This window comes from Agrobacterium tumefaciens (genome assembly GCF_005221325.1).
Taxonomy (GTDB): Bacteria; Pseudomonadota; Alphaproteobacteria; order Rhizobiales; family Rhizobiaceae; genus Agrobacterium.
The window spans coordinates 1-115,343 of record NZ_CP039891.1 but is presented as its reverse complement, the minus strand read 5'-3'; the positions used below and the strand labels follow the sequence as shown (position 1 = coordinate 115,343).

The window sequence follows — 115,343 nt, the reverse complement described above, 5'->3', positions numbered from 1 at the left end:
ACTTGAAATCGGCCTTCCTGCAGCGCTGCCATTCATCCTTGTCGGGATGCGCCAAGCGCTTGGTGTCACGCTGGTCATTGCCGTCGTGACGGGAATGCTCGCCGGCAACAGCGGTATTGGTTATTTCATCCTCCAGGCTCAACAGGTGCTCGACATACGTTCCTTGTTCGCCGGAATTTTTACGGTCGCGGCGGTGGGATATGCACTCAATGTCATTTTCCTGGCCGTCGAGCATCGGCTGACACGCTGGCGGACATTCGCGTTTAGCCAACACTGACTAATCCCCGAGTTACTTCCTCTAACCAATCGAGACACACCATGACCTCGAACCCTTCTCTGCGCCCCTCAAACCTAATCAGCGCCGAAGACCTGGCCACGGCTTTGGACGGTGACTCAAAGCTTGTGCTGCTTGACGTTCGTTTCACGCCAGGAAAACCTGGCAGGAGAGATAGTTATCTGGAGGGACACCTTCCTGGGGCACACTACATCGATCTGCCCAATGAGCTTGCTGATCCCGCTGCCCGCCAACACGGTCGAGGAAGCAATCCGCTTCCGCAGATCGAGCGGTTAGCGGAAGATCTTGGAAGGCTTGGCGTCAGCAACGGGAGCCGCATAGTCGTTTATGACGATACCAATGGCGCCCCAGCCGCCCGCGCCTGGTGGACCCTCACATGGGCAGGATTGACTGACGTCAAGCTGCTCGACGGCGGCCTCGCCAGTTGGAAGGCGTCGGGAAGAACGGTGGAAACAGGTGAGGGGGTCGTCCCCTCGATCGGCCGGGTGGAACTGATCGCCAACACTTTGCCAAGCATCGACGTCAATCAGGTCGCGTCACTTCCGGCAGATACAACCCTAGTAGACGTCCGACCGTCTTCGTCCTTCACCGGTGAAGGCAATGGGCACATCCCCGGGGCGAAGAGCTTTCCTGTTGATCGCCTCATCGGGACCGATGGTAAGCTCATCGCCCCTGGCGAGCTCAAGCAAAAGCTGAGTGAAGCGGACATCGACCTGTCTCAGCCGATCGCTGCCTATTGCGGCGGCGGGATCGCCTCGTCGCTATTCACGCTAGCGCTTTCGGAGATTGGGAAGGATGTCGCCCTCTACCCAGGCTCCTGGTCGGAGTGGACGGCTGACAAGAGCCGGCCGGTCGAGCTTTGATTAGCAACATTTAGTAGGAGACAATCGTGAGTTTGAATCAGATATTTTCGGTCGAAGGCAAGAAAGCAATCGTTACGGGTGGCGCGAGCGGGTTGGGACTGGCAATCGCCGAAGCTCTGCTCGAAAACGGTGCGCACGTAGCAATTATTGACAACCATGCCGAACGGCTGGAAGCGGAAACGGCCAGATTGACGGATAACGGTTTTCAAGTCAGCGCGCATCTTGGTGACGTCGCCAACGAGGCGATCGGCAGCATCATCCGCTCTGCGGTCGAGGCGCTCGGTGGCGTTGATATTGTCTTTGCCAATGCCGGCGTCACCGGTGGTTATGGACCATCTACCGGGAAGAACGAAGCCGGCCTCTTCGAGAACATCGATCTTGGCGCGTGGCATAGGACGCTGGGGATCAATCTGACTGGTGTGGTGCATACGCTGAAGCAGGTCGTGCCCGCACTGAAGGAGCAGCGCTCCGGCAGGATCATTGTCACGGCCTCGATCGCAGGACTGCGGGCCAATCCATCGATCGGATATTCCTATACAGCCTCGAAATCGGCACTTGTCCTGCTTATCAAGGAACTGGCGCTTGAACTCGCACCTTACGGCGTCAACGTCAACGGTCTGGCGCCTGGCCCCTTCAAGACCAACATCAATGATGGCAGGTTTTTCAACGCAGAAAATGAGGCCGGGGAGGCCGCCACGGTGCCAGTCGGGCGGCTAGGCGAACCGAAGGAAATCAAAGGGCTCGCACTGTTGCTAGCGTCCGCTGCTTCAAGCTATATCACGGGAGCTGTGATCCCGATCGATGGCGGTAAAACCGCAGGCGCTTGATAAGGTAGGTCTCGTCAGTATTCAAACCAAGGCGGGTTGCATCGATACTTATTCGCCTCGGTTCAAATCCTCTCGAAGTGACCGAGTTTGACTATCTTAGTCGCGGTCTCTGTTCTTTGTCGAGCGCCCAATAGCAGATTCACACTGGAGCATCCCGCGTCTCTTATGTCGATGAGGGATCTCACTCCCGTGGCTACAACAGCCGCGCAAACTTGCAGCTACTGCCTTTTGAACATCAGAGGGAAGACCGATCGAGGCAGAAAGCAATTTTGTCGCGGGCTTCGTCTGAATTGAAATGCGCAGGGATCACTCCTCGACAAAGTTGTTTGCTCGCGGTCGTAATCCCGGTTTGACCAGTGGCGACGAAGATCCCGGCCGCTATGATTGCGTCTGCGACCGAGCCGAGGATTTTTGGAAATATCCCGTCTTTCGTCCACAGGATGGCTCCTTCGACGCGGCCGCGCCGAGTCGATCTCGCAAAGATGGAGATTTCTGGCGGGATCGTGTCGAGGTGTATTTCTGCAAAAACCTCCGTCGGCAGAGATGACCATTGGCTAAAAGCGAGGCCATATGCCGACGCGGCCTGAGCCTCAGACCAAAACGGGGCGGCAGGAACGGTGCCATCCGCAAGAAGGAGCGCGACCACATGCCGGCTGCCTTTGCGCAGCCGCAATATTTTTTTTGGACGTGAAGGGACCATCATAAATCCTGGAGTTTCAGTCGGAAGTGGACCAGCATATTACTTGCGTCCCACGGTCTGCTGATGCCGAGCAGCCCCCGCCTTCCGGGAAGCCAGCCGATGCAGTTTGGACGTGTTCTTCGGCCTCGCGCCCAACTGAGCAAATTCTACTCCAAGGCCGCTGGATGCACCCGTAATTAGTGCCCATTTTTCCGAGGTGGCGGCCGTCTTCGTCGCGAATACGTTAGCTGATTTTCTCATCTTCCTCCTTTCAACCGACTGCCCATTCTCGCGATTGCCATCAGGCATTTGCGAGATAAGTTTGGGCATGCTGTTGAACAAATTCGAAAACGGTCAGTGGCGGCCGCTTGGATAACAACTCAACGTCCGTGGTCATACGATCATAACGGTTCTGCTGAATGAGAAGCGCCATCGTTGCCAGATGAGCCAGAACATGGGGCGTTAACATTCCGCTGTCCCCCAGCGCCTTTCGCCACGGCTCCCAAGGCACGTCGACGTAGCTGATTGTCTGGCCAAGCGCCTTCGAAAATTCACCGGCGATGTCGGACAGGTCCTGCGATCGTGCGCCGGTCAATTCGTAAACCTTTCCGATATGATCAGAAGGCTCCTGCAATACCGCTGCGATGACCCTCGCGACGTCTTCGCTTGCAATCGGTGAGATCTTGCCGTTACCAAATGGCAAACGGATTTGCTGATGCTGGCGAATGGACTGCACCGACAGGCGAAGAAAAAATGTATCGAGGAACGCCGTCGGGCGAATGTGCACAATCGGCAATCCAGACCAGTTCAAGGCCTGCTCGGCCAGCCAGTGCAGTTTTTGTTGCGGGCTGTCGGTAGTTGACGTGATGCTCATCTGTGACACGGTCATCTGCGAGATGTTTACAAAAGCTTCGACCTTGTGGTGCTTCGCGACAGCTGCCATGTTGACGGCCGCCTCCAGGTAAGATGGCGACACGCTCATACCGAAGTAAATTCGGTCACATCCTTCAACCGCGCGATGGACGGCGGCCAGATCAAGCAGGTCGCCCACCGCGATTTCGGCGCCTCGCGCAGCCAGTTCCTCCGATCGCTGATTGGTAGCTCGGACCAAAGCTCGGACCCTCAATCCGCGTTCCAGCAGCGCGTTGCACAAGGCGTAACCGACAGCGCCGGCGGCGCCAGTGACTAGAATCCGGTTCGTCATCTCTTTGCTCCTTGTAAGCCGCCACCGACCAATTCCCGATCTATCGCGGCTATGTTCTTATTGGTTCACTTCGGTGAATCAGCGCGATATGGCACTCGGTGTGCGATCACGCGCCATAGATCATTGCCTTGCTGACGATGCGCGTCGGATTTGATAAAGACGCGCGGAGCTAGTGGCCGCATCAGTCCTTACGCCTCAGTGAGAAAACTCGCTTTGGAAGGACTGCGGCAGCTGTGAGTGCTCCGTACGCGACTGCACCGAGCGCCACGATCTGAAACAACATGCCCATGCTTGCGCCGTACCAGATGACCGCCGACCATCCCACAAACGCAGCGATAATCATCCTAACGGTCACGGCAAGCACTGGTAGGAGAACGCGACCGGTACCCTGGCTCGCGAAATTGAGTGCAAGCCCCAGTCCTACGGCCCCATAGGCGGGAGCCACGATTTGCAAATAGTGAGATCCCATTTGATTGACCGCTGGATCTGAAGTGAACAACGCCATCCAGATGTGTGGGAACAATGCGGCGGCGACGCCGATGGCCTGCGTGATACCGAAAGCTATACCCGCACCTATCCAAGAAATTTTGCGCGCCCGATCAAACTGGCCGGCTCCCATATTGATGCCCACCATGGTGACGATGGCCGTTCCAAGCCCAAATATGATTGGGATCTGAAGGTAGTCGAGGCGTGATGCGATACCAAAACCCGCTATAGCATCCGTTCCAAAATGACCTACCGCTGCTGTGACTAATGTCACCGTGAGGTTGACCTGCACGGTTCCGACTGCGGAAAGCAGCCCAACGCCCAGAATGTCTTTAAACAGGCGTCGTTCGAGCGGAACGGCCTTCAGCTTTAGCGGAGAGCGCGACGATCTCAAATACAATGCGAGCACGATAGCTGCAATCAGATAATATGCAACCACGGCTATGCCGCCACCAGCGACGCCCAGTGCCGGAATAGGGCCCCAGCCAAAAATCAGTGGCGGAGATAGGGCTAGCATTATCACCGCGCCGAGCACGATGACGATTGCAGGCACCTTCACATTTCCAGCACCACGGAGTGCTGAAGACAACAATGCTGTGATCCAGATAGGAATTGAACCAGCGAAAGTTATTCCAGAGTAGGTAAGAGCAGCAGATAGGGCTGATCCGGTCGCTCCCATTGAGCGGTAAAGGATTGATCCAAACAAAATTGCAGCGATAGAAAATGCCAAGCCAAACACAATTGCAAGAACAACCGAGTGCCAAACCAGCGCATCGGCGTCGGAGCGACGATTCGCGCCAATTGAGCGAGCTACTGCGGAGGATACGCCACCACCTATTCCGCCATTCGACATCATCTGCATCAGCATGAGAACAGGAAATACAAGCGTGACCCCTGCCATCGCCTCAGTGCCAAGGAAACTTATGAAATAAGTTTCAGCAACGCCTACGCCAGTTTGGACGACGAGAACGATGACAGTTGGCAGAGCCAAGCGTAGCAGGGTCGGTGTGATCGAGCCATCGAGTATATCGAGTTTGGCTTTGGGCGCAGCGCCCGCCTGGGGCGATCTTTTTCGAGGAGATGCCAGATCCATCGTTTGTCCTTCATAAGGGGCCGTGGGAACTACGCTCATCAGCCACACGCATATGTGAATTAGATTTATATCGGAGTCTAAACCATTTATAGAAGTCGAACGCAATCAAAAAAATGGGTTAGGCAGATTTGTGCCATAAAGCCAGTAGAGAAACAAAATTGGAATAGGGTCTAAAAAGGTATGCTTTGGCGGTAGGCAGCAGGGCTGTTTGACCGTCTTGAGCAATACGAAGACCTCTCAACCCGATGCGAATATGCTAATTTAATGGATCAGGATCGCCAGCAAACCTCAATTCAGGTCGCGTGTCCCGGGTTTTTGAGCGATGCCGATCGCCAAAATGCAAGAGCTGCCCTTGAGGGGTAGGAATCGACAACCGCCATAGCTTCAGGCAATCCGCGTAACGACCTTTCACGTAAGAATAAGTATGATGCTGAATCCGCATCAGACCGAGAATCTTTGCCGGTTAAAGACGTTTTAAGACGTGGTTTTAGATGGTAGATGGAATATAAGTCGGCTAACAATTCACACTGATGTTACTCGTTTGGTCGTAGGGCGCGAGGCTGCTGTGGGCGCAAATCCTGAAAAAGATCTTTGTTTTGTCGTGGTGCGGTTCGCACGCCTCCTGTCACGGGAAGTAAATTCGAGACTGAGTGAACTTGGAATGACGGGAGAACAAATGGCATTGCTAGATGCCATAGAACGTATACCGTCCCCGCGTAACACAGACGTTAGTGTAGCGCTCGGTCTTGATCCCTCGACGGTATCTGCAAATATCAAACCGCTTCTTAGGCTAGGCTTGATCACGACGCTCGATGACCCCAGCGATCGCCGCGCGAAGACTCTTGAGCTCGCCGCGGAGGGCCGCCGCAAGCTACTATCAGCACGCGTAATCCTGGACGAGATAGACGTTAGAATTAAGAGAAAACTGGAACAGAACGGATCACTTGAGGACGTCACCCTGGCGTTAGATCGCTTATGCTAAGGTGCGACCGCACGACCCCGGCCGCCGATCACCAAGGCTTATTATCCGGTCTGTCCAAAGACAGTTTCCGTTCTATTTTAGACGCGTCTCCTGCGGTTGCGGGTGGCAAAACCTTCTCCATTTCCTGTTCAAGTCGGCGGACGCGCTGTTGGAGTCCCGCGAGCTGATCCCCTTGGAGATCGTCGATCCCCAGGAGGGCTTCACTCCAGAGCTTCAATTTCGCAAGGATGCGGTTCCACATCGTTAATTCCCTTTGCCTGCGCCCATCATCGGCGTGACCGGTCGGCACTTTGCCGATGTTGATATGGATGCGGCTTTACTGGCCGCACGTCAGTGCCATAAATCCGAGTTCCTATGAAGCTTTGTCAGCCCACCGCTTGAATACGGCACTGGCATTCACGCCGCCAAAACCAAATCCATTGGTTATCGCGTAGTTCATGAGTATAGGTCGAGCCACCTTTGCGACGATGTCGATTCCGTCACTGGCGGGATCTGGTGCATTGAGGTTCAGCGTCGGCGGTGCAACCTGGTCTCGCAGAGCCATGATTGCAAATATTGCTTCAAGTCCGCCGGCCGCACCAAGTAGGTGCCCGGTCGCGGATTTCGTGCCGCTCACCGCCACATTCGATCCTTTGCCAAACACAGACTTTATAGCCTCGATTTCGCCTCGGTCGCCCACCGGCGTTGATGTCGCGTGCGCATTCAAATGCTGGATCTCTTGTGGAGAAATGCGAGCCTGTTTTATCGCAATCTGCATAGCTCTCGCAGCACCTGATCCGTCCTCAGGGCCAGACGTAATGTGATGAGCATCCGCTGTCGTGCCGTAACCGACCAGTTCGGCCAACGGTTCGGCGCCGCGTGCAAGTGCATGACTGAGGGACTCGATGACGAGAACCCCTGCACCCTCGCCCATGACGAACCCATCACGAAGCATATCAAACGGCCTCGATGCCAGTTCGGGCGTGTCGTTGAACCCTGCAGACAACGACCTTGCCGCCGCAAATCCGCCGAGGCTGACGATGTTCATGCAGGCTTCCGTCCCGCCGCAAACTGCGATGTCAGCTTCGCCGGCATGAACTAGCCTTGCGGCATCGCCAATTGCCTGAACACCTGCCGCACAGGCTGTCACCGGCGCTCCCAGCGGCCCCTTCAACCCGTGGCGGATTGATACTTGACCGGCAGCTAGATTAACGAGGAAAGAAGGAATGGTGAACGGCGAAAGACGTCGTGGCCCCTTTTGATCTACAGTACGTACAGCTTCGGTGATGGCCGGAAAGCCGCCGATCCCAGACGCGATGATCGTTGCCGTCCGAAGACGATCCTCTTCAGAAATTGGTCTCCATCGCGCCTGCGCAAGTGCTTCGTCAGCTGCGGCAAGGGCAAAGAGAATGAATCGGTCGATTTTACGCTGATCTTTCGGTGGCAGGACGCGATCAGGATCAAAGCCGCCCTCCGCATCCTCCGAAATGGACGGGACGACCCCGCCAACCTTCGCAGGTAGTTCGCCAACGACCTCATCCGATAGACGACGAATACCAGATCGTCCGGCCTTAAGCCGGGTCCACGAACTGGAAACACTGGCACCGAGTGGGCTTACCGCACCCATGCCGGTAATGACGATACGACGCATAGAGACTCCAAACAATGTTTTACAGGCAGAAATGTGTACGCTTATGCCTCTTTGGAGTGTGCTAGTCGCATCACCTCCTTGGCCGCAGTTTCGAGCATGCTTGTTGATAGGTCTTGATCGGTCACGATCCGTGACAGCGTGACAGCGCCAACCATCAGAGCTAGCGCGACTTTTGCCTTCTCGTTGGCTTCAGGGCTTCCCCCATTCGGCATCAATTCCTGAAGAACCTGAAGGTGGGCTTTAATCCCATCCTGGAATGGTGCTCGAACTTCTGGGCTTTGTCTCGCGGCGTCTGAACCAAGTGCAACCAACGGGCACCCGTCGCTCGTTTCTTCACGGTGGCCTGCGGAAAGATAAAAATCGACGAACGCCCGAAAAGGATCTGAACTCGCCGCAGCAACGGACGACCATCGACGTGTCGCGCTTTCCATCGCGCGCCGTGAAGCAAGTGCAGCAAGGTCGTCCTTCGATTTGAACTGCTTGTAGAAGCCGCCCTGCGTAAGGCCAGCGCCTTTCATCAGGTCTTTCAGACCAATCCCATCAAATCCGTTCTCTCTGAAGAGACGACTTGCGGCGTTGATGACCGCCTCGCGATTGGCCTCTGCCTGGGCTCGACTGACTCTCATGATATGGACCCTTAGATTTCAGTTGACATCAATAACTGTTTTAGATTTAAGAAGCAATCTAACAGTTTCAACTCTTTCGTCAAGAAGGTGCGCTCGTGAACAAAAAAATGGTCCTTTTATCGGCCGTGCTCCTCGCCGGGGCCGCCGCAGGAGCGTTCTGGCTCTGGCCAACGGCAGAGGTTTCCGCTACCGCCGACCCCCGCACAATTGCTCCCTATGTGAGCGTAGCGCAGGCGAAAACACCCGACTCCATCTCGCGCAGCTTGACAGGTACGGTCGCAGCGCGCGTGCAAAGCGACCTGGGATTCCGGGTGCCTGGAAAGATCATCACGCGTTTCGTCAACATTGGAGACGAGGTCAAGGCGGGGCAGCCATTGATGCAAATTGACGAAACCGACCTTCGGCTTGCGCTGACGGCAAAGCGCAATGCCGTCATTGCAGCCCAGGCGACATTTGTCCAAGCGCAGGCTGATGAGAAGCGTTTTGCCAATCTGATTAAAACCAATGCCGCATCGACCCAGCAATATGAACGATCAAAGGCGGCGCTCGATACTGCCGCAGCCCAGCTGTCCGCGGCTCAGGCTGAAGCCAATGTCGCCGCGAATGAGGCGACGTACTCACAGCTTTTGGCAGACGTAGACGGTACGGTGGTCGAAACCCTCGGCGAGCCTGGGCAGGTAGTTGCTGCCGGACAAACCGTTGTCAGGCTGGCGAAAGCGGGCGCGCGCGAGGCCCTCGTCTTCATGCCTGAAAATATTCGCCCGGAAGTGGGAGCCCCGGCTTACGCCTCCGTTTACGGGCGCGAGGGTGAGGCGAGAGCGGTGCTTCGTCAGATTTCTGCGTCTGCCGACCCAAGGACAAGAACCTATGAAGCGCGCTGGGTGCTCGAAGGTGCGGCAGCGAGCGCGCCTCTTGGCGCGACGGTAACAGTGAAGATACCCAATCAGGATGCTCAGTCTCACGCCGAGGTTCCTGTCGGGTCTATCATCGATGACGGCACCCGAAGTGGTGTTTGGATCGTTGATAGCCAAGCATCTACTGTACATTTTCGTGAGATCAAGGTCGAACGCTTGGGTGAAGAGGACGCCATCGTATCCGGCGTTAAGCCAGGTGAAGACATCATTGCGCTGGGAGCACACCTTTTGACGGATGGTGCAAGCGTTCGAACAACGGTGGAAAAAGCAGAGGCGGACAAGTCATGAGCTTTAACCTGTCTGCGCTCGCCGTCCGCGAGCGTGCCGTCACCCTGTTCTTTATCGTCCTTCTGGCTGCCGCAGGCGTCTATGCTTTCATGAGCCTTGGACGCGCGGAAGATCCATCCTTCACCATCAAGACGATAACCGTCACGGCCGCATGGCCGGGCGCGACCGCGCGCGAGATGCAGGAGCTGGTCGCCGAACCGTTGGAGAAACGTATTCAGGAACTGACCTGGTATGACAGGGTGGAAACGACCACGCGTCCTGGATACGCTTACCTGACGGTTACCCTCAAGGACAGCACACCGGCCAGTGCCGTCGAGGAAGAGTTCTATCAGGCGCGCAAGAAACTAGGGGACGAAGCCAGAAGCCTGCCGCCCGGTGTCTTTGGCCCCTTCGTCAACGATGAGTATTCTGACGTCAGCTTCGGCCTTTACGCCCTGAAAGCAAAGGGCATGCCGATGCGTGATCTGGTCCGTCAGGCCGAGACGATCCGGCAAGATCTTCTTCATGTGCCGGGCGTCAAAAAAATCAATATTCTGGGTGAGAGGCCCGAGCAGATTTTCGTCGAGTTTTCGTTTGAGAAACTGGCGACACTCGGAGTTTCTGCGCAGGATATCGCTTCGGCACTTCAAAACCAGAATACGGTGACCCCAGCCGGGTCCATCGACACGCGCGGTCCCCAGGTGTTCATCCGTTTCGATGGCGCTTACAACAGCATCCAGGCCATCGGTGATACCCCCATCGTGGCGGGTGGCCGGACCTTGAAGCTTTCCGACATTGCCGAAATCAAACGTGGCTATGAAGATCCTGCGACCTACGTCATCCGCCATAATGGCGAGCCGACAATCATGCTTGGTGCGGTCATGCAATCAGGCTGGAACGGCCTTGAGCTTGGCAAAGCGCTTGAGGAACGATCTGCAAAGATCAGCCAGGCTCTGCCTCTGGGTATGACGCTGGCAAAGGTCAGCGATCAGGCCGTCAATATTCAGGAAGCCGTCGGCGAGTTCATGATGAAATTTGCCATGGCGCTCGGTGTGGTGCTGTTCGTCAGTCTGGTCGCTTTGGGTTGGCGCGTCGGCATCGTCGTGGCACTTGCAGTGCCGCTGACACTGGCTGTTGTCTTTCTGATTATGTTGGAGACAGGCCGCTTCTTCGATCGCATCACGCTCGGGGCGCTTATTCTCGCCCTCGGGCTTCTTGTCGATGACGCCATCATCGCCATTGAAGTGATGGTGGTGAAGATGGAAGAAGGCATGGACCGTATCAAGGCGGCCGCCTACGCCTGGAGCCACACAGCAGCGCCGATGCTTTCGGGCACGCTTGTCACAATCATTGGACTTATGCCGGTTGGCTTCGCGCGGTCGACGGCCGGCGAATACGCGGGTAACATCTTCTGGGTCGTCGGCTTTGCTCTGATCGTGTCCTGGATCATCGCCGTGGTGTTTACGCCTTATCTCGGCGTTAAAATGCTCCCCGACATCAAACCTGTCAGCGGCGGCCACGACGCGATCTATGGCACCCCGAATTACCAGCGCCTTCGCAATGTGATCAAGTTTGCTGTTCGCCACAAATTCGTAACCTGTGCGGCAGTCGTCGTGATCATGGCAGCCTCAGTCGTCGGCATGGGTAGCGTCAAGCAGCAGTTTTTTCCAGCTTCGGACCGGCCGGAAGTACTTGTCGAAGTGCGCATGCCTGAAGGGACCAGTATCGAAACCACGACAAGAACCGTCGAGAAAGTGGAGAAGTGGCTTCAAGAGCAGCCCGAGTCCAATATCGTTACCAGCTATATCGGCCAGGGTGCACCGCGCTTTTTCTTCGCGATGGCTCCTGAGCTGCCGGATCCCGCATTCGCCAAAATCGTCACGCTGACGCCAAATGCCGAGGGACGCGAAGCGTTGAAGCACCGCCTGCGCGATGCAATTTCTAATGGCCTTGCGCCCGAGGCATCGGTCCGCGTCACACAACTCGTATTCGGGCCTTATACGCCGTTCCCTGTCGAGTTTCGTGTCATGGGACCAGATCCCGAAAAGCTCTACGAGATTTCAGAACAAGCTCTCGCCATCATGAAAACCGTTCCGGATGTCCGTCAGGCCAACCGTGATTGGGGCAATCGCACGCCCGTGGTCCGTTTCATCCCCGATCAGGAGCGACTTAACCTCATCGGTCTATCGCCAGCTGAGGCTGCGCAGCAGATGCAATTGCTGTTGAGCGGGGTCTCGGTTACGCAGGTTCGAGAAAACATTCGCAACGTGCCTGTTGTCGCACGCAGCGGCGGCGAAAACCGTCTTGATCCTTCGAGACTTTCGGACTTCTCGCTGATCAGCCGCGACGGACAGGCAGTTCCGCTTGACCAGATAGGCCATTCGGAAATCAGGTTCGAAGAGCCGATCATGAAACGCCGAGACCGAACATCCGTAATTACTATTCGGTCTGACATCAGCGAAGCAACCCAACCGCCGGAAGTTTCGCAAGCGGTGATGAAGGCGCTGCAGCCGCTGATCGCATCACTCCCCGTCGGCTATCGGATTGAGATGGGCGGTAACATTGAGGAATCGCTGAAGGCAAACGCCGCACTCGTCAAGATATTCCCGATGATGATTGCGGCGATGTTGATCGTCATCATTCTTCAGGTCCGTAGCCTGTCGACCATGACCATGGTTATGCTGACGGCACCTTTAGGTCTTGCGGGGACGGTGCCAGCCTTGCTTCTGTTCAATCAACCGTTCGGCTTCAATGCCATCCTCGGATTGATCGGACTCGCCGGCATTCTGATGCGAAACACGCTCATCCTGACCGAGCAGATCAAGGACAATCAGGCTGCTGGCCTGGATGATTATCATGCCGTTATCGAAGCGACCGTGCAGCGGACGCGCCCAGTCATTCTGACAGCACTTGCAGCGGTTCTCGCCTTCATTCCTCTGACCCATTCGGTGTTCTGGGGGTCGATGGCCTACACGCTGATCGGCGGCACAGCTGTTGGCACAGTGCTGATCCTGCTGTTTCTTCCGGCGCTCTACGTGGCTTGGTTCCGGATAAAGCCGTCGGAGGATTCGCTTAAGGAAAACCACCATGGGATGGGTGCAGAACCGAGTGTGCATCTCGCTGCGGAATAGGCAGAGCCGGTGAGAATGCTAACTCCAAAGAAAAAGCTTGCATGTCGGGAGGATCTCACATGAAGGCACTCTTCAGAACGCTGTGGGGCAACATTGCCCTGCGGCCATCCGTCGAGCGAGCAAGCGAAGTCAAAAATGTCGATGTTCTGGAAAGTCACACCAAAAGGCAACCAATCGTATCCACGTTCCAAAACCCTTTCGATGGCGGCCGGGGGCACCACCGCGATTTTCGGGTGCGCTGGGCATTGGAAGAAGTTGGACAACCGTATCATCTGCGGTTTTTGACGTTTCCTGAAATGCAAAGGGTTGAATACCGCCGCGAACTCCATCCTTTCGGACAGATGCCGACTTACGAGGACGGCGACCTAGCCCTCTTCGAATCAGGAGCGATCGTCCATCACATCGCGCACGAGCATTCTGGTCTGCTGCCACCCGACCGCAATGCGAGGGCACGGGCGGTGATGTGGATGTTTGCGGCTTTGAACACAATTGAACCCTGCATTTCGTCAGGTAGCGCTGGCTATCTTCCCCTGCGGCTTCAGGAACTGGCTGAGACGCTGGGTGGCTCTGACTGGTTGGACGGGGATTTTACTGCCGGAGACCTGCTGATGGTGACCGTGCTTAGATCGCTACGTGGGACGGATGTCCTACGAGAGATCCCCATGGTTCAACTTTACGTCGAACGCGGTGAAGCTCGCCCCGCGTTTCAGCGAGCGCTGGCATCGTACTCCACTCGGTCTCAACCATTATGATTCCGCAGCAGCGAGCGCGCTTTATGCGCAGCAGAAGAGTGGCTTTCGGAATGGGTGGTCCCTTATGAGGCGATCACCGAGTAGTCGGGGAACCGAAGCGGTAGAGAGTCCAAAACCGCTTTGGCTAAATTTGACATTCTTCGAGGGGCCGAAGAAGTGTTCGCGGAGTTGGCTATCGCAAGGCGACAATCGATGACATAGCGGCACAAGCTGGGATTAGCCGCGCTGAGTTGTACCGGTCTTTCCCGGCAAGAGGGTCGATTGATGAGGCGCTTGCAGAACTGCAACTGAACAAAATTAGCGACGAACTCGAACGCATCACGAATTCTACGGATCAATCACCGGATTAACGGCTCGCATGCTTACTGCGCACTCTTGCCGAGGTGAGTTCGGAAAAAATCGTAGGGAACGTTCACGCGAACGACCTGGTCAGGGATGCAGTAATCCAAGCATTGCCAGCCGCACGCGGGTTTTTGGCTCGTGTGCGTGCCTCAATCACAAAGCTCCTGAAAGCGGAATGTGATTCCGGACTCGGGTGCATCGAGACCCGCGAGCTGGCCGCCGCATGTATCACCATGCACATGACGAACTATTTACATCCAGTGCTTTCGTCCGGCTACAAACCCGACAACCCAGGGATTGAGAATGTTATAAATCTCGTTCTTCAAAGCGTGAATAAAAGGTCCGGGCCTACGCTGTGATTTATTACGGGACATGGGGTGAAAAACAAGAACAGCGGCACCTGTCAAAGGAGGAGCAGACGTTCTTCAAACACGCAGCGGATTTCAGATCACATCAGTGACCGCCCTCGAAGATAGACCGGTTGACCTGTTGCATAGAAGCCCCATCCTTGATGCCTGTAAGTCGGACCAACTGAGAGCGCCAAAACGGCAACAAGGCAAATCGACAGGATTCTCATTGGCTCGATCCTCGTGGGAAAACCTGCGCGAACGCCGCATGACTATGGAGTTTTCAATGTCTTTGCCATCGCCGCAGGGTCCACACCGAAACACACACCTGTTCTATTGCCGCCGTCCGCAGCCTGGATTCAAGTCACGATAGAGATGCCGTATTTGCAGAGATAATTGACGGCTCGCAAGACCACGATTCCGTGAAAATACAACTACTACCGGAAACGGCTTGGTGGAGCGCCATTCCTCTCCTTGACCCGCCGTGAAAAATGCGCCGGGCTCCGGAATCCGCAGCGATGGGATATCTCGTCGATTGTCAGGCTGGTGGACTGCAGCATCTGGATACCCGCATCCAGCCTTCTCTCCCATAAATAATGTATCGGCGGCACGCCGAGATAGGTCTTGAAAAGATGGATGAGGTAGTTTGCGTTGGTATCGGCGAGGCTCGCTAGCCTTGCAACCGTCCACGATCGTGAATATTCACTGTCGAGAGCCTTTTTTGCCACGCTAACCGCCTTTGGCAATGGCCTCGTTCGCCCCGCAAGCTGGGTGCCTCGGATATATTCCGCGAGGATCGTCCGGCCGAGCGAATTGCGCATGTGATTTGTGACATCGTGCTCGGGCGTGGCATCGGATTCCTGCTGCAATGAGAGAGCGCCGGCAAAGAGCGATGGCATCAAGGGAGGAATCGGCTGGGCGGCCGGCAAATTTTCCAGTACCGACCAGTCCTCCTCCGACAGCGCATCCGGAGAAAAGTGGCACCACATTGTCTGAACCTTTTGGTCTTTGTTTGACAACGCGTAGAGATCGACCTGGTATGCCTGTAATGTGGCGCAGGGCGCATGCACAACTCGAACACGGCCGTCGACGATGAACCGCACCGACCCCTTCACAATGAGCGACACCTCGACACGTGGTTCGCCGAAATAGGTGCCGGCTGGATTGTTGTCGCTTGTCGCCTTGTGAAAGTGAAAGTTATAGTCTCGACTTAAAATCTCCATAACTCGATCCTTCCTACAGAACAGCCCGCATCCGATGCGTAGAACCCAATTGCACTCGGTCGGCTGCGGCTTGGTGTGAGAACCTCGGCCTTTGCCAATTTACGACGGCGTTCCATTTCGATAACAAGCAATATTCGTGCCTAACTCATCGCATTCTATGTGAACGCTGACCCGCCTGTCGCACTGCGGTTAGGGCATTCGTGCCAAGCCAAAAAGTAATCCCTGTGCAGCGACCGAAGCCTCTCGGTTGTCAGAATGGGCATATCTTTCTGAATTCCAATCAACTTCACGAAGCCGCAGTCATGGCGCCCGCCTTTTCATGACGATATCCAGTTTCATCGCGCTCGATAGACAGCAAAAAGCTGCCAACGCGACGGCAAAAACAGGGGAACGATAGGCAATGACAGGCAGTGTTTTTTCGGATCAGGAGGGGTCAAAACTACCGGCCCTCAATCGATATTTCCGCATCGAAAAGCGGAATTCGTCGATATCGCGTGAGGTCGTAGCCGGTCTCACGACCTTCGGCGCGATGAGCTACATCATCGTGGTCAACCCAGCGATCCTGTCGGCCGCGGGCATGAATATGCATTCGCTCATCATCGCCACGGCCCTCGCTTCGATGGTAGGAACCTTGATCATGGCGCTTTGGGCCAATCTGCCGATCGCGCTCGCGCCCGGAATGGGGTCGAACGTAATCTTTGCGCAGGTGGTCGTGCTGCAGATGGGAGTATCCTACCAGACTGCCTTCACCATGGTCCTGATCGGCGGGATCCTGTTTACGATCCTGTCGCTCACCCGATGGCGCGAGCGGATTGTCCGCGGTTTTCCCGAGCCGATCCGGCTGGGCATACAATGCGGCCTCGGTCTTTTCATCGCCTATCTCGGCCTCAAGAACGCCGGCCTGGTGTCTCTGGCCAATGACCGGCTTTCCTTCGGTGATATCGCCGAGCCGGCCGTCATGCTTTCGCTTATCGGCGTGCTTGTGACGCCGATGCTGATCGCATTGCGGATACCGGCCGCCTTCCTGATCTCGATCGCCGCCCTGAGTGTCATCGGCCTGTTCATCACAGCGGATGGAACGCCGCTGACAGCCGTTCCGGATCGCATCATCGATTTTCCGATCATCCCAAAAGAGCTCTTCTTCGCTTTCGATTTCCATGAGTTTTTCACGCACTTCTGGCTCGTTCTTCCGATCACGCTCTACTTCTTCATATCCGATTTCTTCTCTGCGACAGCGACGCTGATTGGTGTGACACGCCGCGGCAAGATCATGGATGAGGACGGCAACATTCCGAGCGCCAGGCAGGCCTACGCCGCTGACGGCTTCGCCTCGATTATCGGTGCTGCTTTAGGCACGTCGACTGTCGTGGCGTACGTGGAATCGGCGGCGGGCGTCGAAGCAGGCGGCCGTACGGGCCTGACCGGCATCGTCGTCGCAGTTCTCTTCGGTGTCTCGCTCTTCTTCTGGCCGCTCATCGGCATCATTCCGGCCCAGGCAACGGCTCCGGCCCTGGTGATGGTCGGCGTTCTGATGATGGAAGGCATTCGCGACTTGGACACGTCGCGGCCTGAGAATGCCATTCCGCCTATCCTGATCCTCCTGATCACGGTCGTAACCACCGATCTGATGATGGGATTGGCGATCGGTTGCTTCGTCTACTCGCTGATCGTTCTGGCGACGCGCCAGTGGCAGAAACTCACCGCGATGCTCGTAGCCCTTGATGTCATCTTCATCATCTACATCATTATCGTCAATCGGGCTTTTTAAGGAGCGCGCACCATGAGCCTTCCAAACGACCTCATCCTCAGCGCAAAGGACGATATCACCATCCGCCAGGATCTCGTCCTTGTGGCCTTGGGCAAAAGACCGGCGGATCTGGTGATCCGCGTGGGCCGCCTGCTGAATGTACATACGCGCATGTGGGCTATTGACCAGGAGATCGTCGTCAAGGGACGGCGCATCGCCTGGGTCGGCCCTGCCGGCCAATACAAGGGGGAGGTCGCCGGCCGAGTACACTATCCGGACCTTTCGGCCGTTCCCGGCTTCGGCGAGGTGCACAAGCACATCGAAAGCACGCACCTGACGCCCGAATATGAGGCAGCCCTTGTTCTGCCGAGAGGCAACACCTGGACGTGCGAGGCGAGCCACGAATTCGCAAATGTCGACGGCCCCAACAATACGGCGTTCTGGAAGACGGCCCGCAGTTATGGCGTACCACACAAGGTCTTCATCCAGCCCGGCTCCGCAGTGCCTCCGAGCGGATGGGAGAGCACCGGCGGCCATTACGGCTATGAGGAGCAGCGCGGCTTCCTGACGGGAGATCTGTCCGTGGTCAGTCTCGACGAGGTCATGGACTGGCCGGCGGTCTGGGATCCGCAAAACCCCGCCTATGAGCGAATATGGGGAATGATCCGTGCTACGGTCGAACAGCGCGGCGTTGTCGAGGGACACGGTGCAGGTCTTGTCGAGGTGCATGAAACCAGTGCCTTCGCCGCGTCCGGTATCTCTTCCGATCATGAGATCTGGAGTTTCGAGGACGGCTGGGAGAAAATAAACCGCGGCATCTTCATTGAGATCCGCCCCTATAATTTCCCCGAGGTCTTGCCGGGCCTCCTTGAGCGCGGCCTTCCCGATTGGTCCAATATCGCCTTTACCACGGATGACCGCAGTGCCTCGGAAACGCTGAGAATAGGCGCTAGCGACTACAATCTTCGATCCGCGATCGAGCACGGCGTCCCGCCCGAAACCGCCATTCAATGTGTCACGCTCAACCCGGCCAGACATATGCGCATCGACGCATGGGTGGGCAGCATTACACCCGGCCGCTACGCGGATCTCGTGCTGCTCAACGACGTGGAGTCCGTTTCCATCTCAGCCGTTTACGCAGACGGCTTGCTCGTTTCCGAAGGCAAGCAATATCTCGGACCGCAACCCGACATTTCCTGGCCGGAATGGGCAAGCGATACGATGAAGATCGGGCGCTTCCTGACTGCAGCGGACTTTGCCATTCCTGCTCCAGACAGCCGTTACACCGTGCAAGCAGCGCTCCTGCGCCCCTTTCACTGGAATCAGGATTTCCTGACAATGGAACTGGCCGTTAAAAACGGCGAGGTGCTGCGAGACACGGTGCGGAGGATCACGAAATTCGCTATCGTTGACCGGTATAACGGCACCGGAAAGCTGGCATCGATGTTCTGGCTGGGCTGCGGTCCTTCGGATCCGGACACGGCGCTTGCCTGCTCCGTCGCCCATGATTCACATAACGTCTGGACGGTGGGCTCCTCCGACAGTGCGATGGCGATGGCCGTAAATCGCCTGCAGGAAATCGCCGGCGGATGGGTGCTGGTGCATCGGGGCGAGATCGTAGCGGAGGTACGCTACGAGATCGGTGGCCTGATGACGGCGCGCCCGGCAGAGGAACTTGATCGAGAAATGCAGCAGTTATACTCAGCCGCGGAAAAGATCGAGTGGATGTACGAGCCTTCCGCTACCAAGATCTGGAAACCGGGCTTTCCGGAAACGCTGATATTCGCCACCCTGACTTGCCTGCCCTGGCGCTGGGTATTCGTCGCGCCAAGCGACCAGGTGCCGTCAGGACTTGTCAACGTCAACACAGGCCAATCGCATCCTGTCGTGTGGTAAACTAAGGGTTGTAGGGAGCTAGACATCGACAGCTGAGGTTGGCCAAGGAAGAGCGGTGGCCCCATTGATGCAGAAAGCAGACAATGACGAGATTCCCAATTTCTGGCGGCGTGATGAGGACCGCTTCGTCCAGGCCCACACGGCACAGCCCGCTTCGTCAGTCGAGGCGGCTCGTAGCGGTACGTCCGGAATGCACCAACTAGAGCTGATGTTCGCAGCGCTCTGGCGATCGCAGCTGCTGCCATTGAATCCGTGTCGGCCGACAGCGTCCCGTCAGCACATAGATGTTGGAAAACTTCGTCATTCAGTTTGTCATCGGCGAGGGAAGGAAAATCGCCATGGGAAGTGAAAGTAAAAGTTCCGAAGCCCAAGAAATTTTTGATTTGAGAAGCATGCTTGCGGTCAAAGCTTTGCAGCTATCCTGTCATCAAGGGCGAATCCCGCGAACTGTTGTCACCTGCCCGGAAGTCGTCGCCTGTCGACGGCGAATTCCCAAGCTGCTCGTTGTTCTGTCGCCGAGTCGACGGTGGTTCGGGTGGCAATCTCTCTTGGGTTTGAGAGTTATCGCGAATTCAGACGCGTTTCCCGCAGCATGTGAAAGTCAATGCAATCTTCAGATGGATATTAATTTCGTTGTTTCTCGCCCCGGCGTGAAAGTGTACTACGACCAATGCTGCTTGATCTTATGACGATGCCCGGAACGCAGAGCGCCAACGAACAACGCAAAGGCGATAACTGAATGCGCGGACAAAGCCGACGACAGACGGTAAACCCGGGTAGCCGTGTCAGATGACGTCATGTTCAATCTACCACCACGGCAAGCGTCTATCTGATCTGAAAGCCATGCGCGAGAGGGTCCCGATCATCCACGAAGATAGTATTATGCCCGGTGATCCGGGCCCACCCCCCAACGCTCGGCTTGATGCCCTTAAACGGACCAACCGGGACTTCGTCTTCGATCCGCCCTTCGAACACAGTGCCGATAATACTTTCCTGACGGAAGGGTTGGCCTACCTTCAGCCGCCCCTTGCCGTAAAGCTGGGCCATTCTGGCTGAGGTACCAGTCCCGCCCGGGGAGCGATCGATGGCCTTGTCGCCGTAGAACACAGCCCCACGACCATCTGCCGCGTCGCTTGTCGGTTTATCACACCAGAGAGCGTGGTGAACTCCGTTGATCCTGGCATCGTCCGGATGGTGCGGATTGCAGATTTCTGCCAGCGCTTCGCGTAACTTTACGCTGAGATCGACTATTCCGCCGGCAGACATCCCATCAAGTCCCGACCACGATTGCTGCGGTTCAATGACTGCGTAATAATTTCCCCCATAGGAAATATCCACGACGAGACCCCCGAAGCCCGGAAGATCGACGGCGACGTCTGCGGCGTGAAGATAGCTCGGCACGTTGAACATGCGCACCGATTCCACGAACGCGCCGGGTTTCTCGTAGAGAATATCCACCCGGCCGGCCGGGGTCTCAATGGAAAGTTGTCCCTCGATCCGCGGTTTGATTAGGCCTTCCTCGATGCCTGCGGTCACCAGACCGATCGTACCGGCCCCACACATGGGTAGGCAACCGCTAACCTCGATGAAGAGGACCGCGAAATCGCAATCCTCGCGATAGGCTGGATAGATGATCGCGCCTGACATAATGTCATGGCCGCGCGGTTCGAACATCAGGGACCTTCTTACCCAATCGTGGTCCCGAATAAACAGCTCGCGCCGCTCGGAGATCGGCAGATGCGGCAGAAGGGGGCCACCGCCAGCGACGAGGCGGACGGGATTGCCGCAGGTATGACTGTCGATGCAGAAGAAGCTGTGTCGCACGATCTTTCCTTTCGTTCCGTCAGCTACTTGCCCCGACCGGCGCACGACTTTGCTGTAATGCGCCGCGCGACAGCCGGTCCAGGAAGATAGCGACCGCAACGATCGCCAGTCCGGCCCTGAGCCCAAGGCCCATTTCCATGCGCGTCAGCCCGCGTGTGACCTCGGCGCCCAGACCGCCCGCGCCGACCAGACCGGCAAGAACGACGATGGCTAGAGACAGAAGAATGCACTGGTTCAGCCCGACGAGCAGCGTGGGCGTTGCTGCCGGAATTTCGATCTTGAGCAGGATGGAGCGCGGCGATGCGCCGGTAGCCTGCCCGAGTTCCAGAAGGTCTTTCGGTATCTGGTTGAACGCAAGCGTCGTCAGCCGAAGCATCGGCGGTATACCGTAGATGATCGTGGCGATGATCGCCGGGACCCGGCCGAGGCTAAAGATCATCACGGCAGGGATCAGATAAACCCAGGGCGGGACCGTCTGCATGATGTCCAGTACCGGACGGATAGTCGCCTCGAACGTGCGATGCCGGGAGGCCAGAATACCCAGGGGAAAGGCAATCAGCACTGAGATACACACCGACATCGTTACGAGGGCAAGCGTCTGCATCGAGGCTTCCCAAAGACCGGATACGGCGCAGAACGACAAGGCAATCGCGCTTGTTACTGCCACACGGATATTGATGACGGCTACAGCCAGGGCGACGAAAATCAGGATGACCGCATAGAAGGGAAGATAGAGAAGAGCTGATTCGATGCTTCCGAGAACCGCTTCAATGATCTTGGTCGCGATGTCGAAGAGGGGATGGAAATGGGCGTTCAACCAATCCACCACAGGGGCGAGATAGGCGCCCGGAGAAAACCAGACTGTTTCTGGGCTCATGATATCCCTCCCGTGTTGCGGCGTGCCGCACTTTGCGTCAGTCGGTCTATCACCATAGTAAGAATCACAATGGCAATGGCGGCGTTGATGGAGGTGGCGATATCCAGTGTTCTTACGGCGCCGTAGATGGTTTCGCCAAGCCCGCCGGAGCCAACGATGCCGGCGATGACGACCATGCCGAATGCCATCATTAAGCTCTGGTTGATCCCGGCCATGACGCTCGGGATTGCGAACGGCAACCTGATCTTCACGAACATCTGCCAGGGCGTCAGGCCGCTCGCTTGTCCCAGTTCAATGAACTCATGAGGCGTTCTGCGAATGCCAAGCGAAGTCAGCCGGATCGCAGGCGGCACGGCGACGATGACGGTGGCGAGAAGCGCGGTCGCAGGACCGTATCCCATCAGAGCGATGGCTGGTAAAAGGTAGATATAGGGCGGCAGGGTCTGGACCAGATCGAGCACCGGTTCCACGATTTTGTCGAAGGTCTTGACGAAGCCTGCCAAAACGCCAAGCGGAATTCCGATCATCAGCGCCATAAATGTGGCGGTGATGACAAGTGCCAGCGTGCTCATGGTTTCGGCCCATAGACCCATGACAGCGCAGCCCAGCATGGCGATACCCGTCAAAAGACCGGCCCTGCCGTTCATCAATCGCCATCCGAGAAGGGCTGCGAGCAGGGCAATCACGTAAAACGGTGGAAGCTGCGCCAGCCAGAGGACACCGTCATACGCGCCTTCCAGCACGGTCCGGATAGAATCGAACAGCCACGCGGCATTGTCTCCGATCCAGTTGAGTGCGTCGTCAATATGTTCGTCGAAGCTGTCTGTAATGGCGGAGGTGTCCATGACATCCCCCCTACAAGGTTGCGGCCGGGTCGACCGGACAGCCGGCAACACCGCGGAGCAGGCCCCGGGTGGTGACTATACCGGCAATCCGTCCATCGTCGATTACGGCGACCGCGTCCTGCTCGGACTGCATTGTTAATTCGATCAGTGCTGCGATGTCCGCCTCCGGCGTGGTGCGCAAAAGCATGTCGATATTGGAGTAGGGTTGATCGTGTTTGTAGTCGGATACCGGGATCATGACGGAATGAGCCTTGACCAGATGAATTTTGGAAATACCGGCGACGAATTCGGCGACATAGTCGTCCGCCGGTTTCATGACAATCTCCTCCGCATTGCCAACCTGGACGATGACGCCGTCCTTCATGATGGCGATCCGGTCGCCAATGCGGATCGCCTCTTCGAGATCGTGGGTGATGAACACGGCGGATTTTCCAAGCGATTTGGTGAGCTGGCGGAATTCGTCCTGAAGCTGGCGGCGGATCAGCGGGTCAAGCGCACTGAACGGCTCGTCCATCAGGATGATCTCGGGATCGGCGGCGATGGCGCGCGCCAGCCCGACGCGTTGCTGCATGCCGCCCGACAGTTCGGAGGGATATCGCGACATCCAGTCCGATAGGCCGACCTTATCCAGCGCCGCCCGGGCGATCTTGTAGCGCTCCTCTTTGCCGACGCCCCTAACCTCGAGACCGAAGGCGGCATTGTCCAGTACGGTCCTGTTCGGCAAAAGTGCCACGCTCTGGAAGACCATTCCGATATGGCGTGCGCGGATGTCGCGCAACTGGGCGGCGTTCAGGGCCGAAATATCCTTGCCCTTGACAAGAATCTTGCCAAGGCTCGGCTCGATTAACCTGTTGAGAAGGCGTATCAGAGTTGACTTGCCGCTACCCGACAGTCCCATGATACAGAATATCTCGCCGCGTCGGACTTGAAGACTGGCATCGGAAACACCGACAACGCAATCGTATTCCGACAAAATCTGTTTCTTCGACAGGCCCTTCGTCTTGACCGCCTGGACGGCAGATTTCGCCCGGGCTCCGAATATTTTCCAGACGGACTGGCAGTCGATGAGGACTTCGCTCGCATCAGGTATTGATGTTGTCATCGCGTTCCCCGCGCGCCGGCTTTTCTACCGACATTCTCTTTCGTGAATTTAATGGCCGGGCGACCGCCATCACGAAAGCCCGGCCTTCCGGTTTTATTCCGATTTGATGTTTTCCCAGCGCTTCAGGAGGTCACCATGGCTGTCGGTCCAGCTCTTGATTGCCTCGTCCATGGTCTTTCCGTCATTGACGGCGCTGTTGATCGAGGTGATGTCGGCAAGTGGCACGTAGACGCTGGCAATAACTTCACGTGCATGTGGGTTCTCGGCCGAAAAGCCTTTCTGACCGACCCAGTAATAGCTCTGGGGCGGCGGGAATACGCCCTTGGGGTCCTTCAGGAACTTGATGTCGTATTTCTGCGCCATCCAAGACGGTTCCCAGATCGTGACGGCAATCCACTCCTTGCGATCGGTTGCCGACTTGAGAGCTGCCGTCATCGCGGCCGTGCTGCCTTCAACGAGTTGAAGTTTGAGGCCGTAATCCTTGACGGCGTTCGCAGTATCCTTCATCAAGCCCGAACCCGGCTCGATGCCGACGATCTTACCGCCGAACTTGTCGGCATTCTCGTTCAGCTGGTCGATGGAATCGATGCTGACGTATTTGGGAACGGCGATGGCCTGGAATAGGCCGTGCGAGACGGGTGAGATTTTTTCCAGCCGCTTCTTATTCTTGTTCCAGTAGTCCTGCGCCACATAATCGGTCTGCGAGGCAAGGAGTTGGACATCACCCTTGCTCAGAGCCGCATAGGCAATGCCCCATTCGGAGAAGGGTACGACTTTCACGGTATAACCGGAATCTTCGAGCACCTTCTTGGTGATGCCCGTGATCGGTGTAAGGTCTTCCCAGGACATCGTACCGATCGTGATGGTTTTTTCTTCTGCATGTGCCGACAGGGCCGTTATTCCGACCATTGCCGCTGCGCATAGTGCCTTCCACAAAGTCCTCATTTTTCGCTCCTAGTTTTACGTTCCCATTATCGTTGAAGCCTGACGCCTAAGCGCGGTCTCCCCATTGCGCGGCGACGGATCATCCCTCGCGGCCTGCACGCAATTCCTGCCAACGGATCACGGCGTTGGCGCCAAGCCATGTGAAAGGCTCAGGCGGAAGCCTGCTCGGCTTCGCGTGATCCATGAATTCCTTCAAATGCGAGGAGGTGCTTCCCGTGGCGAGTTCGGCCGTCAACATGCCAGCCAGCGTGCTTTTCACCGTGCCAAGCCCGTTCTCGCAGCAAGCAGAGTAAAGCCCTTCCTCCACCTCGCCGAAGGCGGGCACGTGGTTGCGGGTGAGGCATATGCGGCCTGCCCAGCAATATTCGAAAGGCAAATCCTTTAATCCGGGGAAACGCTTGTCCAGCGACGAGCGATGTTCCCGCGCCATTTTCCGCAGACGCTTATCCGTCAGCTTCAGGGTGGTGTCGTAGGTCCATTTGGTGCGCAGGGCGATGCGCGACTGGCCGTTCGACGTGATTTTTCGAACAGTTGCGCCCATCGGGTCGGCCGGCAGCAGAGCCCATCGATCACACCCGCTTGCTCTCCTCCCGAAATCGTCAGCCTGGAACGGCTCCGTCATCGAAGCATAACCGAAGAAATGCATCAGGCGGCCGTTGAAATGACCGAAGTCGTTGATATGGCCGTTGACGCCCAGGATGACCTTTGGTGCCGAAACACTGCCTTGCGGCGACGAAGCTTTCCAGACGCCGTTTTCGCGTATGAGGGATTTGACGGGTGAGCGCTCGAAGATATCGGCCTGGCGACACAGACCGGCCGCGAAGTTCCTGATGTAGTCGGCGGGTTGGATGAGGACGGCGCCCGGCGTGTAAATGCCGCCAAGGTAGAAATCGGTCCCGGTTATGTCGCGCATTTGCACGGCGTCGAGGAAACGGTGCTTTTCGCCCGCTTTCGTCAGGGATCTGCCGAAATCCCTGTTTAGTGTCAGACCGTGCTCGGTGGCAGCGGCATTGATCTTGCCCGACGGATCGAAAGTCTCGCTTGACATCCCGTATTCCGCCGCGGCCTGCGTCGCAAAGGCAATGGCGGTACGGTTCTGTGCCATTTCCACGCGGGTGTCGTCAGTCGTGCCGGTCGAATATTCCCCGGACGACAGGTTGTGAGGAACGTCGATCATGAAACCAGAGTTTCTTCCCGAACCGCCTTTTCCCACTTCGCTCGCATCCAGAATAACGATCTTGTCGTCGGGACGAAGCTGCAACAGGCGGCGGGCGGCAGAAAGGCCCGCAAAACCCGCGCCGACGATTAGCCAGTCCGCAGTCACGTTGCCTTCGAGACTGCGAATGGGAAAAGGCCTCGTACTGATCGCCTCCCAGCCCGAGACTCCGTTTTCAATTGGCAAACGCTTGACGGACGTCTGGATCATCGGATTGTCTCGTCCACGGAACGCTCGGAGATATCGATCCAGATCGTCTTCAGTTCGCAGTAATTGTCGTGTGCGAAGATTGACTTGTCGCGGCCGCCGAAGCCCGATTCCTTGTACCCCCCGAAAGGTGTCGAAGCGTCGCCTTCGCCGAAGCAGTTGACAGTAACGAGGCCGGCGCGAATGTCGCGCGATAGCCGGATCGCCGTGCGCAGGCTGCCGGTGTAGACCGATGCGGTCAAACCATAGTTGGTGTCGTTGGCCAGAGCCGCCGCTTCGGCCAGGGTTTCGAACGTGGTCACGGACAGGATTGGCCCGAAAATCTCCTCCTTGAACAGACGGCTTGACGGTGTGACGCCTTCGATGACGGTCGGCTCGATAAAGATGCCGTCGAGCGTTGTACCGCCGTGGGTGATTGAAAGCTTCTCCGTCTTCGCATCATCCAGAAATGACTTCACCTTTTCAAAGTGGGGCTTGCTGACGAGCGCACCGATGCGATTTTCCGGGTCGAGCGGATCGCCCGTCTTCCATTCGCGCAGATAGGCACCGATCCGCTCAAGCAACTCGTCCTTGATCGTGCTGTCCACGATCAGGCGGGAAGTTGCGGAGCAATTCTCGCCCATGTTCCAGAATGCGCCGTTGACAACCTGCTCGGCCACCAGATCCAGATCTTCGGCATCGGCAAGAACAACAGCCGGGTTCTTGCCGCCGCATTCCAGGACAACCTTCTTCAGGTTGGAATCTGCCGCATAACGCAGGAAACGACGTCCGGTCGGCGTAGATCCGGTAAAGGCCACCATGTCGACATCCATGTGCAAGCCAATCGGTTCGCCGACCTCCTTGCCACCGCCGGTGACCACGTTGAAGACGCCGGCCGGAATTCCCGCCTCGACAGCCAGTTCGGCGATGCGCAGCGTCGTAAGAGTTGTTTCCTGCGCGGGCTTGACGATGACGGAGCACCCTGAGGCGAGCGCCGGGCCGATCTTCCAGGCAAGCATCAGTAGCGGAAAGTTCCAGGGAAGCACACAGCCGACCACGCCGATCGGTTCGCGTACCACCATCGCAAGGGCATTCGGCCCGACGGGATTGGTATTATCATAAAGCTTGTCGATAACTTCGGCGTGAAACCGAATAGTATGGATCGTATCGGCAACGTCGACTGTCTGGCATTCACGCACCGGCTTGCCGCTGTCGAGGCTTTCCATGACGGCGAGTTCATGACGGTTATCTTCAATCAGCTTGGCAAGCCTCAATAGCGCGGCCTTTCGGTCGCCCGGAGCCAGAAGCCGCCAGCGGCCGTCATCGAACGCCTGTCTCGCCCTGGCAACGGCCTCGTCAACGTCGCTTGCGTCGCAGGCCGCGATCTGTGCCAGGGTCTCGCCGGTTGCGGGATTGGTTGAGATGAATGTGTTGCCGGACTTTGCCGGACGGAAGGCGCCGTCGATGAAGGCGTTGGTCGGCAGGTGAAGGCTGGTGGCGATGGCCCTGTATTCGGCCGCGGTCAAAGGTTCATGCATTGTTAGCTCCCGACGTGATCTGGGCAACCGTGCGCTTCACAGTGGCAACGACGGTCTCGAGGGTTCTTTTTTCTTCGGCGTTCAGCGCCCGCAAAGGCGCACGCACCGATCCGGTCTTCAGGCCGATCAGCTCGCAGCCATACTTGATGGACTGGACAAATTTCCCGCATTCAAGGAAGTCCATCAGCGGTAGCATCGCAGTCATGATCGCGCGCCCCCTGTCGAAATCCTTCTCGATGACACAGGCTTCATAAAGCGCGACGTGTTCGCGCGGCAGAAAGTTGGAGCCGGCGCAGACCCAGCTTCTCGCTCCCCAGGCGAAGAACTCGAGCGCCTGATCGTCCCAGCCGCAGGACAGGCCGATATGGGGAAACTTCCGGGCGAGCAGGTGAAGGTTGCCCATGTCCCCGGAGCTTTCCTTGATCGCTACAACATTCCTGGATTTACCGACGCGGGAGAAATATTCGTCTCCCATCATCACGCCCATGCGGGCCGGATAGTTGTAGAGCATGATCGGCAAGTTTGCCGCACGGTCGATCGTCAGTGCATGAACGGCATTCTCGCGTTCAGTCGGCAGCGCATAAGGAGGGGACGACACCAGAATGGCGTCAGCGCCGATCTCCCGCGCAGCCACCGCATAGGCTACGGAATCCTCTGTTCTCGTCGCTCCAGTACCGATCACCAGTTGGACCCTATTGCCGATCACATCCTTTGCAAGGGCCGCGAGATCGTTACGCTCCAGAGTGCTTTGGGCATAATATTCGCCCGTCGATCCGCCGACGACGATGCCATGAACCTTGGCTTCAATGAGTGATTCGAGGATGGCTGCAAACCCTGCGCGGTCTATCTGCCCGTCCGGTCGAAGCGGTGTCACCGCCGGGGTGTAGATACCTTCGAATTTCATGATGACTTCTCCATCGATTGCATCGGCGCGCCGACCGCTGCGTCCGCCTTGAGTGCTTGGGGGGCGATGAACATTTCCATGTTCTCGCGTGACAGTTCCCAGTGTTCGAACACGAGATCGACGACGGCGTCCTCGTCTCGCGCCGCGATCGCCGCGATGAAGCCGTCATGATGTTCGACCGATTTCTGAAGCCGCTCGCGCATGTCTGCATTACGCGGACGAAAGAAGGTGTGGCCGATGCGACCGTGATCGATCAGCAGCCTGCCAAGGCTAGGCTGAAGGTATTCATTGCCGGACATCTCGCCGATGATCGCGTGAAACCGGTTGTTCGACAGCGTCATCGCCAGTGCGTCCTGCGAGACACTTGCTTGGCGAAAGTGTTCCTGCGTGGCCTCAAGGTCAGCAAGCTGGTGGCGCTTGAAGTTCTGGACCGCCAGGCGGCCGATCGCCGCGTAGATCATCGGCGCGACAAGAAAGAAATGACGCAGGGTCGAATGGTTCATCGGGATGACCCGTGCGCCCCTGTTTGCGCGAATGTCGACGTAACCTTCACCTTCCAGTCGCCGGAATATTTCTCGGACTGGCGTGCGCGAGAGGCCATATTTTTCGCTTAGCGACACTTCGTCCAGATCCTCGTCGGGATCGAGTTCCATCGTCAGAATCTGACGCTTGAGATCATCGTAGAGTTCGCTTTTGCCACCCTTCATCCGAATTCCCCGTGATCGTTGTCCCCACAAGACGGTGCTTTTGGGCGGTGAGCACAAAATTTACACGAGGTCCGAAGCGAGTCAACACGATTGTATTATCTAAGTACACAATTATTACACCTGGAAAATACAAATGGACGGGACGATGCCGGTGTAGTGAAGGCGGAGAGACGCGGCGACTACCTAACGCCGAGCAGAGCAGGTCCATTGCGGATTGCGAGGGCTATGGCAGTCTTTGGCACCGCGATGTCTCCATGTCTGACGCAGGATACAGGACTTCGGTTGCGCCGCTTCGGCGACAGCGTTAGTGTGACGACAACGACTTGTCGTATGAAGGCGGACTATGAAGAGCGACAAGAGCAGTCTCTACGACGATCTCAAACGACAGATTTTGACGATGGAACTCGATCCGGACGAGGACTTGGACGAGGTCAGCATCAGTGAGAGATACGGTCTGTCACGGACACCTGTGCGAGATATTCTCCGCCGCCTTGCCGGTGAGGGCTATATCGACATTAGAGATAACAAAGGCGCACGCGTCGCGCCGTTGAACTACTCGACGCTACGGCATTTCTTTCTGGTTGCGCCTATGATCTATGCAGCCATCGGCCGCCTGGCGGTCCAGAACTTCAGACCAAAGCAGCTATCTGAATTGTGTGACACGCAGGAACGGTTTCGTGCTGCCAGCCACAACGCTGACGCGCTTGCGATGGTTCTGGAGAACAACAGGTTCCACGCCATCATAGGTGAAATGTCCGGCAACGTTTATCTGCAACCGAGCTTGCGGCGTCTTCTCGTGGACCACGCTCGTATTGGACAAACATTCTTTCGCCCGCGAAATGATGACATGCGACAGCGCCTTCTGCTGGCAACCCAGCATCATGACGGTTTTATTGCGTCCATAAAGAACCACGATGAAAATGCGGTTGTCGATCTCGTTTTCCAGCACTGGGAATTGTCGCGAGAGAACATGGAATTGTATGTGGCACCCGGTAATATGAGGGCAGACTTACCTGTCGAATTTCGCAACTCGCCAAAAGATTCAGACATCGAACAGATTTGAGGTGTCATTCCGGATGGGTATGCCCGAATGGATGCTTCCGCAGCATCTTCTCAGCTATGTCCAAGGCTGCCGAACCCACGGGCAAGCCGGCGCTGGCTTCCCGATTTAGGGTGGACGAGATAGTGACCGATATAGCGGGTATGACGCCCCTTTCCTTCAACGGGACGCACCCAGGTGGCCGCCTCCCAGTGTAGGTCGTGCCAGTATGTTCAATTCTAGTGCGATTCCGCGCCCGTTAGCGGCTGCAGCAAGGGCAAGAAAGGACCGGTCGAAGGACATTGCCGACTGTGGGGAAGGACCGAGATCGTTGGCGTCGAACCAGTCGGCCGCATTGAATACGGTGGAGATCGCTGCGGGTGAGGGGAGATCTTGTCAGGTCGCGCTTGGATTTCAACCTGGTGGCAAATTCCAGCAAACACAGTGGCGAACCTGAGTGTAGAGGGTCTCACGCAGTGCGCGCGGCGACGGTCCATGCCGCCCCATCGATCATACCGTTAGCGCCCTCCCGAATTTGTGACAGATCCCTCCCAATCATTCAGATAAAATTTATTGATAGCATTGCGAATTCCGATGTCATCTGATATCTGAATCTCATGAAGGATGTGAACCGTCGCCGACTTACCCGTGAAGAAACCCGTGAGCAAACCCGCCAGCGTTTGATCGAATCCGCGCGACAGCAGGTTGCTGCGCGTGGCTTCAATGCGGCATCGATGCGCGATATCGCAGAGGCTGCTGGGTACTCGCAGGGCGCCTTCTACTCGAATTTCGAGAGTAAAGAGGCCTTGTTGCTGGAGGTCTTAAAGCTGCACAAGCTTGAGGAATCCGAACGGGTGGCGACCATCATTGATGCTGCGGGTGAGGACCTAAAGGCAGCCCTCGACGGTCTCGATGCCTGGGCGGAAAAACTTTCCGAGAGCCCGGAGCACGCTTTGGTCTCCGCCGAACTTCAACTGCATGCGGTGCGCAATGCCGATTTCGGCAAGGCCTATTGGGCCATCATGGCCGAGCAACGCGCGCTCTATGCGCGGCTCGCCAAGCGACTTTTCGATCTCAGCAAAACACCTCCACCCGTCACGTTGGAAGACCTCGCGAGCGGATTGATGGCACTTGAACGCAGCGTAGCCCTCGACAGGGTGATCAGCCCAGGTGGCATATCGAGCATGGTTCCCATCCTTCTGCGCGCTTTGCTCCATAGTCAAAAAAGGAGCTGATATGACAGCCGATCCCCACGCATCAGGCAAACCCAAAGCCCTTATCATTCTGTCGTCTGCACGCCATTTTCCGGTCAGCGAGCCGCAGGGGCATTTAATTTCAACAGGCGTCTTCCTTATAGAATTGGCGCAGGTGCTGAAGGAGTTCGAGAACTCCCACGAGTTCACATTATGCACGCCCGATGGCGCGTTGCCTCAACTCGATATCAACGGCCTGTCGCTCCCGTTTCTCGCGACGAGCGGCATGACGATCGCCGCTGCGGCCAATATGCTCGCTCCGAAAAGCTTTGCCCATCGCCATCCCGATCTGGTCTCCCGCCGTAGTGCAGAACTTGCGCTTGCCCGCCGCCATCTTGGCGCTCTGCCGCTATCCGAAGTACTGCCGAACACAGACCCGGAAGCGGCCGCATTATTTGATGAAGTTCTCGCCAGTTTTGCAGCGCTGCCACAGAAGGACTATCTCTCGGCCCGGACTGTCGTCGAACGCCATCGTGATCCCGGCGATCCCTTTTCGATCGGCGACTTCGAATTCATTCATTTCCCCGGCGGCCACGCCCCCGTCGTCGATTTCAAGGATTCTCCCTGGCTCGGCGAGATCATCAATACGGCCTATGAAGAAAATGTGCTGCTTTCGTTGATTTGCCACGCGCCAATCGCAATGACCTCGGCGAGGTGGAGGGTAGATTCCGGGGGGAACCCCATCGACTATCCAAACCACCCGTTTCGTGGTGCGAAGATAACGACGGTGCCAAAGTTCGGAGAGTTGGTGGCTCTTGCAACGAACTATCCTAAAATTCCCGGCAAGAAGACGAGGTTGCCATACTATGTGGACGAGGCATTGAAACAGGCCGGCTACGACGTCCGTGTGTCCTTCAATCCGGCGGCGATCCGTGTCGAATGGGAACCTCATCTAAAGCTGCTGACCGGCAACGGTCCACAATCGGTCGACGTGCAAACGAGCCGCCTGCGATCAATGCTGAGCAGAAGCGAATGAGAGTCGGCTGAACTGATCAGCCTATAAATCACCAGACTTGGCCATGCTTTTGCCACCGGCTTCCGGTGGCCGGGCATCGTGCGTCCAGATTCGGGGCAATGAATGGAAGGAATATAGTTATGCCGACAAAGCAAGGTCGCCTTCTCGACGATGACGCAAGCTTCGCAGAACTAAAGATTGATCGTGACGTGCCGCAGACTTGGGAAGACGGGTTCCGGCTTTCTAAACCGTTCCAATCGGGAGCTTACGAGTGGTGGTACGCCGACGCGCACTTCTCGAATGGTTACTTTTGCATCGTGGCCCATAATATCGAAATCAACGCTGATGGAGAGATCTCCGCGTTCATTAGGCTCGATATTGCAAAAGACGGAAAGAAGCTCTCGGAACAAAAGATATCCGTCAATTCAAATGAGCTGCAAATCGCCGACACCCATTGTGACGCTCGGATGGGGCCGCACTTCTTCCGAAGCGAAGGAGGAAGCCTGGATCGATATCATATCTTTGTTGATCCCGATTCTGCTGGTGGTTTCGGTATCGATATCACATTGGAACGCACTATTCCGTCTTACCGCCCGGGAACCGGACGTTGGGACGTAGACGGAAGGCACTTCTCCTGGTTCTGCGCAGTTCCAGGCGGACGAGTGACCGGGCGCCTGTTTGTCGATGGCGCCGCCATCGAGGTCGAGGGCAACGGATATCACGATCATAATTGGGGGAATGTCGCCATGGATCACATTCTTTCGGGCTGGTTGTGGGGCCGCGCTCAGGTCGGCGAGACGACCATCGTAGCTGCTTCTGTACGCTTCACCAACGAGGTCGGCGGACGCGAGACGCCACTGCTGTATGTCACCCAAGGCAACTTAATCCTGGTCGACGCCTTCAACGACGCAGTCACGTGTCTGGAAGGCGTCAAGATAACCCATCCAGACACCGGCAAGCCCACCAGTAGTGACTGCATTTATCTGGTCGACAATGGCGACCTGACCGCGTCTGTGCGCTTTGACGGTCAGCGAACCGTGATCGCCTCGTACCAGTTTGAAAGCTCGTCCGAAGACTGGGAGGCTTGGTACACGCGCTTCCCGGCGAAGGTCTCGGTTGAGCTTGGAAAAAGCGATGGCGCGACGATACGCGCAGCAGATGCGGGTGTCTTGGAAAATATGGACTTTCTCGGTCGCGCCATTGCGAAAGCCCCATGAAATGGCGGCTTTGAACGCCCGATCTCGTCTCTCTGCCGTGTCTTATTCGGGGAAGCGAGAACAGCCCTCGTCGCGGCACTGGATCGCGGTAAATCAAGGATCAATTTGATGGATGAAAAAGAAACAACCCACCCTGTCATGGTGACGGGTGCGACCGGCTTCGTTGCCGGTTGGATCGTCAAGGATTTGATCGAGGCGGGCCTCACTGTTCATGCGCCGATCCGAAAAGCAAGCGATCCCGAAAAGACGAAATACCTGCGCCAAATTGCAGAGAGTGGGCCAGGCACGATAAAGTTCTTTGAAGCTGACTTGCTGGCGCCCGGCTCCTATCGCGAGGCGATGATGGGTTGCCAAATCGTATTCCACACCGCGTCCCCCTTCGTGGTCGACGTCAAGGACCCGCAGAGAGACCTTGTTGATCCTGCGTTGCTTGGTACGCGAAATGTTCTGGAAGAGGCTACAAGACACCCCACCATCAAACGCGTGGTTCTGACCAGTAGCTGTGCCGCCATGTACGGCGATGCGGCCGACGTCGCAGAAGCACCAAATAAAACTCTCACCGAGGATCTCTGGAACAGCTCTTCCTCTCTCCAGCACAATCCATACTCATATTCCAAGACAGTTGCGGAGCGGGAAGCTTGGAGGATCGCCCGAAGTCAGAAGGTATGGGATCTCGTTTCCATCAATCCATCCCTGGTCATCGGACCCGGCATCAATCCCTACGCCACCTCCGAGAGCTTCCGCATGGTGAAGCAAATGGGTGACGGGACTTTGCGATGGGGAGCGCCGCGGTGGGGATTGGGCGCCGTGGATGTCAGAGATCTTGCCAAGGCCCACCTGTCCGCTGCTTTTACCCCAACCGCTAGCGGAAGATACATAATCAGCCGCCATGATACGGATTTGCTCAGTTTGGCGCTGACCCTGCTGCCGAAGTATGGGCATGCCAATCCGATACCTCGCCGCGCACTGCCCAAGTGGTTCATGTGGCTCGTAGGCCCTCTCGCGGGCGGAGGCATTACACGCAAGATCGTTGCCCGGAATGTCGATCATCATTTCCGGTGCGACAACGGCCGTAGCAGACGAGAACTAGGGGTAATGTACCGGCCGTTGGAAGAATCCATGAGCGACATGTTTCAGCAGTTGATCGACTGCGAAGTCATCCGTTCTAGGCAGACCTAGAACTCGAAGTTGGGCAAACACATTATCAGCCATAGCGCGGCGAGGGGACCGGAAGGGTTGCGTAGTACTTCTATCGGAACGTTAGACCGGATGAAGTCGAGGTTATAGGCGAACAAGGAGACACTTGGTCGAAAACGTTCGATATCAGGAAGGCGTTATCCTGCGAGGTAACGGAAGGCGCGTGAACTCTGCAGCGAACTAATTGATCGATGGAACGAAAGAAGCGGTCGGCATATTAACCACGCCTTCTGAGAATGGCGCAGCAAGTTCTGTAGTCAGCGAATTTTCCCAAACGAGGCGCGGACCCCGCCCACCGCCAGCGCCTCGGCCGCCCGTTATCTTGAAGGGCGGCAACCCTAGTCAGTGGTGTCGGCAGTAGATCGCCAGTTCCTAAAGTTCCATAACCTTGATTATGCAATTTATGATTGCGTTAATGCTAAAGATGCAAGCAATGACGAGCGCCTCGTGACCTGTCCCACCTGACAAATTACGGAGTAAAATATGCAACATTGGCTGGACAAGCTAATTGACCTTGCAGCGCTTCGGGGCGACGAGAGTGTCTTGAAGGACGCTCTAACCCATCTTGCCCACCAAGCAGGATTTTCCGGCTATGCCTATCTGTTCATCCGACCGGGCCACACAATCACCTCATCAAATTACCCTCCCGGTTGGCGGTCGATTTATTTCAAAAGAAAATACGAGACCATCGACCCGATCGTAAAGCGCGCGAAATCGCTGAAACGGGTATTTACGTGGAGCGGGGAGGAACAGAGACGGCAGCTTTCAAAGGAAGAGCGGGCGTTCTTCGACCAGGCAGCAGAATTCGGCATCCGTTCCGGCATCACCATCCCGATCAGAGCAGCCAATGGCTCGACTTCCATGTTTACTCTGGCATCCGATAAACAAGCAATCGAACTCGAACGAGATATCGATCCTGTCGCGGCCGCCGCAGCTGTTGGCCAGCTTCACACCCGTATGACCCTGTTGCCCCTAACGCCGACTGCACAGCACCCGGCGTGGCTCGATCCGAAAGAGGCCGCGTACCTAAACTGGATCTCGGTCGGCAAGACGATGGAAGAAGCTGCCGATCTCGAGGGCGTTAAATACAATTCGGTGAAAAGCAAACTTGAGGAGGCGAGAAAGCGCTTCCAGATCCATACGATGCCGCACCTGGTGGCACTCGCCATCCGCGCCGGCCTCATCTAGGCGCGGGTCTTTAGTTGACTGAAACCTTTGGAATGTAGCCCAGCAGACCAACAAGCGCGTTAACGGCGCTCATCTGCGCATGCATCTCGATCATTGCTTCGATGTATTCAAGATGCTGTTTGCCACCGAACGATTTCCCCGTTTGATATTCCTCCGGCAGCGCCTGGAAAAGCTGATCCGCCTTTTCGACGAGTTGCCTGTGCATCCGGATGGCGTTGACCGCCAACGTCTCTATATCCGGGATTGGAAGTCCGCGCGTGAGCCCGATCACCGGGCGCAATTCACATGTGTCCGACACTGCTGAATCTTTCAAATCCATTGGTGATCCAACCTTGGAGTATAGTTCGCGGTGCGCCCCCGCAAACGTTAATCTCTGATCCCAAGCCGGGGGTTGGAAACTGTACTCGGACAGTCCTGCGACCTTTAGCACCGGAGCACCTGGACATACGTCGCAGGCCCACCGGCCAATGGCCAGAGGATTCTGATGTCGTATCGGCCGACACCAACCGCCGAGTAAGGGTTTCCACACCCCCGGGCAGCGCGTACTGCCCTGCCCGTCTTATAAAAGCTGTAGACTGCTTTCGCTAGTGCATTGGAAAAACAATCGCTTTGCAGATCTGCAGACTACTAGGATTTACGGCCTTGCACCGATCCCGGAGAGGTCGATCCTAATGCTTGCCTTGTTCGGATCGGATGCTACCGCATCGGTCGCAGATTTCACCACGTCACTGGCGTCATCGAGGTGGCTATCCTCTTCGGATTTCTCGGGATCGACGGTTCCAGGCCGAGCGATTTTTTGCTGTCCCGGATCCTCCGCCCGAAACACCGCCGCCCCTTCGAAATATCCCGTCTGCCAGGCGATGACCGCATCATCCATGACCTGAGGCAGGACTTCTTTCGCCGTGGGATTGCCATACCATTTTGAAACGATGCGAAAGACCTTGGCAAACAGCGTCGTCCCCATGCGGATATTCTCGCAAGGATCGACCAGATCCGGCTTCAACTGACCGGCCTCGACAATGCCGAGGCCTGCCGGATACTGGGTGATGCCGACGCGAACGGTGTTGCGACCGAGATTGTCGCGGATCAGAGCCAGTGCCTCTTCCGGCGTTGTCGGCTTCGGCACCAGCACCATGCGGTTGCCGGAGCGCACGGTAATGGTCAGCGGGTCCTGCGATCCGGCCTTCGCGATGAACTGCTCGACGATCGCAGCCTCCAGGGTAGGATCGGCGCATTGCTGGATAAGGACGGCATCGAGCATCTTGGGTACTCCCTATATGTTGAATGCCATGACAACCGGTAAGCCGAAGAGCCTTGCCCAGGCCGCAACGCTCGCTTTCTGGATCGCAACAATCGAGGTGTTTTCCGTCCACCATCCATTGCCCACCGCAACCATCACCTGGGGCGAGTGCAGCATTGATTGCAGGACGGGCCAGACAAGGAGTTGCTCGTAGCAGATCAGCGGCGCGATCCTTCTTCCCTCAACCTCAATCACCGGATTGCCGAAGAAGGCGGCCCCCGCGCCACCGCCCTGTCCGGTCCATCGCAACCATGGTTGCCACATCGAACCCGGGACTGGCATACGCTCCCGATAGGGGACCGTTGCAGAGTTGGCCGAAATCGCCACCATGACACTGTCATAGCCGCGCCAGTCGATGACGGCGGCACCTGCGACGACAGTGAGACTGGAGCCACGGAGACCTTCCTGCCAGACCCGTGCGACGGTCGGCGTCCAGAAGCCGAGCGCACTTTCAGGCAGCACCGCGACACGAACATCCTCGCCCGCTTCGGCGGCCTTGCGCACCGTGTCAATCAAATCACGTTGATAGGCCAGCGAGCCATTGCGCCCAACGGTTCTCCCTTGTTTCAGATCGACCGCAATCCAGCCGGGTGGTAGTTTCGGGGGCGTCCAGTTTGTTAGGGACCAGACGTAAAGTCCTCCGATGACTGCGACCGCGATCCGCCATCTTCGACCGATCGTGAGGACCAACAGGATCGCGGTCGCGCCCACTCCCCACCATCCCCAACCGGGGAATAGAACGCCGGCAGCAGTCAGGGGATGCGCCCAACCGGTGATGCCGAAGGGCGGCAGCGCAGTAAGCCCCATTGCGAGCAGATAACGTATCGCTCTCGCCAAATCCGCGCCCCTGGTCCCCGACGCAAATTCGTCACAGGGCCTCATCCAGAGTGCGGCATGCACGGCAATAAACGACACCGAAGCCGTCACCCACAGCAGAAGTCCAGGCCAGAGATCGGAAGCGTAGAAGTTGGCCACGCCCTGCGGCAAACCGCGGGAGGCCGCCAGAAAATACCCTGCAGACACGAGTGCAGCTATCGAGCGTGACGGCGTCATGGCCCATAGCACAGGAAATATCATCGTGAGGGGCAAGAGAAGTACCTCGCCGCTCCAGCCGATCCTTCCACAGAGGATCGCAGCGACGACGAGAAAGATGCATTTCCAGCGATCAGTCATATGGTCGCCACCGCGATCACAGGTGGAAGGTGAAGACGGGCCGCGCCAGGCCGAGAAGACCGGAATCCGGAACCGGACCAAAATATCGACTATCATAGGAGCTCGCAAAGGAGGAGTGAAGGAACAAATGATGCGGCGGAACCACGCCGCCGGAGTCAGGCAGGAGCACCCTGCCATCGCCGTCCGTGCCGCTCACCGACGATGCGGGGACCGAACGGCCGTCGATGTGCACGTGATCGGTGATTTCGACACGCTGCCCAGGGAGCGCCGCAACAGTCTTGATCAACGGCGCAACGCCACCGGCACAAAGACCTCGCCGAAGATATCCGCGAACTCGTGCCTCTGCGAAGACGGCTGTCGAGGGCGGACATAAAAACACAAGATCGCCGATAGCGACCGGACGCTGAAGCTGTTCGATACGCCAGAGGCCGAGCGGCTCGCTTGGGGTCAGGTTCAGCCGATAGCCACCCGTGATCGCAGCCGCCGCGAGTGCGGCTATGATGACAGCGGCGCCAGACAGAAACAGGAGAACCCGTCTCCGCCTCATTGCTTCAGCACCGGCGTCTGGCGCTGGGTAAGACGCTGTTCCTCGGCTTGCCTCAGCGACTGCACGGTGCGCTCGTGAGCCGCGAGTTGTTGCGCCGTGCGCATGACCGGCCAGGCTTGTTTGAGCTGCTCCTTCTGCTCCGGTTTCATGGACTCGGAGAGCTTTTCGTACAGCTTTCCCGACGGCTCACGGGCAGAGTTGCTCAACAGCGTCCGTTCCCCGAACCGCTCGGTAACCGCCCGGTTGAACCCGTCGATTTCGAGCTTTGTTTCGCGATTGCTGATCGCGTAGGCCATCGCTGCCGGCAGATCGTTGCGGTCGATTGCGTCACGCACCCTCTCCAGCACGACACGGGCTCCCGGCGACAGCGCCGGAATGTCAATCGAGACCCGCTGACGCAGGGACTGCTCGTCCGTTTGCAGCCTCTGAGTAACCGTCTCACGCATCCGAAGATATTGCTCAAGATCCCGCTTCAAGGCGGGAACATTGACCTCGGCGACACGACGCGCCTCCCGCTCCGACCTGGTGGCGAGAATGTCGGTCTTGCCCTTTAGCGGGCCGATCGAAGCCGGCTCCACTTCGATTTTCCGGAGAACCTGGTTCGCCACCTCCTTGTCTGCCAGAACCGCGTCGAAGTTAATCGCACGGAAGGCGGATTCGGGATCGGCGAAGACGTACGCGAAACGCGCCGAGACTTCCTCCCATTGTTGCTTCAGGGCGGGATCTGTGCCGAGCCTGTCACCGACCGTATCGGCAACAGAACCGGAGAATATCTTGATGCCTGCGACCATCGGTGCGGTCTCCTTCATCGTTTGGGTTTTCGGGGATTGGGTGATGCCGAGGTGCGCGGCGAAGGCAGCAAGACGCCGGCTGAGATCGACAAGTTTGGCTTTCTGGCGGAGCGTCCAGTCGAGCCGATCGCGTACCATCGTGCGTGCGACCTGGACGACGTGCAGGCCACGAGTCTCGGCGAAGCGCAGCGCCTCGCGATAGAACTGCCCATGCTCGTAATCGAGCGTCGTCTCCTTGGCTTGTCTTCGGGAGAGAACCTTGGCCAGGCCGCCATTGAAGGAGAAGGACCGCGTTCCGTAATAGAGTTGCAGATCCTCACGATGGCGGGTCATCGCCACATAGGTCAGATGCCGATCCAGAGACAGGGAAGCGAGCACCTTGACCCTATCGACGGTCGCTCCTTGAGACTTGTGGATCGTCGTGGCGTAGCCGTGATCGAGATTGTTGTAGAACCGCTGTTCGACGATCACCTGGCGCCGCCGATCCCCCTCGCCCACCGTTGCGACGATGCGGTTTGCTGCTGCCTCTACGACATGACCGATCATGCCATTCTTGACGCCGAGCGATCTCTCGTTCTTCAGGAAGACAATCTGGTCGCCAGCGTCGAAACGGCGTTCGCCGTCGGCGGTCCGGAACAGATGACCTTCACCGACAATGCCGCGTTCGACCAGCTTTTCGCGGGCCATGACATTGAGCATGCGAACATCGCGGCGCAGATGGGCAAGGATCAGAATCGTCTTCGTCTGATCGTAGTCGTGGTTCCAGTCGGCGATCAGACGCTCGACAGCTTCGGCCTTCAGGCGCTCGCCCGCAATCCTGACGTTGGCACCATAAGCACTCAATGCGTTTTCGACATTGCCGCGCGCGAGATCGAGCGACGCCTTGCGCATCCATTCCGCGCGCTGGCGATAGATGGTTTCGAGTTCGGCGTAACCAATGCGATCGACAATGGCGCGGAAAGCAGCGCCCGCCTCGATCGGCTGAAGCTGTTCGGGATCGCCGACCAGCACGATCTTCGCACCCGCCCGAACCGCCGCATCGACGAAGGCCGCCATTTGTTTTGAGGCGACCATGCCGGCCTCGTCCATGATGAAGATCGTTTTGTCGTCCAGAAGGTCACGGCCGCGTTTCCAGCGCAGCTCCCATGACGCAAGCGTCCGGCTCTGGATCCCCGCTTCCTTTTCCAATCCTTCGGCCGCTTTGCCTGCAAGCGCACCACCGACCACATGATATCCAGCCAATTCCCAGACTTCACGGGCTGCCTTCATCATCGTGGTCTTGCCGGCCCCGGCACGTCCGACGACCGCGGCGATACGGGCAGGTCCTGCAACGCGCTCGATTGCCGCTTTCTGCTCGTCGGACAACTGCTCATGGCGCCGGAAGGTGGCGTCGAGAGCGGTGGGGGAAACGCTCCTTCCCTCCCGGTTCGACAGCCATGTTGCCTGCCGTGCCATCGTCGCTTCCAGCCGGATCATCGCCCGCGTGGAATAGCGCGCCGGCAGCTTTTCTCCGGTGGAGAAATCGATCGTCTCGCGCTGCAGCCGCAACACGTCCGGGTTCAGGATGATCTTCAACATCAATTGCTGGAAGAGCGCGGGGTCGTCGATATAGCGATGCAGGACCTTGGCTATATCGCGTTCGTCGAAGACGCTCTTCTCTCGCGTGATCAAGTCGAGCACGATGGCTGGATTGTTCAGAATGCGGCGGGTGTTTTCCGAGCGTCGTTGCTCGTTCAGCTCGACCCGTTCCAGTTCCGGGCGAACACCCCTTTGCTCCGCCTTGCGCTCGATCGCCTTGGCCCCGACGCCAAGGTGAACGGTGGGCTCAAGATTGATACCCTGCTTCTCATAGGAACGGCCGTCGATCTTGAGATCGATGCCGCCGAGCGCGAGATGATGGTTCAACCGCTCGAACCATCCGTCGCGCAACACGTTGAAGTCATCGGTCGAACCGGCCCAGAGTTCGTATAGGATCTTCCCGGACTTCGTGCGTACCGGCTGGCCGTCCTCGCCGATGACGGCAACCTTCTTCGACCCGAAGCTCTCATCAGAAAGCGGCCGCAACGTGGTCATCAGATGGATGTGCGGATTGCCGGGATTTTCGTGGTAAACCCAATCGGCAACCATGCCCTTCGCCAGGATGTGTTTCTCGACAAAATCCCTGACCAGGGCGATGTTCTGCTCGGCCGAAAGTTCCAGGGGCAAGGCAATCGTCAGGTCACGGGCAAGCTGCGCATCGGCACGCTTCTCGAACGCTTCCACCTTGTTCCAGAAGGCTTCGATAGCGCCCGAAACAGAGCGGTCGGCGATGAGGCTGCGAGCCCATTCGGGGGCATTTGCAGGGAGTACGAACTCTTCATGCAGCAAGCCTTGTTTGCGGGTGTAGTCAATGGTGCGGGCCTCGCGCTCGAATTCCATCTTCGCGCAGTGCCGGTAGGCGGCAGACAGCACCACGCTGCGGCCCGAGCCGCGGCTGACGATGCTGGCTGAGAAATGGGCGATGGCCACGGCGAAGAGCGCTCCCGGTTAGAACCAAGTTCGTCGGGAGTGGCAGTAGAGCCCGGTCTCACCGGGCCGATAAGCAACGCGTCGTATCACGACGTATAATTGCGCCCTTGGAACCGCTCCTTCGGAACGGCGGGATCATTCACAAAAGCATCGCCCTTGGCGATCTGCAGATCTGCAGATTTCAATTCAGGCACATCCGGGAGAGTCTGGGCATCGCAAGCGCAACGCCCAGAGTTCAGAGGAGCAACCGGAATGAAGAAACCGTCATCGAAGATCAGGGAAGAGATCGCAAGATTGCAGGACCAGCTGAAGCAGGCAGAGACGCGTGAGGCCGAGCGCATCGGCCGCATCGCGCTGAGGGCTGGTCTTGGCGACATCGAGATTGACGAGGCGGAGCTTCAGGCTGCCTTCGAGGACGTCGCCAAACGGTTTCGCGGAGGCAAAGGTATGGCGACCGGGAGAAAGAATGCCGGCGAGAGCAGAAGCGGCAGTGAGCCGTCCACGTCGCAGTCGCCTGGCGCGGATGCGGGCGGGGCTGGTGAGGCTTGAGCGGATGGCGAAATCAACGACGGCAGAGGCGCGTAAAAAGGACACGCGCGAAAAAATCGAACTCGGCGGCCTGATCGTCAAGGCGGGGCTGCGGTACGAGAAGCGTTCCTTGCTGCTCGGTCTGCTGATCGATGCCAGCGGGCGGATCAAGGGCGACGAGACGGAGAAAGCCCGACTGGCGGCGATCGGCGCGGAGGTCTTCGGCAATGACGGCGAATAGGCTGCTTCTGACAATCCTGCCCGCAGCAATCATGATCGCGGCGCTGGTCATGATGTCAGGCTTAGAACATCGGCTGGCAGCACTCGGAACATCAGCGCCGGCGAGGCTGGCACTGGGCCGCGCCGGGCTCGTCCTGCCCTACGTGGGCGCCGCCGCGATCGGCGTTGTTGCGCTGTTCGCCACCCATGGTTCGACGAATATCAAGGCCGCCGGTCTGAGCGTGCTGGCTGGAAGTGCTGTGGTCGTCATCATCGCTATGACACGCGAGGCCATTCGACTGGCCGCTATTGCCAGCGACGTCCCGGCCGGTCAATCGGTTCTCGCCTACGCCGACCCGGCAACCATGCTCGGCGCGGCCGTCGCCTTCATCGGAAGCGTCTTCGCTTTGCGGGTTGCGATAAAGGGGAATGCCGCCTTCGCAATGGCAGCCCCGAAGCGGATCGGCGGCAAACGCGCTGTCCACGGCGAGGCCGACTGGATGAAACTGCCCGAAGCCGCAAAGGTGTTTCCCGAAGCCGGCGGTATCGTCATCGGCGAACGTTACCGCGTCGATCGCGACAGCGTTGCCACTATGCCGTTCCGCTCCGATGAACCGCAAAGCTGGGGTGCCGGTGGCAAGTCGCCGCTGCTCTGCTTCGACGGCTCTTTCGGCTCGTCGCACGGGATCGTCTTTGCTGGCTCCGGCGGTTTCAAGACGACGTCGGTGACGATCCCGACCGCGCTCAAATGGGGCGGCGGCCTCGTCGTATTGGATCCGTCAAGCGAGGTCGCGCCGATGGTGATCGAACATCGGCGCAAGGCCGGCCGCAAGGTGATCGTGCTTGATCCAACCGCGTCTGGTGTCGGCTTGAATGCGCTCGACTGGATCGGTCGTCACGGCAATACCAAGGAAGAAGATATCGTCGCCGTCGCCACGTGGATCATGACCGACAATGCCCACACGGCATCTGCCCGCGACGACTTCTTCAGGGCCTCGGCGATGCAGCTCCTGACGGCTTTGATCGCCGACGTCTGCCTGTCCGGCCACACCGATGAAAAGGAGCAGACTTTGCGCCAGGTTCGCGCCAATCTGTCCGAACCCGAGCCGAAGCTTCGAGCACGTTTGACGAAGATCTATGAAGGGTCGGATTCGGATTTCGTGAAGGAGAATGTCTCCGTCTTCGTCAACATGACGCCGGAGACGTTTTCCGGGGTTTATGCCAATGCAGTCAAGGAAACGCACTGGCTGTCCTACCGGAACTATGCCGGACTGGTGTCCGGCGACAGTTTCTCGACTGACGATCTCGCAAACGGCGAGACCGATATCTTCATCGCGCTCGATCTGAAAGTGCTGGAAGCCCATCCCGGATTTGCGCGCGTCGTCATCGGCTCGCTGCTCAACGCGATCTATAACCGCAACGGCGACGTGAAGGGTCGGACCCTCTTCCTGCTCGACGAGGTCGCAAGGCTCGGCTATCTGCGCATCCTCGAAACTGCTCGAGACGCAGGCCGCAAATACGGCATCACGCTGACAATGATCTTCCAGTCGCTTGGCCAAATGCGCGAGGCTTATGGCGGGCGTGATGCAACGAGCAAGTGGTTCGAATCCGCATCGTGGATTTCGTTTGCGGCGATCAACGATCCCGACACCGCTGATTACATTTCCAAGCGCTGCGGCGACACCACGGTCGAGGTGGACCAAACCAACCGTTCAACCGGAATGAAAGGATCGTCGCGCTCGCGATCAAAGCAGCTTAACCGCCGGCCGTTGATCCTTCCGCATGAGGTTCTGCGCATGCGCGCCGACGAGCAGATCGTCTTCACGGCAGGCAATGCACCGCTTCGATGCGGGCGGGCCGTCTGGTTCCGGCGCGAGGACATGAAGGCCTGTGTCGGAGAGAACCGGTTTCACAAGAACTCTTCCGGCACTGACAGTCCGGGGCGATAGATTGAGTATCGGACGATGAGATATTGGGAAGCATGCGAAGCACAGGTGACAGTGGCCGAGGCGATCGATGAATGCCGCAAGCACGGCATCACGGCGGTGGTACGCGAAGCCGACGGCGCGTTGATCGACGAAGACAGTGGAGAAGTCATTGGTCTTCCCGACGGCTACGGAGAGTTCTATGGCGGTGATGTTCTCGGCTTCCTCGGATATTGATCGACGTTTGTTTGCACTGATGGCGCCTGGCGTTCGCGGGAAGATCGTGACCCGGATGGGCGAAGACCTCTGGGCTTCGTTCGCCCCGGCGAATAGAACTGAACGCCGCAGGCGGACCGCCCAGAAATTTCCGGGTTCGAACTTCACAAAAATGAATCGGTCAGAGGCAATCGATTCATATCTCTCGTTGGACGAAAACTGGCGACCCAGCGATTATGCTGCCATGCTCATTCAACCCTATCAGCTTTACGTCGAACGCACGGACGACGCCCGCAACATGGCCCGCTTCTATGCCATGACGATAGAGGCCAATCTGTTCGGCGAGGTCTGCCTGACACGCCGCTGGGGCCGGATCGGAGCGCAGGGGCAGATGAAGGTCCAGCATTTTGCCAGTGAGCGAGACGCTGTAGCCACCTTCCTCGATCTTCTCCGCCGCAAACGAAGCCGCGGATATCGGGTCACCCTTCGGCAGCCCATTATTGAAGATCGGCAATCTCGCGCGGAACACTGGCCAAGATTCACACATCGACCACGATGAAACTGGAGCATTCGACGTTTGGGATATTCACTTAGTCTCCGGCTTTTCTTCCGGAAAAAGAGAAGGCAGCGCGACCTCACCGTGCCTGCCATGGTACTCGGCGTTATGAGCACCATCGCGCTCACGACCAGTGCTACGTCGATGACACTGGCCGCAGCGAACATGCCTTCGCTAAAGTTTGAAAAATGCACCGATGGCCATCGGATCACTTGCGTCATCGATGGTGATACGCTGTGGATTGATGGCATGAAGATCCGGGTCGCCGACATAGACGCACCCGAGATCAGCGAGCCCAGATGCGCCTCGGAGCTTGCTCTGGGTAATCGCGCCACCGAGCGATTAATCGAACTGGTGAACCAGGGTCCTTTCGAAATGCGAGCATGGCCGGGTCATGACAAGGATCGCTATGGTCGGGCGCTGCGGGTTCTCGTGCGAGATGGCCATAGCCTCGGTGACATCCTGGTCTCGGAAGGACTGGCCCGGACTTGGACAGGTCGTCGCGAGCCCTGGTGCTAGACGGCTCGGCCGGTTAAGGCCGAGCCCGTGGGCGCTCACTCGCGCCGTTCCCATTCGGTCTCAATGTTGAATTCGACATCGGCGAAGAAAGGGATCTTGATGGCGATCTTCAAACCGAGTTTGCCCTTGCGGAAGAGGTGACTGACGACCTTGCCAAGGGTGCGAAGACGGCGGCCGGTGGCGCTGAGGAATTTTGCGAGCTGTTGCATCCTGGATCTCCTGTTGATTGCGTTTCATTGCGGGGTTGAAGAGCGAACCGGAAAGGAGGACTGCACCCATAACTGCTGGAGACGGCTCGCATGCAGCGTGAAGCGGATTATTCCGGACGGTTGCGGAAGCCGCATCGAGGTCCGACGTCGTTCTCACGCAGGCACCAGATCACAAATTCGATGGAACGATCGTGGTGGGCGCCAACAGCTCAGCGCCATCTCCACTTGTCAACCTCGAGGGGGCGAGTTATTCCGTCTGTGGAATATCGCTTGAAATATTCCACAAATGGAATACATTTGGAGCACCGATGAGTTGGAGCGTTGAATATACCGATGAGTTTGGTGAGTGGTACACGACGCTGATCGAGGCCGTTCAGGACGATATCGTAAGGGTAGTCGGGCTTCTAGAAGCCAAAGGACCGCAACTTCCCTTCCCTTACTCATCCGGCATCGAAGGTTCAAAGCACGAACATATGCGGGAACTGCGGATTCAAAGCGGCGGCGAACCCTACCGGGTATTCTACGCTTTCGATCCGCGTCGCACTGCTATTTTGCTTGTCGGTGGAAATAAAACCGGCGACGACCGCTTTTATGAAATCATGATTCCGGTCGCTGATCGACTATATGACAATTACCTGATCGAGATCGGGAAGGAAGGGTTGATATGACTGGACATCGCTCCTTTAACGACTTGCGCAACAGAATGTCGCCAGAACGCCGTGCCCGCAACGATGAAGCGACCAAGGCAATTCTTGAAGACATGGCGCTACACGAGCTGCGCGTGGCCCGTGAAAAAACTCAGCAGGATGTGGCACGCGCACTCCATGTGAAGCAGCCGGCTGTCGCAAAGCTGGAGCAGCGCGCCGATATTTATGTCAGCAATCTGCGACGCTATATCGAAGCATTAGGTGGCACGTTGGAGATTACGGCGAGGTTTCCCGACGCCTCGGTCAACATCAAGAATTTCAGTGAATTGGCCACTGAGAAGTAACATCGCTTTGAACCAATATAGAGCCTCCGACTGTACGTTTACCTAGGCCGTGAACCCATAAACGCGGTGCCGGATTACTGATTGTCTCGACCGATCAAATCCAGCGCTACATCGAAGGATGGCGCTATCGGTCTTAGGCTCTCTTCCAGGTCGACGTTGGTCATGTCGAATGCGACGAGGGGATATGGCGCATTTTCCCGCAAGTCGAATGCCACGGCTTCGCCGCTACCGTTGCCGCCGATCACGAACAAACCCCGGAAAAACTCTCGGAAAGTCCCGTCCCGTTCAATCTGAGCAGCTTCCTCGGCGGGATAGAGTTGGAACCAAAGCGGCTGAACCGCTAGCGGTCCTTCCCCGCCATTGCTGAAAGTCAGCAATGCGTAATAACTCTCAGGAAGATCGACCGGAGCCAGCGATTTGAGCGAGGCGATTGCGTCTGCGGAGGCTCCATCGACCTTATGCCATTCTCGATTTTGCAGCACGCGGCCTCCACTTTCGCTTTCCTGAATGATGACGGCTTCCATTACAGATCAAAAGCTGATTCAGCACCAGCATGAGCCGATATGACTTGACCGATTTTGAATGGCGCGTGATTGAGCCACTTTTACCCAACAAGCCAAGAGGGGTGCCGCGCGTCGATGACCGTCGCGTGCTGAATGGAATCTTCTGGGTGCTACGATCCGGTGCGCCGTGGCGCGACCTGCCCGAACGCTATGGTCCGCGAACCACCTGCTACAACCGATTCATACGATGGCGGAAAGCAGGCGTCTGGGACCGAATGATGGACGCCATCACCGCTGCCCATGATGGCGACATCCAGATGATCGACAGCACTTCCGTTCGCGCCCACCAGCAGGCTGCGACGGCAAAAAGGGGGATCGAGATCATTGTCTCGGCCGTTCCCGAGGCGGGCTCACGACCAAAATCCACGCGGTCGTCGATGGGCAAGGTCTCCCGATCAGGCTGAGCCTAACCGCTGGGCAAAGCCACGACGGGCAAGCGGCTGACGGTCTGCTTGACCATGTGGGTGCCGGAACCATCGTGCTCGCTGACAAGGCCTATGATGCCGATCGCATCCGGGCGTCTCTCCGCGAGAAGGGGGCGTTCGCCAATATTCCGCCCAAGGCAAACCGTAGGTCAAAACCGTACTTCAGCTCATGGCTATATCGCGAACGGAACCTGATCGAGCGGTTCTTCTCCAAGCTGAAGCACTTTCGTCGGGTCGCTACCCGCTACGATAAGCTGGCGGAAAACTTCCTCGCCATGGTCCAGTTGGCGTCAATGCGCCTGTGGCTGCGGGCTTATGAGTCTACGGCCTAGATCGCTCATTGAAAATTCCGGGCCTTCACCTTCAGCGTATCGATATGAAGATCGGGCGTGAACATGTCCCGCGGGACGACCGGCTTTGGCCGATCGCGTGAATCCGGCCCGCCGCCTCCGTGGGCAAACTCATCGCCGCGACCAGCCGGCAGCCTGAACTCCGTATCTCGATCGGCAAGGCCAACCAGATCGCCTGAGAGATCGAAGAGTTGCTGGGCGACGAGATGGACGACCTCCCCTTCCCGCTGAATTCGCCCGTTGATCGCCATCATCGAAGATCCCAGCACGATGCGCCTGCGCTTCTCGAAAAGAGTGGGCCAGACAACGACGTTGGCCGGTCCAGTCTCGTCCTCGATGGTGATAAACATCACACCCTTGGCAGATCCCGGCTTTTGCCGCACCAGCACGAGTCCAGCGGTGTAAACCCATCGGCCATCCCGGGCATTCATCGCCTCGGCACAGGTGATGATATTGCGTGACGAGAGGTCTTCGCGGAGAAAGGCGACCGGATGCTGGCGCAAAGTCAGCCCGATGTGGCTGTAGTCCTCGATGACGTTGTGGCCGTCCGTCATCTGCCGAAGCGCGACCTCCGGCTCCCGCTGCTCAGCAATCGCTGTCGCCTCGCGTTCGGCTGCAGCTGCAAACAACGGCAAGGGTTCGTCGCGCAGCGCCTTGATCGCCCAGAGCGCATCGCGTCGTTCGAGTTTGAGCGATGGCAGGAAGGCATCGGCCTCTGCCAGTTGGACAAGCGCTTCGGTTGGAACACTGGATCGGCGCCACATATCATCGACTGAGGCGAACGGGTTGTTCATGCGAGCTGCAACGATCCGCGCCGCCTCCGCGACCGCCAGTCCCCTCACTTGCCGGAAACCGAGCCGAACAGCATGTCGATCGGTGCTGCCGATCCTTTCCAGCGTGCAGTCCCATCGCGAGCGGTTGACGCAAACCGGCCTCACCTCAACGCCATGCTTGATCGCGTCCCCGACGATCTGGGCCGGAGCATAAAAGCCCATTGGCTGGCTGTTGAGAAGGGCTGCACAAAAGACGTTGGCGTAATGGCACTTGATGTAGTTCGACGCGTAGGCAATCAACGCAAATGAGGCCGCATGACTTTCCGGAAAGCCGTAGGAGCCGAAGCCTTCTAGCTGCGAAAAGGTCTTTTCGGCGAACTCGGGCGAATATCCGTTTTTGACCATGCCGGACACCAGCTTGTCCTTGAAGCGCGAGACACCGCCAGTGAACTTGAAGGTCGCCATGGATTTGCGCAGCTGGTCGGCCTCGCCACCGGTAAAGCCGGCACAGACCATGGCAACACGCATGGCGCTTTCCTGAAACAGCGGCACGCCGAGCGTCTTGCCGAGGACTGCTTCAAGCTCTGGTGTGGGATATTCGACAGGCTCCTTGCCTTCGCGCCGACGAAGATAGGGATGCACCATGTCACCCTGGATTGGGCCCGGCCGCACGATCGCCACCTGCACGACGAGATCATAGAACGTGCGCGGCTTCAACCGCGGCAGCATCGCCATTTGCGCGCGGCTTTCGATCTGGAAGGTGCCGAGCGTGTCAGCCTTGCGGATCATCGCATAGGTCGCGGCATCCTCCTGGCGGATCTTCGACAGATCAAGATCATCGTCCTTGTGTTCGCGGATGAGATCAAAGGCTTTGGCCATGCAGGTCAGCATGCCGAGTGCCAGCACATCGACCTTCATGAACTTCAGCGCCTCGACGTCGTCCTTGTCCCATTCGATGATCTGCCGGTCTTTCATCGTGGCGGGTTCGATCGGCACGAGATCATCGAGCCGGTCATGGGTGAGGACAAAGCCACCGGGGTGCTGTCCGAGATGGCGCGGTGCGCCCATCAGCTGCTGCGCGAGTTTCAGGGTGAGCGCCAGACGCCGGTCATCGGGGTTCAGATTGAGCTCCCTGATGTTTCGGTCGGGAACTTCTTCCGACCAGGACCACATGCCTGATGACAGCGCCTTGATGACATCTTCAGGCAGGCCGAGCGCCTTGCCGACATCGCGGATTGCGCCCTTGGCCCGGTAGCGGGTGACGGTCGCGCAGAGTGCCGCCTTATCCTTGGTATAGGTCTTGTAGATCCACTGGATGACCTCCTCGCGCCGTTCATGCTCGAAGTCGACATCGATATCCGGCGGCTCGTCGCGCTCCTGGCTGACGAAACGCTCGAAGAGGAGATCATTGGTCGAGGGGTCGATCGATGTGATGCCGAGAATATAGCAGACAGCGCTGTTGGCAGCGGACCCCCTGCCCTGACAGAGAATGCCCTGGCTTCTGGCAAAGCGCACGATCGAAAACACGGTCAGGAAGTAGGGCGCATATTTCATGGTGCGAACGAGATCGAGCTCGTGCCGGACGGTCTTCAGAACATCCGGTGGCAAGCCCTCCGGATAACGTTCGGGCGCACATTCCCAGACATAATGTTCCAGCGAGGCTTGGGCATTCTTGCCCGGCACGATCGCTTCCTCGGGATATTGGTAGGTCAGTTCCTCGAGCGAAAACTTGCACCGCCGAACGATCTCCATCGTCCGTGCAAGCGCCTCACGGTACCGGGGAAACAGACGCTCCATTTCCTCGGGCGGCTTCAGGTAACGATCTGCGTGCCTTTCGCGCTCGAAGCCGACATCGTCGATCGTGGTGTTGTGCCTGATGCAGGTGACGATGTCCTGCAATTGCCGCCGGCCCGGCTCATGAAACAGCACGTCATTGGTGACGACGGTCTTCACCTTGAACCGCGCCGCCGTGTTGGAAATCTCGTGCAGGCGCAACTGGTCGTTCGGTCGCCGACGCAGACAGAGAGACACGTAAGCGCGATCACCAAACAGCTCAGCCATTTTTCGAAGCTGCACAGCACAGGTGGCATCCGGCAGATCCGGCACCAGAATGCCGATCATGTCTTCCGAGTAGGCGATAACGTCATCCCAGTGAAGGATGCAGTTGTTCTTGCCGCCGCGCGACTTGCCGAGCGTGATCAAACGGGTCAGCCGGGAATAGGCAGATCGATCCATTGGATAGACGAGCATCGACATGCCGTCGGCGAGATCGAGACGACAGCCGACGACGAGGCGGAGACCTGTCGCGCGGGATGCTTCAAGGGCGCGAACAATCCCGGCCAGCGAATTGCGATCGACGACGCCGAGCGCCTGGATGCCCGAGGCTTTGGCTGTCTCGAACAACTCCTGTGCAGAGGACGCGCCGCGCAAAAAGGAAAAATGTGTCGTGACCTGAAGCTCGGCGTAGCTCATGCGAAAATCCCGTGACAGAACCAGCGGTGGGAACCAGTCTCAGGATCGACACCGTCGCCGGAGCGGAACACCCACAGGCGTTCACCTGCCTCGTCCTCGATGACAAAGTAGTCGCGCACAGCGTCCATCTCGGCGTCGCGCTGCCACCACTCGCCAAAAATGCGCTCCGGCCCATCGGCAAGTTTGACCTTCCGGCGTCTGCCGCGCCAGACAATGGAGACCGGCGGCCGGTCCGGCATCAGCGCAATCGCCTCGATCAGTTCCGGACGTGGCAAAAGACGCACCGGGCGGCGCCAATGGCTGACCCAGGCAACAGCAATCGGCTCAGCAACGGGGCTGATGCGCTGGACAGCGCGTTCGGGCACATCGGAAGCAACCGGTCCGACGCGATAAACTCGCTGCCCCCGGTTTCCATAGATGTCGATCAGCGGCGTCACATCGGTGATGTCATCCTCGACCAGAGCAGAGACTTTCTGCGCCTCCTCCAATGGCTCTACCATGACGGCGACGAGGGTGAGCCTCTCGATCCCGAAACCCGGCTCGATCTTTTCGGTCCGGTCCCGAAACAGTTTCGTCAGCCAGGCGATATCGCGGGCCGGCTTGGCGGTGCCTGCGCGAATGGCCTGTCTGGTACCGTCGACCTTCTCGACGATCAGGTCGGCGCGGCGCACGCCAAGCCCGCGCTTCCGGAGCTCATCAACTAGCTGAACAACAAGGCGGCCGACATATTTGTTGATTGTCTCGGCGGCCCCGATCGGTTCAGCAAAGGCTTTGGAGACCTCAATCAGCTCAGGCGTGCGGATTGGCTGAATTGGCTCGGAGGCACGACAGAACATCTGGTCGAGACGGCGACCGACCTCCGGGCCGAAGCGGAGCGTCAGCGGTGCGCGCGGCGTGTTGGCGAGCTCTCCGATCGTCTGGAAGCCAAGGTTTCGCAGGTCAGAGACAATCTTTGCCGGCAGGCGCAGGAGCGAGATCGGCAGTCTTTCGACGAAGCGCACCGTCTCGCCGGGCGGAACGACGATCGTCGCGCGGTTGATCGCGCGGGCGCAAGCATGGGCCGTACCCCAGCTGTCGGCGACAGCCACACGGGCACTCAGCTTCCTTGCCAGGAATTGGTTGGCGATCTTCGTGACCATAGGCAGCTCTCCGCCCTGCAGATGGTCGGCACCTTCGGTGTCCATGACGATGCCGTCGATCCCATCGACAGCAACGATGGGTGAATAGATTGTCAGCGCCCAGAGCGCGATGCGTTCGAGTGCAGCCCGGTCGGCTTCGGCATCTGCGTCCACCAGCATCAGGCCACGAAACAGCGACTGCGCCTTCGCCGCCGCCATGCCGACATGCACGCCTGCTTTTCGCGCGCTTGCGTCTGCAGCCGATACCCATCGCTTAGATCCGCTTCTGGCGATCACGGCGATTGGCCGTTCAGGCGGAATAGACGGATCGGCGCGCCGTATTCGATCTGTCGGCAGATCCGGAAGATAAATGGATACGACCCTTGTCATCACACGCTCTCACGAGAAACTCAGCACACTCACCCGCTTTCACGCGCATTAATTCCAGAAACCACTGAGGCCTGCCCACCCCCGGGACCGGCAGCTCTTCCGATGGCATCACGCTGACCCGCCATCTGGTTGTTGACGCCGTCGGCTGGCCAAAATCATTCGCCTCTGTCTGCCGTCGCCATCGCCGGACCGCCAGAGCCATCGTCCCGGTTCGCTCGGCGGCAAGTTGCAATCGGCGGGAACTGACCATCGGCAGGCGGACAAGTTCGCCGACGACCGCCCCGAGACCGCCGAACGAGAGCCCCTCCTCCATATTGGCCAGAACATCCTCTTCCCTGTCGGACTCGACGAAGATGACGCGGTCGGGATGTAGACCGACCTGGGCAAGCGCCGGAAAAAACAGATCAGGTCTCGTCAGACACCAGATGACGGGGCCTCTGGTCCTGGCGGCAATGCCGGCAACAAAAAGCGCGGCTGCTGCACCATCGACTGTACCGGATCCTCCGCCCGCAAACTCATGCAGGGCTCCATAGGCAAGACCCCCGCCAGGCAAGGCCGCATCGATCTCGGGAACACCGAAGGCGAGCGTTCCGACCCGCTTCGCGGCTGCGCCCTCCATCGAGGCGATGCGGTCACGCAAGTCACAGATCACATCGGAGACCCCCTTGGGATGGGCAGCAGTCATCGTTCACGGCTCCCTTCAAGGTCGTGTTCAAAGGATCGACATCATGTCGTACGGGTTATTTGTTCATTGTTTGTTCTGATGAGGCGAAAGAGTCAAGCACCACAAAGTTGAGGAATATTATCCCAGTATTAGCAAAACCGAAGATTCGAAAAGGATTCAAAGACGTAAGGCCAACGAGAATTTTTGCGGTGCTTCCGTCTCGTCGGACTCCAAATAGAGAATCGGGCGGATAGACGGGTCACGTCACAATGTTTCTTAAAGTTTTTGTCCGGAGCTCTCGGCATGGCAAAGCCGCTCCTTCTTGATACCGAAGCCCCATCTGTTTAAAGCCGCGTCGCTGTGGTTGACTACATCAATCGCTGTCCGCAGCGGGCCACCGGTACGTGAGTTTTTAGTCTTGAGGCGTATGAACCTCGGACATATTGGCGGATCCACAAGCTCCGCGGCATGAAGCGGGATGGCAACATTGACCTGTGAGATCTTTTCCCTAGAATCCCGCGCAGATCTTCTTGAGGTGATACGTTGCAAAAGCTCGAACTTGTTTTTGTTATTGGTGGTTTTGTGGCTTTGGGGACATGGCTTTATTCGAGCGAGTATCGAGCGTATGGCGCCCTCGCGATGATTTGCTTTCTGGGAATCGCTTCGATCTATCTTCTCTTGACGTCAAAGGAGAGAGTTTACCGGTTGTTTGCATGTATATCACTGACGGTGATTTCCGCTGCAATCGGAATAGCGTTGTTGCGAATGTCGGGGCTGACCGGCTAATGCGGCGGCATCGATCAAACGATCCTCGACGACAACACCGGGCCACGGAACAGCGATTGCGGTTTGGCAGCCGGCATGCCAACGTGACGCAGACCTGCGGGCGCTCGCATCTGTGGACGATGGACAGCGGGGACAGTCGTGCGGCGTCACAATCTTCTTAATTTTTTCGTGCTGAACTCTTTGGATGACGAAGCCACCGAGATCAAAGCCGCTCCTTCGTGATATCGAAGCCCCGCTCCGCTCAAAGCCGCGTCGGAAGCGCAATCCCGCGGAGCCACAGCTTCTGTTCGACCCGATGCCCGATCGCGTGGAGCCGTCGCTCGCTGAACTAAAGGCGCATCCGCCCAAAGGTGACCAGTGGAGCTGGGAGCTGAAATGGGATGGCTACCGGCTGGCGGTCCATATCGAGCCGCAAGGCGTCCGCATCCTCACTCGCGGCGGCCATGACTGGACGCATCGGTTTCCTGATATCGCAGAGGCCGCCTGGGCACTGGGGCCGGCGACGATGATCATCGATGGCGAGGCGGTGGTGCTTGACGAAGAGGGGCGGCCGGATTTCGGGCTGCTGCAGCAGTCGCTGGGTGCTTCCGGCAAGGCGGCTGGTAACCGTGCTTCGGACGCCATCCTCTATGCATTCGACCTCATTTATCTCGACGGCCATGATTTGCGGAATGTCGAATATCGGTCGCGCCGGCATCTTCTTGAAGACACGCTCGATGGAAAGGACGGCGCAATCCGCCTTTCTGAAACGCTCGACGCGGATCCCAATATCCTGCTTGAGAACGTCTGCCGCCTCGGTCTGGAAGGCATCGTCGGCAAGCATCTCGATCAGCCTTATCGCTCCGGTCGGACCGGCGACTGGGTGAAGGTCAAATGCGTGCAGAGCGAAGCGTTCTTGATCGTCGGCTATGAGCCGTCCACGGCTTCACCAGGCGGGTTTGGCTCTCTCGTGCTCGCCGCCTATCGTAGTCACGATCTCGTTCACGTCGGAAATGTCGGAACGGGCTTCAAGGAAGCCGAGATGATCAGGCTGCGCAAGATGCTGGACAAGCTGCGCTGGAAGCGAAAACAATCACCTGTATCCTATGCCGGAAAAGCGGACATTGTTTGGGTCGAGCCGACCTTGATTGCCGAGATCGAGTTTCGGGCCTGGACGGCAGAGGGCAAACTGCGTCATCCATCCTACAAGGGCTTGCGGGAACGGCAAGATAATGCCGACGTTTACAAGCTCTACTAGCGAGCGGGCGGAACTTACCGGGACAAACTGCATTCGGTCGCAACGGAGGGGATTGCTGCCATGTGTAATCTTTATCGGATGGAAGACAAGGATTGGGTCGCGAAATGGGCCCAGGATGCCGAAAGCCTAATCAACCTGATGCCGGTCTATCAGATGAACCCCGATCAGATAGGGCCGATCGTCCGCAACACGGCTGACGGCAAGAAGCAGCTGGTGCATGCTCGATGGGGTCTGCCCTCCCCTCGTTTCGCACTCGAGAAGGGCGCCAAGGCCAAGGCCGAGAAACTCGCGGCCAAGGGCAAGCCCTTCGATCTTGAGGAACTTATCCGCATGGAGCCTGACCGCGGCACAACCAATGTCCGAAACCTCAATCTTCCGCATTGGAAACGGTGGTTCGGTATCGAACACAGATGTCTCGTCCCTGTCACAAGCTTCGCCGAGCCGGATCCGGCGAGCAAACAGGAAGGTGGCAATGTGCCGAATGCCTGGTTCGCTCGCGACGAGGCAAAACCGCTGATGTTCTTCGCCGGCATCCATGTGCCGCAGTGGAAAAGCGTCCGAAAAGTCCGGGACGGCCTCACGACGGACGATCTCTACGGTTTTCTGACTACCGACGCCAACGGTCTCGTGAAACCGATCCATGAAAAGGCCATGCCGGTGCTGCTGCGGACGAAGGAAGAAACTGAGATCTGGATGCGGGCGCCATGGGAGGAGGCAAAGAACCTTGCTCGACCGCTGCCGAATGATGCTTTGATCATTCTGGGGCGTGAACCTTATGGATCATCGATCGTGTCGAAATCCGGCGAGCCCGTGGAGCAAGCCAGTCTGCTGTAACCCGCTTGTCGTTTCGGCCGGCTTCGTTCACTTCGCCTTTCGCTTCTTGAGCGGTACGTCGGCCAATTCGATCCAGACCGGGGCATAGTCGCTTGTGTGCTCCCACCCGCGCACATGCCTGTCTACCTCTGCCTTCGACAGCCGTGCTGCTGCTTGGGAACTTTGCAAGAAATGGTTGATCCGCAATCCCGCATCGCGTGCGTAAGCGTTTCGGAAATAGTCCCAGAACGTGTAGATGCGTGCGTCTGGATGCAGGTGGCGCAGAGCATCCGTCCAACCTTGGTCGACAAGGTTCCTATAGGCTTCTCGGACTTCCACGCGGAACAACGCGTCTTTCATCCAGCGTTCCGGCTTGTAAACGTCCAATTCCGTCGGCATGACATTGTAGTCGCCGGCGAGCACGACCGGAACTTCCAGTTCGAGCAACTCGGCCGCATAGTCATGCAGCCTCTTGAACCAGCGAAGTTTGTAATCGAATTTCGGGCCTGGGTACGGATTGCTGTTCGGGAGATAGAGCCCGCCGATGACGATGCCGTCGACGATGGCCTCGATGTAGCGGCTATGCTCATCTTCAGGTTCGCCGGGCAGACCTTTTCTCGTGAGGTGAGGCTCCCGCCCCTTGGCAAGGATCGCCACGCCGTTCCATGACTTCTGGCCCTGCCACACAGCCCCGTAGCCGGCAGCCATCGAGCGCCGTGATAGCGCCTTCAGTTCCTGCAGGCAGACGACGTCGGGCCGGCCTCCTCGAGCCATCGCAGAAGAAGGTCGAGCTGACCGTTGACGCCATTGACGTTATAGGTGGCGAGCTTCACGGCTCAGTGTCGGCCGATTTCCTGCTCGACCTTCTTGCGAGAATTTCCAGCGCTCTTTACGGCTTTCTTGACCGTGTCCTTGGAGACATCTTCCTTCTTCGCCTCGTAGCGGACTTCATGATCCTGAACGCCTGCGACTTTGGCTCGATCCTGCGCTCTGCCTCGGGATATGGTTGCCATCGAAGTCTCCTACGGTTTGATTTCGGTCACCAGAAAACGAGCGCCGATTCAAGAAGTTCCGACCGCCTTCGGCAAGTATATGAGTGGCGGCACCTGCCTATGCATGTTTGGGCGGCCACCATACGTTGACGCCAGCGCGAAGGGTCATCTGTCCAACCGCTCAGACCGTTCGTCAAAAACACCTTTTTAAGGGCAGCAGAATAAACAGAAATACATCTAAAAGCTGTACAAGCCTAAAAAGAAATGCATTGATGATGTTCTGGTTCGGAGGGGCGCTGTGATCAGGATTAGTCTTATATTGCCGATACTACTGTTAACGAGTTGCACATCTCTGCCTAATTCTAAGCAGCTTGCGGATTTTGGCTCCGCCGTAGAGTCCGGCGTTTCTTCGCTCAATGCTATCGCTGCGGAGAATAGGACTATTTCGATAGCAGCAGAACGAGAATTACAATCCGTCAATTATATAAAGGGAGCCGATTTCAATTTGCTCGAGGAACCAGAGTCCTTGATCAATACGAAAGAAATCGCGTTTCGGCAGAAAAAGATCAAAGTTCTTGCAGACTATGGCTCTGCGCTAAAAGCTGCCGCGGACGACGGAAATATTCAAAAGCTTCAGGATGCATCATCGGCGCTTGCAGAAACTGTCGCAAATCTCGGCACAGCCGTGGCTCCTGGTGCGGGTGCGATGCTATCAGCCGTTGCCAAAGCTGCCGGCAAAGGTGTCGGTATTGCCCTGAGTGACCGCTACGCTCGGCGGGTTAACCAGATCATCCGCGATACCGATCCGTCCGTTCAGATCGTAGTGCGATCCTTAAAGCAAGACGTCGCGATAATTAGCGGGAGTTTCGAAATCGCTCTAATCGAGTACAAACTCAATCAAAAGACTGCACTCGCGACCATTCGCGGAAATTCCTCCCCCAATGGGTCAAGTACCTCGACCACTGTTCCAACCTCTTCCGAAGTCGCGGGCCGGGCGCAGCTGCATGAGCAGTTCTTGGAATCGGCTGCATCGGTCGATGCAGCCAATGCTGCCTTCGCCGCCACAGCTGAGTATGACAACGTGCTTGACCAAATTGCCAAGACGCACCACGCTCTTGCCGCACAGTCTGGCAAAGCAAATTTTGACGTCGACTCCCTTGTCGCGTTGACAGGCAATCTCTCAGACCTCGTACAAGCAGCGAAGAAGGGCAAATGATGACAACCGAAGCGTTCGCCCAATTTCAGAATGCCGTCGACGATTATAAGCAGGCAAGATCAAGCAGATTGATCCGCGCACTGAAAGTCCGACGTGCCGCTGAACTCGCAAAAGCACCGGCCGGGAGTATTTCCAACGATGAAGCGTGGGAAGGAATGGTCGCGGAGGCGAAGGCCATTGCAATTCTGGGGACGCGAACTTCTGATCCGGACAAGCTTTTGGCTTATTCCCGGCAGATCGACATTCTGCGCCGCGAATACAACAACCTTGCAAATCTAAGTCTCGCCGCAAGACAAGCACTGTATGCGCCGGACGACGAAATCGCGGCCGCGGCTGCTAGCCTCAGAGCCACCGCAAAGGAGGCAGGAGACCTAGCCGATACTTTGACCACGATTGCGAAGTTAATGGGCGCGATTACCAAATTCATCGGTGCCATATGATTTGACGCTCGCACTAAAACGCTCGGGCAAGCGCCGTGGCTATTGCGGCAGGAAACCGAATGAACCCTTCAGGCTGATTAAAACGATCGAACCGATTGCCCAATTGCTTCCGCCACATTGATTGAAGGCATGAAATTGTTGCGCTATCAATAAGTGCAAAATACCTGGGGGATCTATGCCGACACTTGCGCCTAACGTGATCAATCGCGTCGACAAGCTCCCCAAACCATCCAATATCGCTCAGGCCATGCAGCCGTTATTTGAAGCGGTAAGCAATGCAATATTTGCAATCGAGGATATTCAGAAGAAACATCCCGATTATCAGGGTGTCGTGGACATTTTCGTGAGCGGCCTCCGCGACCCGGATGTGCTCAATATCGAGGTTATCGATAATGGCATAGGCCTAGATAGAAAGCGATATGAGGCCTTTTGCCAGCTCGATACTGATTTCAAGAAAGAACGTGGTGGTAAAGGGGTCGGCAGACTGTTCTGGCTCGATTCGTTCGCCGACGTTAGGGTCGAGAGCAAGTACCTTGAATCAGATCAGTTCCACGACCGCGCATTTACATTCCTTCTAAACAACGGGGAACAGCTCCGCGAGGACGACAACCGGCTGCACCTGTCTCGCGTTCGGAACACCGGGACTGTTGTTTCATTCAGAGGCTTGAGAGAGGCGAACTACCGGAAACAGTTCCCGGCAAGCGCTGAGCTATTCAAGCGGTATTTCAGCGCCCACTTTATCGCCGATTTCCTTATGGCTAGAGGCCCGAAGGTCCGTCTCGAAATTGATGGAGAGGAAGCTCGTTATCCAGAGGCAGTGTCCGGCTTGGTAGTTGGCGAGCCATTCGAAGCCAGCACCGACGAACATAGGGAATTCGGAGCGCTCAAAATAACTGGTTTTACCTGCAAGCCGGAAGCCAGCACTGGCTTAGACGGGATGCATCAGCTTCATCTCCTTGCTGACGGCCGAAACGTCGAACCTCGAAAGATCGATAAACTACTAGGGATCGACCGCGTACGCCGCGACGGCCATGACGACCTCGTATTTCACGGATGCATCACTGGCGACTACCTCAATCGGCATGTGAACGAGGGTCGTACGGCCTTCAACTTGGCCGAATCCAAGGTGAAGGAACTAATCAGGTTCTGCACTGAATTCATCAAGGAGAAATTCTTGACCGAACAAATCGCAGAATACTCGGAAGCGCGCCGCGAGGATTATCGGGGATTCGTGCAACGATATCCGATCTACGACTTTGCAGACGAAGATACCCAGCTCGATCGTGTTCCATTCGGAGCCCGAAGCCCGGAGGAATTCGCCACAGGCTTGGTAAAATACCAAATTCGGCGCGATGAGACTCGTCAAAAAGATATTGAAACGGTGATCAAGCTCCTCGAGGAAGGTCAAAGCGTTTCCGAGAACTTCGCCGAGACGGTTATCAAGGCGGCGCAGGAAGTTCAAAATTCGGAGCGACTGGCTTTGGCACAGCACGTCGTTCGCCGAAAGCTCGTCCTCGAGCTATTGGAACGCCTCATCAGACGAATTAGAGACCGCGGAGAAAAGGAAGAAGATTTCCATCTGGAAAGCACCCTCCATTCACTTATCGTTCCGATGCGCATGAATGGCAGCGACCCAAGCAAGGTGGAAGCCACCGTCCATGATCTTTGGATCGTTGACGAACGGCTGGCATTCACACGCTCCTTCGCTTCCGATCAGCGGTTGGCGGAAACTTTAAAGTCCGGTGGAACGGACATTCGCCCGGATCTATTAGTCTGGAACCTTGCCCACGGCTTGGGCGTGGTCGACCCATCCGACGATGAGAACGAATTCGACGCGTCCGAGCCACTGCGCAAAGCGATGATTGTCGAATTTAAACGACCTGGGCGGACCCAATACAAGAAGACCGAGGATTTGGTGGAACTGCAGATCACGAAATACCTAAGGCAGATGAAGAATGGCGAAATCGAAACATACAACCGTCAGAGGGTTCGCATAGCGCCGGATTGCATCTTCTACTGCTATGTGGTGGCCGACATAAGGGGCGACCTGAAGGAGCAGCTGGCGGGCTGGTCAACGACGGCAAATGGAGAGGGCCGTATCCGCGCCCTCGATAATGAATTTAAGGGATCAACGATCGAGGTGATCCAATGGCAGGATCTAGTGAATGATGCCTGGGCCAGAAACGTCGCCACCCTACATGCAGCAGGCCTACGTCGTTCAGCGAAACCAAGAGCCTGATTGCGACAACTGAGCAGCAGATACTTACAGCGATTCGTTTGTACCTTCCCACTGCTCATCATTGTCTGACCAACCGACATGATTAAAGCGTCAGCAAATCGGTCCTGCCAATTTTTGTCAGTTCGGAATTTATCCATGACTTGTATCCGCGGCTTGCTCCCTGCAAAGCCTCAGACAAACTAACCTCACTCAGATTAAAGTCTTCTGGCATCGAGAACTTTTGCTGAGCACGTACAACCTTCTCAACGACATAATCATAACCCACGTTGTGATCTTCGTGAAAATCGATCGCGAACAGCCCGTAGGTAGATTGGATGAGAGGATCGATAATCGTATAACTGAACTCTAGGGAAAGTTGCCTAAAATCCTCATCGTCCGGCGCGCAAAAGTGCTGAATGGCATTGCGTGCCTTCCGCAATCGCTCGAAACACTCTCGATTCGGAATGCGAATTCCACTTACCGCCCACAGCAGTTGAGGAATCTTGTCAAAATCATGGGTTTTCCCCTTCTTGATCAAGCTCGCGAGATCAATTTCTGCTGCCTGACCGTCGTCAAACGCGAACAAGTCTTTGAATATGAGAAGGGGATGTTCTCTCGCGATAGCTGCTTTCATGAACAGCTCGCCGGCGTGAGCGGCATTCAGTACGCAAATAAAATTCCAGTGCTCGTTTCCCGGATCGGCGAAGGTTAAATGAGTATTCGCTTGGGACAAAGCGCCTTTCGCTAATTTGAGAATTCGGTCCGGAATTTCCTTGAGCAACTCGTTCATTTTAGCCTCACCTCGCTATAATTTCGGATTTTATGAATTACGGCTTTCCAAATAATAAAACTTATGGTCGCATCCGTAACGGCTTCGGTTTCTTTTGGAAGATGCGGTGACTATTCAATCTGTTGACTCCCCAACCATACTCGGCAACCGCTTTGTCCTTGCCAATGAATTGCGCGAGGGCGGCATGGGGTCGATCCAGAAGGCATACGATGTGCTGAGCCAAGAACACGTGGCAATCAAACGTATGCTGCTCCAAGGCGACCCTGAGCGCCAGAAGACATCATTCCAGCGCGAAGCAGACGCTCTCGGGAAACTTGAGCATCCGAACATCGTTTCTCTCGTTAAAGTCGATCAGGATCTTGAGGGCCGATGGTATCTCGCGCTCGAGTGGCTAGAGGAAACAATTGAGGCTTACATTCAACGGAAAGGCGCGATCCCGTGGAATGGATTCTACACACTCATCGGTAAGCCGGTTCTGGACGCGCTTGTGTTTGCGCAGACACGCCATCAGATCGCCCATCGCGATCTGAACCCCCGGAACATCATGATGACCGGAAAGGAAGTGCCGAAGATCACCGATTACGGGATATCGAAAGTCTTTGGCCGCGATCCGTGGATGCCAGTCGCCGGCAAGACTTTCGTTGATGCGCGAACACCCGGTTTCTCACCCCTAGAAGCCGACGATGGCGTCCATACCTACGGACGCGATTGTTTCGGCTTCGCGGCGGTTGCCGTCTATTGCCTCGTTGGACGTACAATTGAAGGCGATGTCGATCTGGGTGTCGCCCTGCATGAGGCGGCGGTTCCGGAAGGGATCAGAGATATTCTTGAAAGATCCCTCTCCGAGGATCGGCGCAAACGGCCACTGGATGCAAAGCAGCTGAGGCTCGAGATCGAGGCTGTGGAAGCTCGCCGAGCCGTGGATATTGGCTATAAGTATCCTTGCTTTCTAGATCTGACGTCGATCGCGGAGGAACGTCTGGCCGAAGAGATATCGTTGGATGATGGTTCTGCCGTCCGGAGCTTTATCCTGCAAGAGCTCAGCGATGTTCACGGTTTGGCATTGCATCGATATGGTGATCAAGATCCATCCAAATCAAGCCTCGACATTTTCGGGTCGTCTTGGCGATTTCGCGGTCGCATCACGGGGCGGGGCAAGGACACCATCGAGATCTACGACTGCCGCGAGTTGGACGTGGCAACCGCAGCTTCGAAGCGGGAGCACGCCTTGCGACTGCCGCTTCAATTCTCATTCACCCCTGCCAGAGATCCAATCGTCGCGGCGGACATACTGTTGGAGATCTGGCAACGTGTAGCCGATCATGAGAACAGCCTAAGCCAGGAGCGGCAGGCTGCACGAAATGAGCGGATATTCAAAGCGTGGAAGGGCTACCTGCGTGACCGGGTCCGCTTCGAGATCGAGCGTTCCTCAGTTATGCATTTCACCAGCCGCAAAATCGAAGGAAACAAGGTCACCTTCGTCCTCGACAGCGCCGCATCCGCAGACGGTGTGGGGGAGGAGCGGCTCGTTCGAGCTGGTGGCCGCCATGTTTTCGGCACTGTGCGGAAGGTGGTCCTAGACCAGGTCGTTTTTGAGGTTCAGAGTGGCGTTGCCGATCTTATCCCGCGCAAGGGCGAGTTGATTTTGAACACGGTTGCAGCGGAGCGTTCCCTAGCCAATCAAAACAACGCGGTGGATGGGATCATGTATGGTCGAGCCGCAAATGAACGGTTGAAGGCCATTCTACTTGATCCGTCGCAAGCCAGGCCGCCGAGCGCTGTCGATCAGAAACACTTGTCGGAATCAAAGCTGGAGGGAGAAAAACTTGCCGTCTTGAAGCAGGCTCTCGGGACGAACGAAGTTCTGGCTATCGCCGGTCCGCCAGGCACGGGCAAAACAGATCTCATTTCTGAAATCGTCGTTCGATGGCTAGCTATGAATCCTGGAAAACGGATCTTGCTTTCCTCGCAAACCCACACGGCCCTTGACGAGGCTATTGAACGAATCGCCGGATTGGTTGGCGACGGCGAAGAGATTGTTCGGATCGGGAGGCCGGACGACGAGAGGATCAGCGAGTTCTCGAAGCGCCTCCTTCTCGAAGAAAAGGTAAATTCCTGGGCGGAGCAAGTGAGAGCAAAAGCCGAACAAAACCTGACTGAATGGGCGGTTGCCAAGGGCGTCGATCGTAACCTTGTCCAGCTTGGCATGCTCGTCGAGAGGCTCGCCCAGACTATCGAGCGGCGCCAGGAGGTTGAGCTCCGACTCGAAGATGCTGAGCAGCTAATTGATAGGGTTGAAGAAGTTTCGGAAGGACGTCATCGCCGCCACGAGATCGATCATGAGCTCGAAGAAAAGACCGTTGTTCTGGGCGACGAGATCACGCTCCTCAAGAATACAAGGCGAGCGTTGCGTACTGAAGAACGCACCATCCGCGACCAGCTTCGATCTTCGGTTGATATGGGACCGGACATCGCAGGCATCCGCGATCCCGAGGAGCTCAGGGAATGGCAGGACCTCTACCTTCAGGGTTCGCCAGCTATAGAGGCGTGCAAAGACCGGCTCAAGCTCCTTGAAGGCTGGTTGCTGAAGGTCGGGAAGACAGGTGATTTCAACGCTGCAGTCGTGAATGATGCTCGCGTGATCGCGGGCACATGCGTTGGCGTCGCGGGCGTTCGGGGTATTGAGGATGTCCAGTTCGACTTGTGCATCGTTGACGAGGCCTCCAAGGCGACCGCTACCGAGATACTAATTCCGATGTCGAAGAGCAAGAAGTGGATCGTCGTCGGCGATCCAGAGCAACTTCCGCCGTTTTTCGAGGATTTCGGAGACGAGTTGCTCGAGCAGTTTGATGAGGAAGAGGATATTCGCCCGACAATCTTGGATCGCTTTCTGAAGGGAGTTGCAGCTCTTCCAGCCGCAAGCCGGGCGGAGATGCGCGTCCAGCACCGGATGGTGGCGCCTATCGGCGAGCTCGTTAGCCACTGCTTTTACGACGGCAAACTCAAAAGCCCGATCGAATCGCATGGACTGGATCTATCAGGGAAGCTGCCCGCCCCCGTGACTTGGTACACAACGTCAGCAGAAAAGAGGCGTGAAGAGCAGCGTCATGCGAGCACTTTCGATAACGCGCTTGAAGCACAGTGGATCAAACGAATCCTTGATGACCTCCAAGCGACGACTGAGCAAAATTGCACCCAGATTACCGTTGCCGTCATCGCCGGCTATTCTCGTCAGGTCGGACGGCTGAACCTGATGACGCGCAAATACGCCGGAGATTGGCCTAATCTCAGCATTGTCTGCAACACTGTTGACGCCTTCCAGGGTAAACAAGCGGACGTCTGCATCTACTCTGTCGTTCGATCAAATCTTCGGAAACAGTTCGGCTTCCTTCGAGAAAAACCGCGGCTGAACGTGGCATTGTCGCGTGCGAAATCGGCGCTGATCATCGTCGGCGATCATTTGTTCTGCCAAACCGCCAAGGCCCCGAACCCCTTCCGGAAAGTGATAGAGTGGGTAGAGGCTCATCCCGGCGAGTGCCATTTGGGGCCACTGCAATGATGTCCACTCAGCGTGCAGTTCGTGAGTTTGGTCTCCGCCCAGGCTTCGATCTGGTGGATGTGAAGAAATGCGGCCTTCCCGTTTTCCGTCTCACTGTGGAAGCAATAACGCTCCGGCGACAAAACCTGCCAACCATTCAAGAGTTCGTGCTCAAGTCCCTGATGATCGAGGATGCGACAGCAGTCGAGATCGCGGCCATGCTTGGTCTGGCAATCAGGCACGTCGAGGAAAACCTGACTCGTCTTCTGTTCGAGCAACTCGTCACCGAGTTAAGCGATTCCCTGTCAGATACTAAGTATCACATTACTGATCTAGGAAAGGAGCGACTGGAAAGCGGACAAAGCCGGCCGCAGGATGAAACTTTGGTCTTCGACTACGACCTTCTTCTCCATTCACCCGTCAAACTTATTGATGCCCAGGTCGAGGGTGCAAAAGAAGCAAGGCAAAACGGCACTTTGCTTTTGCCTGCGGCATCTTTAGACCCTCCCGGTCTAGACACGTTGGCACTCAATACTCTTGGACAGGCGGTTAGAAGGATCGGGGGCAAAGAGTTCCAGAAGCAGATCCTCGGCTTACGTCGCGTACTGCGTCACCAGATGATGTTTCGGCCGACCACAGGCCTCCTATTCCGCAATCGCCTCACTGGTGATCTCGAATTGGGGCTTGTTGTCGATGACAAGCTGAGCGAACGCCACGAAGTCGAGTTTTCCAGAACCGGCGGATTAAAAAAGGCTGGTTTTATCAAGGGGAGTTGGTCCGAGGATGCTGGTCGCATCAAAGCTTTCATTGGTGACAACATGTGGTCGAAAATCGCCGACGACCAAGCAGAGGCTGTTAAGTCCATGCTGAGACAACTCACCCAGGAGCGAATTGAGCTCGTTGAGATGCACGAGCGCAAGCGCCGCAGCCGTGACAAACTCAAAAGTCATCAGCTTCGAACAGTCGAAGATCTTGACCGACAGATTGCGACCTCAACTACACAGCTTGACGAACTGCCACTTCGATCAGTGAGCCCCTCGGAGCTAGGATTCCTGTTTAAAGACGCACTCGAGCACACGGAAAGTGAGTTGATTGTCAGCATCGACGCGGTCGAACACGAAGGCATGTCTCGACAAGTCGTCAGCCAGCTCGGAAAACTGGCTGAGCGCGCCACGGTTGAAATCATGACAAATGACCCGATCGACTCGATACCGACTGGCGAAAAGGGAACATTCGAGCCGGGTGTACAGCTTTGGTCGCTTGCGAACGTCAATCGCCGGCTCACGCTGGCAGAGCGTGGATCGGAGCTTCACAATCTATCTATCGTGGTGAAAGATCGAAAGCTTGCGATCATCGCGGCCGGGCCGATTGTAAAACCTGCCGGCCGTAGACCTCATTTTCGCATTCAGACAGCCTATGTGACGACCGATACCGATATTGTAGCGCTAGTGCGTCAAAAGCTGCGGAATGGAGTGCAAGTTGCCGTCTGATATCGCAAAAGTGTCCATATCCGCCGCGACCCACAAGGGTTATGCCCGTAATAGCAACGAAGATAGCTTTCTTGTCGATCATCGCATAGGAGGTGGCGATTTCGACCAGTTGGCGATCGAGTTGGTTACGGCATCTGACGCTATCGTTCTCGCAATTGCAGACGGCTTAGGCGGACACAAGGCCGGTGAGGTGGCGAGCCGCTACGCTGTTGAGCAAATATCGGCTAATTGCGACGACGTGGACTTTGGTGACGATACCTCGGTGTCGGAACTGCTGGACTCAATCAGCCGCGGCCTGCATCATCGGATGTTAGAAACTCCTGATCTGTTGGGAATGGGAACGACAATCGTTCTCGCGGTTGTCACTGCACAATCGTTGACGTTCATCAACGTCGGTGACAGCCGCGGCTACGTAATCGATGAGAACGGTCTTCGCCAAGCCACTCATGACGATGTTCCGCCCAGTTCGTCGACAGCGCCGCGCCGCAAAGGTGCGATTACCCAGGCCCTTGGTGGGATGTCGCTCCAGACGCGTGTCAGACCGCACATCCATCGTAGCAGTCCACCGGCCGGCGACTGGTCTCTGATCCTCTGCTCTGATGGCGTGACAGACTTCCTCTCGTCGGACGAGATCGCGAGCATCGGACGATCTGGCACCGCGGATGCTATGACGCTCATAGACAGCGCCCTACGTGCTGGCGGGGAGGACAATATTTCAGCAATTGTCGCCAGGTGCACTCAGCCCCCATTTACCAATGGGCAGATCGATCCGTGACGAAGCACTTTTACCTGGATGAAAGTGGCAACACTGGAGACCTTTGCAAAGTCGGGGCACACCCTTCCTTCGGCGGCCAACGCATGTTCTCCCTGGCGTGCATCGGAATCGACGATATCAATGCACTTGCCCACGAAGTCGAACGGCTCAAGTCCTTGCACAAGTTACACGGAACTGAACTGAAATCGACGCAAACTAAAGCGAAGCCGAAGTTCGTATCAGATCTTGCTCGGTTCTTGCACTCGCGAGAATGGCCCGTTTTCATCGAACTTGTCGACAAGCACTATCTGGTTATGGCAAATATCGTCGAGCGGCTCGTTACATTGCATCTTTTGGGAACCGAGCCATCACGCGGTGCGCTGTTTGTAAAAAATACGATGGCAGATTACATCGCTCTGCATGCCCCAGATGACCTTGGCCCGCTCTATGCGAAAGCTTGCCAAAAGCAAAACCGTCCAGATTGTCGCAGGGTCTTTCAGCGGTTGATCTGGTGGAGCCATCGCTCCCAACGGGATCGCGATATCGCGGCTGGAATCGAGCGCTCGACGCGAGCCAGTTTAAAGCTCTTTGAGAAACTGCATCCGTACGAAGCTGTCCGAAGTGTCCTTCCAATCCCTGATCGTAGCAAGCGGGATGGGACGATCTGGCTCTTACCCAACATCTCATCGTTCACGACAATATATGGCCGCATTAATCGCCACTTCAACGGCGACATCGCTGATGTAACATTCGTTCACGACGAGCAGGTCCATTTTGACAAGATCATTGAGGTGAACAAGGCACTCGCCGAAAGTCTACGAGACGACCTTTCGCGTGTGAAGCTACGAACTGCCGACTACAGCTTCCAGTCTTCGCCGAGATTGACGTTTCAAAACTCCAAGGAATCGCTGGGCATTCAAACCCCGGATGTGATCGCTGGCTTCGCATCCCGCTATATTTATCAGAAACTCTGGCAGCCCGAGACAATTAATGCCGAGCATGATCAAGCTTTCCATTTGATCGACCGTTTCACGCGTGCCAACGGCGTCACGGGTATTAATTACGTGGCACCAAGAGAATTGCTCTATGCGCTCGGTCTTTCACCACTTGCAAACTATGAAGATGTAGGTCAGCTCTAGTCTAGGGCAGGCGTCCATAAAGTTCCCTCCGTCCGAAACCTCCGCTGCGGGTCAGCTTTCAAACCGAGCTCCAAAACAGTCCGCCGTACCGCCTGCCGCCTTTTCGTTTACAGGATGTTCGGCGCGGTCGGGACGAGGCGACGTGCGGTAACCCCTCCGCCGTCTCGGGCGAGGACTTCGACGAGGGCAGCGTTCTGCCCGTTGACGAAGAGGTTCCGAAAGACTGGCTCAAACTTCGCATGCGAAAACGTCATCTCAGGTAGCTTGATGTCAGCTAACGTGCCAGCGAGGTAGTCGGCAACCCGAATGAACTCCGCGTATTCGTTCTTTCCGTCCCATCCAGGCAGCCCGAAATAAAACTCCGGCTCGAGAGCATCCTGACCGTTTATCATCCGATGAAGATGGAAATACAAGAAGGCGAGGTCGAAGGCCACTTTGTCGTACTTGTCGAACATAGCATCCCGGTCGCTGATCCAGCGGACGAATTTGGGCTTCTTTTTAACTGCCAGATGCCGACAAACAATCGATGCAAATGCTGAACAGAGAAGAATCTGTCGAGCCAGATTGGAATTTGGCGAGCGCTTTTTCATCTCGGTCTGAAAGCTCGCCAGCCGCTTGTCCACCGCCCGGTAATGATCAGCCTTCTGGGGGATCATGGCCGCTAGTTGGGAAACGACATCCCGCATGTCCTGAAGAGCGCCACGGATGTTGTCGTCGGTCATGTAGTCACGAAGCAGCTTCGACTTCTTCCCGATCAGGTAGCTGACGCTGAAGACGACAGGGCAGCTCAGATAATCGATGAGGCCGTCCGACGACGACCGAGATCCTTTGATGTCGCTAGGCGCTACCGCCGCGATGTATTCCTCGATGTTCGACTGCGTGTCGTGATTGAGAACTATTGCGAAAGCAAAGGTGTCATTGGCCTTGTTCGGATCTCCAATGCAGTAATCGGAAAAGACGTTCCACGCCAGACCCTCGGGAAAGCCCTTGAACCATGTTTCGAGATCCGCCGAGATGGTCCGGTACACGGTTTCGAGAAGGTTGATCAGTTCGAACATGCCGCTCTCACTTCATGCTTGGAGGCTTCGGCCGGTTTCCAGGTGAGCGTTTCGGCGTGTCGGATGTCACGTCGTCGCCCCGACGAACTACCAGCTTCGGTATCTTCCGGAATCTGCCGCTGTAGCGCACAAGTCCGTAGGCCTCACAGACCTTGGCCGAGAACAGGCGATGCAGCTCCTGCCGATCGTCGATGTTGAAGGATTGGACCACGCCAAAGCGGATCTCGAAGACCTCGTGCGGTGTCAGGCCGCTATTGTCCATAGTAACACTTCTTCTGCGAGCCTCAGGGCTTCGGTCAAAGTCAGCACTATCGTTGTGAGTTCTGCCGGAGCCGCTTCAGTTTTTCGATAGCTCGTAGAACCGGTGCATCCTTAATGCCGTCTGGGATGTATGGGTCTACGTCCTCATCGAGGCTTGAAATGTCGGGATCGTTTTCGCCGATCTGCCACGCCTGGCGGACGACGATTTCCTTCAAGGTTATCTGGCGTCCAAGCGGCGCCGGCGCATCCTGAAAGGTCGGAAGATGAAATGGCGCAAGCTGAGCTGTTCCGAGACGATGGTACTCCGTCAGGAACCTGTCGAGATTGTCAGAATTCGACGGGTACATGCGATTGTAGCGTGCAACGTACGCAAATACGGTTCCGGGACCGCCTCGACCGAGGTCCAGGCTTGGACCGACTGAAACCGCATACGAGTGCGGCTTCTTACGAGAAACTCCGCGAATGATGGCGACGCGGATCGCTCCCTTGGCGTCCATCTCGCCATAGCGGCTATGAAAGCCTTCGAAAATCGCAAGCGCTGCCTGTCTGTCAGCAAAGGCAAGCCCAAGGATTGGAAACATGTTGTATTCGGGCGGCGCGGTGATGAAGACAGAGCCGTTCCAGCGTGCGGCGTTCCACTTCGGTATGTCGATCGGCGACAGTACCCCATAGTCGCGGTGTGTCATCTTATCTTCGTCGAACATACCTGGCGGCGGTTCGCCGTCGCCAAACCGTGGCGGCGTCGGAGCTTCGACTTTTCCTTGAGGTTTCCAGGGTTGCTCACGCAGCAGCGGATAGGTCTTGAACTCTGGGCGGTCGTGGTCTGTCATGCGCAAAGGCGCGTGATCGCCGAAAATGTTCTCTGTCATCATCGGCACATTGGAAAACAGCAGCGCCCGGCCGAACACGTTTTCTTTTTCCAGCGTTTGAAGATGCGTTTCATCAGGCATGATCACCATTCGGCCGATGATATGCGCGATCGCGTCCCTGCAAAATGTCCTAAAGGCGATCAGGCTGGCCTTCGATGCGGTCCCAAAATTCTCCTCGTGAGCGATACGCCCGACGGTAATTCCGCCTTCCTCGACAAACTCGAGCACCGGCGGACCGACATGCGTCGGAACCGGATCAATGCGTATCACCAGACGTTCGCATGCCGGCAGGACTTTTGCGTTCAGGCTTGTGGCGACGAAACTTTCGACGACGCCGAGTAGAGCTTCGGCGATCGAAATCGAGGTCATTTTGGACACTGCGTCGAAAACCAGTTCCGCGCCGATGACCCGGCAAGTGAGGGAGCTTCGATCGCCGGCGTTGATCATTGCGGTTGGTGCGACCCTCGCCGCCTCGCCCTGCGCCCAGATGTCGAGCATGATCGTCTCAACCTTGTCCTCCGACGTCTCCGAAAGGATCCACTTTTCGTCGCGCAGCACGTCCCACTGCCCCAGGAGAAACAGTGTCGTGAAACCGGCTTCCGTCAGATCGAGGTGGTGCAGGCAATCGTGGAGACGTTCGAGCTCTCTGAGAGCTTCCGCAGGCGTATTGAGGATCAGTGCACCCAACTTCATCGCGTTGGAATAACGATACTTGTTTACTTCCGTACGCTCCTCGTCATCCCGGGCGCAGGAATAGCGGATGTTCATTTCCAGCATATGGAAGGCAACGGCCTGCGGTACGCGGCCAAGCTGGATCTCGAAGGTGAAGAGCGCGTTCACCATTGCAGCGCTGATGCCGGAGACGGAGCCGTTGGTTGTACGGTTCTGTCCGAGCTGATGGCTGACCACTGACATCGCACTGGAGCGTGCCGCCCAGGGCAGGCCGGCCATATCATAGGCTTGAGCTAAGCCTGCCAATGTCTTGAAGAGTTCGTATTCGTACTCCTTCTTCACCAGCCCGTCGATCGTTCGACCGAACCAGCGGATCGCCTCGTACGGCTTTCCGTGCTCCAGCTTCTGCTCTGCTCTCTGGACATTGACGACCGCGCTTTCTCCTTCACGACGGCGTTCGGCGAGAGCATCCGCGACGTGCTCAACGAGGTCGTCGTAAGCGGAGCTTTCGATAAAGGCTCCGAACTCGGTCAGGGCATCGGTGACGGGCTCGAAAGGAAAGGTCCCGAGGCCCCGAGAATCCTCGATTAGTTTGATGAAGCTGCGCCAGATGTCATCGAAGCCAAGCTCGGGATTATCGTGCCGCCGATCGACAAGCTCGACGAAGAGAAGGGCAGATCTTGCCTGCAGCGCGTTATTCGGCCGGGCATCAATGTCGGCTATGAGTTGCAGTCTGCTTCGCAAGGCGTTGCCGCGCTCGTCAAGCCTTGCAAACTCCGGGCCGACCTTTTCCGCCGCGACAGACATTCGCAGCAGCGACCACAGATTGCCCAGCTTCTCAACGATATCTGCGTCTTCATTATCTGCGATAAGTTCCAGAGCCTCGCCGAAGAGACTGGAGAGCGCGAGAAAGTCGTCGAACCAGAAATAGACGGTCCAGGCCCAGTTGTAGACGACACGGAACTCAAGTGCCTTGCTGCCGGAGGCGATGGCTGCGCGGCGGGCCTGCATGAAACGGGCATCGACCTCAACGCGGGGCTTTCCTAGGCCGCGGGCCGTCAGCGCTCCTTCAAGACAATCTTCCGCCAGCAGATGAGGCGTGCCGCTGTAGCGGGATGCGTCCGAAATCTGGCCGTCGAGCGCTTGGAGATCGCGGGCTCGTTCATAGTCCCTTGGTCCGGGTGTCGGAACCTGTCGCTCATACTCGGAGGACAGGCCGAGGGCTTTGACAGCAAGGGAAAGTCGCCCGTTGTCGAAGACCTTTTCCAGTATCCAGTTGAGATCGAGAACACGCACCGGAATACTATATTTTACAGAGAGGCTGTCTTCGATGTCTGCCCGGGTCTTAGCGCGTGCCGGCTGGTTGGTGATGAAATAAATTCGCTTGTAATCACGCTTCGTGCCGACAATGCTCGCGACATCACTGCGCGCCTTGCCGGTCCAGGCTTTTTTGGCGCTGATCGCAAAGGCCCATCTTTCCTTCGCTGCCGCCTGCTCGCCATGATACCAGCGTAACGCCACTTCAACGCTTACCGGATAGGTCTCGGTGTCGACCTTGGCATCGCCGCCACCTGTCGGCCCCGTGTTGGGAACCAGGTTTGGGCAAAGCTCGGCTTCGGCAAGTTTCCTAGCGAAATGTTCAAACGTCGTCTCGCCATTGCGGCTGGTCATCGTAGAGAGGTGATAGGAGAGTACCTCTTTTGTCAGCGTTGATTCCACGCTGGCAAATGTGTCCGAGAAAAGATGCGGGCGCCGCTTCCGCATGTACTCGGAGGGCAGCGGAGTTATTCCAGTTTTGTCTTCCGTACCCTTCGCTTTCATTGCGTTAATATAAGCCCACCCATGCCAGCCGCAATGGCTTCCAGACGCTGATCAGTGGAAAACATCTAGGATGATGCCAGCTTGCCTTCACGACGATTTCCAAATCAAAATGCTGCCGCGCTCTCGAACTATATTATTCCCCACGCCCGAAACCTCCCCCTCCCCGTCATCTCCCTCAAGCCGAGTTCCAAAACGATCCGCCGCGCCGCCTGCGGCGTGACCCCGAGCGCCTTTTCGACCATCCCTGCCGACACCAACGGCTTTGCCATGACGAGTTCGACCAGCTCCGGCAGTTTTGAAGACATCCGCCGCCCGTCCAGTTTTCGCTCGAACAGTGTCCGGGCCAATGCCAGCCGGTCATGTTCTTTCAGTCCGATCTCGGCGGCCGCGATCAGCCCATGAGCAATGGCGAGCAACCGGGTCTCCCGATCACGGTGCCGGCGCCGAGCTACGGGAATGGTTTTCAGTCCGAGATTGATGGCGGCGATATGGGCGCCTGTCGTGATACCTGCCTGGCGCAGGATGGAGGCGGCAAACAGCCGGCCGAGCCAGGGCGCGTGCTGCAGGACGGAAAGTTCGTTCCAGCCATCGAGGGCAACGATCGCTTGTAGCACCGCCGGCAGATGTTCAGCCTGGCGCAGCACGCCGCGCCATTCCTCCAGCCGCGCATCCTCGTCCCAGTCGAGATCATAGACGAGAGCGTCTCGTTCGCGGGAGTCAGCGCGCCCGGGCCGCTTCGCCTGTTCGATCGCCGCTTCCGATCGCGCCAGCAACGCATCGATGGCGGCATAGTCTACGCCAGACAGATCCTCCAAGACATCCCCATCTTCCCCCTCCCCTTCCGAATCGATGGCGACCGCGGGCCGAGTGACGCCGCCGGGCTCCACCGCGTCAGCGCCGACGGAATTGATGTCAGACGTCTGTCGCAAAGTTCGGATACCCTCTGCCGATAACGCCCAATCCGGCGCGTGCGAGGCAATTCGGCGGCGGGTTCGGAGAACGTCGCGGGCGATGGTCAGCTCATGGGTGGGTGTGCGAATATCGCGAGTGGCGTCGTGGAGGACGAGGTCTTCGAGATGGACCAGTTCGCCGTCGATCCACAGCGAGGCACAGGCATCGGTAAAATGGGTTCGCTCGAGGAAGCCTGCGCCGACCGGTGAACGGGCGATGCGCTCGTCGAGACGGGTCAAAGCGACACCGGTGTGGGTTTTGGTTTAATTTTGCAAATCGCAAATTGTCATACAGGCGTTAGGGTTAGGCGATAGATTTGAGTAGATTTTTCGCTAAGAATTTCAGCGAGGTCTACCCATGCCAAAGCGATTACATGACCAGGGACTGCCGGCGACACGCGCGATCTCAGATGAGCATTGGTCGGCTGCACTTCGCATTGCCCAGGAACTGGATAAGATCCTTGATGGCATCGGGCCGAAGCAGCCTGCCATCTCGCGCGCGGCGGTCGAACTGCGACTGACGCGGCGGCAAATCTACAATCTCCTCGTCCGCTATCGCATGGACAGGACGGTAACTGCCTTACTCCCCCGCACCGCAAACAGCCGCCGGAAACGGCTGTCAGAGAAACTTGAAGCAATCATAGTAACAACGCTGCGCGAGCAATGGCTGACACTGGAAGCTCCGCCCCTTGCCCCGGTTGTGGCCGAAATCCGGGCTCGCTGCGAAGAAGCCGGGTTGGCACAGCCGTCATACGTTACCGTTGCCCGACGTATCCCGATGCTGTTTACCGCTGAAGAGATCGCCAAGAAACGGTCAGCCAATCCGAAACACCTGCTCCGGCTGAGGCCTCGACCAGGATATATTCACGCAACCAATCCGCTAGACGTTTGCCAGATCGATCATACTCCGGCCGATATCAATTTCGTGGAGGTCGTTGACGGGGCTGGCGTATTTGTCGGTCGTCCTTATCTCACGATAGTGACCGATGTGGCATCACGCGTTATTCTGGGTTTCTGCCTGACTTTGGAGAAACCGTCTGTCCTGTCGGTCGGACTATGCGTCGCCCAGGCGATGTGCCCGAAGGACGAATGGCTTGCCAACCGTAACCTTGCCCACGCCTGGTCGACTTTCGGCAGGCCTCGAGTGCTCGTCACCGACTCGGCGATGGAATTCAAGGGGAACGCTTTCCAGCGTGGCTGCGACGATTATGGCATCCGCATTCGATATCGTGATCGGGGAAGGGTGCATCAAGGCGGCGTGGTCGAACGGCTGCTGGGCAAGCTCAACGCTATCCTCGCCACCTATCGCGGTTCGACCGGACGGTCCGTGGTTGATCGCGATGACTATCCCTCGGAACGGCGTGCCTGTCTCGGTTTCGCGGACCTGGAGCGGTGCGTTGCGCTGGCCGTCCTTGATCACAACCGGCAGGAAAACACCAAGACACTGAGGGTGCCGAATACGGAGTGGCAGCGCAACGACGCAGCTTTGCCGCGCTTCAATGACGATCCACACACTGTTTTGTTGTCGTTTCTGCCGGGTACGGAAAGAAGATTGTCGCCGCAGGGGATCAGCATGTTTGCTGTGCATTACTATGCGTCATGGCTTGGCGGCCTCATCCCGCAGCGAGACCGGCTCGGAAAGCTGGACGTAAGATATGATCCTCGGGACATCAGCCATATCTATGTCCGGGATCCGGAATCCAGGCAGTTTCGGCCTGTCGAGCGGCGTGATGGCAGACTTGCATCACTGACACTTTGGGAACATGAGGCTGAGCGCGCCCGTCAGCGCGAGGCAAACCACCGCTCAAGCGTTGAAAAGGTGGAGTTTCGCCGCGAGATCGCTTCCATAGTCGAGACTGCGAAACCGTCCAGGAGCCAGTTGCGAAATGCTGTCCGCGGCATCCATGCGGGTGCGTCGCAGAAGCCTTTTGCCGCCATGCAGGCGAAAGCGCCCGTAATCTCACCTCATCCCGGCCGCCAGAAAAGCCGACTACCGGTCGAAGACTGGTAGCACGACATGTCGGAACATCTGCTCGACCATGTCCGACCCTATCTTGAGCGCGACCAGGATGAGCGGATCGCCTACATCCGTGCCCCGCGCTGGATCGGGCATCAGGTTGCACAAGACAGCCATCGACGGCTCACCGAACTGCTCTCAAGACCGCCGTCATTGCGAACCCAAGGCCTGATGCTGGTCGGCCCCTATGCCAATGGCAAAACGATGATCGCCGAGCGGTTTGCCGTCGAACATCTGCGAACATCTGTCCAGCAAAGGCTTTGGATGGTCCAGACGCGCGAGGGGGCGGGGCTCGGCCATTTCTATGCCAGCATTCTCCAGGCACTCCGCGCGCCCGGCGGCGATATTTGGAATGTGAGCCGCAAGGCGGAACAGCTGGATCACTTGCTGGCAAGTCTCAAACCAAGGGTGTTGATCTTCGACGAGTTTCACAACGCACTGCGCGGAAGAACACGCGACGTCGAGGCGATTTTTGCGTTCCTGCGACGGATCGGTCGCCAGTATGACATCTCCCCGGTGCTGATTGGGGACGTATCCGTCTATGACTTTCTCAATGCCACCAGCGAGATGGCAAGCCGTTTTGATCTGGTCTCGGTCCCGCGATGGCAATACGACGAGCGCTATTTGATGTTGCTCGACAGCCTCGAAGCGGCGTTGCCTCTTGCCAGGATCTCGGATCTGTCCAGCGAGCCGTCGGCACGACTTTTATTCAGTCTATCGGAAGGTTTGATAGGCGAGACCATCACCATCATCACAAAGGCGGCCGTCGCGGCGGTGCAATCGGGAACCGAACGTATCACTAAGGCGGGCATCGTTGAACTGCGGCACATACCAATTTCGCAGCGGCGCAATCCGTCTTTGCGCGACAACCTGTTATGACGATGGGCGGCGCGGGCATCCCGACAATCAGCGTACTACAGAGATATCGTCACGTCGTTTCCGAGCAATGGCCCATCGACGTCTTACCGCAAACCGACGAATTGCTGTCGAGCTGGCTGCACCGTCTTGCTTATGCCAACGGTGTTGCACCAAGTGGATTCGCCCGCGTCCTCGGACTTGGATCTGGCATGTGGTCGCCATCCATCGACCTCAGGCCATCGAACGACGTCAAAAACCTGCTGTGTGCAAATACCGGCGTATCCCACCATCAGATCCATGCAATGGCCCTGTCGAGGGACCTGCCGACGGAGCTCTTGTTGCCGCTACGCAACAGCGGTCGGCGCGGGACTTCAACCTGGCTGCAGTTTTGTCCCCGATGCCTGGCTGGTGATGAGCATCCATATTTTCGCCGCAGCTGGCGTTTGGCCACTAAAGTATCTTGCGGCGACCACCGCTCCGGATTGCGCGACCGGTGCCCATCCTGCCAACGACGTATCGAAGCCTACGCTCAAAGCAAACTCGTCCCACAGCATATTTGCGCCCACTGCGGTTTCGATTTGCGCAGGGCGTCAAGGGTCATCATCAGCGTTGCAGCGCAACTGGTGGATTGTCGCATCGATCAGATGTGCCGCAGGGCCAGCGTCACTCCAGAACATCGGCGCGTTTTCCTTGCACGATTGCTGCAGATTCCCACGCTGGTGATGACCCATACTTCCGGTTCGTTACTCAAGCTTTCCAGCTCGATGCGCATCCGATGCTTCGAAAAGCTTGCAGATCGCGTTTGCGAACGAATAATGCTTGATGACGATAATCCTGTTTGGCCAAGTCCTTATAGGGCCGAAACTACTGGAAATCGTTGGGCAAATGACCTAGTTTAAAACCTTACAGTGCGTGCTGCGTGCGCTGCGGGCTTCCCCCGAAATCGACGGAGACTTCGATCAACCTCTCACAAGGAGCGCGAACCCATGTCTTCGACATTTTCCAAGGGCCGCATTCATTCTACTCTTCGTCAATTCCTCGACAATGAAGCATCGGGTGGCATCATCTTGATGGCAGTTGCTGTTTTGGCCATCGCCACGGCCAACTCGCCACTGGCTGAGGGCTACTTCCATGTATTACACATCTACGTCGGCCCGCTGAGCGTCCAGCACTGGATCAATGACGCCTTGATGGCCGTCTTCTTCCTGCTCGTCGGCCTGGAGATCAAACGCGAGATGCTCGACGGACAGCTTTCGAGCTGGAGCCGGCGCGTCTTGCCAGGCGCGGCGGCTGCAGGAGGCATGCTGTTTCCGGCGCTGTTTTACCTCTACTTCAACTGGAGTGACCCGACAGCTATCCGTGGTTGGGCGATCCCGACCGCAACCGATATCGCCTTTGCTCTTGGGGTCCTTTCGCTTTTCGGCAATCGTGTTCCCGCATCGCTGAAGATATTTCTGGCGGCCCTGGCCATCATCGACGATCTCGGCGCTGTTGTGGTTATCGCTCTCTTCTATACTGCGGAACTGAACCTGCTCGCATTGGCGGGCGCGGGCATCGTCGTTGGAAATCTGATCATCTTCAACCGCATGGGTGTGAAATCTCTGTGGCCTTATCTTGTGCTTGGCGCGGTGCTGTGGGTGCTGGTTTTCGCATCAGGCGTACATGCCACCCTTGCTGGCGTCCTGCTGGCGCTGACGATACCGCTGAAGCTGACGCCCGGGGCGCCGGAAGCCACACATGATGAGTCACCTCTGCACAGGCTCGAACACCTGTTGCACAAGCCGGTCGCCTTCGCCATCGTGCCGATCTTTGGCTTTGCCAACGCAGGTGTTTCGTTTGCGGGTGTTTCGATGTCGGTCTTCGAAGAGCCGCTCACTATGGGCGTAGCGGCCGGTTTGTTACTCGGAAAGCTGGTCGGCGTTCTGGGAACGGTGGCAGTCCTTGTAAGACTGGGATTGGCCGATCTTCCTGCGAGCGCCAGTTGGGGTCAGATGACCGGCGTGGCCCTGCTGTGTGGAATCGGGTTTACGATGTCCCTTTTCATCGGCCTGCTGGCGTTCAGCGATCCAGTTGTCCAAGATCACGTCAAGATCGGGATCCTGATGGGGTCGCTTGTGTCCGGTCTTTTGGGTGCGGTCTTTCTGACTGTTTCGGGGCGTCGAGCGAGGCGTGCAGCCTGAGTGGCGATGGCTTTTCCGCGAACTTCTCCCGATTCCGCACGCATGCGGAACATCGCGCCAATGGATGCCAAGATAAACGGCACCCCTTCTCGAACTGCATTCAGGATGAAAAATGTGGCCAGGTGCCAAGCAATCCCGCTCTCCATGTGAGCGGGATTGACAGTGCTCATTTCGACTGAGTATTAAAGTTGCAACGGTAATGGATTCTGCCGGGCATTACGCCGAACCGCTTCCCTGGCGAAGCTGATGACTCCTACTCAACGCGCAACACGCGAAGGAGTAGAGTCGTGACCAGAATGTACCTGTCTTCCAAGATGAAATGTGAATCTGCGGGAGCGTCCAACTGATGGCGTCCTCGGCATTTTTTGGTCTTCGGTTTCAGCAAGTTCGCAGCCTTGCAAAATGGATCGTAATCGTGGTTCCGCTGGCTGTTGCCGTCGGCTCATTCGTCGCGCTGTTTCTCTGGAGCCTCGACCGGGCAACGGAGCTTCGCTTCGAGTTTCCCTGGCTGATCTATGGCATGCCGGTCGCAGGCTTTGCCATGGTCTGGGCATACCAGAAATTCGGCAAGTCGGCCGAAGGCGGCAACAACCTGATTGTCGACCAGATCCATGAGCCGGGTGGCGGTGTGCCTCTGCGCATGGCGCCCTTCATCCTTGTGACCACGGTGCTCACCCATTTGGTCGGCGGCTCGGCCGGTCGTGAGGGAACCGCGGTGCAGCTCGGCGGCAGTCTCGCCAGCGCCTTTGGCAAGACGTTCAAGCTGGCGCCTGGCGACGTACGCATTCTGCTGATGGCTGGCATTGCGGCAGGCTTCGGCGCTGTGTTTGGCACACCGATCGCCGGCGCGATTTTTGCGCTGGAGGTTCTGACCATCGGACGCATGCAGTACGAGGCCTTGTTGCCTGCCTTGCTTGCTGCCATCGTTGCCGACTGGACCTGCCATGCCTGGGGAATCGGCCACACCCAATATGCCATCGCCTATCTCGGCGGCGTCGGGGAAGCGGTGGGATTCCACCTTGATGCAGTCCTGCTGCTCAAGGTCGTCATTGCCGGCGTGGCTTTTGGCCTTGTCGCCCACTTCTTCGCCGAGCTTTCCCATCTGGCATCGTCTGCGTACAAGGCGATCCTGCCTTATGCGCCGCTGCGTCCGGTACTCGCCAGCGCCATATTGCTGGGCCTCGTCTACCTCCTCGGTACGCGGGAATATCTCGGTCTGGGTGTCTGGTCCCCCAATCCCGGCGACGCGACGATCCTTGGCTTCTTCCGTCCGGATCATGTCGATTACTGGAGCTGGGCCTGGAAGGGGCTATTCACCATCGTCACGTTAAGCGCCGGCTTCAAGGGCGGCGAGGTCACGCCGCTGTTTTTCATCGGCGCGGGTCTCGGTAGTGCCCTGGCTGGTATTCTTGGTGCTCCGGTCGATCTCTTCGCGGCCCTCGGTTTTGTCGCCGTCTTCGCCGGCGCAACCAATACGCCGCTGGCCTGCATGATCATGGGGATAGAGCTCTTTGGCGCGACCCACTCGGTCTACCTCGCCGTCGCCTGCTTCGTTGCCTATCTGTGCAGCGGCCATTCCAGCATCTACTTGTCTCAGCGCGTCGGCGTTCCAAAGACGGCCGCCGCCAACGACATCCCCTTCGACATTTCCGTCAGACACATGCGTGACATGCAGGCTCAGACCATCGGCGATCTCGTAGGCAAGGTCCGTCTCCGCTCGATCGCCACCACCGCAACGCTCACCGAAAGGCCCATCATCGTGACGCAACACAAACTGCATTCAACCGAAATCGGCATGGTTCGCATCTATATGAAGCCGCGTGAGAAGACGCCCGGCAAGGGCGGTTGGTTCGGATCGAAGCCGCTCTACCGGGAACTGGTCCTGCAGGCGAAGTCGGCCGGCATCATGAATGCCGTCGCTCACCATACGCATTTCGGATATTCCAACAGCGGCAAGCTTCAGGACGAGGGCTTCGAGATCCCCAATCCGGATCTGACCATGTCCGTCGAGATGATTGCGTCGCGCGAGCAACTTGAGGAATTCTGCAAGACCCATGGCGCGCTGCTGAAACACAAGGTGATCGTCTACAAGCACCTGGAACAATGGGACGTTGTCCATCACGATGTGGCGGCGGCAGAAGCCCTCAAAGTCACGACACCCTGAAGGAGGCGTGATCTTGGTCTATCTGATCGTTTTCCTTGGCGCGGGTATTGGTGGTGTTTTCCGGCACGCCGTCAACATGGGCGCCGCGCGCCTCTTAGGCTTTGGCTTTCCCTACGGCACACTCACCGTCAATGTCGTTGGCTCTATCGTCATGGGTCTGCTTACCGAGTATTTCGTGTTTCGCTCTGGCCTGCCGCAGGAGTTGCGCCTGTTCCTGACCACCGGGCTGCTCGGCGGGTTCACCACCTTCTCGACCTTTTCGCTGGATGCCGTGACCCTCTGGGAACGCGGGCAATGGGGCATTGCTGCTGGATACGTCGCCCTCTCGCTAGTTCTTTCCATGGCGGGACTTTTTGTCGGCCTCATGCTGATCCGGCTGACTGGGCAAGGACATGCCGCATGAAATCTTCCCCACAAGCTGGCCCTTTTGGGCGCTCCTTTCGGCTGGCTTTGCAGCCCTGACGGCGATCTTCGCCAAGATCGGGGTGGAGAATGTGAACTCTGACTTCGCCACCTTCATCCGCACCATCGTCATCCTGCTGGCCGCCGGCAGGATGGTCTATAGCACCGGCAATTGGCAGCAGCCGTCTTCGGTCTCGACCAGAAGCTGGCTGTTCCTCGTGCTTTCCGGCTTCGCCACGGGCGCGTCCTGGATTTGCTATTCTCGGGCATGGAAGCTTGGCGATGCGGCCCGCGTCGCGCCGATCGACAAGCTGTCCGTCGTGTTCGTGTCCATTTTCGCCGTGCTGTTTCTCGGCGAGCGCCTGACGCTCCCGAACTGGCTCGGTGTCGTAATGATCACGGGAGGAGCCGTGCTCGTCGCCTACAGGGCTTGAGACCGTCAAAAAACTTCAAGGGGGAGGAATGCACGATGTTGAAGGAAGAGTGCCTATGGCAAGAGTGGTACGCTTGGTACCCCGTCATTCCAATCGATGATCACGTGTTCTGGCTGGAGGTGGTCTGGCGACGACGAAACCCTCAAACCGGACGGTGGGAGTACCGGTCGTTCCGATCGGACTTCGACAAGCAGATCGAAGCAAGCCGACAAGAGATTTAACCAACACAGTCAATCTAAATGCAGCACGCTGCCCCGCAGCAAGTGGATTGAGCAGGCTCCGCAGCAAGCCAGCGATCACGCGGCTTGCAACTAGCCGCGCGCGGCGACAGTTCGACATGCAGTGCGCCATCGCGAAGCCTCGGTATGCCGGCGCAATAGAGCGACATTGGCCGCACACCGTCGCTGACCTCGAATGTCAGCTTGGCGGATCCGTCCAGCTTCAGATGCTCCGAGACCTTGCGGATGATTGCCGAAAACTTGCCGCCCGGCATGTGGGCCCGATCGTGCTCGTCGATGTCCCACAGCTGCACGAAAATCTCCGACCATGCTTCCGGGTTTGCACCGCAGTCGAGTGCGGAGAACTGTCCGGCCTTGACCTCCGTCACGTGGTAGCCCGCCTTTATCGGGTGCCCATCGTAGTGGAACACCAGAGGCAGGTCCTTGGCGCCAGCCAGTGTATCGAGAAGCAAACCAAGGCTGATATCTTCAGATGAGATTTTGCTGTTGTCGATCGCGTTCATTTGCGGTAATCCTCGTTTCAATGATTCAAGGATGATTGAAATATGGACCAACGTCAAGCGCTCGGTGCCTTCGCCGCTCTCTCTCAGGAGACCCGTTTGCAGATCGTCCGCATCCTCGTGGTTGCCGGACCCAACGGCATGGCAGCTGGAGCGTTGGCCGAGAAGGTCGAGGTCTCACCGTCGAACATCTCCTTCCATCTGAAGGAGCTCGAGCATTCCGGACTGATCGCCGCGCAACGACAATCCCGCTCGATCATCTACACCGCGAACTATGAAGCTCTGGGCGGACTGGTGCGCTTCCTGATGGAAGACTGCTGTTCAGGACATCCAGAAATCTGCGCGCCGGCCGCCGAAGTTGCCGCCTGCTGCGCTCCGACAGCCAAGGAGAACCTGCAATGACTGCCGACCGCGTTTATAATGTGCTCTTTCTCTGCACGGGCAATTCCGCACGCTCGATCCTGGCGGAATCCATCCTCAATGCCGAGGGGAAAGGCCGCTTCCGCGCCTTCTCGGCTGGCAGTCATCCGAAAGGACAGGTCCATCCCTGGGCGCTGAAAACATTGGACGCGCTCGGCTATCCCGCAACCGGGTTCAGCTCGAAAAGCTGGGACGTCTTTGCCGAGGCCGGTGCCCCGCAGATGGACTTCATCTTCACCGTCTGTGACAACGCGGCGGGCGAAGCCTGCCCGGTCTGGCTTGGCCATCCAATGACCGCCCATTGGGGTGTCGAGGACCCCGCTGCGGTAGAAGGTTCCGATATTGAGGTTGGCCGCGCCTTTGCCCTGGCGGCACGCTACCTCAAGAACCGCATTACCCTCTTCATCAACTTGCCGATCACCTCGATCGACAAGCTAGCGCTCGAAATGCAGCTCCGTCAGATCGGCGCGACCGAAGGCGCCACCTCGCTGGCGCTCCTTCCCATCTCCGGACATGAAGCTGATCTCCGCAGCGCACTCGCGGCGGCTGATCTTCCGACGGATGATCTCGATGAGGACGGCCGGACATTCTTCAGGATTGCCCGTGGCCTCGATACGGTGGGCTATGGCGGATATGAGCTCCATGGCGACAACGCGCTGCTGCGATCGGTGGTGATCACGCCCGCCAACCGTCACAAGGGCCTGGGCCGTCGTGCGACCGACCTCCTGCTGCGACGCGCTTATGCGGACGGCGCACGCACGGGCTATCTTCTGACCACGACCGCCGCTCCCTTCTTTGAAACCCTTGGCTTCAAGCCGATCGACCGTGCGGCAGCACCTGCCGCGATCCTTCAGACCCGCCAGGCGGCCAGCCTTTGCCCGGCCTCGGCAGCATTGCTTGCCAAGCCGCTGCAGGGATAACAACGATGTCCACATTTGAACGCTATCTCACGGTGTGGGTGTTTTTGTGCATCCTTGCGGGCATTGCCCTCGGCCACTTGATGCCGGATGTCTTCCAAGTGATCGGCGCGGCCGAAGTCGCCAAGGTCAACATTCCCGTCGCCGTGCTGATCTGGCTGATGATTATCCCGATGCTGGTCAAGATCGACTTTGCGGCCTTGAGCCAGGTCGGTCGTCATTGGCGCGGTATCGGTGTGACGCTCTTCATCAACTGGGCAGTCAAACCCTTCTCGATGGCGCTGCTCGGCTGGCTGTTCATCGGCTATCTGTTCCGGCCAATGTTGCCGGAGGTGCAGATCGATTCCTATATCGCCGGTCTGATCATCCTTGCCGCGGCACCCTGTACGGCGATGGTGTTCGTCTGGTCAAACCTGACCAAGGGCGAGCCCCTCTTCACGCTTTCGCAGGTTGCGCTGAATGACGCCATCATGGTGGTGGCATTCGCGCCCATCGTCGGCCTGCTGCTCGGCCTTTCCGCCATTACCGTGCCATGGGCGACGCTGGTGTTCTCGGTGGTGCTCTACATCATCCTGCCGGTGATAGCCGCCCAGATCCTGCGCCGCAGCCTGCTTGCTTCCGGATCATCGGCATCCCTTGACCGTCTGCTGAAAACACTTCAGCCACTGTCCTTAGTGGCGCTCCTTGCTACCCTAGTGCTGCTATTCGGCTTCCAGGGCGAACAGATCATCGCCCAGCCGACCATCATCGCCTTGCTGGCGGTGCCCATCCTGATCCAGGTCTACTTCAACTCCGGTCTTGCCTATCTGCTGAACCGGATATCGGGTGAGCAGCATTGCGTCGCCGGTCCTTCGGCCTTGATCGGCGCCTCGAACTTCTTCGAACTGGCGGTTGCCGCAGCAATCAGTCTGTTCGGCTTCAACTCGGGCGCGGCACTTGCAACCGTCGTCGGTGTCCTTATCGAGGTTCCAGTGATGCTGTCAGTCGTCTGGATCGTCAACCGCAGCAAGGGTTGGTACGAGCGCGGCGGCGCCGTGCAGGCAACCTCTCATTCCAAACCCGAAGCTATTGAAAGGGTCTGACCATGGACGCCACCATCTATCACAATCCGGATTGCGGCACGTCGCGCAACACGCTGGCGATGATCCGGAACGCCGGTATCGAACCCACCGTGATTGAGTACCTGAACAACCCGCCGTCGCGCGATCAGCTTGTGAAAATGATCACTGACGCCGGCCTGACCGTGCGCGAGGCGATCCGCGAGAAAGGAACGCCCTATGCGGAACTGGGCCTGAACGACACCTCCCTGACGGACGATCAGTTGCTCGACGCCATGCTGAAGGACCCGATCCTGATCAACCGGCCGTTCGTCATTACGCCGCTCGGCACAAGGCTTGCGCGTCCGTCCGAGGTGGTTCTGGAAATCCTGCCGGAAACGCATGAAGGCGCCTTCACGAAGGAGGATGGTGAACAGGTACTCGATGGCGAGGGCAAGCGCGTTGTCTGATCTGCCTGCTGCATCACAAGAACATCTTGAACTTCCCGATCTGGCTGCATTGCGCCCGGCATTCTCAACCCACAAGCCGCGCATCCTCATTCTGTACGGCTCCCTCCGGACAATCTCTTACAGCCGCTTTCTGGCGCTTGAGGCTGGCCGGTTGCTTGAGCACTTCGGCTGCGAGGTCCGGATCTTCAACCCGGAAGGTCTGCCTCTGCCTGACGCCGAGCCGGTGAGCCATCCGAAGGTGCAGGAACTGCGCGCGCTATCAGCCTGGTCAGAGGGTCAGGTCTGGGTCAGCCCGGAACGCCATGGCGCGATGACCGGGATCATGAAGGCGCAGATCGATTGGATTCCCCTGTCGGTCGGATCGGTCCGGCCGACGCAGGGCAAGGCTTTGGCGGTGATGCAAGTGTCTGGCGGATCTCAATCGTTCAATGCCATCAACCAGCTTCGTGTTCTCGGCCGCTGGATGCGGATGATCACGATACCCAACCAGTCATCGGTAGCAAAAGCCTTCCAGGAATTCGATGCCGACGGGCGGATGAAGCCATCCTCTTATTACGATCGCGTCGTCGATGTCTGCGAGGAACTGGTGAAGTTCACCTTGCTGACGCGGGATGCGTCCTCCTATCTCACCGATCGATACAGCGAACGAAAGGAAGAAGCGGAAAAGCTGGAACAGCGCGTGAGCCTGAAATCCATATGACCGAACGTCCGCCGATTGCCGCCATCCTCGCCCTCGGTCTTACACAAATCATCGGATACGGGACCCTCTACTACAGCTTCAGCATCCTCGCACCCGACATGGCACGCGATCTGGACTGGTCGACGGAATGGATCTTCGGGGCACTTTCGGCGGCACTTCTCTTGGGCGGACTGAGCGCGCCATGGCTGGGCAGGGCAATTGACCATTTTGGCGCGGGACGCGTGATGACGACTGGTTCCGCAATTGCCGCTGCTGCCCTCATTGCCTGCGCCTTCGCTCCCGGCAAGATTGCCTTTGTCGTTGCGTTGATCGTGATTGAGATCGCAGCAAACCTGGTGCAGTACGGCGCAGCCTTCGCGCTGCTTGTCCAGATCCAGCCACACACCGCCCAACGCAGCATCACCTATCTGACCTTGATCGCCGGATTTGCTTCAACGATCTTCTGGCCCATCACCACGGCGCTGCATGCCCACCTCTCCTGGCAGAACATCTACCTGCTGTTCGCCGGGCTGAATCTCCTGATCTGCCTGCCTCTCCATGCCTGGCTCTCCCATGGGCTTGCCAGGGGGCGCCGACAGGAACATAGCGGATCAGTACACATCGTGGAGGGTGTTCTCAGCCCGGAGGTCAGACGCCTTGGGTTCATTCTGATGGTCGCCGGTTTCTCGTTGCAGTCGCTCGTTAGCGCGGCAGTGTTGGTCCATATGGTGCCGCTGTTATCGGGCCTCGGCCTCGGCGCCACGGCCGCCATCGTCGGTACGCTCTTCGGCCCCTCCCAGGTGTTGAGCCGCTTCACGAATATGTTGCTCGGCGGCAATTTGCCGCCACTGGCTTTGGCGACGATCGCCGCCGCGCTGATTCCAGGTGGCGTCCTGATCTTGATCCTCACGGCGCCGTCTGTGATCGGAGCGATGGCGTTTGCCATCGTGTTCGGTCTGGGCAATGGCCTATTCAGCATCGTCACCGGCACTTTGCCGTTGATGCTGTTTGGCAGCGAGGGATACGGCAGGCTTCAGGGCAAGGTCATGGCCGCGAGGCTCATCGTCTCTGCGACCGCACCGTTCGCTCTGGCATTGGCCATGGCCAATATAGGCGCGACCTGGTCTCTTGCAATTACGACGGGGCTCGGCGCACTCGCGGTTCTGGCTTTCTTCACGATCGCCGGACTGGCAAATGTGCCTGCGAAACGACCCGAAGCTCTCGGACGGCAGGCCTAAGCTGTGGTCTGACCCAACGATTGAAGGACCGGTTGGATGTCATTGGTGGCTCCGCCGATTACATATTGCGCTGCAGAATAAATGCGGCCATAAACGCCGCACTCACCACGGACCCGGTGAAACTCCGGGTGGCTCTTCTGGCCGCCGATCCGCCAGACCACGCAAAACCTGCATGCCAATCAAACGCACCGCCCGCCAGAGCGCGTACGCCATGCTTTGCGAGAACTCATCACATGAACTTTTCTTCCATCCGTCGGGATTGGTCCGCCAATCCTATGCGCGAAATGCTCGCTGGAGCCGTCGCGACATTCGCGCTGATCCCCGAGGTCATTGCCTTTTCCTTCGTTGCCGGCGTTGATCCTCAGGTTGGCCTGTTTGCCTCTTTCGTTATCGGCATTGTCATCGCCTTCACCGGCGGCCGTCCCGCCATGATTTCCGCTGCTGCGGGATCCGTGGCACTGGTCGCGGCTCCCCTGGTTCACGCGCATGGGCTGCCTTACCTGTTTGCGGCTGGTTTGCTGGCGGGCGCTTTCCAGATCGTGTTTGGGCTTCTGCGGCTTGGCGTCCTCATGCGCTTTGTTTCGAAGTCCGTCCGCACAGGCTTCGTCAATGCGCTCGCGATCCTGATTTTCGCGGCACAGTTGCCCCACATCATCGGGGGAGATTGGCTCAACTACGGCATGCTGGCCGCGGGACTTGCGGTGATCTACCTTTTTCCCCGGGTCACCACGTCAATCCCATCGCCCCTGATCTGCATTTTGGTTCTGACAGTCGCTTCGATAGCCTTGCATCTCCCGGTCATGACGATCGCCGATCTGGGCAGGCTGCCTGACTCTCTTCCGATTTTCAGCTGGCCCGCTGTTCCAATGACGCTTGAGACCCTGACAATCATCGCCGGCCCAGCACTCGCTATCGCCATGGTCGGCCTGCTCGAATCCATGATGACCGCGAGCGTCGTCGATGATTTGACCGGCACGCCGAGTTCGAAGAACAGGGAGTGCACCGGCCTTGGCATCGCCAACACCGCCGCCAGTCTTTTCGGTGGGATCGCAGGCTGCGGCATGATCGGCCAGACCGTCAGCAACGTAAAATACGGCGGACGAGGCCGCCTTTCTACACTGTTTGCGGGGGCTTTCCTGCTGATCCTGATGGTTTTGCTCAAACCATGGGTGTCGCAAGTCCCGGTCGCCGCACTCGTGGCGATCATGGTGATGGTGTCGATCGACACGTTCGACTGGTCATCGCTGAAGACGATCGTTGTGCACCCCAAAATGTCGAGCGCCGTCATGGTCGCCACAGTTCTTGTCACGGTGTTCAGCGCGAACCTTGCTCTTGGCGTGACGATCGGCGTGCTGTTGAGCGGCGTGTTCTTCACCTTCAAGGTCGCTCGGCTGCTACGGGTCGAAGCGAAAAGGGATCCGGATACAGGGCGCTTGACCTATCGGGTATCCGGCCATGTATTCTTTGCATCCGCCGACGTGTTCATCGAGGCGTTTGACATTGAGGATGCCACCGGTTTTAACGTGCTTATCGACGTGTCGGATGCCCATTTCTGGGACATAACCGCCGTTGCAGCGCTCGACAAAGTCGTAAGCCGGTTCAAGAGCCATGACATTGCCGTCGATGTATCGGGTATGAATCAAGCGAGCTTGACTCTGATCGGCACCCTGGACGGCTCTAAGGCGTTGAAGGAAGTTTGAGCGTAACGGGAGCATTGGTAGAATTGGACTTTCAAGCGGTCTGGCTGGGCGTCGCGTTTCTGGTTATTGCTCTCGTCTACGCCGCGGTCGGACAGGCCGGAGCATCAGGATATATTGCAGCAATGGCATTGGTTGGTCTGGCGCCGCCAGTTATGAAGACGACCGCCCTTGCACTCAACCTGATGGTGGCGGCCATTGGCACGCTTCACTTTCTGAGGCGAGGCCGCCTTTCCTGGCGAAACGTCTATCCATTCGCCATTCTCGGCTTTCCCGGCTCGATGATCGGCGGTGCAGTCCATCTGCCGGAACGGATTTACTATCCGATCGTCGGGATCGTCCTCATCTTTTCTGCGCTTCAGATGGCAAGGTTAGCGTTTCAAGCGAATTCGGCGACAGTTGAGACACCTACAGCGCCGCCGTTTTGGGCTGCCCTGCTGACCGGGGCGATTATCGGTTTCGTTTCCGGGACCACCGGAACTGGCGGTGGAGTATTTCTCGCGCCGGTAATCCTGGCCATGAATTGGGGAACGGCCCACCAGACTGCCTCGACCACGGCGGTTTACAATCTTATGAACTCGGCCGCAGCTTTGCTTGGGGCATGCGCTTACTGGGACCAATTTCCGAAGTCCATGCCAATGTGGCTGATGGCGGTTGCAGCAGGAGGTTCGATCGGTGCCTTGGTTGGAAGCAGATACCTTTCAGACCGTTGGCTCAGGAGCATTCTTTCTGCTCTGTTACTGGCGTCGGGGCTCAAACTCCTCTTCTAGCTCGACCGGTAGCTGCTCATCTCAATTTCCACAAGCGTTCCATAAAATGCGAGATCGAAGATCACGTACAGCACGGAGCCGAACCAGTGGCCCTGCAATCAAAACTTCTCCGTGACGCGCAATCCATAATGAGTTCAAAGTGAGCCTCATTGGAAATGGCTAATTCGGGACCATGCTGATCACGCAGCTCTCATCTGCAGCCCAATCGGCAAAACTGAGATAGTAGGCATGCACATCCTCACGGCCCGCAACTACTGCCGCGAGGGCCGCCCGACCGCCGCCATTACAATGGCTGACGATCGGTAGATCATGGCTCAGACCGGCAGCATCCAACATGCTTTCGATCTCATGGGCGTCGCGCAGATGACGGCCATCCAAAAGAGAATCATGCGAAAGGTTCATTGCGCCGGGTAGATGCCCGCCTCGTGAATTGCCCTTCAGATCTTCACCGCGAAATTCAGCTCCCGCTCGCGCATCAAATACCTGGACGTTTTCCAGTTCATCTCTCAGAACCAATTTGTCCTTCAATCCCACGCGACCTGCGCCCGGACTAAGCTGAAGCGGGGTGGCGCCGCGGGGAGCCTGCATCGGCAAATGGTTTAGCGAAGGTAAGCCGCCATTGAGGACCGACACGGGCAGCCCAAAATACTGGAGAATGAACCAGACCCTGGATGCCTCCGTCATCCGTCCATCGTCCAGGACGACCGTCACAGCATCGTGTCCAACGCCGAGCGCCTCGATCTCACTCTGCCAAAAGACAAGATCGTCGAACCCGGTCTGGCTACGCTTCGCGACATCGATCCAGGCTTCGATCGGCACGCATATCAACCCGTCCGGTCTCTCATCACCGGCAGGTACGTACAGCAGTCGAAGCGGCGTCAGTTTTGGAAGGTCGACGGTGCTGATGAGCGGAGCATAGTCCATGGTCTTCTCCAATTGGCGGATCAAGCTGTTGCAGTCTCTGACAAGCGGCACGCGTAAGCTCTTCATTTTTGATCGACCGCGAACACAGATGTTGACCTCAAAACTAGAGGATGCTTTATCGGATATCGATAACGAAATCGGACGGTGCCTCCATGTCAACCCGTATGGACCATCATGATTTGCTCTCTGGCTTGGTTCGGCTGCATATCCTGCACCACGCAGCCCACCACCCCGTGTATGGGCAATGGATGATCGACGAGCTCGCACGTCATGGCTATCGGCTTTCACCGGGGACGCTCTATCCGATGCTGTCGAAGATGGAGCGGGATGGCTACCTCTTCAGCAGGACCGAGCGCGATGGGCGCACATCACGCAAATTCTACGTGATCACAGATCTTGGACGCGAAGGCCTGGCGGTTGCCAGGATCCAACTGAGAGAACTCAAGGGCGAGGCAGGAACAGAATGACAGACAGCACGAGCACGACCCAGATTCAAACGCCTGCCGGCACGCCCGCAGAAGTCTTTCGCACGTTCCTGAAGCTCGGCCTCACATCATTCGGTGGACCCATTGCCCATCTTGGATACTTCCGGGAAGAACTCGTGAACCGACGCGCTTGGCTTTCCGATCACGCCTATGCCGATCTGGTCGCCCTTTGCCAATTCTTGCCGGGTCCAGCATCCAGTCAGGTGGGTTTTGCGCTTGGGATGATGAGGGCGGGCTGGTTGGGCGCGCTCGCCGCGTTCACGGCCTTCACTTTACCATCGGCTTTGATCCTCATGGCATTTGCCATGTCTGCTGCAAGCATTTCGGGGCCGGTCGGCACGGGCGCGCTGCATGGCCTGAAGATCGTGGCGGTTGCCATCGTGGCGCAGGCCGTCTGGGGTATGGCAAGAAACCTTTGCCCCGACAAGGAGCGCGCGGTCATTGCTGTCGCGGCCGTGGCCATTCTGGCATTCATGCCCGGAGCCTTCGGTATGGTGGGGGCGATCCTGATTGGCGCAGTCGCGGGACTTCTGCTCGGTCGTGGCACTGGCACACCCGTGAGCGGACACGTCACAGTGCCAGTCACCCGACGAGGCGCTGTATCGGCACTCGTCGCATTTTTCGGACTGCTTGTGGTTCTGCCCCTGATTGCGAAATACGACCAGGCATTCGCTGTCGCTGATAGCTTCTACCGCGCCGGTTCACTCGTGTTCGGCGGAGGACATGTGGTCCTGCCTCTTCTCGAGACCGAAGTCGTGCAACCTGGCTGGGTATCCCCCGATGCGTTTCTCGCGGGCTATGGCGCCGCACAGGCGGTCCCTGGGCCGCTGTTCACCTTTGCGGCCTATCTCGGCGCTGTCCTCGGACCGTCGCCGAATGGCATAGTGGGTGCAGCCATCGCGCTGCTGTCCGTCTTCCTGCCCGGATTTCTGCTTCTCATCGGCGTACTGCCCTTTTGGGACCGGTTTCGTTCGATGGCGACAGCGCAGTCACTTATGCAAGGTGCAAACGCCGCGGTTGTCGGTATCCTCGGCGCTGCCCTCTATTCGCCAGTATTCACCAGCGCTATCGGCAACATGCGTGATTTCACGCTGGTCCTCTTGTGCTTTGTGCTTCTGATGTCGTGGAAGCTTCCGCCGTGGCTCGTTGTCGTTGTGGCTGCGGTTGGCGGCGTGGGTTTGGCGCTCATCAATTGAGTTTCCCGCCAGAAAGCGAAACCGGATCATTGATTGGAGTTGTCCCAGTCCATGTTCGAAATGCCGTCGCAAAAGAATTAGCATTTTGGGAGCCCAGCAAAAAAAGGGATCTCAGCACTCAACATCGCTGTCTTACGCAATTGATCCGCTAGCGACGATCCAACAGAATCGAGCGTTCGTTGGAATGACATGCGAGCCTGCCGCAGCGTGCGGGTTCTTACCCTTGATATTTTGCGAACCGACTGTACAGACACATCACCGGCCGGCAGGGCTTCGAGCATTGCGAGCTTTTTGCATTATGAATGTCTCGATAAAATAATCAGGTTTGGAGAGTTTATGATCGTTTCCGCGCGTCGCCGCGAGGGAGAGTCAATCCAACTTGTACAAATATACATGATTAAGAAATCGCATTAATATATTATAAATTGATAATTGCTTTAATTAAAACACACAAGAATTCAGTGATGCTGGCGCAATAATGCTGTGCGCAGTGACTGCATTTTGGAAAGTCTGCCCAGTAAATGATTTGCTTTCGGCGACGTAGGATCAAAACTAAAATCCTCGGAGTGGCACGTGAAGCATATTTCTATTATCGGAAAATTCCTCATCATCATGGCCGCATTTGGCCTATTCTCTCTGGGTATGGCATTCTATTCAGGGCAGCAGATCAAGAGGATTGACGCAAGCTACAACGAATTGCTGGGGAGTGAATCAAAAGCGGCACTTTACATGGCCCGCTCCAACCGTGCCCTGCAAGCATTTCGCGCCTCGGTCGCCGAACTGTTGTTGTCACGAACGCCGGAACACAACGCCACTGCCCAGAAGAACCTAAAAGACGCCGAAGCTAGTTTCGTCAAGTCCATGGACACGGCGATAGCATCGCTTCCGGAGAAATCTGAACTGCCCGTTATCAAGGCCGATGTGCTAAATGTCTTCAAGGATGTTTGCGGACCGACCATCGCCGCTGGCCTAGCAGCAACGAGCGATCAGGGTGTTGCCGCTTCACAGCAAGCCGCTCTCCAGTGTGAGCAGAGCTTCTCGACAATTTCGCTCCGTTTCACTGAGCTCACGAATGCTATTGTGGATTCTTCAGATAAACAAAGCAGTGACCTGACTAACGCTTCGCATCAAACCTTCGTCGTCACTTTGAGCGCGGTCGTTTTGGGTCTGCTCGCTGTACTGCTCCTCGGCTTCGTTGCAATCCGCGCCTGGCTGGTGAAGCCTATCCTGAATATGGTCAACACCATGGGTGTGCTTGCCAATGGCGACTTTACTGCCACCGTCGAGGGCACGGATCGTCGTGACGAAGTCGGTACAATGGCGAAAGCCGTGCAGATCTTCAAGGAGAACGGCTTGCGTGCATTGCAGCTTGAGCAAGAGGCAGCGTCTGGTCGCAGCGCCAGTGAAGCAGAACGTGCCCGCGTGGCCGAGGCTGATCGTCAACGCGCACAACAGATGGCACAGGCGACTTCCGGGCTTGGCGAAGGCTTGAAGCATCTCTCCAGCGGTGACCTGACCTACCGTCTGACCGAACCTTTCGCCAGTGACTTCGAAACGCTGCGGTCTGACTTCAACGCTGCCGTCAGCCAACTTGCCGGTAGCTTGCGGTCTGTTTCCCAGGCCACCGGTTCTATCGACAGTGGCGCGCGCGAAATAAGCCAGAGCGCTGAAGACCTTTCCAAGCGCACGGAACAGCAGGCAGCATCTCTGGAAGAAACCGCTGCAGCATTGGATCAGATCACCACCAATGTCGCGAACTCTTCCCAGCGCACGCAGGAAGCCCGCCATGTGGCAATCGAAGCCAACAAATCGGCAAGCCGCTCTGGCGAGGTTGTATCTAATGCCGTTATCGCGATGCAGCGCATCGAACACTCTTCCAATCAGATTTCTAACATCATTGGTGTGATCGACGAAATTGCGTTTCAGACCAATTTGCTTGCCCTGAATGCAGGCGTGGAAGCAGCGCGTGCCGGTGAAGCAGGTAAGGGCTTTGCGGTTGTAGCGCAGGAGGTCCGTGAACTCGCGCAACGGTCTGCACAGGCAGCCAAGGAGATCAAGGAACTGATCCGCAACTCCAGCGAAGAGGTTAGCACCGGTGTGAAACTGGTTCAGGAGACCGGTCTGGCGTTGAAGGTGATCGAAGAGCAGGTCGTCACCATCAACACCCAGCTGGATGCCATCGCGACCTCCGCCAAGGAGCAGTCGGTTGGTTTGCATGAGGTCAATACTGCGGTGAACCAGATGGACCAGGTGACTCAGCAGAATGCAGCGATGGTAGAGGAATCCACGGCAGCCAGCGCAAACCTTGCAAGCGAAGTACAGAGACTGAGGGAGATCATTTCAGGCTTCCGCGTCGGCTCGGAAGGATTTGTCGCACCGGGCAGACCGGTCGCTGCAAAGGCTGAACACAGGCCTCTGGCATCGCCAGCGCGCCGCATGGTGGCCAAGCTTTCGGGTGCTATCGGTTTTGCCGGCAGCGCCGCTGCATCAGCTGAAAGCTGGGAAGAGTTTTGATTTAAATCCCCAGCCTTTAAAGGGAAACACGCGGGGCCGGCTTCAACCGGTCCCGCTTCTCTCCCTTCGTCCGGCACTCTAGCAACCATCCTTTGAAGTGATGGGGTGAATGCCCCATCCGGCAGGCACACTGCGCGCATCGCCTTGGACCCCAACCCGAGCCGATCCTCTTCTTTCATTGCTATAAATGTCGACCGCGGCATCAGGTGTTCGTCAATCGGCCGCAAAGATCGGCTGCCCTCGACCCAAATGTCCGCAGATCTACGCCGGCCGCGCAAAGCCGCGAGCGTTGCGATCTCCTAGAGACGGCGATCAGGTTTCTCCCTTTCGAAGAAGTGCCGCCGGTCAGTTTGGCTGAGGTAGGTAAGAGGCACGCGCTTGGGGAGCGCCCGAATTCACCAGTTCAGACAGTCGACGATTCAAAAATCAACGGAGACGCCTCCCGTCGTTGTCAAAAAGGAAACTGCGCGCGGCCGGAAAATTGAGCCTCAAACGGTCGCCGTTTGCAGGCTGCACGTCGTTCTTGCTTTCGATTGTGACAGCCTGCCCTCCAGACAGCCGACAATAAACGTAGCAGGTACCGCCAAGATATTCAGTGAATTCCACAACGGCGGGCAGGCCGGCGGGGTCGTCCGACGCGATGAGAATGTGCTCGGGACGAATGCCGAAGGTCACAGGCGCATTCTCGCCGGGAGATCTTATTAAATCTGGCGCGGGCACCGGCGTCTCGCCGACCCAGACGGCACCTTGCGACCATGTCCCTTCGATGAGGTTCATGCGTGGCGAACCTATGAAGCCGGCGACAAACGTATTTTCAGGATCCTGATAGACCTGCCGGGGCGAACCCACTTGTTCGATCCGACCATCACGCAGGATGACAATACGATCGGCAAGCGTCATGGCCTCGGTCTGATCGTGGGTTACATAGATCATCGTATTGCCGAGTTCGCGGTGAAGACGGGCAATTTCGATGCGCATCGAGACCCTCAGCTCCGCATCGAGATTGGACAAAGGCTCGTCGAACAGGAAGACGTCGGGCTTGCGCACGATCGCCCGACCGATCGCGACACGCTGGCGTTGACCTCCGGACAGCTGGCCTGGCCGCCGGTCCAGCAGGGGCTCGATCTTGAGAATAGCGGCGGCGTGTTCCACGCGGCGGACAATTTCCGCAGCGTCGGTTCGCGACATTTTCAATCCAAAGGCCAGATTGTCCCTAACCGTCATGTGTGGGTATAGGGCATAGGACTGGAAGACCATGGCGATGCCACGCTCCGATGGGTCGAGGTCGGTGACATCGCGCCCCTTGATCGCAACCTCGCCATCTGTCACTTCCTCCAGACCTGCGATCATGCGCAGGAGCGTCGATTTCCCGCATCCGGAAGGGCCGACAAAGACGACGAATTCGCCTTCGCCAATTGTCAGGTCGATGCCGTGGATGACCGCAAGGCTGCCATAGCTCTTGCGCACATCCGTCAGGGTCAGGCTGGTGGGCCACGTTCCGTTCATCATGTGATCCATCCGCCTATTTTTCTGCCTGAAGCCAGACGAGCATGCTTCCGGGCGCACGATTGTCCCACAGATGATAGGGCACGAGACGTAAGTCGGCTGAGCTGCGCTGCGCCGGCGCGGAGCGATAGAGCGAGCTACCCCAGGAGGTTGTGCCCTCCCGCTCCACGGCGAGGTTGACGGCGACCGCACCGTTCAGGTCCGCCAATATCTCGGTTCTTGCCTCTGGCAGGTCCTTCGGAACGACGATTGCGTTAAGATCGCCACCATTGTCGACTTCCTCCGCACAATAGACCAATGGCCCGCGCATCAGCGCCACCCGGCCGACATCTTGCCGCACCTTGGGATTGGCATATTGTGGTCGCAACGCCAGCGGCAGGAGCAGGGACACCTGGTCCCCGTCGGCCCAGTCCCGCGCAATACGGGCATAACCGTCGACCGTGATCTCAGACAGATCCAGCCTCTCGCCATTGACGCTGAGCGTGGCGCCTTCAGCCCAATGCGGAATGCGTAACGACAGGACGAAGTGCGCGGGCACCGCGAGTGCGGCGTTGAATGCGATACTACCATCCCACGGGTAATTGGTGGTCTGCTGCAGCGACACATCGGCGCCATTGACGAGCGTGCAGCGAAGGGTGCTCTCGCCGTAAAGATGCACCGCTACCTCGTCATCGGCCACGGCATACATGTAGGAACCGATAGAGGTGACAAGCCGTGCGATATTCGGCGGGCAGCAGGGGCAATGGTGCCACTTCCAGCGATGATGCCGGCCGGTCGATTCCAGCGGGTTGTCGTAGAAGAACGTCTTGCCGTCGATAGACAGACCGGGCAAGGCACCATTGTAGAGCGCCTGCTCCATGATGTCGGCATAGCGGCGATCCGGCCCGCGGCCCAGCATGCGGTTCGCCCAGAAGACCAGCCCGACCGACGCACAGGTTTCGGCATAGGCCGTATCGTTCGGCAGGTCGTAATAGTCCGTAAAGCCCTCATTGGAGGCGGCCGGGCCGATGCCGCCTGTGATGTACATCTGCTTGCAGACGACATCGTCCCAGAGCCCTTCCAGCGCGTCCGTCAGGCTGTCGTCCCTGTACTCGGTCGCAAGATCGGCCATGGCGGAATACATGTACATGGCACGCACCGCGTGGCCCACCACCTTCTTCTGATCGCGAACGGGCAGATGGGCCTGGCCGTATTCGTAACTCTTCTGGATATAGTCCTTGAGATCACGTCCGTCGCGTTCAGCCTCTGCCGTGAAGAAGTGCGGCTCGGTTCCGCGCTCGTCGATAAAGAACTTCGACAGATCAAGGTATTTTTTCTCTCCGGTCACGCGGGCAAGTTTGACCAGCGCCAACTCGATTTCCTGATGGCCGTCATAGCCCGGAATTTGTCCCGGCTCATGGCCGAAGACCTGGATCATGTAATCGGCATAGCGACACATGATATCGAGCAGCTTGGGCTTGCCCGTGGCCTGAAAATACGCGACTGCCGCCTCGATCAAATGGCCGGCACAGTAAAGTTCGTGATGATCGCGCAGGTTCTTCCAGCGCCGTTCGGGCTGAACACGCTGGAACCAGGCGTTCAGATAACCGTCCTTGTCCTGTAGCTTCTCATAGAGATCGATAATCGCATCCGCTCTCGCTTCCAGACGTGCGTTCGGCTTGCGGTAAAGCGAATAGGCGATTGTTTCAATCGACTTGCCGAGATCGGAATCCCAGAACATCTGCGTCGTGCCGCCCCAATCGAGGATGGGGATGACGATGCCGGGGCTTGGCTGGTCGACGTCTATGGCCTGGATCATGCCGGCTGCCACGCAGCGGTCGAGCAGCGTCTCGGCAGTAGAATCACAGACGGCATCCTGCCATTTGCCCCAGAATCCCGAGACTTCGACATCCGGAACGGCGACGGGGCGAAACTGACGGTCTTTACGGGTCATGTTCAGTGGCTCACTTTCTTTTATTTCACCGCGCCGGCCATGAGACCGCGCATGTAGTAGCGTTGAAGAAGAAGGAAGACGAAGAGGCAGGGCACGACCATGACGGTCACGCCGGCCTGAACCGCGCCCCAATTGATGGCACCGAGCCGCCCGGCCCGCACCGCCGTCATGAGGACCGGGAGCGTGTAGTTTTCATTGCTGGAAAGCAGCACCAGCGCTGCGAGGAACTCGTTCCAGGCATTGAGGAATGCAAAGATCGACACTGTCGCCACACCTGGCATGACAAGCGGCATCAGGACACGGACGAGCAGTTTCATGTCGCGAGCGCCGTCGATGCGGGCCGCCTCCTCGATTTCCTTCGGCACAGCGTCAAAGGCGTTGCGCATCATGAAGACCGAAAACGGTAGCTGCAGCGTCACATAAATCAGCACCAGCCCAAACAGCGAATTGTTCAGGCCGAGCTTCGCCAGAATGATGAAGAGCGGCGTCAGGATCGACTGAAACGGAATCATCAGCGTGGCAATGATAAGCACAAAGAGCGTATTCTTCAGCGGGAAGCGATAGCGCGAAAAGCCGTAGCCGGCGAGCACGCTGACCGCTACGGTCAGGACGACTGTGCCCAGCGACACGATGAGCGAATTGACCGTGTGCTGCCATATGCCGGAGCCGAATCCGTCCAGCGCCCGGTAAGCGTCGATGCTGAAACCGGAGGTCGGCCAAGGTGGCAGCGGTGGCTGACCGTTTTCCTTGTTTGAACGGAAAGAAGCCAGAAAGCTGACGAAAAACGGCGCGAGGAAGAAGAAGGCCGTTCCGATACCAACACCGTGATAGGCGATACGATTCCAGAGCGCTTTTCTGGCGCGCAGTTGCAAACGTGTTGTCATGGCCGATCGTCTCCCACCTTGAGCAGCCAGAGCTGCACGATGCTAATGGCGACAAGGATGGCGAGAAGCGCAATGGAAAGCGCCGCTCCATAGCCGAGATTGAAGGACACAAATGACTGGTTGAAGATGTAATAGACGACGGAGATCATCCGGTTCTGCGGCCCGCCGGAGGTCATGATGTAGAACTGGTCGAAGGCTAGGATCGAGCCGGTGATCGACAGGATCAGCGCAAGTGCCAATGTTCGGCGCATCAGCGGCAGCGTCAGATAGCGGAAGCGCTGCCAGCGACTCGCTCCGTCGATGCGCGCTGCTTCCGTCAACTCGACCGGGATCGCCTGCAGGCCTGTCAGAAGGATGATCATCGTGAAGCCTGCCACCTTCCAGACGACCATCACGATGACGGTAAGGAAAGCCAGATCAAAGCTTGCAAGCAGATTCACTCGGCTGGAAGTCGAACCGAGCGCCTGAAAAAGCGGCGCAAACAGTCCGCTGTCGACATTCGCAAGCCAGACCCACAAGAGGGAAGCCGAGGCAAGGCCGACAACCACGGGCAGGAAGATGATGGTTCTGTAAGCCGAGACAAACGGTCTCTGCTTCTCCACGAAGAAGGCGAGAGGAAAGGCTATGGCAAAAATAGCAACTGTGACGATCAGCGTGTAGAATGCTGTAAACTGAAGAGCCGTGAGGAATCGCATGTCGCTGAACATGCGCGTGTAGTTGCGCAGCCCGATCCAGCTCGGCTGGCCAAGCAGTGGCCAACGGTGAAAGCTCATCCAGAGTGTGAAAAGTACCGGAATGACAAAGAAGACTGTGACAAGCACCATGGCAGGCGCAATGTAGAGCAGGCCTGAAAGGCCGGATCTGTTTCGCTTCCGGTGCCGCGCACAGGGCGGCCTTGATGCTTCGCTGGGCATCGTCATGTTACGTTTGCTCTCTTTTGCAGGGGGCCGAGGAGGAGCCTTACGGCTCCTCCCGTGGTTCGGGCGGGAGGACGCCCCGTCCCGCTCGGCGCCTTTACTGCGCCGCGTCGATGATGGATTGTATTTCCGCCTGTGCATCAGCGAAGGCGCCGTCGACGTCGCCACCGTAGATCGCGGCGTTGATAAATGTCGCCCAGGGGCCGTTCGACGAATTGATGATCTCGTTGAACTGCAGCGTATAGGGCGTTTTTGCAATGGCGACCGCCTTCATGGCGACACCGAGACGCGGATCAAGGCCGGCGAGCACTTCATCGGCGATATCCGATCGCGTCGGCAGGCTGCCATACTTGGCCATGATCGTCTGGCCCTCGAGGGAATACGTGTATTCCAGAAAGGTTTTGATCTTGTCCAATCGTGGCGTGCCCTTGGTGACGGCGAAATTGTCGCCGCCGGCGAAGGAAGACGGATTGCCGTCAACGCCTGGGATCAGCGTCACGCCGAAATCGATCTCGGGATGCTGAGTGACAAGCGTCCCGATGGCAAAGGCGCCGAGACTTTGCTGACCGATCTTTCCGTTGGTAATCGACAGGAAGTTGACGCCGTTGTCGCTGGCAGAGCCCGCCGGAACCGTGTCCTTGGCGACAAGATTTCGGTATATGTCGATCGCCTTGTGCATCTGCGGTGTGTCGAGCGTCGCCGTCTTGCCGTCCTGCGACAGAATGTCCGCGCCGGCGCCCCAGACGAGCGGTGTGAAAGTGAAGATCATGCAACCGCCGCAGCCGCCGCCCGAAAAATAGAAGCCGTAGGTGTCGCCGCCAAGCGCGCGAATCTTTTCCGCATTGGCGGTGATTTCATCCCAGGTCGTCGGCGCCTTCTCGGGATCAAGTCCGGCTTTTTTGTAAAGGTCCTTGTTCCAGGCAAATATCGAGGTCTCGACGGACAGCGGTAAGCCGAAAATCTTGTCTTCATAGGTGCCGAGCTTCACGTGAGCCGGCGCAAGCGCGTTGAAATAGGGGAGCGACTTTGCCCAATCGGTCATGTCCTCCAACTGGCCGGCTGCGGCAAAGGCCGGCGTGTATATCAAGTCGAGGGAAAGCGCATCAGGCGCCTGTCCGCCGGCAATAGCCGTTGCATATTTCTGAACCAGTTCTGCAAAAGGCACCTCGGTCAACTCGACCGTATCGCCGCCCTTCGCATTATAGGCCTTGACCACCTCCTTGAAGGAATCTCCGATACCGGAGCGAACCCACATGGAAATGGTTTCCGCCGACGCAGTCGACAACATCGCGGCCGAAAACAGGCAGGTCGCGGACAACAGTTTCTTGAGCATGACTTTCCTCCTCATTTAGGCGCGTCTGCGACGCACCACTCCTCCCTCGATATTCAGGCCTTCCCGCCTCCACAGGATTGCCGTACGACGAGCCGGCACGGCAGCTTTCGCAGCCCGGGCTCGATGAACTTGCCCTCGGCCAGCGCCAGGACGGTGCGCCCAGCCTCCTTGCCGAGCTCCTTCAGATTCATATCGATCGAGGTCAGCGGCGGGCGGGCCTGATCTGCCATGATTTCCCAGTTGTCGAAGCCGACCACCGAGACGTCTTCCGGCACACGCACGCCGCGCTCCCGCAGGGCGTCGATGACACCGCGGGCAATCTGGTCGTTGCCACAGAAAATGCCGTCCGGCTTTGCGGCGCCATCGGCCCAGAGGCGGGCGATGGCCTCATGGCCCCATTGTTCAGCCCACATGCCATAAAGCACCCGGGCATCGGCACCGGCATGAGTGTGGAAGGCCTGTGAACGCTGGCGCACTGAAGCGAAATCCTTGGGACCCGTGACGTGGACCAAGCACCGCCGGCCAAGGCCAAGCAGCCAATCTGTAGCAATTCCAGCGCCCTGCGCATCGTCGGATGTCAAGGTGACGCTGTCGGGCGTGCCTTGCGTAAACGCATAGACGACGGGAACCGGAAGTCCTGAGAGATCCAGCGGAAGCGAACGATCGATGCGCTTGCCAGTCGCGATGATGCCGTCCACTTGCTTGTCGAGCATCGCATCGACATGGATCTTTCCCAACGCCGGATCATCCTCAATCGCACAAAGAAACACTGAAACGCCTTTGTCGACCAGCGCCTCCGACACGCCGGCCATTACGGGCAGCGTAAAGCGACCATAGGTATCATTGGTTAGGAGGCCAATCGTGAGGGATCGATTGGATAGCAGGCCCCGCGCCAGAGCATTTGGGCGGAAGCCGATATTCTCGGCGACCTGCTTGACACGGATGCGTGTTTCCGTCGCCATCCGACCGCTGTCGTTCAGGGCTTTGGAAACGGTGGAAACACTCACGCCCGCGGCACGCGCCACGTCATGGATCGTCGTCCGGGCAGTTTTGTTGCGTGGATTGCTCAGGCTTGCCTCCTTCAATTCACGATGAGAAAACCTTTTCTCACAGCTAATGTCAATATGAGAAAACGTTTTCTCTTGATTTTTTCTGTTTTACTTCCACTGAAGCTCAACAGCATTCTTTTCCGATAAATGGGCAAAGCGACCAGCGAACCAAAGTTCCGATTATACGGATGTGTGAGGTCCGAATTTCTTATCGGCAGCCGCATGAGATCCTCCATATCGCAAGGCATCGCACGTCTTGTCGGGGTCAGAACAAGATTAGTGCGGAATCGTACGTTTAGATGAGAAAACGATGATCGAGATCGACATTCCTTCCAAAACTGGGCGCCCCTGATGCATTTCTCCCTAAAACCTCGCGTTCGAAGCAGGCGGCAAACTACGGAAAACATGCACAATTTCGGCTAGCGTACGATTTCGCACTAATCTTACTCTGACCCAGAATGGGAAAGCTATGACGAGCTGATGGCGATCGGCCAGACAGGTTTTAAGCTGATCAGGGCTTGCGGCGTGCATGCGAGTTCACAACCGAATGGCACCGCCTATATCAATGTACCCTACACGGCAGATACGATGCCAACCGTCGCGATACCGGGTGATCTTTAAGGTATGTTGACAACGGCAGCACTCGCGACTTGGAAACGATCGGCCTCATTCCATATGAAGATTTTCCTCGTCAGTCTCGTTGTCGTGGCCCTCCGAGTCAGCAATCTCGTTCTGAACGGCCTGTCTGCTCAGCAGGCCGGCGTCCTCAAGCGCTTCAATGTTCGGCAGATCGCGTAATGTCTCCATGCCGAAGGCCGAGAGAAAGTGTGACGTCGTCACATAGGTATAGGGTGCGCCCGGCGTCGGACTGCGTGGCCCCGAGCTGATGAAACCGGCACTACGTAGATTGCCGATCGTGTCCCGGCTGACCTCTTTGCCAAAAATCTTTGACAGCTCGCTGCGGGTCACCGGCTGGAAATATCCCACTGCCATCAGCACCATCACCTCGAAGTCCGATAGCGCCGCGGCCCCTCCTCGCGTCGGCGCCGACGAGGCCCGGATCGTCTCGGCGAACCGCACCCGGGTTCGATGCTGCCAGCCACCGGCGACCGAAACCAGCTCGTAAGGCCTGGAACCGAGTTCCTCGCGCAGATCATCAATCAGCAAATCGATGCTGCAGTCCTTACCAACCACCCGGGCCAGCGTCTCGCGGCTGACTGGCTCGGCCGAGGCAAAGATCACCGCCTCGACCCGCAGCATCCATTCCCGCCAACGCATTTCCGCCGGCAGGTCCTCTAGCTCGCGATCATACAGACGTTCGTGTGCGGCGTTCGCCTGTCGGCGAGATGTTCTGGTTGCTGGTGATCCGGCCATGGTCATAACCCGAACATCCGAAACGAGGAGCGGCCGGAAAGTTCTCGCACCGCCCCGAGATTTTCCAGGCGCTCGAACAGTCGGTTTGCTGCCCAGCGCGACAGATCGCTCCCCGGCGCCGAGGCCGGTATAGCGTCTTCGGTCAGTAATCTACGGATGACAGGATCTGCGCTCTTGGTGCGCAGCTTCGGAGCCACGGCGAGCAGCCGCGCGGCCCGACGATCGATCTCGGCCGCGGATCGCAACGCCGCCTCGACGCCGTCGACAAGCGCCAGGCAGATCGCTTTTGGATAAGCCGGCTCGCCCGGTCGCACCCGCCCTCTTCCTCGGGTCGTCCGGAATGCGGGCCCGTACCGCTCGGGCAGCAGCAAAGGCACGGGGTCCGGCCAGTTCAGCATCTGCGACAGCACGACGTCAGCCAGCCCGAGGGCCATCACCTCTGCATCCGGGCGGATAGCGCAAATCTCTGCTATCAGGTCCGCCGCGACGAAGGGCGGCGCCCGCCCGGACTGGATGGCAGAATCGACCATGTCCGGGATCGCGGCAAGCCCCTCATCCGAGCGAAGACCCAACATCTCGGCAAGCTCCTGTACGAACGGAGAACCGATCGTGCCGGATCGGCGCGCCAGCATCCGTGTCGCCAAAAACAGCTTTCCGGCCGGCCCTGGGTTGTCACCCGTCGAGGTCAGCAACACGGCATCTCGGAGAGCGTTTTCCTCTTCGTTGCGGCCGAGCATTTTCGCTGCGACGGCAGCCGATTTGAGGGCAAGGCGATCGCGCCAGCAACCGATCCATGGAAGATTAGTGCGCATCAAATCGTCGAGCGATTTCAGTGCGATACCGCCGGAGAAGGCCGCGTCGGATTCGGTGAGGTCACTGCCACGCGACAGCGCCCAGGTCGGTATACGGGGCGACCAAGCGGGGGCTGTTGGAGCGGAGGGCACGAGCGAATCCATGCGCTGAAGTATAAATCAGGCGCGCAGTTTAAGCCAGAAATATCCGCTTTAACCGCACAGCCTGTCGTCATCAAAATACGTCCGATAATCTTGCATTATCGGACGTCTTACTCTTTATATAGAGAATGGCCCAAATCATCGACCAAAACACCGAAATTCACGTCGAGGAAACCTCAGTGCCGTCTCTCAGCACGGCGCCTGAGCGCGATGTTTCCGCGCCGGAGGTGTCGGGCGAAAGCCCCCTCCCCTCTCCCGCCGTTCAGGACCAGACGCCCGCCCACCTAGCAAGCCTTGCCGATCGCGCCCGGGGTTATGTCGAAGCCGCCAGTTCCGCCAATACCCGCAAGGCTTATGCATCGGACTGGAAGCATTTTGCCGCTTGGTGCCGACGGTCCAATCTGGCTCCCCTCCCCCCGCACCCGCAAACCGTTGGGCTCTACATCACGGCCTGCGCATCTGGCACGGCTGAACGGGGCATCAAGGCCAACTCTGTCTCGACGATCGAGCGCCGCCTTTCCTCCCTATCGTGGAATTATGCGCAGCGCGGGCTCGCCCTCGATCGTAGGGACCGGCACATCGCAACCGTTATGGCGGGGATCCGCAACAGCCATGCCAGGCCGCCGGTGCAGAAGGAGGCGGTCATGGCAGAGGATATCATCGCCATGGTCGAAACGCTCGACCGCGGTTCGCTGCGCGGCCTGCGCGACCGTGCCATGCTGCTCATCGGCTTTGCTGGCGGCCTTCGCCGCTCCGAGATCGTCGGCCTCGACCTGAAGGCCGACCAAACTGAGGACGGTCGCGGTTGGATCGAGATCCTCGACAAGGGGATGCTCATCACCCTACGCGGGAAAACCGGATGGCGAGAGGTCGAGGTCGGTCGCGGCTCGTCTGATGCGACTTGTCCGGTCGCCGCGATCGAGACCTGGATCAAGTTTGCCAAGCTGGCCCATGGCCCCCTCTTTCGCCGCGTCGCGGGGCAAGGGAAGGCCGTTGGCTCGGAGCGGCTGAACGACAAAGAGGTGGCGCGGCTTGTGAAGCGGGCCGCAATGGCCGCAGGCGTTCGCGGCGATCTCAGTGAGATCGAGCGCGCCTTCAAGTTCTCTGGTCATTCTCTTCGCGCTGGCCTCGCCTCCTCTGCCGAAGTCGACGAACGCTACGTCCAAAAACAGCTTGGCCATGCTTCCGCGGAAATGACCCGCAGATATCAGCGCCGGCGGGATCGCTTCCGCGTGAATCTGACCAAGGCATCAGGGCTTTAGGTGGCCCCTCCCCTAATCCAGAGTGAAATCGCAAGAGGAGATTTCAATGCCGAATTTCGCGCTTAGCGCTTCAATTGAAATCGGAAGCTAAAAGCCACAACCGGCGTCGAAAGCCGGCTTCATCAGGGTTGTCACACTGATTTTCGCGAGATCATAAGCCATTGAAATCATGGTAAACGAATTTCTAAACGAACTCTATATGAATATTACTGTTCCTTACATGGTATGATTTCTAGTTGAGGTCATAACCATCGATAAGTACCTCTTATCGATGATTGTTGATTTCGCGGCGCAAATCGAGGAAAATCGGGGCAAATCACGGTGCCAGCGGCCGCCGAAACCCGCGAATCTGGAGCCTATCGTGCCTAAAGCGAAGACATCACACACGTCCGTCGAGCGGCGCGCCGAGGAGCTCGATACCATCGCGTCCGTTTTGCCGCTCGAACGCCGCGACGAGCTTGCCGAGCTGTTGACCGATGATGACATCGAGACGCTGCGGCATCTCGTTAATCAGGGAATGGGCGACAATACGCTGAGGGCCCTGACGTCTGATCTTGCCTACCTGGAGGCCTGGGGTCTCGCTGCCACCGGACAGTCCCTGCCCTGGCCGGCGCCCGAGGCGTTGCTGCTCAAATTCGTAGCCCATCATCTGTGGGATCCGGAAAAGCGCGCAAGTGACCCCAACCACGGCATGCCCGATGATGTCGACAAAAATCTAAGGCGTCAGGGTTTCCTGAAATCCGTTGGCCCGCACGCGCCTGATACGGTACGGCGCCGGCTGGCCAGCTGGTCGACATTGAATAAGTGGCGCGGCCTTACGGGTGCCTTCGCCTCCCCTGCTCTTAAGTCAGCCATTCGTCTGGCCGTGCGCGCAGTTCCGCGAACCCGTGCGCGCAAGAGCGCAAAGGCCGTCACTGGCGACGTTCTGGCAAAGCTACTGGCGACGTGCGAGTCAGACAGCCTGCGCGATCTACGCGACAAAGCAATCCTGATGGTCGCCTTTGCTTCCGGCGGCCGTCGACGCAGCGAGATCGCCAGGCTACGCGTCGAGCAGCTGACAGTCGAGCCACCGATCGAGGTGAACGACGGTCCTCCCCTCCCCTCACTTGCCATCCATCTTGGTCGAACCAAAACGACGACCGGCGAGCAGGACGATGTCGTCTATCTCACAGGCCGACCTGTCGAGGCGCTGAACGCCTGGCTGGCGGCCGCAAAGATCGAAAAGGGCTGCGTGTTTCGGGGAATTGGGCGATGGGGCACCGTTTCGCGGCGTGCGCTCGATCCGCAGTCGGTCAATGCGATCCTGAAGCAGCGGGCACAGATGGCCGGGCTAGACAGTGGGGAGTTTTCGGCGCACGGACTACGGTCGGGGTATCTGACAGAGGCCGCCAACCGCGGTATTCCGCTCCCCGAAGCGATGGAGCAATCTCGGCATCGATCGGTGCAGCAGGCGTCGAGTTACTACAACAATGCGACCCGACGGAGCGGGCGAGCCAGTCGAATGATATAGGCTACCGTCTGCTTCACTCGCCCCATAGCCATTTCCATGACAGCTGGGTTGTCGAGCGTTTTGGCCACGCCTCGAAGCGCGGATCGGCTTTAACCGCGAAGAATTGTCCGCATCCGATCCGACAACTGACGCTGGAGTTGCTCTAAACCCTCGGCGTTGTTGAGGTATGTGATGTACCGGATATGGCGCAAGTCGAACGGGACGTCATCTGCATGCTGAGCAATGAGAATGACTTCGCGACCCAACGTATGGGATATTCCGGCTTCATAGAAAACGTTAGGATTACGGCCAGACAGATCGCAGATCACGACCCTCGATCTATCGATCAGCGAGACCACGTCCTGGATGATAGTGTGGTGCTCCCAAATATTGTCGGCACGATTACATCTCATTCCCACGGCTTCGGCGGCCCGCACAATCGCCTCGTAAACGGCGGCGAACCCACCGCTGAATGGCATCATCGCGGAAGCCTGTAGCGGGTCGATTTGAGGGGGTGTGGATACGCTGAAGACGGTCGGCGCACTAGAAGAAGGTCTATCGAGCAATAGACGAAGCACCGTACGATAAAGGTCGCCTTCCTGAACGCTCCATCGGGTGTGCGTCCAATCGAAGCGGTTCCTGCCACTGCCGTGACTTGAGAGACCGATCTCCGTCGCTACCCGCTCGAGCCGATCTTGGGTGATGACGGGAACCGAAGTGTCATACTGATACCGCAACCGCACGGCATTGTTCGAGCGTCCGACCACTTGCACCGAACCAACTCGGGCAAGATCACTATGCTCACGGCCCTCAGCCATGAACAGAGTAGGCAAAAGAGCCAACTCTGGGTCAGAGACGTTTTCTGGCACGCGATCACCAGGGAAATCTACTTCGCCTTGAGGCGCGTCGGGCCAGCCGAGGCCCCTAATAATTCTGTTAAACGCCACTATTACCCTCTGACACTTTCTGAAATTACATCGCGATTGAGATTCGCTGCATTGACACAGGACTCAACGCAGTTTTCGTTAGCTTACCCGATAGCGTTGCCCAGAGCGACACTCTGCTAGACTAGCTTTCAACCTCAGCCAGATACGCGGCACGGCTCAACAACGTGCCTGCGATTGACCCGCTAGAAATGCACAATGAGTTCGCCGAGGACATCAGCCGCCTCTCTCCCTACCAGAGCAAGGAAGTTCACTGCGGACAGCTCGCCAGCTTCAAATCGCAACCGGATTTGTGAGACGATATCGTTGTGGTAGCTCGCGAGCCAGAGATACTTCCTTCTGATCGTAGGCTTGCGGACCTCTGCAAGGTTTAGCCGAATTAACGCAGCATGTCGGTCCAAGAACGCAATGTAGTCCTCAAACGCATCATACTCGTCCTCGCTCGCACCGAGATAATCGATAAAGCGTGTCCCGTCCTCCCCTATACGCAAAAGGCGGTTCACATACTCGGTTTCCTCCTCCAGATCGTGGTTCTCGTTGTGAAGACGAGCGTCGGAGAGAAATTGTTCGTAAGCCGCCTCGTCTACGACGATGCGAGGATAGATCGCTTCTCCACTCTCAATGTCGAATGCGCGGACCATTGCAGGGCCGAAAACAGGGCCACTACCGTTCAGGCCGACATGAACACTCCCGATTGCCAGCCCAGCTCTGACGAGTACTCCGTGATTTATGCATTGGATCTGGATATGAAGCAGATCGAGCAGTTCTTGAAAAAACGCTCCGTCAGAATACTGCGTGTTGAATACTCGAACGCGCACGACAGCATCTGAAACCGACTCAGCGAATGCTCGACTAGAGAGACGCACTTCCTTCATGCGACGAAATTGCTTGACGTCGGGCGTGGTGAATTCTCGCAGCGAAAGGATGATATCGTGAATTTCACCGGCAGATCGATCGATCAGCATCGCACGGAAGCCGAGAACGTCTATAAAGGTCACGATACCAGGCTCATAATCGGCAGCACCAGCGCGCGCTTTGGCCTTGTCTCGCTCCACCTTCGCGCGCCTGCGGCGGCCCTGCGCCACGGCCTTACCCATTGCGGCCTCAATCGCACCCGCAGCTCGGGCCCACTTCTCATCCTCCATTGTCACCGGAGCAGGTGAAGAACGTTCCACTGGTAACCTTTCCAAAGTAACAGGCCTTTCACGTTTATTATTATAATTCCCACGGAAATCCTGCGTTCAAAACTGGTAACTCACTGTATCATTTGAGAAAACCACGAAAAAAAACGGCTGACAAGGGAACTCGTGCATCAAGCGATCCTTCGTTCGCCACCATTCGCTTTCATAAGAGCCATCAACATCGGGCCGAGCGAAAACTCGCCGCGCTCGGCCCGCCTGGTCAGATTCCGCAGGTAACCGCCGGCAGACGTGATGAAGCTCGACCGTTCGAGAATACACGCCATCGCCACTGCAGCATTTTCTGGACCCATCGCGCTGCAGGCCTCTTCATAGGCTGACGGACTTACACCCAGCATGGAACGCACAACAACAGCCGCCTTCATCAGCTCCCGCCAATTCTCAATACGCCCGCCTGGACCATAGTCGTCAATCTGCGGGCAGGCACGACGAACCATTCCGATCGGGAAGGCCTTCTTCAGCTCAGCAACCGCCTTCGGTCCTTCCGGCTTACTCGTGGGTTGAGGTTCATCCGCCAAGCTTTCGCCCTGCTCCCTTTCAGAGCGAGGTTCAAGTTCATTGATGGATTCGGTATTTGAATTCTGTATGTGCCGGTCATCCTGGTCGGCATTGCCATGCATGTTCTCTGATTTCAACTGTACTTCCAGGATGTTGAGGACCTCTTCCCGCAACAACTGCATTTCGTCGAGAGCCAGTTCAAGCTGCACCCTGTCCGGGTGGCGGGGAAGGGTTCCGATGATACTGAAATAAGCCGCTTCCACCTGCACCCAGTTGCCAGAGGCACCCTCCTCCACTGCAGCCGAGATGAGTTTGCGCACGTCGCGCCGGCAGATCGTAAGGGCTTCCTTTGCCCGACGGAACCGCAGGCGTTCCGCAGCCACGTCCTGCGCTATCTGCGCGAGTTCCTTGGCGCGAGCCAAAAGAGGTGTCAGATCGAAGCCGTATGCCTGCTCTACCTCACCGTCGCGATTGCGATGCGCGTATCGCTTTCCATTCGGGCTATCGCGGCGCAGGATCAGCCCTGCTTCGACGAGCGCCGCAAGCTGGCGCCGGAGTGTGCTCTCCGTGATCCCATGAGCGCGCACGGATAGCTGCGCGTTGGATGGGAAAACGACAAGCCCACGGCTCGCGTCGAGCTCTCCATGCGGGTAGAACGTTAAGAGGGCGTCGAGAACGGCCAACGCTCGATCCTGGAGCCCAAGGCGCTCGCGCGTCTCGCAGACGTCGCGAAACACCCTCCACTTTTCAATCTGCGTGCCTGGCCGCGGATCCTCGATCGCCATCTGGCCTTTGACCAGGGCAAGCGACATCGGCCGCCGCCCGAAGGGCGTCGTCACATGTCCCGTTTGCATCTTTTTCTCTCACCTTTCTTCAGGCAAAAGAAATCCGCTCACCAAATCGGCGCCAAGACTCTTGACTGTGATTCCGGGAAATGCGATTCTCGATCCTGCTAGAGATGACGAGAGAGGCTTCCACGGTTCGCCGTTCGGGGGCCTTTTTCTTTTGCGGTTCAGTCTCCGTTTGTTTCAGTTTTCGATCCTTTGTACTCCTCGTACAAACGACCCAAGTGTGAAGACAGCCATTCGCTGAAAGGTCTTGCTTCAACATTCGTAAGCTCGATGGCAACCTTCTTTGCCTTCGAATTCATCACCACGTTCAGTGCGCGATCGGTCGAGATCCAGTCCCGGACCGGGACGTCAGCCTTCGGCTTCTTCGCGGCTGATTTGGCCTTGTATCGCTTCAGGTAGTCGTGGAACGCATCGAATCGTTCGTTTTCAGGAAGCCTCAGGAGTTCGGCGGATTCCGAATACTCCACGCCCACTTTTGACAGGGCAGGGGCAAGGACGAGCTGACGAAGGCTGAGCCACCGGTCGCGCCCGATTTTCTTGGATGCGCCCAATGCCGTGATAACTGGTGCCGGCACTGTCTCGACAACTGACAGCATCTTGGAGAGCATCGCGTCATCTATGGCAAGCGACGACCGGACGACGTCCTTCGTCATTCCGGACGCAATCAAATTTTGTGCGAAGTAGGCACGCTCTATGAACGACAGGTTCGAACGGGCCGCGTTTTCCTGCCCCTGCACAATCGCTGAAGTCGCGTCATCGAGATTCTTGACGATTGCCTTGACCGGAACTCCAAGCTCACGAGCTACCCTGAGGCGACGATGCCCGAACACGATCATGTATCGCTTGGCGTCTGTCGAACTCGGGCGAACAAGGATAGGCGTCGTCTGTCCTGCTTCCTTGATCGCCTGGAGCAACTCCTGGAATTCCTGGCCGTCGTCCGAAAGGCGGTCGGCCACGAAGGAGACATCGATCAGTCGCGGATCAAGATCGACGATAACCTCGCCTTCCATAAGCTTCTTGGTGTTCTCGGCCATGTCCTCGATGGAGCGGACCACCGTCTTGGCGGCCCCCGTCATGCCGTAGCCGGGCTTGGTCGGCGTCTGGTTTGCCGCGATCGACGCCATATCCAGCTTGGCGAAAGGATTTTCACGAGACATGAATGCCCTCCGGATCTAGTGTCAACGCCAATAAGCCGTTGAACTTACGTGGTAAAAGACCGAAAAAAACGGCTGACAAGTGTCTCATTTTCGCCCCCAGGCACCGTGGATGAGCTCAACGATCTCCGCATTGGCCGAATTCAGGCTCTCCATGGCCCGGTCGTAGGTCGCCCGGACAAATTCTCCCCGCTCGACTTCATACAAAGTCTGCTTCTTGATCGACGCATCGGAAATCGCGGTCGACTTAAGCACGTGGTTTCTCAGCATTTGCTGTGCAAACATTGACTGCATGAACCCGACCATCTGAGCCTGCGGGATGTCCGTGGGTTCAAATCGTGTGATGAGGTAGCGGAACCATTGAACACGCATTTCGGCGCCTGCCTCGGCGACCGGTCCCATAATCCCTCCGAGCATCATCAAAAACTGGCTCATCGACATGATGTCCAGCATCTGAGGGTGAATGGTAATGAGGATCCCGGTTGATGCCATGAGTGCGGTAATCGTCAGGTAACCGAGCTGAGGAGGGCAATCGATGACGACCACGTCATATTTGTCATCAACCTGCTTCAAAGCACTGGCGATCCGCATGTAGAACAGTCGGCCGTCCTCACCCTTCTTGGAAGAGATTGCGAGCGGCACATCGTATTCGTATTCCTGAAGAACCAGGTTCGCTGGCACGACGTCGAGTCCCGGAATGTTAGTCGCCTGGATGACATCGGCGATCGGCTTGCGCTCGTCGTCAAATCGAAGAGCCTCATAGAGAGAGGCTGTCTCATCAAGCTCCGGCTGGATCCCGAAAAGGGACGTCAGGGATGCCTGCGGGTCAAGGTCGACCGCCAAAACGCGATGGCCGGTGAGAGCGAGATACTGCGCAAGGTGCGCGGCGGTGGTAGTCTTCCCGCTTCCGCCCTTGAAGTTTACGACCGAGACTATTTGCATCGGTTCGCCTTCGCGCCTCCTTGGGACATAGTACCTCTTGTCGGACTTCTTGTTCGCCTCTAAATAATCGCGAAGCTCAAGCATCTGGTCCGCCGTGTAGTAACGGCGTCCACCGGCCGACTCGATCTCTGGCCCTTTTCCGTCGGAATGGAGTTGTCTGAGGTGAGTCTGGGTCACGCCGATAAGGTCCGCAACTTCCGCAAGTTGAAACTTGCGGAGGCCCTTGCGAGCATCAGGCGGGTACTGCTGGCTGCGCAACATATGCAACGCGCTTGAGATCTTCGACCCCTGCTGGGCGATCTCGATATCAAATCTGTTCGGCAGCGAATTGCTCAT

The 115,343-nt window shown here is 57.5% G+C and carries 101 protein-coding genes, 5 pseudogenes, 1 riboswitch and 1 other annotated feature (1 of these 108 running past the window's edge); of the genes and pseudogenes, 58 read left to right on the top strand and 48 right to left on the bottom strand.

Annotated features, from left to right (window positions below; translation table 11 throughout):
- The 3 genes in view from CFBP5499_RS28165 to CFBP5499_RS28155 are tightly spaced (at most 41 nt apart) and all read left to right on the top strand, a layout consistent with a single transcriptional unit that may run on beyond the window.
- Positions 1-277, top strand: partial view of an ABC transporter permease gene (locus CFBP5499_RS28165; protein ID WP_158523329.1) — the final stretch only. 539 nt of this gene lie to the left of the window's left edge; 277 of the gene's 816 nt are visible here — the last part of the coding sequence; its start codon lies off the left edge, out of view; the stop codon is at positions 275-277.
- 41 nt (positions 278-318) lie between these two features.
- Complete coding sequence (locus tag CFBP5499_RS28160) at positions 319-1,158, top strand: sulfurtransferase (protein WP_080830862.1); 840 nt, start codon at positions 319-321, stop codon at positions 1,156-1,158.
- A gap of 26 nt (positions 1,159-1,184) precedes the next feature.
- Positions 1,185-1,985: an SDR family NAD(P)-dependent oxidoreductase gene (locus tag CFBP5499_RS28155; protein WP_158523330.1), complete on the top strand. Its 801-nt coding sequence runs from the start codon at positions 1,185-1,187 to the stop codon at positions 1,983-1,985.
- A gap of 235 nt (positions 1,986-2,220) precedes the next feature.
- On the opposite strand, the gene CFBP5499_RS28150 is transcribed toward CFBP5499_RS28155, so the two are convergent.
- From CFBP5499_RS28150 to CFBP5499_RS28135, 3 genes are all read right to left on the bottom strand, one after another.
- On the bottom strand, positions 2,221-2,685 hold the full coding sequence (locus CFBP5499_RS28150; RefSeq protein WP_130932626.1) for a hypothetical protein: 465 nt from the start codon (positions 2,683-2,685) through the stop codon (positions 2,221-2,223).
- Between the two features lie 280 nt (positions 2,686-2,965).
- The gene (locus CFBP5499_RS28140) at positions 2,966-3,868 is read right to left on the bottom strand and encodes an NAD(P)H-binding protein (RefSeq protein WP_080830871.1); all 903 of its coding nucleotides are present in this window, start codon (positions 3,866-3,868) and stop codon (positions 2,966-2,968) included.
- A 181-nt stretch (positions 3,869-4,049) separates the two neighbouring features.
- On the bottom strand, positions 4,050-5,486 hold the full coding sequence (locus CFBP5499_RS28135; RefSeq protein WP_233284285.1) for an MATE family efflux transporter: 1,437 nt from the start codon (positions 5,484-5,486) through the stop codon (positions 4,050-4,052).
- A gap of 622 nt (positions 5,487-6,108) precedes the next feature.
- Here CFBP5499_RS28135 and CFBP5499_RS28130 point away from each other — a divergent pair.
- The gene (locus CFBP5499_RS28130; protein ID WP_080830875.1) at positions 6,109-6,429 is read left to right on the top strand and encodes a MarR family winged helix-turn-helix transcriptional regulator; all 321 of its coding nucleotides are present in this window, start codon (positions 6,109-6,111) and stop codon (positions 6,427-6,429) included.
- 352 nt (positions 6,430-6,781) lie between these two features.
- On the opposite strand, the gene fabF is transcribed toward CFBP5499_RS28130, so the two are convergent.
- The gene (fabF, locus tag CFBP5499_RS28125; RefSeq protein ID WP_080830879.1) at positions 6,782-8,059 is read right to left on the bottom strand and encodes a beta-ketoacyl-ACP synthase II; all 1,278 of its coding nucleotides are present in this window, start codon (positions 8,057-8,059) and stop codon (positions 6,782-6,784) included.
- 41 nt (positions 8,060-8,100) lie between these two features.
- Entirely contained in the window at positions 8,101-8,685 is a 585-nt protein-coding gene (locus tag CFBP5499_RS28120) for a TetR/AcrR family transcriptional regulator (protein WP_080830882.1), read from the bottom strand.
- Between the two features lie 95 nt (positions 8,686-8,780).
- Between CFBP5499_RS28120 and CFBP5499_RS28115 the strand changes: the two genes are divergently transcribed.
- The 4 genes and pseudogenes from CFBP5499_RS28115 to CFBP5499_RS30940 all read left to right on the top strand — a co-directional run.
- Positions 8,781-9,887: an efflux RND transporter periplasmic adaptor subunit gene (locus CFBP5499_RS28115; protein ID WP_173989291.1), complete on the top strand. Its 1,107-nt coding sequence runs from the start codon at positions 8,781-8,783 to the stop codon at positions 9,885-9,887.
- Positions 9,884-12,997, top strand: coding sequence for an efflux RND transporter permease subunit (locus CFBP5499_RS28110; RefSeq protein WP_080830886.1), 3,114 nt, complete (start codon positions 9,884-9,886; stop codon positions 12,995-12,997). Before CFBP5499_RS28115 ends, CFBP5499_RS28110 begins: the two co-directional genes overlap by 4 nt.
- Before the next feature lie 59 nt (positions 12,998-13,056).
- Entirely contained in the window at positions 13,057-13,749 is a 693-nt protein-coding gene (locus CFBP5499_RS28105) for a glutathione S-transferase family protein (protein ID WP_080830888.1), read from the top strand.
- A 179-nt stretch (positions 13,750-13,928) separates the two neighbouring features.
- Positions 13,929-14,099 (top strand): annotated as a pseudogene (locus CFBP5499_RS30940) (TetR family transcriptional regulator); the annotation flags it as partial.
- A 776-nt stretch (positions 14,100-14,875) separates the two neighbouring features.
- Here CFBP5499_RS30940 and CFBP5499_RS28095 read toward each other — a convergent pair.
- Positions 14,876-15,661 (bottom strand): helix-turn-helix transcriptional regulator, encoded by a 786-nt coding sequence (locus CFBP5499_RS28095; RefSeq protein ID WP_080830891.1) that lies wholly within the window; start codon positions 15,659-15,661, stop codon positions 14,876-14,878.
- A gap of 400 nt (positions 15,662-16,061) precedes the next feature.
- Between CFBP5499_RS28095 and CFBP5499_RS28090 the strand changes: the two genes are divergently transcribed.
- The 3 genes from CFBP5499_RS28090 (at position 16,062) to CFBP5499_RS30270 (ending at position 19,993) form a co-directional block, all read left to right on the top strand.
- The gene (locus CFBP5499_RS28090) at positions 16,062-17,429 is read left to right on the top strand and encodes an NCS2 family permease (protein ID WP_137066520.1); all 1,368 of its coding nucleotides are present in this window, start codon (positions 16,062-16,064) and stop codon (positions 17,427-17,429) included.
- A 12-nt stretch (positions 17,430-17,441) separates the two neighbouring features.
- Complete coding sequence (locus tag CFBP5499_RS28085) at positions 17,442-19,304, top strand: adenine deaminase (protein WP_137066518.1); 1,863 nt, start codon at positions 17,442-17,444, stop codon at positions 19,302-19,304.
- A 284-nt stretch (positions 19,305-19,588) separates the two neighbouring features.
- Complete coding sequence (locus CFBP5499_RS30270) at positions 19,589-19,993, top strand: hypothetical protein (RefSeq protein ID WP_173989293.1); 405 nt, start codon at positions 19,589-19,591, stop codon at positions 19,991-19,993.
- A gap of 136 nt (positions 19,994-20,129) precedes the next feature.
- Here CFBP5499_RS30270 and CFBP5499_RS28075 read toward each other — a convergent pair whose 3' ends face one another.
- The 9 genes from CFBP5499_RS28075 to CFBP5499_RS28035 all read right to left on the bottom strand — a co-directional run bounded on the left by CFBP5499_RS28075 (position 20,130) and on the right by CFBP5499_RS28035 (position 29,448).
- Positions 20,130-21,128 (bottom strand): 4-hydroxyproline epimerase, encoded by a 999-nt coding sequence (locus tag CFBP5499_RS28075; protein ID WP_080830893.1) that lies wholly within the window; start codon positions 21,126-21,128, stop codon positions 20,130-20,132.
- Between the two features lie 19 nt (positions 21,129-21,147).
- Positions 21,148-22,005 (bottom strand): ABC transporter permease, encoded by an 858-nt coding sequence (locus CFBP5499_RS28070; protein WP_080830895.1) that lies wholly within the window; start codon positions 22,003-22,005, stop codon positions 21,148-21,150.
- A complete protein-coding gene (locus CFBP5499_RS28065) occupies positions 22,002-22,850 on the bottom strand; it encodes an ABC transporter permease (protein WP_080830896.1) in 849 nt (282 codons plus the stop codon). The genes CFBP5499_RS28070 and CFBP5499_RS28065 overlap by 4 nt, the downstream gene beginning before the upstream one ends.
- A 10-nt stretch (positions 22,851-22,860) precedes the next feature.
- Positions 22,861-23,952 (bottom strand): quaternary amine ABC transporter ATP-binding protein, encoded by a 1,092-nt coding sequence (locus CFBP5499_RS28060; protein WP_080830898.1) that lies wholly within the window; start codon positions 23,950-23,952, stop codon positions 22,861-22,863.
- Positions 23,953-24,045: 93 nt separating this feature from the next.
- Complete coding sequence (locus CFBP5499_RS28055; RefSeq protein WP_080830900.1) at positions 24,046-24,897, bottom strand: glycine betaine ABC transporter substrate-binding protein; 852 nt, start codon at positions 24,895-24,897, stop codon at positions 24,046-24,048.
- Positions 24,898-24,976: 79 nt separating this feature from the next.
- Positions 24,977-26,323, bottom strand: coding sequence for an NAD(P)/FAD-dependent oxidoreductase (locus CFBP5499_RS28050; protein WP_080830901.1), 1,347 nt, complete (start codon positions 26,321-26,323; stop codon positions 24,977-24,979).
- On the bottom strand, positions 26,320-27,837 hold the full coding sequence (locus CFBP5499_RS28045) for an aldehyde dehydrogenase (RefSeq protein WP_080830903.1): 1,518 nt from the start codon (positions 27,835-27,837) through the stop codon (positions 26,320-26,322). Before CFBP5499_RS28045 ends, CFBP5499_RS28050 begins: the two co-directional genes overlap by 4 nt.
- Positions 27,830-28,741 (bottom strand): dihydrodipicolinate synthase family protein, encoded by a 912-nt coding sequence (locus CFBP5499_RS28040; RefSeq protein ID WP_080830904.1) that lies wholly within the window; start codon positions 28,739-28,741, stop codon positions 27,830-27,832. The genes CFBP5499_RS28045 and CFBP5499_RS28040 overlap by 8 nt, the downstream gene beginning before the upstream one ends.
- Complete coding sequence (locus CFBP5499_RS28035) at positions 28,738-29,448, bottom strand: GntR family transcriptional regulator (RefSeq protein WP_080830906.1); 711 nt, start codon at positions 29,446-29,448, stop codon at positions 28,738-28,740. Before CFBP5499_RS28035 ends, CFBP5499_RS28040 begins: the two co-directional genes overlap by 4 nt.
- 343 nt (positions 29,449-29,791) lie before the next feature.
- Here CFBP5499_RS28035 and CFBP5499_RS28030 point away from each other — a divergent pair, with 343 nt between their 5' ends.
- The 6 genes from CFBP5499_RS28030 to traR all read left to right on the top strand — a co-directional run bounded on the left by CFBP5499_RS28030 (position 29,792) and on the right by traR (position 36,297).
- The gene (locus tag CFBP5499_RS28030; RefSeq protein ID WP_080830907.1) at positions 29,792-30,511 is read left to right on the top strand and encodes a GntR family transcriptional regulator; all 720 of its coding nucleotides are present in this window, start codon (positions 29,792-29,794) and stop codon (positions 30,509-30,511) included.
- Between the two features lie 593 nt (positions 30,512-31,104).
- Positions 31,105-31,722, top strand: a complete 618-nt coding sequence (locus CFBP5499_RS28025; protein WP_080830909.1) for a TetR/AcrR family transcriptional regulator — start codon at positions 31,105-31,107, stop codon at positions 31,720-31,722.
- A 1-nt stretch (position 31,723) separates the two neighbouring features.
- A complete protein-coding gene (locus tag CFBP5499_RS28020) occupies positions 31,724-32,716 on the top strand; it encodes a hypothetical protein (RefSeq protein ID WP_080830910.1) in 993 nt (330 codons plus the stop codon).
- Between the two features lie 119 nt (positions 32,717-32,835).
- Positions 32,836-33,912 carry a lipocalin-like domain-containing protein gene (locus CFBP5499_RS28015; protein WP_158523333.1) on the top strand — a complete coding sequence of 359 codons (1,077 nt, stop codon included), beginning with the start codon at positions 32,836-32,838 and terminating at the stop codon, positions 33,910-33,912.
- A 108-nt stretch (positions 33,913-34,020) separates the two neighbouring features.
- Positions 34,021-35,091 (top strand): NAD-dependent epimerase/dehydratase family protein, encoded by a 1,071-nt coding sequence (locus CFBP5499_RS28010; protein ID WP_080830913.1) that lies wholly within the window; start codon positions 34,021-34,023, stop codon positions 35,089-35,091.
- Positions 35,092-35,592: 501 nt separating this feature from the next.
- Positions 35,593-36,297: an autoinducer-binding transcriptional regulator TraR gene (gene traR / locus CFBP5499_RS28005; RefSeq protein ID WP_080830915.1), complete on the top strand. Its 705-nt coding sequence runs from the start codon at positions 35,593-35,595 to the stop codon at positions 36,295-36,297.
- Positions 36,298-36,307: 10 nt separating this feature from the next.
- Here the strand turns inward: traR and CFBP5499_RS28000 are convergent, their stop codons facing one another.
- From CFBP5499_RS28000 to traA, 5 genes are all read right to left on the bottom strand, one after another.
- Positions 36,308-36,616, bottom strand: coding sequence for a transcriptional repressor TraM (locus CFBP5499_RS28000; RefSeq protein WP_080830916.1), 309 nt, complete (start codon positions 36,614-36,616; stop codon positions 36,308-36,310).
- Between the two features lie 315 nt (positions 36,617-36,931).
- Positions 36,932-37,558 carry a TraH family protein gene (locus CFBP5499_RS27995; RefSeq protein ID WP_080830918.1) on the bottom strand — a complete coding sequence of 209 codons (627 nt, stop codon included), beginning with the start codon at positions 37,556-37,558 and terminating at the stop codon, positions 36,932-36,934.
- 12 nt (positions 37,559-37,570) lie between these two features.
- Entirely contained in the window at positions 37,571-38,770 is a 1,200-nt protein-coding gene (locus tag CFBP5499_RS27990) for a conjugal transfer protein TraB (RefSeq protein ID WP_080830919.1), read from the bottom strand.
- A gap of 16 nt (positions 38,771-38,786) precedes the next feature.
- On the bottom strand, positions 38,787-39,317 hold the full coding sequence (gene traF / locus CFBP5499_RS27985) for a conjugative transfer signal peptidase TraF (RefSeq protein ID WP_080830921.1): 531 nt from the start codon (positions 39,315-39,317) through the stop codon (positions 38,787-38,789).
- On the bottom strand, positions 39,314-42,616 hold the full coding sequence (traA, locus tag CFBP5499_RS27980; protein WP_080830924.1) for a Ti-type conjugative transfer relaxase TraA: 3,303 nt from the start codon (positions 42,614-42,616) through the stop codon (positions 39,314-39,316). The genes traF and traA overlap by 4 nt, the downstream gene beginning before the upstream one ends.
- A 252-nt stretch (positions 42,617-42,868) precedes the next feature.
- Between traA and traC the strand changes: the two genes are divergently transcribed.
- The 6 genes from traC to CFBP5499_RS27950 all read left to right on the top strand — a co-directional run bounded on the left by traC (position 42,869) and on the right by CFBP5499_RS27950 (position 46,579).
- Positions 42,869-43,165 carry a conjugal transfer protein TraC gene (traC, locus tag CFBP5499_RS27975; protein ID WP_080830926.1) on the top strand — a complete coding sequence of 99 codons (297 nt, stop codon included), beginning with the start codon at positions 42,869-42,871 and terminating at the stop codon, positions 43,163-43,165.
- 4 nt (positions 43,166-43,169) lie between these two features.
- A complete protein-coding gene (traD, locus tag CFBP5499_RS27970) occupies positions 43,170-43,385 on the top strand; it encodes a type IV conjugative transfer system coupling protein TraD (protein WP_173989295.1) in 216 nt (71 codons plus the stop codon).
- The gene (gene traG, locus CFBP5499_RS27965; RefSeq protein ID WP_080830930.1) at positions 43,372-45,312 is read left to right on the top strand and encodes a Ti-type conjugative transfer system protein TraG; all 1,941 of its coding nucleotides are present in this window, start codon (positions 43,372-43,374) and stop codon (positions 45,310-45,312) included. The genes traD and traG overlap by 14 nt, the downstream gene beginning before the upstream one ends.
- Before the next feature lie 15 nt (positions 45,313-45,327).
- A complete protein-coding gene (locus CFBP5499_RS27960; protein WP_080830932.1) occupies positions 45,328-45,525 on the top strand; it encodes a hypothetical protein in 198 nt (65 codons plus the stop codon).
- On the top strand, positions 45,491-46,063 hold the full coding sequence (locus CFBP5499_RS27955; protein WP_332844070.1) for a WGR domain-containing protein: 573 nt from the start codon (positions 45,491-45,493) through the stop codon (positions 46,061-46,063). The genes CFBP5499_RS27960 and CFBP5499_RS27955 overlap by 35 nt, the downstream gene beginning before the upstream one ends.
- Positions 46,064-46,168: 105 nt before the next feature.
- The gene (locus CFBP5499_RS27950) at positions 46,169-46,579 is read left to right on the top strand and encodes a thermonuclease family protein (RefSeq protein WP_236773210.1); all 411 of its coding nucleotides are present in this window, start codon (positions 46,169-46,171) and stop codon (positions 46,577-46,579) included.
- Between the two features lie 35 nt (positions 46,580-46,614).
- Here the strand turns inward: CFBP5499_RS27950 and CFBP5499_RS30265 are convergent, their stop codons facing one another.
- Positions 46,615-46,788 carry a hypothetical protein gene (locus tag CFBP5499_RS30265; protein WP_173989297.1) on the bottom strand — a complete coding sequence of 58 codons (174 nt, stop codon included), beginning with the start codon at positions 46,786-46,788 and terminating at the stop codon, positions 46,615-46,617.
- 308 nt (positions 46,789-47,096) lie between these two features.
- On the opposite strand from CFBP5499_RS30265, the gene CFBP5499_RS27945 reads away from it, so the two are divergent.
- Together CFBP5499_RS27945 and CFBP5499_RS27940 are read left to right on the top strand one after the other, a co-directional pair.
- Entirely contained in the window at positions 47,097-47,456 is a 360-nt protein-coding gene (locus tag CFBP5499_RS27945) for a type II toxin-antitoxin system RelE/ParE family toxin (RefSeq protein WP_080830936.1), read from the top strand.
- Positions 47,453-47,779, top strand: a complete 327-nt coding sequence (locus CFBP5499_RS27940) for an XRE family transcriptional regulator (RefSeq protein WP_080830938.1) — start codon at positions 47,453-47,455, stop codon at positions 47,777-47,779. The genes CFBP5499_RS27945 and CFBP5499_RS27940 overlap by 4 nt, the downstream gene beginning before the upstream one ends.
- Before the next feature lie 74 nt (positions 47,780-47,853).
- On the opposite strand, the gene CFBP5499_RS27935 is transcribed toward CFBP5499_RS27940, so the two are convergent.
- Positions 47,854-48,303: an SMI1/KNR4 family protein gene (locus CFBP5499_RS27935; protein ID WP_080830940.1), complete on the bottom strand. Its 450-nt coding sequence runs from the start codon at positions 48,301-48,303 to the stop codon at positions 47,854-47,856.
- 29 nt (positions 48,304-48,332) lie between these two features.
- Between CFBP5499_RS27935 and CFBP5499_RS27930 the strand changes: the two genes are divergently transcribed.
- Positions 48,333-49,099, top strand: a protein-coding gene (locus CFBP5499_RS27930) for an IS5-like element IS427 family transposase (protein WP_130932629.1) whose coding sequence is annotated in 2 segments (ribosomal slippage) — positions 48,333-48,645 and positions 48,645-49,099 — 768 coding nt in all. Because the reading frame shifts where the segments join, the coding sequence is not laid out codon by codon here.
- A gap of 5 nt (positions 49,100-49,104) precedes the next feature.
- Here the strand turns inward: CFBP5499_RS27930 and CFBP5499_RS27925 are convergent.
- From CFBP5499_RS27925 to CFBP5499_RS27915, 3 genes are read right to left on the bottom strand one after another with little or no spacing between them, the layout of a single operon-like run.
- Positions 49,105-52,362, bottom strand: coding sequence for an error-prone DNA polymerase (locus CFBP5499_RS27925; RefSeq protein ID WP_080830942.1), 3,258 nt, complete (start codon positions 52,360-52,362; stop codon positions 49,105-49,107).
- Positions 52,359-53,870, bottom strand: a complete 1,512-nt coding sequence (locus CFBP5499_RS27920) for a Y-family DNA polymerase (RefSeq protein ID WP_173991053.1) — start codon at positions 53,868-53,870, stop codon at positions 52,359-52,361. The genes CFBP5499_RS27925 and CFBP5499_RS27920 overlap by 4 nt, the downstream gene beginning before the upstream one ends.
- The gene (locus tag CFBP5499_RS27915) at positions 53,791-54,489 is read right to left on the bottom strand and encodes an ImuA family protein (protein ID WP_371507061.1); all 699 of its coding nucleotides are present in this window, start codon (positions 54,487-54,489) and stop codon (positions 53,791-53,793) included. Before CFBP5499_RS27915 ends, CFBP5499_RS27920 begins: the two co-directional genes overlap by 80 nt.
- A gap of 588 nt (positions 54,490-55,077) precedes the next feature.
- Here CFBP5499_RS27915 and CFBP5499_RS30260 point away from each other — a divergent pair.
- The 3 genes from CFBP5499_RS30260 (at position 55,078) to CFBP5499_RS27905 (ending at position 57,391) form a co-directional block, all read left to right on the top strand.
- Positions 55,078-55,320 (top strand): hypothetical protein, encoded by a 243-nt coding sequence (locus tag CFBP5499_RS30260; RefSeq protein ID WP_080830946.1) that lies wholly within the window; start codon positions 55,078-55,080, stop codon positions 55,318-55,320.
- Between the two features lie 184 nt (positions 55,321-55,504).
- On the top strand, positions 55,505-56,557 hold the full coding sequence (ligD, locus tag CFBP5499_RS27910) for a non-homologous end-joining DNA ligase (RefSeq protein WP_080830947.1): 1,053 nt from the start codon (positions 55,505-55,507) through the stop codon (positions 56,555-56,557).
- Positions 56,558-56,617: 60 nt separating this feature from the next.
- Positions 56,618-57,391, top strand: coding sequence for an SOS response-associated peptidase family protein (locus CFBP5499_RS27905; RefSeq protein ID WP_080830954.1), 774 nt, complete (start codon positions 56,618-56,620; stop codon positions 57,389-57,391).
- Between the two features lie 27 nt (positions 57,392-57,418).
- On the opposite strand, the pseudogene xth reads toward CFBP5499_RS27905, so the two are convergent.
- Positions 57,419-58,203: pseudogene (xth, locus tag CFBP5499_RS27900) on the bottom strand (exodeoxyribonuclease III).
- A gap of 3 nt (positions 58,204-58,206) precedes the next feature.
- Positions 58,207-58,383, bottom strand: a complete 177-nt coding sequence (locus CFBP5499_RS27895) for a DUF3606 domain-containing protein (RefSeq protein ID WP_080830956.1) — start codon at positions 58,381-58,383, stop codon at positions 58,207-58,209.
- Positions 58,384-58,888: 505 nt separating this feature from the next.
- On the opposite strand from CFBP5499_RS27895, the gene CFBP5499_RS27890 reads away from it, so the two are divergent.
- The 3 genes from CFBP5499_RS27890 to CFBP5499_RS27880 all read left to right on the top strand — a co-directional run bounded on the left by CFBP5499_RS27890 (position 58,889) and on the right by CFBP5499_RS27880 (position 62,257).
- Positions 58,889-59,578 carry a hypothetical protein gene (locus CFBP5499_RS27890; protein ID WP_130932630.1) on the top strand — a complete coding sequence of 230 codons (690 nt, stop codon included), beginning with the start codon at positions 58,889-58,891 and terminating at the stop codon, positions 59,576-59,578.
- Positions 59,575-60,018, top strand: a complete 444-nt coding sequence (locus CFBP5499_RS27885; protein WP_080830959.1) for a hypothetical protein — start codon at positions 59,575-59,577, stop codon at positions 60,016-60,018. Before CFBP5499_RS27890 ends, CFBP5499_RS27885 begins: the two co-directional genes overlap by 4 nt.
- Before the next feature lie 175 nt (positions 60,019-60,193).
- The gene (locus CFBP5499_RS27880) at positions 60,194-62,257 is read left to right on the top strand and encodes an ATP-binding protein (RefSeq protein WP_080830960.1); all 2,064 of its coding nucleotides are present in this window, start codon (positions 60,194-60,196) and stop codon (positions 62,255-62,257) included.
- 82 nt (positions 62,258-62,339) lie between these two features.
- Here the strand turns inward: CFBP5499_RS27880 and CFBP5499_RS27875 are convergent, their stop codons facing one another.
- Complete coding sequence (locus CFBP5499_RS27875) at positions 62,340-63,026, bottom strand: hypothetical protein (RefSeq protein ID WP_080830961.1); 687 nt, start codon at positions 63,024-63,026, stop codon at positions 62,340-62,342.
- A 106-nt stretch (positions 63,027-63,132) separates the two neighbouring features.
- Here CFBP5499_RS27875 and CFBP5499_RS27870 point away from each other — a divergent pair, with 106 nt between their 5' ends.
- From CFBP5499_RS27870 to CFBP5499_RS27855, 4 genes are read left to right on the top strand one after another with little or no spacing between them, the layout of a single operon-like run.
- Positions 63,133-66,585, top strand: coding sequence for a serine/threonine-protein kinase (locus tag CFBP5499_RS27870; RefSeq protein WP_080830962.1), 3,453 nt, complete (start codon positions 63,133-63,135; stop codon positions 66,583-66,585).
- The gene (locus CFBP5499_RS27865) at positions 66,582-68,054 is read left to right on the top strand and encodes a hypothetical protein (RefSeq protein WP_080830964.1); all 1,473 of its coding nucleotides are present in this window, start codon (positions 66,582-66,584) and stop codon (positions 68,052-68,054) included. The genes CFBP5499_RS27870 and CFBP5499_RS27865 overlap by 4 nt, the downstream gene beginning before the upstream one ends.
- Positions 68,044-68,829, top strand: coding sequence for a PP2C family protein-serine/threonine phosphatase (locus CFBP5499_RS27860; RefSeq protein WP_158523334.1), 786 nt, complete (start codon positions 68,044-68,046; stop codon positions 68,827-68,829). Before CFBP5499_RS27865 ends, CFBP5499_RS27860 begins: the two co-directional genes overlap by 11 nt.
- Complete coding sequence (locus tag CFBP5499_RS27855) at positions 68,826-69,947, top strand: DUF3800 domain-containing protein (RefSeq protein ID WP_080830968.1); 1,122 nt, start codon at positions 68,826-68,828, stop codon at positions 69,945-69,947. The genes CFBP5499_RS27860 and CFBP5499_RS27855 overlap by 4 nt, the downstream gene beginning before the upstream one ends.
- 107 nt (positions 69,948-70,054) lie before the next feature.
- Here the strand turns inward: CFBP5499_RS27855 and CFBP5499_RS27850 are convergent, their stop codons facing one another.
- From CFBP5499_RS27850 to CFBP5499_RS27840, 4 genes and pseudogenes are all read right to left on the bottom strand, one after another.
- On the bottom strand, positions 70,055-71,005 hold the full coding sequence (locus CFBP5499_RS27850; protein ID WP_080830970.1) for a hypothetical protein: 951 nt from the start codon (positions 71,003-71,005) through the stop codon (positions 70,055-70,057).
- A 7-nt stretch (positions 71,006-71,012) separates the two neighbouring features.
- Positions 71,013-71,267 (bottom strand): hypothetical protein, encoded by a 255-nt coding sequence (locus CFBP5499_RS30255; RefSeq protein ID WP_080830972.1) that lies wholly within the window; start codon positions 71,265-71,267, stop codon positions 71,013-71,015.
- A 46-nt stretch (positions 71,268-71,313) separates the two neighbouring features.
- On the bottom strand, positions 71,314-74,628 hold the full coding sequence (locus tag CFBP5499_RS27845; protein WP_130932631.1) for a hypothetical protein: 3,315 nt from the start codon (positions 74,626-74,628) through the stop codon (positions 71,314-71,316).
- A gap of 128 nt (positions 74,629-74,756) precedes the next feature.
- Positions 74,757-75,827 (bottom strand): annotated as a pseudogene (locus tag CFBP5499_RS27840) (RHE_PE00001 family protein); the annotation flags it as partial.
- 109 nt (positions 75,828-75,936) lie between these two features.
- Here CFBP5499_RS27840 and CFBP5499_RS27835 point away from each other — a divergent pair.
- The 8 genes from CFBP5499_RS27835 to CFBP5499_RS30700 all read left to right on the top strand — a co-directional run bounded on the left by CFBP5499_RS27835 (position 75,937) and on the right by CFBP5499_RS30700 (position 83,854).
- Entirely contained in the window at positions 75,937-77,589 is a 1,653-nt protein-coding gene (locus CFBP5499_RS27835) for a Mu transposase C-terminal domain-containing protein (protein ID WP_080830981.1), read from the top strand.
- A gap of 6 nt (positions 77,590-77,595) precedes the next feature.
- Positions 77,596-78,474, top strand: a complete 879-nt coding sequence (locus CFBP5499_RS27830) for a TniB family NTP-binding protein (RefSeq protein ID WP_080830983.1) — start codon at positions 77,596-77,598, stop codon at positions 78,472-78,474.
- Positions 78,471-79,352, top strand: coding sequence for a TniQ family protein (locus CFBP5499_RS27825; protein WP_080830985.1), 882 nt, complete (start codon positions 78,471-78,473; stop codon positions 79,350-79,352). The genes CFBP5499_RS27830 and CFBP5499_RS27825 overlap by 4 nt, the downstream gene beginning before the upstream one ends.
- Positions 79,353-79,439: 87 nt before the next feature.
- A complete protein-coding gene (nhaA, locus tag CFBP5499_RS27820; RefSeq protein ID WP_080830987.1) occupies positions 79,440-80,633 on the top strand; it encodes a Na+/H+ antiporter NhaA in 1,194 nt (397 codons plus the stop codon).
- A 186-nt stretch (positions 80,634-80,819) separates the two neighbouring features.
- Positions 80,820-80,896, top strand: a riboswitch (Fluoride riboswitch).
- Between the two features lie 152 nt (positions 80,897-81,048).
- Positions 81,049-82,797: a voltage-gated chloride channel family protein gene (locus tag CFBP5499_RS27815; RefSeq protein WP_233284288.1), complete on the top strand. Its 1,749-nt coding sequence runs from the start codon at positions 81,049-81,051 to the stop codon at positions 82,795-82,797.
- A 13-nt stretch (positions 82,798-82,810) separates the two neighbouring features.
- Positions 82,811-83,200 (top strand): fluoride efflux transporter CrcB, encoded by a 390-nt coding sequence (gene crcB, locus CFBP5499_RS27810; RefSeq protein ID WP_080831072.1) that lies wholly within the window; start codon positions 82,811-82,813, stop codon positions 83,198-83,200.
- Positions 83,190-83,633 carry an EamA family transporter gene (locus CFBP5499_RS27805; protein ID WP_080830990.1) on the top strand — a complete coding sequence of 148 codons (444 nt, stop codon included), beginning with the start codon at positions 83,190-83,192 and terminating at the stop codon, positions 83,631-83,633. The genes crcB and CFBP5499_RS27805 overlap by 11 nt, the downstream gene beginning before the upstream one ends.
- A gap of 35 nt (positions 83,634-83,668) precedes the next feature.
- Positions 83,669-83,854: a hypothetical protein gene (locus tag CFBP5499_RS30700; RefSeq protein ID WP_080830992.1), complete on the top strand. Its 186-nt coding sequence runs from the start codon at positions 83,669-83,671 to the stop codon at positions 83,852-83,854.
- 14 nt (positions 83,855-83,868) lie between these two features.
- Here CFBP5499_RS30700 and CFBP5499_RS27795 read toward each other — a convergent pair whose 3' ends face one another.
- Positions 83,869-84,375: a DUF6428 family protein gene (locus tag CFBP5499_RS27795; RefSeq protein WP_080830993.1), complete on the bottom strand. Its 507-nt coding sequence runs from the start codon at positions 84,373-84,375 to the stop codon at positions 83,869-83,871.
- A 42-nt stretch (positions 84,376-84,417) separates the two neighbouring features.
- Between CFBP5499_RS27795 and CFBP5499_RS27790 the strand changes: the two genes are divergently transcribed.
- From CFBP5499_RS27790 to CFBP5499_RS27755, 9 genes and pseudogenes are all read left to right on the top strand, one after another.
- On the top strand, positions 84,418-84,774 hold the full coding sequence (locus CFBP5499_RS27790; protein ID WP_080830995.1) for an ArsR/SmtB family transcription factor: 357 nt from the start codon (positions 84,418-84,420) through the stop codon (positions 84,772-84,774).
- A pseudogene (locus tag CFBP5499_RS30695) lies at positions 84,771-85,280 on the top strand (arsenate reductase ArsC); the annotation flags it as partial. The gene CFBP5499_RS27790 and the pseudogene CFBP5499_RS30695, both read left to right, overlap by 4 nt.
- The gene (arsN2, locus tag CFBP5499_RS30690) at positions 85,254-85,712 is read left to right on the top strand and encodes an arsenic resistance N-acetyltransferase ArsN2 (RefSeq protein ID WP_233284289.1); all 459 of its coding nucleotides are present in this window, start codon (positions 85,254-85,256) and stop codon (positions 85,710-85,712) included. The pseudogene CFBP5499_RS30695 and the gene arsN2, both read left to right, overlap by 27 nt.
- A gap of 5 nt (positions 85,713-85,717) precedes the next feature.
- Positions 85,718-86,791, top strand: a complete 1,074-nt coding sequence (gene arsB / locus CFBP5499_RS27780; RefSeq protein ID WP_080830999.1) for an ACR3 family arsenite efflux transporter — start codon at positions 85,718-85,720, stop codon at positions 86,789-86,791.
- Positions 86,788-87,216 (top strand): arsenate reductase (glutaredoxin), encoded by a 429-nt coding sequence (arsC, locus tag CFBP5499_RS27775; protein WP_175416944.1) that lies wholly within the window; start codon positions 86,788-86,790, stop codon positions 87,214-87,216. Before arsB ends, arsC begins: the two co-directional genes overlap by 4 nt.
- Complete coding sequence (gene arsH, locus CFBP5499_RS27770) at positions 87,191-87,916, top strand: arsenical resistance protein ArsH (protein WP_175416943.1); 726 nt, start codon at positions 87,191-87,193, stop codon at positions 87,914-87,916. Before arsC ends, arsH begins: the two co-directional genes overlap by 26 nt.
- Positions 87,913-89,133: an arsenite efflux MFS transporter ArsK gene (gene arsK / locus CFBP5499_RS27765; protein ID WP_080831005.1), complete on the top strand. Its 1,221-nt coding sequence runs from the start codon at positions 87,913-87,915 to the stop codon at positions 89,131-89,133. Before arsH ends, arsK begins: the two co-directional genes overlap by 4 nt.
- A gap of 106 nt (positions 89,134-89,239) precedes the next feature.
- Positions 89,240-89,295: a sequence feature (sul1 is cis-regulatory element that is thought to sense ions involved in sulfur or methionine metabolism; They are found in Alphaproteobacteria), on the top strand.
- A gap of 71 nt (positions 89,296-89,366) precedes the next feature.
- Positions 89,367-90,833, top strand: coding sequence for a SulP family inorganic anion transporter (locus tag CFBP5499_RS27760; protein WP_080831007.1), 1,467 nt, complete (start codon positions 89,367-89,369; stop codon positions 90,831-90,833).
- A gap of 23 nt (positions 90,834-90,856) precedes the next feature.
- Entirely contained in the window at positions 90,857-91,600 is a 744-nt protein-coding gene (locus CFBP5499_RS27755) for a sulfite exporter TauE/SafE family protein (RefSeq protein WP_080831074.1), read from the top strand.
- A gap of 159 nt (positions 91,601-91,759) precedes the next feature.
- On the opposite strand, the gene CFBP5499_RS27750 is transcribed toward CFBP5499_RS27755, so the two are convergent.
- A complete protein-coding gene (locus CFBP5499_RS27750; RefSeq protein ID WP_158523335.1) occupies positions 91,760-92,524 on the bottom strand; it encodes a sulfurtransferase in 765 nt (254 codons plus the stop codon).
- Between the two features lie 164 nt (positions 92,525-92,688).
- On the opposite strand from CFBP5499_RS27750, the gene CFBP5499_RS27745 reads away from it, so the two are divergent.
- The 3 genes from CFBP5499_RS27745 to CFBP5499_RS27735 all read left to right on the top strand — a co-directional run bounded on the left by CFBP5499_RS27745 (position 92,689) and on the right by CFBP5499_RS27735 (position 96,719).
- A complete protein-coding gene (locus tag CFBP5499_RS27745; protein WP_080831076.1) occupies positions 92,689-92,991 on the top strand; it encodes a PadR family transcriptional regulator in 303 nt (100 codons plus the stop codon).
- Positions 92,988-94,205 carry a chromate efflux transporter gene (gene chrA, locus CFBP5499_RS27740; RefSeq protein WP_080831011.1) on the top strand — a complete coding sequence of 406 codons (1,218 nt, stop codon included), beginning with the start codon at positions 92,988-92,990 and terminating at the stop codon, positions 94,203-94,205. The genes CFBP5499_RS27745 and chrA overlap by 4 nt, the downstream gene beginning before the upstream one ends.
- Before the next feature lie 573 nt (positions 94,206-94,778).
- Entirely contained in the window at positions 94,779-96,719 is a 1,941-nt protein-coding gene (locus CFBP5499_RS27735; protein WP_080831013.1) for a methyl-accepting chemotaxis protein, read from the top strand.
- A 145-nt stretch (positions 96,720-96,864) separates the two neighbouring features.
- On the opposite strand, the pseudogene CFBP5499_RS30685 reads toward CFBP5499_RS27735, so the two are convergent.
- The 9 genes and pseudogenes from CFBP5499_RS30685 to CFBP5499_RS27690 form a co-directional block, all read right to left on the bottom strand.
- Positions 96,865-97,111: pseudogene (locus CFBP5499_RS30685) on the bottom strand (hypothetical protein); the annotation flags it as partial.
- Positions 97,112-97,145: 34 nt separating this feature from the next.
- On the bottom strand, positions 97,146-98,228 hold the full coding sequence (locus CFBP5499_RS27725) for an ABC transporter ATP-binding protein (protein WP_080831078.1): 1,083 nt from the start codon (positions 98,226-98,228) through the stop codon (positions 97,146-97,148).
- 13 nt (positions 98,229-98,241) lie between these two features.
- Entirely contained in the window at positions 98,242-100,158 is a 1,917-nt protein-coding gene (locus CFBP5499_RS27720; RefSeq protein ID WP_080831015.1) for a glycoside hydrolase family 127 protein, read from the bottom strand.
- A gap of 20 nt (positions 100,159-100,178) precedes the next feature.
- Positions 100,179-101,042 (bottom strand): carbohydrate ABC transporter permease, encoded by an 864-nt coding sequence (locus CFBP5499_RS27715; protein ID WP_080831017.1) that lies wholly within the window; start codon positions 101,040-101,042, stop codon positions 100,179-100,181.
- Complete coding sequence (locus CFBP5499_RS27710; protein WP_080831079.1) at positions 101,039-101,956, bottom strand: carbohydrate ABC transporter permease; 918 nt, start codon at positions 101,954-101,956, stop codon at positions 101,039-101,041. Before CFBP5499_RS27710 ends, CFBP5499_RS27715 begins: the two co-directional genes overlap by 4 nt.
- Before the next feature lie 100 nt (positions 101,957-102,056).
- Positions 102,057-103,292: an ABC transporter substrate-binding protein gene (locus CFBP5499_RS27705; RefSeq protein WP_080831019.1), complete on the bottom strand. Its 1,236-nt coding sequence runs from the start codon at positions 103,290-103,292 to the stop codon at positions 102,057-102,059.
- Positions 103,293-103,345: 53 nt separating this feature from the next.
- A complete protein-coding gene (locus CFBP5499_RS27700) occupies positions 103,346-104,377 on the bottom strand; it encodes a LacI family DNA-binding transcriptional regulator (RefSeq protein ID WP_233284287.1) in 1,032 nt (343 codons plus the stop codon).
- Between the two features lie 630 nt (positions 104,378-105,007).
- The gene (gene scpB, locus CFBP5499_RS27695; protein ID WP_080831081.1) at positions 105,008-105,715 is read right to left on the bottom strand and encodes an SMC-Scp complex subunit ScpB; all 708 of its coding nucleotides are present in this window, start codon (positions 105,713-105,715) and stop codon (positions 105,008-105,010) included.
- Between the two features lie 2 nt (positions 105,716-105,717).
- Positions 105,718-106,671 carry a DUF1403 family protein gene (locus CFBP5499_RS27690; protein ID WP_080831021.1) on the bottom strand — a complete coding sequence of 318 codons (954 nt, stop codon included), beginning with the start codon at positions 106,669-106,671 and terminating at the stop codon, positions 105,718-105,720.
- 125 nt (positions 106,672-106,796) lie between these two features.
- Here CFBP5499_RS27690 and CFBP5499_RS27685 point away from each other — a divergent pair, with 125 nt between their 5' ends.
- Positions 106,797-107,930 (top strand): site-specific integrase, encoded by a 1,134-nt coding sequence (locus CFBP5499_RS27685; protein ID WP_080831023.1) that lies wholly within the window; start codon positions 106,797-106,799, stop codon positions 107,928-107,930.
- A 361-nt stretch (positions 107,931-108,291) separates the two neighbouring features.
- Positions 108,292-109,440 carry a site-specific integrase gene (locus CFBP5499_RS27680; RefSeq protein WP_175416941.1) on the top strand — a complete coding sequence of 383 codons (1,149 nt, stop codon included), beginning with the start codon at positions 108,292-108,294 and terminating at the stop codon, positions 109,438-109,440.
- Positions 109,441-109,529: 89 nt separating this feature from the next.
- On the opposite strand, the gene CFBP5499_RS27675 is transcribed toward CFBP5499_RS27680, so the two are convergent.
- From CFBP5499_RS27675 to repA, 5 genes are all read right to left on the bottom strand, one after another.
- Complete coding sequence (locus CFBP5499_RS27675; protein WP_173991200.1) at positions 109,530-110,288, bottom strand: hypothetical protein; 759 nt, start codon at positions 110,286-110,288, stop codon at positions 109,530-109,532.
- 260 nt (positions 110,289-110,548) lie between these two features.
- Positions 110,549-111,538: a hypothetical protein gene (locus CFBP5499_RS27670; protein ID WP_233284286.1), complete on the bottom strand. Its 990-nt coding sequence runs from the start codon at positions 111,536-111,538 to the stop codon at positions 110,549-110,551.
- Positions 111,539-111,675: 137 nt separating this feature from the next.
- Positions 111,676-112,914, bottom strand: a complete 1,239-nt coding sequence (repC, locus tag CFBP5499_RS27665; RefSeq protein WP_080831030.1) for a plasmid replication protein RepC — start codon at positions 112,912-112,914, stop codon at positions 111,676-111,678.
- Positions 112,915-113,072: 158 nt separating this feature from the next.
- Positions 113,073-114,068 carry a plasmid partitioning protein RepB gene (gene repB / locus CFBP5499_RS27660; protein ID WP_080831031.1) on the bottom strand — a complete coding sequence of 332 codons (996 nt, stop codon included), beginning with the start codon at positions 114,066-114,068 and terminating at the stop codon, positions 113,073-113,075.
- A gap of 84 nt (positions 114,069-114,152) precedes the next feature.
- A complete protein-coding gene (gene repA, locus CFBP5499_RS27655) occupies positions 114,153-115,343 on the bottom strand; it encodes a plasmid partitioning protein RepA (protein ID WP_080831033.1) in 1,191 nt (396 codons plus the stop codon).

What these genes read in the sequence shown, in the direction of transcription:
- CFBP5499_RS30700 (WP_080830992.1), top strand. Translation starts at nt 83,669, where the DNA reads ATGTTGAAGGAAGAGTGCCTATGGCAAGAGTGGTACGCTTGGTACCCC.
- CFBP5499_RS28050 (WP_080830901.1), bottom strand. Translation starts at nt 26,323, where the DNA reads ATGATCCAGACGTCCGTCAAGCGTTTGCCAATTGAAAACGGAGTCTCG.
- CFBP5499_RS27790 (WP_080830995.1), top strand. Translation starts at nt 84,418, where the DNA reads ATGGACCAACGTCAAGCGCTCGGTGCCTTCGCCGCTCTCTCTCAGGAG.
- arsB (WP_080830999.1), top strand. Translation starts at nt 85,718, where the DNA reads ATGTCCACATTTGAACGCTATCTCACGGTGTGGGTGTTTTTGTGCATC.
- CFBP5499_RS27715 (WP_080831017.1), bottom strand. Translation starts at nt 101,042, where the DNA reads ATGACAACACGTTTGCAACTGCGCGCCAGAAAAGCGCTCTGGAATCGT.
- chrA (WP_080831011.1), top strand. Translation starts at nt 92,988, where the DNA reads ATGACAGACAGCACGAGCACGACCCAGATTCAAACGCCTGCCGGCACG.
- CFBP5499_RS28140 (WP_080830871.1), bottom strand. Translation starts at nt 3,868, where the DNA reads ATGACGAACCGGATTCTAGTCACTGGCGCCGCCGGCGCTGTCGGTTAC.
- CFBP5499_RS28035 (WP_080830906.1), bottom strand. Translation starts at nt 29,448, where the DNA reads ATGAAGGGTGGCAAAAGCGAACTCTACGATGATCTCAAGCGTCAGATT.
- CFBP5499_RS28045 (WP_080830903.1), bottom strand. Translation starts at nt 27,837, where the DNA reads ATGCATGAACCTTTGACCGCGGCCGAATACAGGGCCATCGCCACCAGC.
- CFBP5499_RS28130 (WP_080830875.1), top strand. Translation starts at nt 6,109, where the DNA reads ATGACGGGAGAACAAATGGCATTGCTAGATGCCATAGAACGTATACCG.
- arsH (WP_175416943.1), top strand. Translation starts at nt 87,191, where the DNA reads ATGGCGAGGGCAAGCGCGTTGTCTGATCTGCCTGCTGCATCACAAGAA.
- CFBP5499_RS28110 (WP_080830886.1), top strand. Translation starts at nt 9,884, where the DNA reads ATGAGCTTTAACCTGTCTGCGCTCGCCGTCCGCGAGCGTGCCGTCACC.
- CFBP5499_RS27745 (WP_080831076.1), top strand. Translation starts at nt 92,689, where the DNA reads ATGGACCATCATGATTTGCTCTCTGGCTTGGTTCGGCTGCATATCCTG.
- CFBP5499_RS30255 (WP_080830972.1), bottom strand. Translation starts at nt 71,267, where the DNA reads ATGGACAATAGCGGCCTGACACCGCACGAGGTCTTCGAGATCCGCTTT.
- scpB (WP_080831081.1), bottom strand. Translation starts at nt 105,715, where the DNA reads ATGGCCGGATCACCAGCAACCAGAACATCTCGCCGACAGGCGAACGCC.
- CFBP5499_RS27920 (WP_173991053.1), bottom strand. Translation starts at nt 53,870, where the DNA reads ATGACAAGGGTCGTATCCATTTATCTTCCGGATCTGCCGACAGATCGA.
- CFBP5499_RS27995 (WP_080830918.1), bottom strand. Translation starts at nt 37,558, where the DNA reads ATGCTCGATGCCGTCCTTATCCAGCAATGCGCCGATCCTACCCTGGAG.
- CFBP5499_RS27925 (WP_080830942.1), bottom strand. Translation starts at nt 52,362, where the DNA reads ATGAGCTACGCCGAGCTTCAGGTCACGACACATTTTTCCTTTTTGCGC.
- CFBP5499_RS27915 (WP_371507061.1), bottom strand. Translation starts at nt 54,489, where the DNA reads ATGGAGGGCGCAGCCGCGAAGCGGGTCGGAACGCTCGCCTTCGGTGTT.
- CFBP5499_RS28135 (WP_233284285.1), bottom strand. Translation starts at nt 5,486, where the DNA reads ATGAGCGTAGTTCCCACGGCCCCTTATGAAGGACAAACGATGGATCTG.
- CFBP5499_RS28020 (WP_080830910.1), top strand. Translation starts at nt 31,724, where the DNA reads ATGACAGCCGATCCCCACGCATCAGGCAAACCCAAAGCCCTTATCATT.
- CFBP5499_RS28095 (WP_080830891.1), bottom strand. Translation starts at nt 15,661, where the DNA reads ATGGAGATTTTAAGTCGAGACTATAACTTTCACTTTCACAAGGCGACA.
- CFBP5499_RS27875 (WP_080830961.1), bottom strand. Translation starts at nt 63,026, where the DNA reads ATGAACGAGTTGCTCAAGGAAATTCCGGACCGAATTCTCAAATTAGCG.
- CFBP5499_RS27865 (WP_080830964.1), top strand. Translation starts at nt 66,582, where the DNA reads ATGATGTCCACTCAGCGTGCAGTTCGTGAGTTTGGTCTCCGCCCAGGC.
- CFBP5499_RS27690 (WP_080831021.1), bottom strand. Translation starts at nt 106,671, where the DNA reads ATGGATTCGCTCGTGCCCTCCGCTCCAACAGCCCCCGCTTGGTCGCCC.
- CFBP5499_RS27905 (WP_080830954.1), top strand. Translation starts at nt 56,618, where the DNA reads ATGTGTAATCTTTATCGGATGGAAGACAAGGATTGGGTCGCGAAATGG.
- CFBP5499_RS27945 (WP_080830936.1), top strand. Translation starts at nt 47,097, where the DNA reads ATGAGTTGGAGCGTTGAATATACCGATGAGTTTGGTGAGTGGTACACG.
- CFBP5499_RS27750 (WP_158523335.1), bottom strand. Translation starts at nt 92,524, where the DNA reads ATGGACTATGCTCCGCTCATCAGCACCGTCGACCTTCCAAAACTGACG.
- CFBP5499_RS27725 (WP_080831078.1), bottom strand. Translation starts at nt 98,228, where the DNA reads ATGATGAACGGAACGTGGCCCACCAGCCTGACCCTGACGGATGTGCGC.
- CFBP5499_RS28070 (WP_080830895.1), bottom strand. Translation starts at nt 22,005, where the DNA reads ATGAGCCCAGAAACAGTCTGGTTTTCTCCGGGCGCCTATCTCGCCCCT.
- CFBP5499_RS27830 (WP_080830983.1), top strand. Translation starts at nt 77,596, where the DNA reads ATGTCGGAACATCTGCTCGACCATGTCCGACCCTATCTTGAGCGCGAC.
- CFBP5499_RS28060 (WP_080830898.1), bottom strand. Translation starts at nt 23,952, where the DNA reads ATGACAACATCAATACCTGATGCGAGCGAAGTCCTCATCGACTGCCAG.
- repC (WP_080831030.1), bottom strand. Translation starts at nt 112,914, where the DNA reads ATGCAAACGGGACATGTGACGACGCCCTTCGGGCGGCGGCCGATGTCG.
- CFBP5499_RS28160 (WP_080830862.1), top strand. Translation starts at nt 319, where the DNA reads ATGACCTCGAACCCTTCTCTGCGCCCCTCAAACCTAATCAGCGCCGAA.
- CFBP5499_RS28025 (WP_080830909.1), top strand. Translation starts at nt 31,105, where the DNA reads ATGAAGGATGTGAACCGTCGCCGACTTACCCGTGAAGAAACCCGTGAG.
- CFBP5499_RS28040 (WP_080830904.1), bottom strand. Translation starts at nt 28,741, where the DNA reads ATGAAATTCGAAGGTATCTACACCCCGGCGGTGACACCGCTTCGACCG.
- traG (WP_080830930.1), top strand. Translation starts at nt 43,372, where the DNA reads ATGACGGCGAATAGGCTGCTTCTGACAATCCTGCCCGCAGCAATCATG.
- CFBP5499_RS28000 (WP_080830916.1), bottom strand. Translation starts at nt 36,616, where the DNA reads ATGGATTTGAAAGATTCAGCAGTGTCGGACACATGTGAATTGCGCCCG.
- CFBP5499_RS28090 (WP_137066520.1), top strand. Translation starts at nt 16,062, where the DNA reads ATGACAGGCAGTGTTTTTTCGGATCAGGAGGGGTCAAAACTACCGGCC.
- CFBP5499_RS27825 (WP_080830985.1), top strand. Translation starts at nt 78,471, where the DNA reads ATGACGATGGGCGGCGCGGGCATCCCGACAATCAGCGTACTACAGAGA.
- CFBP5499_RS27685 (WP_080831023.1), top strand. Translation starts at nt 106,797, where the DNA reads ATGGCCCAAATCATCGACCAAAACACCGAAATTCACGTCGAGGAAACC.
- CFBP5499_RS28055 (WP_080830900.1), bottom strand. Translation starts at nt 24,897, where the DNA reads ATGAGGACTTTGTGGAAGGCACTATGCGCAGCGGCAATGGTCGGAATA.
- CFBP5499_RS27950 (WP_236773210.1), top strand. Translation starts at nt 46,169, where the DNA reads ATGAGCACCATCGCGCTCACGACCAGTGCTACGTCGATGACACTGGCC.
- traC (WP_080830926.1), top strand. Translation starts at nt 42,869, where the DNA reads ATGAAGAAACCGTCATCGAAGATCAGGGAAGAGATCGCAAGATTGCAG.
- CFBP5499_RS27895 (WP_080830956.1), bottom strand. Translation starts at nt 58,383, where the DNA reads ATGGCAACCATATCCCGAGGCAGAGCGCAGGATCGAGCCAAAGTCGCA.
- CFBP5499_RS27885 (WP_080830959.1), top strand. Translation starts at nt 59,575, where the DNA reads ATGATGACAACCGAAGCGTTCGCCCAATTTCAGAATGCCGTCGACGAT.
- CFBP5499_RS30265 (WP_173989297.1), bottom strand. Translation starts at nt 46,788, where the DNA reads ATGCAACAGCTCGCAAAATTCCTCAGCGCCACCGGCCGCCGTCTTCGC.
- CFBP5499_RS27720 (WP_080831015.1), bottom strand. Translation starts at nt 100,158, where the DNA reads ATGACCCGTAAAGACCGTCAGTTTCGCCCCGTCGCCGTTCCGGATGTC.
- repB (WP_080831031.1), bottom strand. Translation starts at nt 114,068, where the DNA reads ATGTCTCGTGAAAATCCTTTCGCCAAGCTGGATATGGCGTCGATCGCG.
- CFBP5499_RS27845 (WP_130932631.1), bottom strand. Translation starts at nt 74,628, where the DNA reads ATGAAAGCGAAGGGTACGGAAGACAAAACTGGAATAACTCCGCTGCCC.
- CFBP5499_RS27955 (WP_332844070.1), top strand. Translation starts at nt 45,491, where the DNA reads ATGGCGGTGATGTTCTCGGCTTCCTCGGATATTGATCGACGTTTGTTT.
- CFBP5499_RS28030 (WP_080830907.1), top strand. Translation starts at nt 29,792, where the DNA reads ATGAAGAGCGACAAGAGCAGTCTCTACGACGATCTCAAACGACAGATT.
- arsK (WP_080831005.1), top strand. Translation starts at nt 87,913, where the DNA reads ATGACCGAACGTCCGCCGATTGCCGCCATCCTCGCCCTCGGTCTTACA.
- CFBP5499_RS27880 (WP_080830960.1), top strand. Translation starts at nt 60,194, where the DNA reads ATGCCGACACTTGCGCCTAACGTGATCAATCGCGTCGACAAGCTCCCC.
- fabF (WP_080830879.1), bottom strand. Translation starts at nt 8,059, where the DNA reads ATGCGTCGTATCGTCATTACCGGCATGGGTGCGGTAAGCCCACTCGGT.
- CFBP5499_RS27940 (WP_080830938.1), top strand. Translation starts at nt 47,453, where the DNA reads ATGACTGGACATCGCTCCTTTAACGACTTGCGCAACAGAATGTCGCCA.
- CFBP5499_RS27805 (WP_080830990.1), top strand. Translation starts at nt 83,190, where the DNA reads ATGCCGCATGAAATCTTCCCCACAAGCTGGCCCTTTTGGGCGCTCCTT.
- CFBP5499_RS27850 (WP_080830970.1), bottom strand. Translation starts at nt 71,005, where the DNA reads ATGTTCGAACTGATCAACCTTCTCGAAACCGTGTACCGGACCATCTCG.
- CFBP5499_RS27960 (WP_080830932.1), top strand. Translation starts at nt 45,328, where the DNA reads ATGAGATATTGGGAAGCATGCGAAGCACAGGTGACAGTGGCCGAGGCG.
- CFBP5499_RS27705 (WP_080831019.1), bottom strand. Translation starts at nt 103,292, where the DNA reads ATGCTCAAGAAACTGTTGTCCGCGACCTGCCTGTTTTCGGCCGCGATG.
- CFBP5499_RS28010 (WP_080830913.1), top strand. Translation starts at nt 34,021, where the DNA reads ATGGATGAAAAAGAAACAACCCACCCTGTCATGGTGACGGGTGCGACC.
- CFBP5499_RS28085 (WP_137066518.1), top strand. Translation starts at nt 17,442, where the DNA reads ATGAGCCTTCCAAACGACCTCATCCTCAGCGCAAAGGACGATATCACC.
- CFBP5499_RS28150 (WP_130932626.1), bottom strand. Translation starts at nt 2,685, where the DNA reads ATGGTCCCTTCACGTCCAAAAAAAATATTGCGGCTGCGCAAAGGCAGC.
- CFBP5499_RS28105 (WP_080830888.1), top strand. Translation starts at nt 13,057, where the DNA reads ATGAAGGCACTCTTCAGAACGCTGTGGGGCAACATTGCCCTGCGGCCA.
- traR (WP_080830915.1), top strand. Translation starts at nt 35,593, where the DNA reads ATGCAACATTGGCTGGACAAGCTAATTGACCTTGCAGCGCTTCGGGGC.
- CFBP5499_RS28065 (WP_080830896.1), bottom strand. Translation starts at nt 22,850, where the DNA reads ATGGACACCTCCGCCATTACAGACAGCTTCGACGAACATATTGACGAC.
- CFBP5499_RS28120 (WP_080830882.1), bottom strand. Translation starts at nt 8,685, where the DNA reads ATGAGAGTCAGTCGAGCCCAGGCAGAGGCCAATCGCGAGGCGGTCATC.
- repA (WP_080831033.1), bottom strand. Translation starts at nt 115,343, where the DNA reads ATGAGCAATTCGCTGCCGAACAGATTTGATATCGAGATCGCCCAGCAG.
- CFBP5499_RS27935 (WP_080830940.1), bottom strand. Translation starts at nt 48,303, where the DNA reads ATGGAAGCCGTCATCATTCAGGAAAGCGAAAGTGGAGGCCGCGTGCTG.
- CFBP5499_RS27990 (WP_080830919.1), bottom strand. Translation starts at nt 38,770, where the DNA reads ATGACTGATCGCTGGAAATGCATCTTTCTCGTCGTCGCTGCGATCCTC.
- CFBP5499_RS28015 (WP_158523333.1), top strand. Translation starts at nt 32,836, where the DNA reads ATGCCGACAAAGCAAGGTCGCCTTCTCGACGATGACGCAAGCTTCGCA.
- CFBP5499_RS27795 (WP_080830993.1), bottom strand. Translation starts at nt 84,375, where the DNA reads ATGAACGCGATCGACAACAGCAAAATCTCATCTGAAGATATCAGCCTT.
- traF (WP_080830921.1), bottom strand. Translation starts at nt 39,317, where the DNA reads ATGAGGCGGAGACGGGTTCTCCTGTTTCTGTCTGGCGCCGCTGTCATC.
- traD (WP_173989295.1), top strand. Translation starts at nt 43,170, where the DNA reads ATGGCGAAATCAACGACGGCAGAGGCGCGTAAAAAGGACACGCGCGAA.
- CFBP5499_RS30270 (WP_173989293.1), top strand. Translation starts at nt 19,589, where the DNA reads ATGTTGGAAAACTTCGTCATTCAGTTTGTCATCGGCGAGGGAAGGAAA.
- CFBP5499_RS27710 (WP_080831079.1), bottom strand. Translation starts at nt 101,956, where the DNA reads ATGCCCAGCGAAGCATCAAGGCCGCCCTGTGCGCGGCACCGGAAGCGA.
- nhaA (WP_080830987.1), top strand. Translation starts at nt 79,440, where the DNA reads ATGTCTTCGACATTTTCCAAGGGCCGCATTCATTCTACTCTTCGTCAA.
- CFBP5499_RS27760 (WP_080831007.1), top strand. Translation starts at nt 89,367, where the DNA reads ATGAACTTTTCTTCCATCCGTCGGGATTGGTCCGCCAATCCTATGCGC.
- CFBP5499_RS27835 (WP_080830981.1), top strand. Translation starts at nt 75,937, where the DNA reads ATGCCAAAGCGATTACATGACCAGGGACTGCCGGCGACACGCGCGATC.
- ligD (WP_080830947.1), top strand. Translation starts at nt 55,505, where the DNA reads ATGACGAAGCCACCGAGATCAAAGCCGCTCCTTCGTGATATCGAAGCC.